The organism is Chromobacterium haemolyticum (genome assembly GCF_009936155.1).
Taxonomy (GTDB): Bacteria; Pseudomonadota; Gammaproteobacteria; order Burkholderiales; family Chromobacteriaceae; genus Chromobacterium; species Chromobacterium haemolyticum.
Window position 1 is genome coordinate 3,901,987 of sequence record NZ_AP019312.1, and the last position, 111,970, is coordinate 4,013,956.

105 protein-coding genes, 3 tRNA genes and 3 rRNA genes (2 of these 111 running past the window's edge) are annotated in these 111,970 nt (G+C 63.0%); 42 read left to right on the forward strand and 69 right to left on the reverse strand.

Features of this window, described 5'->3' with window-relative positions:
- The 10 genes from GYH29_RS17820 to GYH29_RS17865 form a co-directional block, all read left to right on the forward strand.
- Positions 1 to 182, forward strand: partial view of a CoA-disulfide reductase gene (locus GYH29_RS17820; protein WP_043590893.1) — the 3' portion only. It extends 1,156 nt beyond the left edge of the window; 182 of the gene's 1,338 nt are visible here — the last part of the coding sequence; its start codon lies off the left edge, out of view; the stop codon is at positions 180 to 182.
- A gap of 153 nt (positions 183 to 335) precedes the next feature.
- Positions 336 to 1,427: an iron-sulfur cluster carrier protein ApbC gene (apbC, locus tag GYH29_RS17825; RefSeq protein ID WP_043590891.1), complete on the forward strand. Its 1,092-nt coding sequence runs from the start codon at positions 336 to 338 to the stop codon at positions 1,425 to 1,427.
- A gap of 10 nt (positions 1,428 to 1,437) precedes the next feature.
- Complete coding sequence (murI, locus tag GYH29_RS17830; RefSeq protein ID WP_043590890.1) at positions 1,438 to 2,220, forward strand: glutamate racemase; 783 nt, start codon at positions 1,438 to 1,440, stop codon at positions 2,218 to 2,220.
- Positions 2,217 to 2,669 carry a ribonuclease domain-containing protein gene (locus tag GYH29_RS17835; RefSeq protein ID WP_019103579.1) on the forward strand — a complete coding sequence of 151 codons (453 nt, stop codon included), beginning with the start codon at positions 2,217 to 2,219 and terminating at the stop codon, positions 2,667 to 2,669. The genes murI and GYH29_RS17835 overlap by 4 nt, the downstream gene beginning before the upstream one ends.
- Entirely contained in the window at positions 2,660 to 2,938 is a 279-nt protein-coding gene (locus tag GYH29_RS17840) for a barstar family protein (RefSeq protein ID WP_019103578.1), read from the forward strand. Before GYH29_RS17835 ends, GYH29_RS17840 begins: the two co-directional genes overlap by 10 nt.
- A 353-nt stretch (positions 2,939 to 3,291) precedes the next feature.
- The gene (locus tag GYH29_RS17845; protein WP_019103577.1) at positions 3,292 to 4,524 is read left to right on the forward strand and encodes a dicarboxylate/amino acid:cation symporter; all 1,233 of its coding nucleotides are present in this window, start codon (positions 3,292 to 3,294) and stop codon (positions 4,522 to 4,524) included.
- A 113-nt stretch (positions 4,525 to 4,637) separates the two neighbouring features.
- Positions 4,638 to 4,727 (forward strand) — tRNA-Ser (locus GYH29_RS17850).
- Between the two features lie 117 nt (positions 4,728 to 4,844).
- A complete protein-coding gene (locus GYH29_RS17855) occupies positions 4,845 to 5,222 on the forward strand; it encodes a hypothetical protein (RefSeq protein ID WP_048412465.1) in 378 nt (125 codons plus the stop codon).
- 232 nt (positions 5,223 to 5,454) lie between these two features.
- Positions 5,455 to 5,775 (forward strand): hypothetical protein, encoded by a 321-nt coding sequence (locus GYH29_RS17860; protein WP_043590888.1) that lies wholly within the window; start codon positions 5,455 to 5,457, stop codon positions 5,773 to 5,775.
- Between the two features lie 198 nt (positions 5,776 to 5,973).
- Entirely contained in the window at positions 5,974 to 6,405 is a 432-nt protein-coding gene (locus tag GYH29_RS17865; RefSeq protein WP_081950307.1) for a hypothetical protein, read from the forward strand.
- 16 nt (positions 6,406 to 6,421) lie between these two features.
- Here GYH29_RS17865 and GYH29_RS17870 read toward each other — a convergent pair whose 3' ends face one another.
- The 28 genes from GYH29_RS17870 to hemE form a co-directional block, all read right to left on the reverse strand.
- Complete coding sequence (locus tag GYH29_RS17870; RefSeq protein ID WP_161524208.1) at positions 6,422 to 7,645, reverse strand: beta-ketoacyl synthase N-terminal-like domain-containing protein; 1,224 nt, start codon at positions 7,643 to 7,645, stop codon at positions 6,422 to 6,424.
- A 2-nt stretch (positions 7,646 to 7,647) separates the two neighbouring features.
- Positions 7,648 to 8,115, reverse strand: coding sequence for a hypothetical protein (locus GYH29_RS17875; RefSeq protein ID WP_043590885.1), 468 nt, complete (start codon positions 8,113 to 8,115; stop codon positions 7,648 to 7,650).
- A gap of 19 nt (positions 8,116 to 8,134) precedes the next feature.
- Positions 8,135 to 9,358 carry a beta-ketoacyl-ACP synthase gene (locus tag GYH29_RS17880; protein ID WP_161524209.1) on the reverse strand — a complete coding sequence of 408 codons (1,224 nt, stop codon included), beginning with the start codon at positions 9,356 to 9,358 and terminating at the stop codon, positions 8,135 to 8,137.
- Positions 9,358 to 10,083 carry a 3-ketoacyl-ACP reductase FabG2 gene (locus tag GYH29_RS17885; RefSeq protein ID WP_043590881.1) on the reverse strand — a complete coding sequence of 242 codons (726 nt, stop codon included), beginning with the start codon at positions 10,081 to 10,083 and terminating at the stop codon, positions 9,358 to 9,360. The genes GYH29_RS17880 and GYH29_RS17885 overlap by 1 nt, the downstream gene beginning before the upstream one ends.
- The gene (locus GYH29_RS17890; protein ID WP_043590879.1) at positions 10,080 to 10,538 is read right to left on the reverse strand and encodes an ApeP family dehydratase; all 459 of its coding nucleotides are present in this window, start codon (positions 10,536 to 10,538) and stop codon (positions 10,080 to 10,082) included. The genes GYH29_RS17885 and GYH29_RS17890 overlap by 4 nt, the downstream gene beginning before the upstream one ends.
- Positions 10,535 to 11,716, reverse strand: coding sequence for a beta-ketoacyl-[acyl-carrier-protein] synthase family protein (locus GYH29_RS17895; protein WP_161524210.1), 1,182 nt, complete (start codon positions 11,714 to 11,716; stop codon positions 10,535 to 10,537). The genes GYH29_RS17890 and GYH29_RS17895 overlap by 4 nt, the downstream gene beginning before the upstream one ends.
- Positions 11,713 to 12,264 carry a DUF3261 domain-containing protein gene (locus tag GYH29_RS17900; RefSeq protein WP_043590877.1) on the reverse strand — a complete coding sequence of 184 codons (552 nt, stop codon included), beginning with the start codon at positions 12,262 to 12,264 and terminating at the stop codon, positions 11,713 to 11,715. Before GYH29_RS17900 ends, GYH29_RS17895 begins: the two co-directional genes overlap by 4 nt.
- Positions 12,258 to 14,603, reverse strand: a complete 2,346-nt coding sequence (locus tag GYH29_RS17905; protein ID WP_161524211.1) for an MMPL family transporter — start codon at positions 14,601 to 14,603, stop codon at positions 12,258 to 12,260. Before GYH29_RS17905 ends, GYH29_RS17900 begins: the two co-directional genes overlap by 7 nt.
- Entirely contained in the window at positions 14,603 to 15,232 is a 630-nt protein-coding gene (locus GYH29_RS17910) for an outer membrane lipoprotein carrier protein LolA (RefSeq protein ID WP_161524212.1), read from the reverse strand. The genes GYH29_RS17905 and GYH29_RS17910 overlap by 1 nt, the downstream gene beginning before the upstream one ends.
- Before the next feature lie 2 nt (positions 15,233 to 15,234).
- Complete coding sequence (locus tag GYH29_RS17915; RefSeq protein WP_043590872.1) at positions 15,235 to 15,681, reverse strand: acyl-CoA thioesterase; 447 nt, start codon at positions 15,679 to 15,681, stop codon at positions 15,235 to 15,237.
- On the reverse strand, positions 15,681 to 17,219 hold the full coding sequence (locus GYH29_RS17920) for an HAL/PAL/TAL family ammonia-lyase (RefSeq protein WP_161524604.1): 1,539 nt from the start codon (positions 17,217 to 17,219) through the stop codon (positions 15,681 to 15,683). Before GYH29_RS17920 ends, GYH29_RS17915 begins: the two co-directional genes overlap by 1 nt.
- A 47-nt stretch (positions 17,220 to 17,266) precedes the next feature.
- Positions 17,267 to 18,175: an LpxL/LpxP family acyltransferase gene (locus tag GYH29_RS24895; protein ID WP_232060419.1), complete on the reverse strand. Its 909-nt coding sequence runs from the start codon at positions 18,173 to 18,175 to the stop codon at positions 17,267 to 17,269.
- Entirely contained in the window at positions 18,172 to 18,921 is a 750-nt protein-coding gene (locus GYH29_RS24900) for a glycosyltransferase family 2 protein (RefSeq protein WP_232060420.1), read from the reverse strand. Before GYH29_RS24900 ends, GYH29_RS24895 begins: the two co-directional genes overlap by 4 nt.
- The gene (locus GYH29_RS17930) at positions 18,918 to 19,256 is read right to left on the reverse strand and encodes a 3-hydroxyacyl-ACP dehydratase FabZ family protein (protein WP_161524213.1); all 339 of its coding nucleotides are present in this window, start codon (positions 19,254 to 19,256) and stop codon (positions 18,918 to 18,920) included. The genes GYH29_RS24900 and GYH29_RS17930 overlap by 4 nt, the downstream gene beginning before the upstream one ends.
- Before the next feature lie 40 nt (positions 19,257 to 19,296).
- Positions 19,297 to 20,628: an AMP-binding protein gene (locus GYH29_RS17935; RefSeq protein WP_161524214.1), complete on the reverse strand. Its 1,332-nt coding sequence runs from the start codon at positions 20,626 to 20,628 to the stop codon at positions 19,297 to 19,299.
- Positions 20,625 to 21,191: a COG4648 family protein gene (locus GYH29_RS17940; RefSeq protein ID WP_048412455.1), complete on the reverse strand. Its 567-nt coding sequence runs from the start codon at positions 21,189 to 21,191 to the stop codon at positions 20,625 to 20,627. Before GYH29_RS17940 ends, GYH29_RS17935 begins: the two co-directional genes overlap by 4 nt.
- Position 21,192: 1 nt before the next feature.
- A complete protein-coding gene (locus GYH29_RS17945) occupies positions 21,193 to 21,438 on the reverse strand; it encodes an acyl carrier protein (RefSeq protein WP_081575821.1) in 246 nt (81 codons plus the stop codon).
- Positions 21,439 to 21,440: 2 nt separating this feature from the next.
- Complete coding sequence (locus tag GYH29_RS17950) at positions 21,441 to 21,701, reverse strand: phosphopantetheine-binding protein (protein ID WP_081575820.1); 261 nt, start codon at positions 21,699 to 21,701, stop codon at positions 21,441 to 21,443.
- Complete coding sequence (locus GYH29_RS17955) at positions 21,698 to 22,480, reverse strand: lysophospholipid acyltransferase family protein (protein WP_043590867.1); 783 nt, start codon at positions 22,478 to 22,480, stop codon at positions 21,698 to 21,700. The genes GYH29_RS17950 and GYH29_RS17955 overlap by 4 nt, the downstream gene beginning before the upstream one ends.
- Positions 22,467 to 23,180 (reverse strand): beta-ketoacyl synthase chain length factor, encoded by a 714-nt coding sequence (locus GYH29_RS17960; RefSeq protein WP_161524215.1) that lies wholly within the window; start codon positions 23,178 to 23,180, stop codon positions 22,467 to 22,469. The genes GYH29_RS17955 and GYH29_RS17960 overlap by 14 nt, the downstream gene beginning before the upstream one ends.
- A 156-nt stretch (positions 23,181 to 23,336) precedes the next feature.
- Positions 23,337 to 24,035, reverse strand: coding sequence for a class I SAM-dependent methyltransferase (locus GYH29_RS17965; RefSeq protein WP_043590866.1), 699 nt, complete (start codon positions 24,033 to 24,035; stop codon positions 23,337 to 23,339).
- 146 nt (positions 24,036 to 24,181) lie between these two features.
- Positions 24,182 to 25,186 (reverse strand): NAD(P)H-dependent glycerol-3-phosphate dehydrogenase, encoded by a 1,005-nt coding sequence (locus GYH29_RS17970; RefSeq protein WP_019101500.1) that lies wholly within the window; start codon positions 25,184 to 25,186, stop codon positions 24,182 to 24,184.
- A 9-nt stretch (positions 25,187 to 25,195) separates the two neighbouring features.
- The gene (locus GYH29_RS17975; protein WP_161524216.1) at positions 25,196 to 25,639 is read right to left on the reverse strand and encodes an SH3 domain-containing protein; all 444 of its coding nucleotides are present in this window, start codon (positions 25,637 to 25,639) and stop codon (positions 25,196 to 25,198) included.
- Between the two features lie 13 nt (positions 25,640 to 25,652).
- Positions 25,653 to 26,105, reverse strand: coding sequence for a protein-export chaperone SecB (gene secB / locus GYH29_RS17980; RefSeq protein ID WP_019101498.1), 453 nt, complete (start codon positions 26,103 to 26,105; stop codon positions 25,653 to 25,655).
- A gap of 132 nt (positions 26,106 to 26,237) precedes the next feature.
- Positions 26,238 to 26,495 carry a glutaredoxin 3 gene (gene grxC / locus GYH29_RS17985; protein WP_039754909.1) on the reverse strand — a complete coding sequence of 86 codons (258 nt, stop codon included), beginning with the start codon at positions 26,493 to 26,495 and terminating at the stop codon, positions 26,238 to 26,240.
- A gap of 98 nt (positions 26,496 to 26,593) precedes the next feature.
- Positions 26,594 to 27,976, reverse strand: coding sequence for a D-alanyl-D-alanine carboxypeptidase/D-alanyl-D-alanine endopeptidase (gene dacB, locus GYH29_RS17990; protein WP_161524217.1), 1,383 nt, complete (start codon positions 27,974 to 27,976; stop codon positions 26,594 to 26,596).
- Between the two features lie 16 nt (positions 27,977 to 27,992).
- On the reverse strand, positions 27,993 to 30,167 hold the full coding sequence (locus GYH29_RS17995) for a primosomal protein N' (RefSeq protein ID WP_161524218.1): 2,175 nt from the start codon (positions 30,165 to 30,167) through the stop codon (positions 27,993 to 27,995).
- A gap of 567 nt (positions 30,168 to 30,734) precedes the next feature.
- Complete coding sequence (hemE, locus tag GYH29_RS18000) at positions 30,735 to 31,802, reverse strand: uroporphyrinogen decarboxylase (RefSeq protein WP_118268259.1); 1,068 nt, start codon at positions 31,800 to 31,802, stop codon at positions 30,735 to 30,737.
- Between the two features lie 109 nt (positions 31,803 to 31,911).
- Here hemE and GYH29_RS18005 point away from each other — a divergent pair, with 109 nt between their 5' ends.
- On the forward strand, positions 31,912 to 32,547 hold the full coding sequence (locus tag GYH29_RS18005) for a Dph6-related ATP pyrophosphatase (RefSeq protein ID WP_161524219.1): 636 nt from the start codon (positions 31,912 to 31,914) through the stop codon (positions 32,545 to 32,547).
- Here GYH29_RS18005 and GYH29_RS18010 read toward each other — a convergent pair.
- The 4 genes from GYH29_RS18010 to GYH29_RS18025 form a co-directional block, all read right to left on the reverse strand.
- Positions 32,535 to 33,377, reverse strand: a complete 843-nt coding sequence (locus GYH29_RS18010; RefSeq protein ID WP_198001599.1) for a substrate-binding periplasmic protein — start codon at positions 33,375 to 33,377, stop codon at positions 32,535 to 32,537. The two genes, GYH29_RS18005 and GYH29_RS18010, sit on opposite strands and share 13 nt — an antisense overlap.
- Positions 33,378 to 33,472: 95 nt before the next feature.
- On the reverse strand, positions 33,473 to 33,988 hold the full coding sequence (locus GYH29_RS18015; RefSeq protein ID WP_019103832.1) for a chromate transporter: 516 nt from the start codon (positions 33,986 to 33,988) through the stop codon (positions 33,473 to 33,475).
- Entirely contained in the window at positions 33,985 to 34,542 is a 558-nt protein-coding gene (locus GYH29_RS18020) for a chromate transporter (RefSeq protein ID WP_107731636.1), read from the reverse strand. The genes GYH29_RS18015 and GYH29_RS18020 overlap by 4 nt, the downstream gene beginning before the upstream one ends.
- A 95-nt stretch (positions 34,543 to 34,637) precedes the next feature.
- A complete protein-coding gene (locus GYH29_RS18025) occupies positions 34,638 to 35,516 on the reverse strand; it encodes a LysR family transcriptional regulator (RefSeq protein ID WP_161524220.1) in 879 nt (292 codons plus the stop codon).
- A gap of 107 nt (positions 35,517 to 35,623) precedes the next feature.
- Between GYH29_RS18025 and GYH29_RS18030 the strand changes: the two genes are divergently transcribed.
- Complete coding sequence (locus GYH29_RS18030) at positions 35,624 to 36,223, forward strand: short chain dehydrogenase (RefSeq protein WP_019103835.1); 600 nt, start codon at positions 35,624 to 35,626, stop codon at positions 36,221 to 36,223.
- Between the two features lie 9 nt (positions 36,224 to 36,232).
- On the opposite strand, the gene GYH29_RS18035 is transcribed toward GYH29_RS18030, so the two are convergent.
- The 3 genes from GYH29_RS18035 to GYH29_RS18045 form a co-directional block, all read right to left on the reverse strand.
- Positions 36,233 to 36,949: a substrate-binding periplasmic protein gene (locus GYH29_RS18035; RefSeq protein WP_107731635.1), complete on the reverse strand. Its 717-nt coding sequence runs from the start codon at positions 36,947 to 36,949 to the stop codon at positions 36,233 to 36,235.
- Positions 36,950 to 37,066: 117 nt separating this feature from the next.
- The gene (gene parE / locus GYH29_RS18040; RefSeq protein ID WP_043590854.1) at positions 37,067 to 39,031 is read right to left on the reverse strand and encodes a DNA topoisomerase IV subunit B; all 1,965 of its coding nucleotides are present in this window, start codon (positions 39,029 to 39,031) and stop codon (positions 37,067 to 37,069) included.
- Positions 39,032 to 39,148: 117 nt separating this feature from the next.
- Entirely contained in the window at positions 39,149 to 39,676 is a 528-nt protein-coding gene (locus GYH29_RS18045) for an RNA pyrophosphohydrolase (RefSeq protein ID WP_019103838.1), read from the reverse strand.
- A 198-nt stretch (positions 39,677 to 39,874) separates the two neighbouring features.
- On the opposite strand from GYH29_RS18045, the gene pssA reads away from it, so the two are divergent.
- Together pssA and GYH29_RS18055 are read left to right on the forward strand one after the other, a co-directional pair.
- Positions 39,875 to 41,215, forward strand: a complete 1,341-nt coding sequence (gene pssA / locus GYH29_RS18050; RefSeq protein WP_043590852.1) for a CDP-diacylglycerol--serine O-phosphatidyltransferase — start codon at positions 39,875 to 39,877, stop codon at positions 41,213 to 41,215.
- Positions 41,216 to 41,382: 167 nt separating this feature from the next.
- The gene (locus GYH29_RS18055; protein WP_039754529.1) at positions 41,383 to 43,170 is read left to right on the forward strand and encodes an ATP-binding protein; all 1,788 of its coding nucleotides are present in this window, start codon (positions 41,383 to 41,385) and stop codon (positions 43,168 to 43,170) included.
- Positions 43,171 to 43,290: 120 nt separating this feature from the next.
- Here GYH29_RS18055 and rrf read toward each other — a convergent pair.
- The 16 genes from rrf to GYH29_RS18135 all read right to left on the reverse strand — a co-directional run bounded on the left by rrf (position 43,291) and on the right by GYH29_RS18135 (position 60,543).
- A 5S ribosomal RNA gene (rrf, locus tag GYH29_RS18060) occupies positions 43,291 to 43,405 on the reverse strand.
- 126 nt (positions 43,406 to 43,531) lie between these two features.
- A 23S ribosomal RNA gene (locus tag GYH29_RS18065) occupies positions 43,532 to 46,420 on the reverse strand.
- Between the two features lie 257 nt (positions 46,421 to 46,677).
- Positions 46,678 to 46,753: transfer RNA gene (locus tag GYH29_RS18070), tRNA-Ala, on the reverse strand.
- Positions 46,754 to 46,858: 105 nt separating this feature from the next.
- Positions 46,859 to 46,935, reverse strand: a tRNA-Ile gene (locus GYH29_RS18075).
- 87 nt (positions 46,936 to 47,022) lie between these two features.
- Positions 47,023 to 48,558 (reverse strand): 16S ribosomal RNA (locus tag GYH29_RS18080).
- The 16S, 23S and 5S rRNA genes sit together here with 2 tRNA genes alongside, the layout of an rRNA operon.
- A gap of 377 nt (positions 48,559 to 48,935) precedes the next feature.
- On the reverse strand, positions 48,936 to 49,481 hold the full coding sequence (locus GYH29_RS18085) for a glutathione peroxidase (RefSeq protein ID WP_039756336.1): 546 nt from the start codon (positions 49,479 to 49,481) through the stop codon (positions 48,936 to 48,938).
- 107 nt (positions 49,482 to 49,588) lie between these two features.
- On the reverse strand, positions 49,589 to 49,951 hold the full coding sequence (gene trxA / locus GYH29_RS18090) for a thioredoxin (RefSeq protein WP_043590839.1): 363 nt from the start codon (positions 49,949 to 49,951) through the stop codon (positions 49,589 to 49,591).
- A 137-nt stretch (positions 49,952 to 50,088) separates the two neighbouring features.
- Entirely contained in the window at positions 50,089 to 51,291 is a 1,203-nt protein-coding gene (gene gltS, locus GYH29_RS18095; protein WP_019103841.1) for a sodium/glutamate symporter, read from the reverse strand.
- Between the two features lie 149 nt (positions 51,292 to 51,440).
- Positions 51,441 to 52,385, reverse strand: coding sequence for a class I SAM-dependent methyltransferase (locus tag GYH29_RS18100; protein ID WP_043590838.1), 945 nt, complete (start codon positions 52,383 to 52,385; stop codon positions 51,441 to 51,443).
- 96 nt (positions 52,386 to 52,481) lie between these two features.
- Complete coding sequence (gene coaD / locus GYH29_RS18105) at positions 52,482 to 53,009, reverse strand: pantetheine-phosphate adenylyltransferase (RefSeq protein WP_043590836.1); 528 nt, start codon at positions 53,007 to 53,009, stop codon at positions 52,482 to 52,484.
- A 180-nt stretch (positions 53,010 to 53,189) separates the two neighbouring features.
- On the reverse strand, positions 53,190 to 54,161 hold the full coding sequence (locus GYH29_RS18110) for a peptide ABC transporter ATP-binding protein (protein WP_043641146.1): 972 nt from the start codon (positions 54,159 to 54,161) through the stop codon (positions 53,190 to 53,192).
- Positions 54,158 to 55,132 carry an ABC transporter ATP-binding protein gene (locus tag GYH29_RS18115; protein ID WP_118268651.1) on the reverse strand — a complete coding sequence of 325 codons (975 nt, stop codon included), beginning with the start codon at positions 55,130 to 55,132 and terminating at the stop codon, positions 54,158 to 54,160. The genes GYH29_RS18110 and GYH29_RS18115 overlap by 4 nt, the downstream gene beginning before the upstream one ends.
- 10 nt (positions 55,133 to 55,142) lie before the next feature.
- Entirely contained in the window at positions 55,143 to 56,057 is a 915-nt protein-coding gene (locus GYH29_RS18120) for an ABC transporter permease subunit (RefSeq protein ID WP_019101432.1), read from the reverse strand.
- Between the two features lie 19 nt (positions 56,058 to 56,076).
- Positions 56,077 to 57,105 (reverse strand): ABC transporter permease subunit, encoded by a 1,029-nt coding sequence (locus GYH29_RS18125; RefSeq protein ID WP_043590832.1) that lies wholly within the window; start codon positions 57,103 to 57,105, stop codon positions 56,077 to 56,079.
- 555 nt (positions 57,106 to 57,660) lie between these two features.
- Positions 57,661 to 59,259 (reverse strand): ABC transporter substrate-binding protein, encoded by a 1,599-nt coding sequence (locus tag GYH29_RS18130; protein WP_043590830.1) that lies wholly within the window; start codon positions 59,257 to 59,259, stop codon positions 57,661 to 57,663.
- A gap of 162 nt (positions 59,260 to 59,421) precedes the next feature.
- Positions 59,422 to 60,543: a beta-ketoacyl-ACP synthase III gene (locus GYH29_RS18135; RefSeq protein WP_161524221.1), complete on the reverse strand. Its 1,122-nt coding sequence runs from the start codon at positions 60,541 to 60,543 to the stop codon at positions 59,422 to 59,424.
- Positions 60,544 to 60,973: 430 nt separating this feature from the next.
- Here GYH29_RS18135 and iscR point away from each other — a divergent pair, with 430 nt between their 5' ends.
- The 10 genes from iscR (at position 60,974) to udk (ending at position 68,264) form a co-directional block, all read left to right on the forward strand.
- The gene (gene iscR / locus GYH29_RS18140) at positions 60,974 to 61,453 is read left to right on the forward strand and encodes a Fe-S cluster assembly transcriptional regulator IscR (RefSeq protein WP_019102781.1); all 480 of its coding nucleotides are present in this window, start codon (positions 60,974 to 60,976) and stop codon (positions 61,451 to 61,453) included.
- Positions 61,454 to 61,484: 31 nt separating this feature from the next.
- Entirely contained in the window at positions 61,485 to 62,702 is a 1,218-nt protein-coding gene (locus GYH29_RS18145) for an IscS subfamily cysteine desulfurase (protein WP_019102782.1), read from the forward strand.
- 61 nt (positions 62,703 to 62,763) lie between these two features.
- Positions 62,764 to 63,147, forward strand: coding sequence for a Fe-S cluster assembly scaffold IscU (gene iscU, locus GYH29_RS18150; RefSeq protein ID WP_019102783.1), 384 nt, complete (start codon positions 62,764 to 62,766; stop codon positions 63,145 to 63,147).
- Positions 63,148 to 63,164: 17 nt separating this feature from the next.
- Complete coding sequence (gene iscA, locus GYH29_RS18155) at positions 63,165 to 63,488, forward strand: iron-sulfur cluster assembly protein IscA (protein WP_019102784.1); 324 nt, start codon at positions 63,165 to 63,167, stop codon at positions 63,486 to 63,488.
- A gap of 75 nt (positions 63,489 to 63,563) precedes the next feature.
- The gene (gene hscB, locus GYH29_RS18160; protein ID WP_019102785.1) at positions 63,564 to 64,097 is read left to right on the forward strand and encodes a Fe-S protein assembly co-chaperone HscB; all 534 of its coding nucleotides are present in this window, start codon (positions 63,564 to 63,566) and stop codon (positions 64,095 to 64,097) included.
- A gap of 108 nt (positions 64,098 to 64,205) precedes the next feature.
- Positions 64,206 to 66,068 (forward strand): Fe-S protein assembly chaperone HscA, encoded by a 1,863-nt coding sequence (hscA, locus tag GYH29_RS18165; protein ID WP_043590827.1) that lies wholly within the window; start codon positions 64,206 to 64,208, stop codon positions 66,066 to 66,068.
- A 9-nt stretch (positions 66,069 to 66,077) separates the two neighbouring features.
- Positions 66,078 to 66,419 carry an ISC system 2Fe-2S type ferredoxin gene (gene fdx, locus GYH29_RS18170; RefSeq protein ID WP_043590826.1) on the forward strand — a complete coding sequence of 114 codons (342 nt, stop codon included), beginning with the start codon at positions 66,078 to 66,080 and terminating at the stop codon, positions 66,417 to 66,419.
- 132 nt (positions 66,420 to 66,551) lie between these two features.
- On the forward strand, positions 66,552 to 66,746 hold the full coding sequence (gene iscX / locus GYH29_RS18175) for a Fe-S cluster assembly protein IscX (protein WP_019102788.1): 195 nt from the start codon (positions 66,552 to 66,554) through the stop codon (positions 66,744 to 66,746).
- Positions 66,747 to 66,918: 172 nt separating this feature from the next.
- Positions 66,919 to 67,554, forward strand: coding sequence for a glutathione S-transferase family protein (locus GYH29_RS18180; RefSeq protein WP_019102789.1), 636 nt, complete (start codon positions 66,919 to 66,921; stop codon positions 67,552 to 67,554).
- Between the two features lie 92 nt (positions 67,555 to 67,646).
- On the forward strand, positions 67,647 to 68,264 hold the full coding sequence (gene udk / locus GYH29_RS18185; protein WP_043590824.1) for a uridine kinase: 618 nt from the start codon (positions 67,647 to 67,649) through the stop codon (positions 68,262 to 68,264).
- A 459-nt stretch (positions 68,265 to 68,723) separates the two neighbouring features.
- Here the strand turns inward: udk and GYH29_RS18190 are convergent, their stop codons facing one another.
- Together GYH29_RS18190 and GYH29_RS18195 are read right to left on the reverse strand one after the other, a co-directional pair.
- A complete protein-coding gene (locus GYH29_RS18190; RefSeq protein WP_081574276.1) occupies positions 68,724 to 69,122 on the reverse strand; it encodes a VOC family protein in 399 nt (132 codons plus the stop codon).
- An 86-nt stretch (positions 69,123 to 69,208) separates the two neighbouring features.
- Positions 69,209 to 70,000 (reverse strand): inositol monophosphatase family protein, encoded by a 792-nt coding sequence (locus tag GYH29_RS18195; RefSeq protein ID WP_019102792.1) that lies wholly within the window; start codon positions 69,998 to 70,000, stop codon positions 69,209 to 69,211.
- Between the two features lie 203 nt (positions 70,001 to 70,203).
- On the opposite strand from GYH29_RS18195, the gene GYH29_RS18200 reads away from it, so the two are divergent.
- Together GYH29_RS18200 and GYH29_RS18205 are read left to right on the forward strand one after the other, a co-directional pair.
- Positions 70,204 to 70,983 carry an RNA methyltransferase gene (locus tag GYH29_RS18200; protein ID WP_019102793.1) on the forward strand — a complete coding sequence of 260 codons (780 nt, stop codon included), beginning with the start codon at positions 70,204 to 70,206 and terminating at the stop codon, positions 70,981 to 70,983.
- The gene (locus GYH29_RS18205) at positions 70,973 to 71,896 is read left to right on the forward strand and encodes a DUF1853 family protein (protein WP_081574275.1); all 924 of its coding nucleotides are present in this window, start codon (positions 70,973 to 70,975) and stop codon (positions 71,894 to 71,896) included. The genes GYH29_RS18200 and GYH29_RS18205 overlap by 11 nt, the downstream gene beginning before the upstream one ends.
- A gap of 283 nt (positions 71,897 to 72,179) precedes the next feature.
- Here the strand turns inward: GYH29_RS18205 and fnr are convergent, their stop codons facing one another.
- Positions 72,180 to 72,926 carry a fumarate/nitrate reduction transcriptional regulator Fnr gene (gene fnr, locus GYH29_RS18210; protein ID WP_043590811.1) on the reverse strand — a complete coding sequence of 249 codons (747 nt, stop codon included), beginning with the start codon at positions 72,924 to 72,926 and terminating at the stop codon, positions 72,180 to 72,182.
- A gap of 109 nt (positions 72,927 to 73,035) precedes the next feature.
- Here fnr and hemN point away from each other — a divergent pair, with 109 nt between their 5' ends.
- Positions 73,036 to 74,442 (forward strand): oxygen-independent coproporphyrinogen III oxidase, encoded by a 1,407-nt coding sequence (hemN, locus tag GYH29_RS18215; protein WP_161524222.1) that lies wholly within the window; start codon positions 73,036 to 73,038, stop codon positions 74,440 to 74,442.
- A 67-nt stretch (positions 74,443 to 74,509) separates the two neighbouring features.
- Here the strand turns inward: hemN and GYH29_RS18220 are convergent, their stop codons facing one another.
- On the reverse strand, positions 74,510 to 75,925 hold the full coding sequence (locus GYH29_RS18220; protein ID WP_019101096.1) for an alanine/glycine:cation symporter family protein: 1,416 nt from the start codon (positions 75,923 to 75,925) through the stop codon (positions 74,510 to 74,512).
- A gap of 565 nt (positions 75,926 to 76,490) precedes the next feature.
- Between GYH29_RS18220 and GYH29_RS18225 the strand changes: the two genes are divergently transcribed.
- Positions 76,491 to 78,503: a methyl-accepting chemotaxis protein gene (locus tag GYH29_RS18225; protein WP_161524223.1), complete on the forward strand. Its 2,013-nt coding sequence runs from the start codon at positions 76,491 to 76,493 to the stop codon at positions 78,501 to 78,503.
- A 6-nt stretch (positions 78,504 to 78,509) separates the two neighbouring features.
- On the forward strand, positions 78,510 to 79,214 hold the full coding sequence (locus GYH29_RS18230; RefSeq protein ID WP_107731547.1) for a substrate-binding periplasmic protein: 705 nt from the start codon (positions 78,510 to 78,512) through the stop codon (positions 79,212 to 79,214).
- Here the strand turns inward: GYH29_RS18230 and ugpQ are convergent.
- The 4 genes from ugpQ to GYH29_RS18250 all read right to left on the reverse strand — a co-directional run bounded on the left by ugpQ (position 79,201) and on the right by GYH29_RS18250 (position 83,019).
- Positions 79,201 to 79,959: a glycerophosphodiester phosphodiesterase gene (ugpQ, locus tag GYH29_RS18235; RefSeq protein ID WP_043590802.1), complete on the reverse strand. Its 759-nt coding sequence runs from the start codon at positions 79,957 to 79,959 to the stop codon at positions 79,201 to 79,203. The genes GYH29_RS18230 and ugpQ overlap by 14 nt on opposite strands.
- A 140-nt stretch (positions 79,960 to 80,099) precedes the next feature.
- On the reverse strand, positions 80,100 to 81,113 hold the full coding sequence (locus GYH29_RS18240) for a cytochrome d ubiquinol oxidase subunit II (RefSeq protein WP_161524224.1): 1,014 nt from the start codon (positions 81,111 to 81,113) through the stop codon (positions 80,100 to 80,102).
- Positions 81,110 to 82,450, reverse strand: coding sequence for a cytochrome ubiquinol oxidase subunit I (locus tag GYH29_RS18245; protein WP_019100877.1), 1,341 nt, complete (start codon positions 82,448 to 82,450; stop codon positions 81,110 to 81,112). Before GYH29_RS18245 ends, GYH29_RS18240 begins: the two co-directional genes overlap by 4 nt.
- 2 nt (positions 82,451 to 82,452) lie before the next feature.
- Entirely contained in the window at positions 82,453 to 83,019 is a 567-nt protein-coding gene (locus GYH29_RS18250) for a GbsR/MarR family transcriptional regulator (protein WP_043590797.1), read from the reverse strand.
- Between the two features lie 317 nt (positions 83,020 to 83,336).
- Here GYH29_RS18250 and mutS point away from each other — a divergent pair, with 317 nt between their 5' ends.
- Together mutS and GYH29_RS18260 are read left to right on the forward strand one after the other, a co-directional pair.
- Positions 83,337 to 85,883, forward strand: a complete 2,547-nt coding sequence (gene mutS / locus GYH29_RS18255; protein ID WP_161524225.1) for a DNA mismatch repair protein MutS — start codon at positions 83,337 to 83,339, stop codon at positions 85,881 to 85,883.
- 66 nt (positions 85,884 to 85,949) lie between these two features.
- Positions 85,950 to 86,375, forward strand: a complete 426-nt coding sequence (locus tag GYH29_RS18260) for a hypothetical protein (RefSeq protein ID WP_019100880.1) — start codon at positions 85,950 to 85,952, stop codon at positions 86,373 to 86,375.
- Between the two features lie 72 nt (positions 86,376 to 86,447).
- Here the strand turns inward: GYH29_RS18260 and aceK are convergent, their stop codons facing one another.
- Both aceK and GYH29_RS18270 read right to left on the reverse strand, forming a co-directional pair.
- Entirely contained in the window at positions 86,448 to 88,238 is a 1,791-nt protein-coding gene (gene aceK / locus GYH29_RS18265; RefSeq protein WP_019100881.1) for a bifunctional isocitrate dehydrogenase kinase/phosphatase, read from the reverse strand.
- Positions 88,239 to 88,277: 39 nt separating this feature from the next.
- Positions 88,278 to 88,922, reverse strand: a complete 645-nt coding sequence (locus GYH29_RS18270; RefSeq protein ID WP_019100882.1) for a pseudouridine synthase — start codon at positions 88,920 to 88,922, stop codon at positions 88,278 to 88,280.
- 330 nt (positions 88,923 to 89,252) lie between these two features.
- Here GYH29_RS18270 and GYH29_RS18275 point away from each other — a divergent pair, with 330 nt between their 5' ends.
- Positions 89,253 to 91,490 carry an NADP-dependent isocitrate dehydrogenase gene (locus tag GYH29_RS18275; protein WP_081554835.1) on the forward strand — a complete coding sequence of 746 codons (2,238 nt, stop codon included), beginning with the start codon at positions 89,253 to 89,255 and terminating at the stop codon, positions 91,488 to 91,490.
- A gap of 183 nt (positions 91,491 to 91,673) precedes the next feature.
- Complete coding sequence (gene icd, locus GYH29_RS18280) at positions 91,674 to 92,918, forward strand: NADP-dependent isocitrate dehydrogenase (protein ID WP_161524226.1); 1,245 nt, start codon at positions 91,674 to 91,676, stop codon at positions 92,916 to 92,918.
- A 65-nt stretch (positions 92,919 to 92,983) separates the two neighbouring features.
- Here the strand turns inward: icd and GYH29_RS18285 are convergent, their stop codons facing one another.
- Both GYH29_RS18285 and GYH29_RS18290 read right to left on the reverse strand, forming a co-directional pair.
- A complete protein-coding gene (locus GYH29_RS18285) occupies positions 92,984 to 93,481 on the reverse strand; it encodes a dihydrofolate reductase (RefSeq protein WP_174243648.1) in 498 nt (165 codons plus the stop codon).
- Positions 93,478 to 94,272: a thymidylate synthase gene (locus GYH29_RS18290; RefSeq protein ID WP_043590788.1), complete on the reverse strand. Its 795-nt coding sequence runs from the start codon at positions 94,270 to 94,272 to the stop codon at positions 93,478 to 93,480. Before GYH29_RS18290 ends, GYH29_RS18285 begins: the two co-directional genes overlap by 4 nt.
- Before the next feature lie 127 nt (positions 94,273 to 94,399).
- Between GYH29_RS18290 and flhB the strand changes: the two genes are divergently transcribed.
- The 6 genes from flhB to GYH29_RS18320 are packed head-to-tail and all read left to right on the forward strand — an operon-like array spanning position 94,400 to position 101,598.
- On the forward strand, positions 94,400 to 95,557 hold the full coding sequence (gene flhB / locus GYH29_RS18295; protein WP_043590786.1) for a flagellar biosynthesis protein FlhB: 1,158 nt from the start codon (positions 94,400 to 94,402) through the stop codon (positions 95,555 to 95,557).
- Positions 95,558 to 95,605: 48 nt separating this feature from the next.
- Complete coding sequence (flhA, locus tag GYH29_RS18300) at positions 95,606 to 97,687, forward strand: flagellar biosynthesis protein FlhA (RefSeq protein ID WP_039756267.1); 2,082 nt, start codon at positions 95,606 to 95,608, stop codon at positions 97,685 to 97,687.
- A gap of 6 nt (positions 97,688 to 97,693) precedes the next feature.
- Positions 97,694 to 99,184 (forward strand): flagellar biosynthesis protein FlhF, encoded by a 1,491-nt coding sequence (gene flhF, locus GYH29_RS18305; protein ID WP_019103716.1) that lies wholly within the window; start codon positions 97,694 to 97,696, stop codon positions 99,182 to 99,184.
- 5 nt (positions 99,185 to 99,189) lie between these two features.
- The gene (locus tag GYH29_RS18310; protein ID WP_043642233.1) at positions 99,190 to 100,059 is read left to right on the forward strand and encodes a MinD/ParA family ATP-binding protein; all 870 of its coding nucleotides are present in this window, start codon (positions 99,190 to 99,192) and stop codon (positions 100,057 to 100,059) included.
- On the forward strand, positions 100,056 to 100,802 hold the full coding sequence (locus GYH29_RS18315) for an RNA polymerase sigma factor FliA (RefSeq protein ID WP_043590783.1): 747 nt from the start codon (positions 100,056 to 100,058) through the stop codon (positions 100,800 to 100,802). Before GYH29_RS18310 ends, GYH29_RS18315 begins: the two co-directional genes overlap by 4 nt.
- A gap of 46 nt (positions 100,803 to 100,848) precedes the next feature.
- Entirely contained in the window at positions 100,849 to 101,598 is a 750-nt protein-coding gene (locus GYH29_RS18320) for a flagellar motor protein (RefSeq protein ID WP_039756256.1), read from the forward strand.
- Between the two features lie 64 nt (positions 101,599 to 101,662).
- Here GYH29_RS18320 and GYH29_RS18325 read toward each other — a convergent pair whose 3' ends face one another.
- Positions 101,663 to 102,547, reverse strand: coding sequence for a LysR family transcriptional regulator (locus GYH29_RS18325; protein ID WP_019103720.1), 885 nt, complete (start codon positions 102,545 to 102,547; stop codon positions 101,663 to 101,665).
- A gap of 103 nt (positions 102,548 to 102,650) precedes the next feature.
- On the opposite strand from GYH29_RS18325, the gene GYH29_RS18330 reads away from it, so the two are divergent.
- From GYH29_RS18330 to ptsG, 3 genes are all read left to right on the forward strand, one after another.
- Entirely contained in the window at positions 102,651 to 103,037 is a 387-nt protein-coding gene (locus tag GYH29_RS18330) for a DoxX family protein (RefSeq protein ID WP_019103721.1), read from the forward strand.
- A 468-nt stretch (positions 103,038 to 103,505) separates the two neighbouring features.
- Complete coding sequence (gene ptsP, locus GYH29_RS18335; protein WP_161524227.1) at positions 103,506 to 106,022, forward strand: phosphoenolpyruvate--protein phosphotransferase; 2,517 nt, start codon at positions 103,506 to 103,508, stop codon at positions 106,020 to 106,022.
- An 86-nt stretch (positions 106,023 to 106,108) separates the two neighbouring features.
- Entirely contained in the window at positions 106,109 to 107,872 is a 1,764-nt protein-coding gene (gene ptsG / locus GYH29_RS18340; RefSeq protein ID WP_019103722.1) for a PTS glucose transporter subunit IIBC, read from the forward strand.
- 69 nt (positions 107,873 to 107,941) lie between these two features.
- Here ptsG and GYH29_RS18345 read toward each other — a convergent pair whose 3' ends face one another.
- From GYH29_RS18345 to GYH29_RS18365, 5 genes are all read right to left on the reverse strand, one after another.
- Positions 107,942 to 108,739: a Cof-type HAD-IIB family hydrolase gene (locus GYH29_RS18345; protein ID WP_198001600.1), complete on the reverse strand. Its 798-nt coding sequence runs from the start codon at positions 108,737 to 108,739 to the stop codon at positions 107,942 to 107,944.
- A gap of 92 nt (positions 108,740 to 108,831) precedes the next feature.
- Complete coding sequence (locus tag GYH29_RS18350) at positions 108,832 to 109,188, reverse strand: carboxymuconolactone decarboxylase family protein (RefSeq protein ID WP_048413425.1); 357 nt, start codon at positions 109,186 to 109,188, stop codon at positions 108,832 to 108,834.
- A 190-nt stretch (positions 109,189 to 109,378) separates the two neighbouring features.
- On the reverse strand, positions 109,379 to 109,648 hold the full coding sequence (locus tag GYH29_RS18355) for a CBU_0592 family membrane protein (protein WP_081574205.1): 270 nt from the start codon (positions 109,646 to 109,648) through the stop codon (positions 109,379 to 109,381).
- A 27-nt stretch (positions 109,649 to 109,675) separates the two neighbouring features.
- Positions 109,676 to 111,688: a CocE/NonD family hydrolase gene (locus GYH29_RS18360; RefSeq protein ID WP_161524228.1), complete on the reverse strand. Its 2,013-nt coding sequence runs from the start codon at positions 111,686 to 111,688 to the stop codon at positions 109,676 to 109,678.
- A protein-coding gene (locus GYH29_RS18365; RefSeq protein ID WP_161524229.1) for a BCCT family transporter crosses the window boundary here: on the reverse strand, positions 111,685 to 111,970 show its final stretch. It continues 1,283 nt past the right edge of the window; only the last 286 of its 1,569 coding nucleotides appear in the window; its start codon lies off the right edge, out of view — the gene reads right to left on this strand; it ends in the stop codon at positions 111,685 to 111,687. The genes GYH29_RS18360 and GYH29_RS18365 overlap by 4 nt, the downstream gene beginning before the upstream one ends.

Consider the following 111,970-nt stretch of genomic DNA (forward strand, 5'->3'; position numbering starts at 1 on the left):
GGCTGCTGGGCGCGCAGATGATAGGCCACAACGGCGATGTGGTGCACCGGCTGGACGCGCTGGCCGTAGCCATCGCCAAAGGCGTCAGCGCGCGCGAACTGGGCATGATGGACTTCTGCTACGCGCCGCCGTTCGCCCGCACCTGGGACGTGCTCAACGTCGCCGGCAACGTGGTCAAATAAACCAGGCTGGCAGCAAGCCCAACTTGCCCGCGCCGATGCCAGCGCGGGCAAGTTGGGGTACACTGCCGGACAGCCACAGATTCAACGGATGTCCTCCCCATGCTTTCCAAGCTCACCCGCCTTTTCCAGTCCTCACCGGGAACCGAAAACAGCATGTCACTCAGCGATGCTCAAGTGCTGGAAGCCGTGTCCAGCCTGATCGACGACAATACCGGCAAACCCTTCGTCGCCGCCAAGGCGGTGAAAAACATCAAGATCAGCGACGCCGAGCTGTCGCTGGACGTGGTGCTGGCCTACCCGGCCAACAGCCAGCACGAATCCGTGCGCCAGCGCTTTGAAGCCGCGCTGGCGCCGCTGGCCGAGCAACGCAAACTAAGCGTGCGCGTGGGCAGCCAGATCACCAGCCACTCCGCCCAGCGCGGCGTGCCGCTGCTCTCCGGCGTCAAGAACGTGATCGCCGTCGCCTCCGGCAAGGGCGGCGTGGGCAAATCCACCACCGCGGCCAACCTGGCGCTGGCGCTGTCCGCGGAAGGCGCGCGCGTCGGCATCCTGGACGCCGACATCTACGGCCCGTCCCAGCCGCTGATGATGGGCTTGCAGGGCCAGCGTCCGGAAACCCCGGACGGCAAGAGCCTGAAGCCGCTGGAAAACCATGGCGTGCAAACCATGTCCATCGGCTACTTGGTGGACGCGGATCAGGCCATGGTCTGGCGCGGCCCCATGGTCAGCCAGGCACTGCAACAGTTGCTCAACGACACCCGCTGGGACAATCTGGACTATCTGGTCATCGACATGCCGCCGGGCACCGGCGACATCCAGCTGACGCTGTCGCAAAAAGTGCCTGTCACCGGCGCCGTCATCGTCACCACCCCGCAGGACATCGCGCTGCTGGACGCGCGCAAGGGCGTCACCATGTTCCAGAAAGTGGGCATTCCCATCCTGGGCATGGTGGAGAACATGGCCATCCACGTCTGCTCCAACTGCGGTCACGCCGAACACATCTTCGGCGAAGGCGGCGCGGCGCGGATGGCGGCGGACTTCGGCGTGGACGTGCTGGGCTCCTTGCCGCTGGACATGGGCATCCGCCTGGCGGCGGACGGCGGCACCCCCACGGTGGCGGCCGATCCGGACGGCAAAGTGGCGGAACTGTACAAGGCCATCGCCCGCAAAGTAGCGGTGAAGGTGGGCGAGAAAGCTCAGGACTTCTCCGGCAAATTCCCCAAGATCGTCATCCAAAACAACTGACACACGCATCATGATCGCGATGTTCGACTCCGGCCTCGGCGGCCTTTCGGTATGGAAGGCCGTGCGCGCTGCGCTGCCCGGCTGGGGCATCACCTATCTGGCCGACCAGGCCTACTGCCCCTACGGCCAACGCAGCCACAGCGACATCGCCGAGCGCAGTGTCAGGATGGGCCGCTACCTGCAAGAACAAGGCGCCACCCTGCTGGTGGTGGCCTGCAACACCGCCACCACCGCCGGCATCACCGCCATGCGCCGCGAACTCTCCATCCCGCTGGTGGGCATAGAACCGGCGATCAAGCCGGCGGCGGCCATGAGCCGCACCGGCCGCATCGCAGTGCTGGCCACTCAGGCCACGCTGCAAAGCGAGCGGGTGCGCAAACTGCTGGACACCCACGCAGGCCACGTTGAAGTGCTGCGCCGCGTGGGCGCGGGCTGGGTGGAACAGGTGGAGGCCGGCGAACTGGACAGCCCGCGCACGCGCGAACTGGTGGCGGACGTAGTGCGGCCGCTACTTGGCGAAAACATCGACCACATCGCGCTGGGCTGCACCCATTACCCGTTTTTGGAGCCGCTGATCCGCGAACTCACCGGCGACGGCATCGCTTTGTACGATCCGGCCGAAGCCATTGCCCGGCGCGTGGCCTCGCTGCTGCCGGACACCGCGCCCGCCGCCGCTCCGGCCTACCGCTTCATCACCACCGACGCCGACAACGCCGGCATGCGTCGCATCCTACCGCTGCTGATCGGCGCCGACTATCCGGTTGAATCCCTGCCCCTGGAGCAAGCTCAATGATTCCACGTCTATCGCGCCTGCTGGCGCTGGCCTGTCTGATAGCCACCCCCGCTGCCTGGGCCTTGCCCCAATGCTCGCTAGTAGCGGCCCAAGTCAATCAGCAAGCCGGCAACCGGCTGAACCAGAACGAACTGAGCGCGGTGCTAAGTCAACTGGGCAAGAACGGCCAGCTGCCTCCGCAATTCATCAATAAACGCCAAGCGAAAAACGCCGGCTGGCAACCCGGCCGCAGCCTGTGGAGCGTGCCCGGCCTCAATGGCAAATCGATAGGCGGCGACCGCTTCGGCAATTACGAAAAACGCCTGCCCAAAGGGCAATGGCAGGAAGCCGACTTGAACTATAAAGGGGGCAAGCGCGGTGCTTACCGCATCGTGTTCTCCGGTTCCGGCCAGCGTTTCGTCACCGTGGACCACTACAACCGCTTCATCGAGGTGCCACCATGCCAGTAAAAGTTTGCGAACTGCACCACATCAAAAGTCTGGACCAGTTGTTTGACGAACTAAGCCGGCAACTGCTTTTGCCGGCGCATTTCGGCCGTAATCTGGACGCGCTGTACGACAGCCTGGCCAAAGACGTGGCGGGTCCGTTCGAGATCGTATGGCGCGAAACGGAGGAGGCGCGCAAGGCGCTGGGCGTAGACCTTTACACCACCATTCTGGAAATTCTGGAAACCGTGGCCGAAGAGCGCGGCGATGTCACGCTGGACATCCACCACTGACGCATCAGGCCGCCGCCGCAAGGCGCCGGGGGCGGCCCCATCCCGATGGCAAGCTCATTATCATTCGTTTCCGCAACACATACTCAGCCACGAAATTCAAGACTCGAAATACAACAAAGACAAGCGTTCGCTAATTCACTATAATCCCACCCCTAAATAGGTCAACAACTGTCCTACAACTGGCAGCAACGCCAATAAAATCAAACAACAATAACGTAGGCAGGCCACTACATCGGCAACCTTGACACACACGAAGCGGCTGCTCCCTCCACCGGACCGGCGCCGGCATTGTTTCATTGCGAACTTGCCGTGTTGTTATCAAAACGCTCTCAAATACAGGTAGGAACTTCTCAATGCAGTCGAAAAAACTCACAGGGCTGATCCTGATCGGCCTAGTGCTGGGCATCATTACCGGCTATCTCTATCGCGAGAATGCCGCTAGCGAAGCCGACATCAAAGCCTTCGCAAGCAATATCTCCATCCTGACCGACATCTTCCTGCGCCTGATCAAGATGATCATCGCGCCCTTGGTGGTGTCCACCCTGATCGTGGGCATCGCCAAAATGGGCGACGCCAAGACCGTGGGCCGCATCGGCGGCAAGACCATGCTCTGGTTCATCAGCGCGTCTTTGATGTCCCTGACACTGGGCCTGATCATGGTCAACCTGCTCAAGCCGGGCGTGGCGCTCAACCTGCCTCTGCCGGATACCCACGCCACCAGCGGCATCCAGGCCGGCGCGCTGTCGGTGAAGGACTTCGTCACCCACGCCATCCCCAAGAGCGTGTTTGAAGCGATGGCCACCAACGAGATTCTGCAGATCGTGGTGTTCTCGGTGTTCTTCGGCTGCGCGATGGCGGCTTTGGGCGACCGCGCCAAGCTGCTGATCGACACCATTGACGTGGTGGCTCACGTGATGCTGAAAGTGACCAGCTACGTGATGCTGTTCGCGCCGTTGGCCGTGTTCGGCGCCATCGCCGCCACCGTGGCCAAGGAAGGCCTGAGCATCCTCGCCACCTACGGCAAGTTCATGGCGGAGTTCTACCTGTCCATCGGCATCCTGTGGGGCCTGCTGATCCTGGCCGGCGCGATGTTCATCGGCCCGCGCGTGCTGAAGCTGATGGGCATGATGCGCGAGCCGCTGCTGCTCTCCTTCACCACCGCCAGTTCCGAAGCCGCCTACCCCAAGACCCTGGAACAGCTGGAGCGCTTCGGCTGCTCCAACAAGATCGCCAGCTTCGTGCTGCCGATGGGCTACTCCTTCAACCTGGACGGCTCGATGATGTACTGCACCTTCGCCGTCATCTTCATTGCCCAGGCTTACGGCATCGATCTGACGCTGGCGCAGGAAATCTCCATGCTGCTGATTCTGATGCTCACCTCCAAGGGCATGGCCGGCGTGCCGCGCGCCTCGCTGGTGGTGATCGCCGCCACCCTGGCTCAATTCAACATTCCGGAAGCCGGCCTGCTGCTGTTGCTGGGCATCGACCACTTCCTGGACATGGGCCGCTCCGCCACCAATGTGGTGGGCAATTCCATCGCCACCGCGGTGGTGGCCAAGTGGGAAGGCGAGCTGAAAAAGCACTAAGCAAAACCAGCTCCACGCCATGCGCCGCCCTCTGGGCGGCGTTTTTTATGGCTAGCCGCGACAAGGCTATTGACAGGCAATCCCTTGCCCAATAGAATGCCCCACTCTGAGTCGGAGAGGTGGCAGAGTGGTCGAATGTACCTGACTCGAAATCAGGCGTACGTGCGAGCGTACCGAGGGTTCGAATCCCTCCCTCTCCGCCAGAACCAGACATTGAAGCCCTGAGCAATCAGGGCTTTTTTGTTTTGTCCTTCCGCTTCACCCCCGCCCCGTTTGCGCCTACCATTACAGCCTTCCGCCCCTATCCAAGCAGTGCGCGCATGAATCATCTGGTCAACTACGTCAACGCCATCCTGGACGCCCCTTCCCCGCGCCGCGCGCGCCTGGACGGCTCAAGCCGGGACAGCTGGACGGATCAGGGCTATACCGTCGTTGCGGAGCAGTCCACCTATGTTTTCGACGACGGCGCGGTAATCCAGCGGACGACGGAACAGGACGACTATCCGGCCGAGGCCGCCTGCGCCGAATGCTGGATTCGCTATGAAGTGATCCATCAGCCGTCCGGCGACGCCATCCAGCCCGGCCACATCAGCTTCAACAACGCCTGCCGCGAGGCTTTCTGGCGGCGCTACTTCTCTCCGGAAGCGCCGGCCGCGCCCGGCTGCGGCCCTTCCGCCTCGCCAAAGCAACCGGCTTGACCCCCTACCCCCAATCAGTAACAATCGCCGCGTGCCGCCTCATTCCGCGGCATTTGGGTGTAGCAGCTCATAACGCCATAGCCTCGCCATAGTCCCCGCCTTATCAAAGGCAGGCGCTGGCGGGGAGGCGCATTCGTGCGCCTGCCGGAGCTATGGCCGGTCTGCTACCCTCGTCATCCGCCTGCCAAATCCGCGTAGCAGCGAAGGCAGGCCCAGCCATAGGAGCCTTCCGATGACGCACCAAACCCGGCGCTATCGCGCCCTGCTGTCTCCCTCTCTTCCGCTGAATACCTTGCTCTCCGAATTGCGCCCGTTCAACAGCGTGGCGCCGGCCACCTTGAAACGGCTGGAAGGCCAGCTCTACGCCCGCGAGCAAGGCTTGCGCAGCGCCCTGCTGGATCTGCGCAAGGGCCACGACAGCCTGCGCGCGGTGCTGGCGCTGTTGGCGCAGGCCAAGGAACAGCCCTGCCCCTGCAATGTGCTGCATCTGACGCTGGAGCCGGCACAGCAATGGCTGCAACAGGGCCTGGACGCGCTGCAGGCGCGGCGTTGAAAGCGTCCGCGCGCTGGACGGCCTTTCCGGCGAAGGTCAACCGGAGGCGCGGCGCGCGGCGCCGTTTCAATGTTAATAATGTCTTTGGAATGGGTTGCGCGCACGGGTAAACTCCTGCTCCTCGATTCGACGCGGCGGCGCGGCTTCCGCGCGGCCGGCGTCATCCATCAGCCTCTTAACAGCCGAATCGCCAAACCCATGACTCTGCACAAACTGTTCGCTCCCCTGCTGCTGGCCAGCGCGCTGGCGCTGCCCGCCGCCGCTCACGCCGCGGATGAAAAACTGATGCTGTCCATCGAAGACGCCTTGAACACCGATCTGGCCAAGGAGAAGCTGGACCCAAGCATCACCTTCCGCTTTGCCCGCGGCGGCAAAGGCAAGGTGCTGGGCGAATGGGTAAGCAATAAGAAAACCAATAGCTTCGGCAAGGACAACGCCGCCGCCTGCCAGCGCGCCTTCATTTCCGCGCTGCAGGAGTTCCAGGAGCGCGCGCGCAAGGAAGGCGGCTCCGCCGTGGTCAATATCCGCAGTTATTACAAGTCTGAAGAGGTCAGCAACGCCAAGGAATATATGTGCGGCAGCGGCTTCTTGATGGCGGGCGTGGCGCTGAAGGCGCAGGTGCTCAAGTAAGCCAGAAGCGGCGGCGTCAAAGCGCCGCGCGGGAGAACACCAGACAGGCGTTGGCGCCGCCAAAGCCGAAGCTGTTGCACAGCACGCTGTCCAGCCGGGCCGGCCGGACGCGCCGCACCAGCGGCAGGCCGGCCAGGCAATCGTCCAGCGCGCCGTACTGCGGCGAGCCGGCGACGAAGCCGTGGCTCATCATCTGCAGGCTGAAGATGGCTTCCATCGCGCCGGCCGCCGCGATCGCGTGGCCGGTCAAACCCTTGGTGGAGGAGAAGGCGGGCACGGCGTCGGCGCCGAACACGGCCTGCACGGCCTCGACTTCGACGCGGTCCCCTTGCTGAGTGCCGGTGGCGTGGGTGTTGATGTAATCCACCCGCTCCAGGCCGGCGTCCGCCAAGGCCAGCCGCATGCAGCGCTCGGCCCCCGCGCCGCTGGGCGCCACCATGCTGTGTCCGTCGCTGCCGGCGGCGTAGCCGGCCAGCTCGGCGATGATGGGGGCTTTGCGCGTCAGCGCGTGCTCCAGCGCCTCCAACACCAGCACGCCCGCGCCGCCGGCGATGACGAAGCCGTCGCGGTCCGCGTGATAAGGACGGGAGGAGGCTTCCGGCGCCGCCGCGTCGCCGGCGGCCAGCACGCCCATCACGTCAAACAGCACCGCGGATTGCCAGCTGACTTCTTCCGCGCCGCCGGCCAGCATCACGTCCTGTTTGCCGAACTGAATCTGTTCGAAAGCGTAGCCGATGGCGTGCGCGGAGGTGGCGCAGGCGGAGGTCACGCCCAGGCTGAGCCCCTGGATGCCCAGGTGGGTGGCCAGATTGGCCGACACGGTGTTGCCCATGATCTGCGGCACGTAGTAAGGCGTCAGCCGCTGGATGCCGCGGCTGGCCAGGATGGCCATCGCCTCGCTCAGCCTGGCCGCCGAGCCCACCCCGGAACCGACGACCAGGCCGGTGCGCGGATGCCGCAGGACGGAGGCCGGCAGCCGCGCCTGCGCAATCGCCTGCTGGGCCGCGTGCCAGCCGTACAGGGCGGCGTCCGCCATGAAGCGTTGCAGCTTGCGCGGCGGCAAGGCGATGTCGTCGCGGCGCGGCGCGCCGGCCACGCGGCTGCTCATGCCTTGCTCGGCGAAATCCGGTCGCGCGGCAATGCCGCTGCGCCCGTCGCGCAAGGCCACCAGCGCCGTCGCCTCATCGTTGCCGATGGGGCTGGCCAGGCCATAGCCGCTGACGACGACGCGACGCTTCATGCTCAAGGCGCGATCTGGTTGGCCGAAGACTGGATCTCTTGCACCATGATGGCGACCCAGCGGTTGTAGTTGGGATGGATCAGTGTGGTGCCCACCGGCGCTTTTTCGGCGGCGCCGCTGTAGTTTTTGTTCTCGCTCTTGGTTTCCACGTTCAGGTTGTTGGCGGACAGGTATTTGACGCTGTAGCGGTCCGCGCCGTAGCTGATGGCCACCTTGGCCTGATGCTTGCCGCGCACGTCCAGGCTGGCCAGCAGCTTGCCTTCGCCGTCGTCCACCACCACCCAGCCTTTGCTGCCGGCGCCGGCGATGATGGCGCGACGCAGCATGTCCGCGCTCATCGGCTTGCCGTCCATGCGCGCCACCAGTTGGTCGGTCACGTCGCGCACCGGCACGCTGGCCGGCGCGGCCTGCGCGGAAACGGCGATCATCGCCAAAAACAAGGCTGCAATATAAGCGCGTAATTGACGCATGTTTTCTCTCCTGGCCGCTTTAGCCGGCCTGTTTCAAAATCAGGGATGTGTTGATGCCGCCGAAGGCGAAGTTGTTGCTCATCGCGTATTCGACATCGGCCCGGCGGATCTCGCCGGTCAGGTAATCCAGTTCGCCGCAGGCGGGATCCACCTGGTCCAGGTTCAGCGTGGGCGCCAGCCAGCCTGCGCGCAGCATTTCCACCATCAGCCACACTTCCAGCGCGCCGCAGGCGCCCAGGGTGTGGCCGAAATAGCTTTTCAGCGAGCTGATCGGCGCCCGTCCCAGCACGGCGGCGGTGGCCTGGGTTTCCGCGATGTCGCCGCGATCGGTGGCGGTGCCGTGGGCGTTGACGTAGCCTATCGCGCCGGCGGACAGGCCGGCGTCGTCCAGCGCCAGCTGCATCGCGCGCGCCATGGTCGGCGCTTCCGGCTGGGTGATGTGGCTGCCGTCTGAATTGGTGCCGAAACCGCAGATTTCGGCATAGATGACGGCGCCGCGCGCCAGCGCGTGCTCGCGCTCTTCCAGCACCAGGGTGCAGGCGCCCTCGCCCACCACCAGGCCGTCGCGGTCGCGGTCGAAGGGCCGCGGCGTATGCGCCGGCTCGTCGTTGCGCTGGCTGGTGGCGTACAAGGTGTCGAACACCGCCGCGCCGCCGGCCGACATTTCCTCCGCGCCGCCGGCTATCATCAGATCGCAGCGGCCGAAGCGTATGGTTTCGTAGGCGTAGCCCAGGGCCTGGCTGCCGGAGGTGCAGGCGCTGGCGGTGGGAATCACTCGTCCGGTCAGGCCGAAATACAAGCCGATATTGACCGCGGCGGTGTGGCTCATCATCTGGATGTAGCTGGTGGAGGTGACGCCGGCCATGGAGCCGGTGGCCAGCATCTGGCCGAAGGCCTGTATCGGCGCCACGCTGCCGGACGAGGAGCCGTAGGCCACCCCCATGCGGCCGTCCTTGATGCAGGGGTCTTGCAACAGGCCGGCGTCCAGCAAGGCGCGTTCGGTGGCGCACACCGCCATTTGCGCCACCCGCCCCATCGCGCGCGACATCTTGCGCGGGTAATGTGCCGGCAACCCGAAGTCGTCCACCGGCGCGCCCAGGCGGGTGTTCAGGTCCGGGAAGTTCTCCCACTCCGGCATCGCGCGCACGCCGTTGCGCCCGGCCTGGATCTTGGCCGCGATGGCGGGCCAGTCATGGCCCAGGCTGGTGATGCCCGCCATGCCGGTGATCACGACGCGGCGCATCAGACGATGCCCCCGTTCACGCCTATCACCTGACGGGTGATGTAGGCGGCGCCTTCGGACATCAGGAAGGCCACCAGGGCCGCCACTTCCTCCGGCCGCCCCACTCGGTTCATCGGCACCATTTTCAAGGCCTCCTCCACCGGAACGCCTTCCAGAATGTCGGTGTCGATCAGGCCCGGCGCCACGCAGTTCACCGTGATCTTGCGGCTGGCCAACTCCACCGCCAGCGCCTTGGTGGCGCCGATCAGGCCCGCCTTGGCCGCGCTGTAATTCACTTGCCCGCGGTTGCCCATCACGCCGGAGACGGAGGACAGGGTGACGACGCGGCCGCCGTTGCGGGCGCGGACCATGGGCATGATCAAGGGATGGGTCACATTGTAGAAACCGGCCAGCGAGGTGTTGACCACCAGGTCCCAGTCTTCGCCCTCCAGCGCCGGGAAGGCGTTGTCGCGGGTCACGCCGGCGTTCAGCACCACGCCCCAGAACGCGCCGTTGGCGGCGATGTCCGCCTCGATGGCCGCGCGCGCGGCCTCGCGGTCGTTGACGTCGAACTGCATCAGCGTGGCCGCCGCGCCCTCCGCGCGGGCGGCCGCTGCCACGGCCTCCGCTTCTTCGAGACGGCTGCGACAGTGGATGGCCACGTCGAAGCCGTCTCTCGCCAGTTGCAAGGCCACTGCCCGGCCTATGCCCCGACTGGATCCGGTGATCAGGATTCTTTTTTTCATTGTGCGCTGCTTTCCTGCAGAAATAAGGCGAAATCTTCCGGTTCGAACACATTGACGGTGGCCTCGGCCAGCCGGTCTTCGCCGCAATCGATCCGGCACAGGAAGGACCCCATGCCGGACTCGTCGCGGTAGACCGGACTGGCGCTGACCCGCAGCGGCCGCCCGGCGGCGAACGCCGCGCAGGCCGGCTGGTAGCGGCGTGTGCCCAGCAGCACGCCCTGCTTGACCGGCAGCCCCGCCTGGCGCGCGGTCAGGCCCACCCAGGCGGCCACCGCCTGCGCCATCAGTTCGATGCCGATGTAGGCCGGCATATTGCCGTCGGCGTCGGCGTACCATGCCGCCGCGTCCGGCGTGGCGCTGGCCGTCAGGCCTTCGCTGTCGTAACGCAGCAGCGCCTCCAGCAGCAACATGCCGCCGCGGTGCGGCAAAACTTCGGTGATAGCCGGTAACATCATGCGTGTTCGTTCTCGTCCGCCGCTGTTGCCGCCAGCAACAGCGACACATTATTGCCGCCAAAGGCGTAAGAGTTGCTCATCACCAGCGGCCGCCCCGCGGGCAGCGTCGCGCCGGCGGGCGTCAGATTCAGCGCCGGCAAGGCCGGGTCCGCCGCGCCGTCCCAGACATGCGGTGGCAGGCGACGCCGACGGTCGCTCAGCACCAGCCAGCAGAAGCCCAGCTCGGTGGCGCCGGCGGCCCCCAGCAGATGGCCGACCAAGGGCTTGGTGGAGCTGGCCGGCACGCCGTCGGGAAACACCCTCGTCATCGCCAGACTCTCCATTTCATCATTCTTGACGGTGGCCGTGCCGTGCAAATTCACATAGCCCACCTGGGCCGCCTCGGCGCCGGCCATGCTCAAGGCCTGCCGCATCGCCGCTTCCGCGCCGCGGCCTTCCGGATGCGGCGACGACATATGCCAGGCGTCGCTGCTTTCGCCGTAGCCCAGCAAGGCCACCGGGCCCGGCTCGCGGCTGGCGATGAACAAGGCGGCGCCCTCGCCGATATTGATGCCGCGGCGCCGAACGCTCATAGGCTGGCACAAGTCCGGGCTGACGGACTCCAGGGCGGCGAAGCCTCGCTGGGTCAGCTGGCACAGGCTGTCCGCCCCGCCGCAAATCACCGCGTCGCACAGCCCCTGCGACAGCAGCCGGGCGGCGGCGGCCACCGCCTTGGCGCTGGAGGAGCAGGCGGTGGAGACGACGTAGGCGACGCCGTCCAACCCCAGCAGCTCGGCCAGGAACAAGGCCGGGCTGCCCATTTCCTGCTGCACGTAGTCGTAACCCTCCGGCAACGCCTGCCCGGCCGTCGCGGCGGCGACCGCCAGCTCCGTCTCCAGAATGCCGGAGGTGCTGGTGCCCAGCACGACGCCAATCCGATGACGCCCGTAACGCGCGGCCAGCGCCTCCACGCGGACGCGCAAGGGTTCCAGCGCGGCCAGCAGCAGCCTGTTGTTGCGGCTGTCGTAGCGGGCCAGCTCCGCCGGGATCTCCGGCAGCGCGCCCGCCACCCGGCCCACCATCGCGCCGGCCTCCTCGCACATGCCGCCGCAGTCGCCGGCCAGCAAGCGCCGGTGAATCTCCGGCAGCTCGCGGCCCAGCGCGTTGATCATCGCCAATTCGTTCAGATAAACCGTCATTGAGCCTCCGCCTCCGGCGCCATCGCCGCCAAGGATTCGATCTCCAGCGTCATGCCCAGCTGCGGCAGCCGGACGCGCCGTCCCTTGGGCGTCGGCGCGTCGATCAGCAAGGTTTGGTCGCCGTTCATCAGCCGACGCTGGCCGTCCGCCGCGTGCAGCCACCAGGCGGGCGCGCGGCCGAAGCCGTCCAGCACGGCGGCCTCAGGCAGATGCAGCCATTGCGCCAGGGCCAGCATCGCCGGCCCCTGCTCGCTGACCCGGCGGCCGAACGGCGAGCTCACGCTCCAGCGGCGGCCGTCCCAGCCGGCGCTCAGCAAGGGCTGGCCCAGCGGCGACAAGGCCGCCAGCGACAGCCGCTGCCCATCGGCCTCCAGCTGCAGCAAGGACAGTTCGCGAAAACCGCGGCCGCTCGCCGTCACCAGTTGGCTGGCGCCATAGGTCTCGGCCGGTGGCCGCAGGCAATAGGCCGGGGTTTGCGGCAGGCGGACGCAATGGCCGCCGCCGGCGCAGGCGGAGAGCAAGAGCAGCAGGGGCAGCAGTTTCAACATGGCTCGGCCCGTCCCGCGTCCCCGGTCTTGAACAAGGTCACCATGGGCGCCAGCAGCACCGCCAGGCCCACGCCTATCAATTGGGTCAAACCGAAGCTGCTGACCGCGGGCGTGGCGCTGGCGGCCAGCAAGCCGAAGGACAACAGCGTGGTCAGGGCCGACAGCCCCACCGCCAGCAAGGCAGCCTGCTGGTGGTGGCGGCGGCCTTCCTCCACGAAGATCGCGTAGTCCACGCCCACGCCCAGCACCATCAGGAAGCCGAGCACGACGAAAAGATTGGCGCTCACGCCCAGCCAGCCCAGCGCGCCCAGGGTGAACAGCACCGCCAGGCTGACCGGCGCGGCCAGCAACAGCGCGCGCCGCCAGCCGTAGCGGCGTTGCATCAGCGCCACGATGGCCAACAGCGACAGCGCGAACATCAGCGTGGAGGCTTCGCGGAACTGGCGGAACAGATCGGACACGCTGGCGGCCTTGTCCACCAGGGTCACGCCGCTCAGCCCTTGCGCCGCCTGCCGCAAGGCGTCCAGTTTCTGGAAATCGCCCGGCATCACCGCCATGCGCCAGACGCCGTCGCGCGGCCCCAGCCACAGATGGCGCAGCGGCGCGGCCAGCGGCTGGGCCAGCAGCGTTTCCGTCGTCAACGGCGGCGCCGGTCGCGCCAGGCCGGCCAGATAGCCGTCGGCGATCTCGTCGCGCACGCCGGCGTCCAGCAGCACTTGCCGACCCGCGCGCCGCATCGCGTCCCGCAGCAGCGCGTGGTCGGCCTGTTGCCGCTCCGGCGGCGGCAGCAGGCTGGACAAGGATTGGTAGCCTTGCAGCTGACCGGCGCTCACCAGTTGGTCGAGGCGGCCGTCCAGCTGCCGCCCCAGACGCAGCAAAGCGGCTTCGCTGGGCGCTTCCAGCAGGAAGAACTGGCGGCTGTTGCCCTGCCCCGCCAGCTCTCGAATCAAGTGCTCTTGCGCCAACAGGTCCGCCGACGGCCGAATCAGCTGATGCACGTCGTCGTCCGCCTGCAAGCGGGCCAGCCCCGGCAAGGACAAAGCGCTCAGCGCCAGCAGCAGCGCGGCCAGGCGGCGGCCGCGCATGAATTGGCAGTAGCGGTCGAAGACGCGGCCTATCGGCGGCAGAATGCCCCGCGCCGACGCCGGCGCGGCCTGGCGCACAAAGCAGGGCACGCACCACAACACGGTCAGGTAGGCGCCGACCAGGCCGGCAGTGGAGAAGAAGGCGATCTGGCGCAGCCCCGGGAAGGGCAGCAAGGCCAGCGCGCCGTAACCCAGCAGCGTGGTCAGCAGCCCCATGCGGATGGCCGGATGAATGGCGGCCAGCGCCCGCTCCACGTCCCAATCCGGCCCGTCCTGCAACTGGCTGGCGAACAGATGGGTCGAGTAGTCTATCGCCACGCCTATCAGGCTGGCGCCCATCACCAGGGTCAGCAGGTGCAGTTGGCCGTACACCGCCAGGGTGGCGGCCACCGCCGTCAGCGTGCCGGCGGCGATCACCGCGCCGGACAGGGCCAGGTGTCGCAGCCGGCGGAACACCAGCAGCATCAGGCCGATGACGGCCGCCATCGACACGCTGCCTATCATATTCATTTCCGCTTCGGCGCCGCCGCGCGCCTCGCTGGCGAACAGCACCGCGCCGGTGGCGGCCAGCTTGCCGCCGTCGGCCTCCGCCAGCGCGCGCAGCTCGGCCACTTCGCGGCTCAGGGCTTGCTGCAGCGCCGGATCGTAGGCGTCGCCGTTCAAGGGCGCGGTCAACAGCCGCCAGGACACGCCGTCGCGCTCCGCCGCCAGCCAGCCGTCCTTGATCTGCAGCGGCGATTTGGCCATGGGCAGCGCGGCCAGCACATTGCCGAACAGGCCGAAGGGGTCTTCCGCCAGCGGCAGGCCGAAAGAGCCCTGGCCCGGCAGGCTCAAGCGACGCAGCAGCAGGGTTTCCAGATAAGCTTGCGGGTTTTGCCGCAGCCCTGCGCTGTCGGCCTCGGTCAGCAGGCCGTGCCGGTAAGGGGCGTAAGGCCGCAGCAGACGCGCCGGGTCCACCTCGCCGATTCTCCCTTGCACCGAGCGCAAGGCAGGCTGGACGCGCAGCCGGGCGGCCATCCGCTCCGCCAGCAGGCTGGCCTGGGCCGGATCGCTATGGCCCACCATCAGCACCAGGCGTTCGCCCGCCTTGGCCGCCAGCTGCGCCAGCGCGCGCTCCACCTCGGGCTGGCGCGCGTCGTCCGGCAGCATCGCCAGCATATTGGTCTGCACCGGCAGCGGCCGCCCCAGATAGGGCAGCAGCGAGGCCAGGCACAGCAGCATCAGCGCCAGCCAGCCGTAGAAACGCTTGCGCATCAACGCCCTCCCAGCAAGCGGCTTTCCTCGGCGCTCAACGGGCTTTGCGCGTCGATGCGGCTGAAGCGGATCTGCGTGCTGTCGCCGCCGGGTTCGGTCAGCAATACGCGCTCCAGTTGCGCGGAGCCGGAGAGCTCGACCGCGCCCAGGCCTTTTTGCAAGGGCCCCGGCTTGGGCGTCAGCGACAAGGTCCAGGCGGCGGCGCTGCCCTTGGCCTCCACCGCGAAGTGCTGCTGCAGCAAGTTCCTGTCCCCGGCCAGCAAGCCGCGGAACAAGCCTTCCACCGAGCCGATGCCGGGTATGTCGCGGCGGGCCCGCTCGCGGCGGCTGCCGTCGGGCAGGAGTTCGCTAACGCCCTTGGGCGTCATCACATAGCCCAACTGATATGGTTTGACGATGGACCAGATCACGCCGCTGTCACGCGACAACACCATGCGCCCGGACAGCTGCAACGGTTTTTTCAAGGCGGCCATGCGCCGGCTCTGCGCGAAATCCGCGTGCAAGATCGAGTTCGCCGCCAGCTTTCTGGAAATCTGGCTCAGCAAATCCTCGGCCTGCGCCAACGGCGCGGCCCCGGCCAGGCATAGCAGCAACAAGCCGCATGCGCGGCGCGTCCACGGTTTCAACATCGTCATTCCTCGCATGGGATGCCCAGCTTGTTCCACAACACCGCCGGCGTGACGAATTGCAGCGCCATGTCGTCGGCCAGGTCCAAGGCCACTTGCACGGTGTGGCCCTGGGTCAGTTTTTCGCCGCTGAGCGCGTCGCGCAGCTGGTAAACCACCTTGAGGCGGTTTTCGTATTCCGTCAGCTGCGCGCGCGCGATCACCCGCTGGCCGTAACGCGCCGGGCGCACGTATTTCAGGTAGCACTCGGTCACCGGCCAGGCGTAGCCGGAATCGCGCATCTGCGGGTAGTCGTAGTCGAAGCTGCGCAGCAGCGCGGTGCGCGCCAGCTCGAAGTACTTCACGTAATGGCCGTGCCAGGCCACGTGCAGCACGTCCACGTCGTGGAAGGGAATCTCGATTTCGATCTCCGCCGCCGGCAAGCTCGCGGCCGCTTTAAGGTCCGCCGTCATCAATACAGGCTCCAGGCGCGTTGCTGAATCCGCTCTATCGCCAGGCGCAGCTCGCCGTCCTGGCGGCGGTCTTCGTCCAGGAAGGGGGACAGCATCTCCAGTTCGGCGACGAAGTCGCTCAGCGCCGGCGGCAGCCGGGCCAGGTCAAGTTCGCCGGACTGTTGCCGCAAGCGCACGCCCTGCGCCGCCGCCAGGGTCAGGCAAGCCGCCACTTGTTCGGTCAGCTGCAACACGCGCAGCGCGTCGCGTGCGGCGATGGTGCCCATGCTGACCTTGTCCTGGTTGTGGCATTCGGTGGAGCGGGAGAACACCGAGGCCGGCATGGTCAGCTTCAGCGCTTCCGCCGTGCAGGCGGAGGCGGTGATCTGCACCGCCTTGAAGCCGTGGTTGATCGCGGCGCGTTCGCCGCGCGAGCCGGACAGGTTCTGCGGCAGGCCGTGGTTGTAGCGGGTGTCCACCAGCAGCGCCAGTTGCCGGTCCATCAGGTCGGCCAGATTGGCCACCGCGTTCTTCATGCCGTCCATGGCGAAGGCGATATGGCCGCCGTAGAAATGGCCGCCGTGCAGCACCCGCTCCAGGTCCGGATCGATGATGGGATTGTCGTTGGCGCTGTTCAGCTCGTTCTCGATGTCGCGGCGCAGCCAGGGCAAGGCGTCGCGCAGCACGCCGATGACATGCGGCGCGCAGCGGATGGAGTAGCGGTCTTGCAGGCGGATCTGCTCGCGCGCTTCGCCGCCGTCGTCCAGGTCGGCGTAGATCCAGGCGGCCACCTGGTTCTGCCCTTCATGCGGCTTGACCGCGAACAGCTCCGGCGCGAAATGGCCGCGATTGCCCTTCAAGGCCAGGCAGGACAGCGCGGTCAGCCGCGCGCTCAGCCGGGTCAGGTATTCGGCGCGGGCGAAGGCCAGGCAGGCCAGGCCGGTCATCACCGCCGTGCCGTTCATCAAGGCCAGTCCTTCCTTCGGCGCCAGCGTCAGCGGCGGCAGGTCCAGTTCGGCCAGCACTTCCGCCGCCGGCCGCACTTGGCCCCGGTAGCGCACTTCGCGCTCGCCGCACAACACCCCGGCCACATAGGACAGCGGCGTCAGGTCGCCGCTGGCGCCCACCGAGCCCTCGGCCGGAATCAGCGGCAGCGCGTCGTGACGCAGCAAGGCGGCCAGCCGCTGCAGCAATAGCCAGCGCACGCCGGACACGCCCTGGGACAGGGAGTTGAGCCGGGCCAGCAGCACCGCGCGCGTGGACGCCTCGTCCAGGTAGTCGCCCAGGCCGCAGCCGTGGTAACGCGTCAGGTGCAGCGGCAGCTCGGCCACCAACGCGGCGGGAATCGTCACCGTGCAGTTGTCGCCGTAACCGGTGTTGACGCCGTAGACTTCGCCGCCCTCGGCCAGCAGGCCAGCCAGGAAGGCGGCGCCGCATTCGATGCGCTCCGGAAACGCGCCGCCGGCCAGCTCCGTCCGCACTTGTCCCTGCGCCACCGCGCACACGTCTTCAATCGTCAAACGTCCGGCGCCCACGCTGAGCGCCTCCTTGCTCTTCATCACTACGGACTCTTTCTCGCCGCGCCACGCGGCAGCTTTGATTCCGGCTAAGCGCGCCAGAAATCGTAAAAATTGAACCATTGCAGCGGCGAGCGCCGCGCATGCCAGGCCAGGCGATCGGCGTAACGCTGAATCGTCCGCCGCAAAGCCTCGCCGCGCTCGCGGCGCGGCAGGCGCAGTCTTTCCTCGAATGGCTCCAAGGCAATGCGGTAGCGCCGCTTCTCCTTGAGGCAGAACAGCAGGTAGACCGGACATTCGAGCAGGCTGGCCAGAATCCACGGCCCCTCGGCGAAGGCGGCGGAGCCGCCCAGGAATTCGGCGCGCTGCACCCGGCCGTTGTCGCTGGCCGGGGTGCGGTCGCCGACGATCACCACCCACTCGCCGTTGTCTATCTTGTCCTTGAGCAGGATGGCGGTGTCCACGCCCATGTCCTGCACCTGGATCAGGTTGACGGCGTAGTCGCCACTGGCCGCGGCCAGCAACCGGGAAAACCGCGCGGCGTTCCGGGTGTAGACCACGGCGTTGACCCGGCGCGCGCCGGCCGCGTGCCCCAGCGCCCGGCACATTTCCAGGTTGCCCAGATGGGAGCCCACCAGCAGCGCCCCGCGCCCGCTCGCCAGCAGCGCCCGCATATCGTCGCTGCCCGGCGCGGCCACCGCTTCCGGCGGCAGGCCGCCGGCCCAAGCCGCCATTTTGTCGGCGGCGGCCTCGGCGAAGCTGTAGAGGTGGCGGTAGACGTCCAGCGCGCGGACCGGCGACGAATCGCCGTCGGCGGTGCGCGCGCGCCGCAGAAAGTCGCGGGAGGCGGCGCGGGCGGCGCGGCCGGTGAGGAAGAAGTAGGCGACGATGGGATAGAGCAGCAGCCGTACCGAGCGCGCGCCCAGCAGGCGGTAGAACCACAGCAGGATTTTCATGCCCAACAGCGAACCGCGCTCCGCGGTGGCGGCCCAGCTCACGCGCGCGCCTCGCGCCAACGCCGGCGCAGCAGCCGCGGCGCACGCGGCAGCATGCCCAAGGCCAGCCGGGTGTGCATCAGGCTGATGCGCGCATTGTCGCGCAGGGCGTCGAAATGGGAGAGTCCGCCGGGCGGATACGTCACCCTGGTCGGCAGGTTGAGCACCGGCGCGCCGGCCCAATGCAGACGTACGATGATTTCGATGTCGAAATCCATCCGCCGCGGAATGCGGGTTCGCCGCAGCAAGGCTTCCGTCGCCGCCAGCGGGTAGCAGCGGAAACCGCACATGGAGTCGGCGATGTCGAAGGACAAGGTTTCAACCCACACCCAGAAATGGGTCAGGTAGCGGCCGTACAAGCGGGCCTTGGGCACGCTGGCGTCGTACAGGGGGCGGCCGGCGATCACCGCGTCGGGCCGCTGCGCGGCCCGCTCCAAAAAGCGCGGCACGTCGCTCAGCGCGTGCTGGCCGTCAGCGTCCACCTGCAAGGCGTGGCTGTAACCCTCTTGGTAGGCCAGCCGCATCGCGTGCGTCACCGCCGCGCCCTTGCCGCCGTTGCGCGGCAAACGCAGCAGCCGCACCCAGGGCTCCGCGCGCGCCAGCGCCTCCAGCGTCAGCCGGGTGGCTTCGTCGCTGCCGTCGTCCACCACCCAGGCGGGCACGCCGTAAGGCCGCAGCCGCTCCAAGACTCCGCCCATGGTGGAACCATGGTTGTAACAGGGAATGATCAGACAGGGGCGAAAACTCATTGCGCTTGCATCCGCAGCCGGCCGGAAGACATCTTGCGGCCCTCCACTTCGTAGACGAAGCTGACGCGGCCGGCGGCCGCGTCGAGCTGCAAGGCCAGCTCCAGGGCGTCGCCCGGCTGGACGATGCCGGTGAACTTGATCTGATCCATGCCGGCGAAAACGCCGGCGGCGCCCAGCGTCCGGGCGGCGATGCTCACCGCCCAATGCAGCTGCACCACGCCGGGCAGCACCGGGAAGCCCGGAAAATGTCCGTCAAAGCAGGCCGCGTCCGCCGCCAGCGGGATGGCCACGCGGCAGGCGTCCTCCGTCTGTTCCAACACGGAATAAGGAGGCATGAAAGCCTGCGAGGGAGTCATTGCGCCAATACCTTCCAATTCAAAACAGCTCCAGCATCGCCGTCCGGTCCGGCTTGCCGCGCTCGGTCTGCGGCAGGAGGTCGACAAAGCGCCAGCGGCGCGGCAGCAGCACCGGCTCGTACCAGGCCGCCAGATAGCGTCGCAGCGCCTGCTGCACGGCCAGCTTGCCCAGGGAATGGAGTTGCTCCTTCCCCTGCGCCGACAGCGCGACGACGGCGCACAGCGTGTCGCGCCGCCCCGGCAGCACCAGCAGAGCGGCGGCGGCCAGCCACGGATGATCGGCCAGTCTTTGCTCCTGCTCGCCCAGCGACAGCCGCTTTTCCGCCAGTTTCACCACCCGGTCCCGCCGCCCTTGCAACAGGAAGCGGCCGTCCGGCAGAAACTCGACGGCGTCCGAGGCCAGCCAGGGCGCGTCGTCCGGCAGGAAGGGAGACGCGACCCGCAAAGCGCCCTCCTCGCCGACGGAACAGCGCACCGAGGGCAGCGGCGTCCAGGCGCGGTCGCCGTCGAGCTGACGGCGCCAGGCCACGCCGCCGGTCTCGGTGCTGCCGAAGATCTCCAGCGGCGGCTCGCCGCCGGCGGCGGCGAAAGCCGCTGCGGCGTCAGCCGGCAGCGGGCCGCCCGAGGACACGCACAAGCGCGTCCGCGACAGCAAGGCCGGCAGGTCGATCAGCTCGGGCAGCCGCGACAGCTGCGCCGGACTGCCGATCAAGACCGCCCGGCCCACGCCGGCGGCGGCCTCCAGCAAGTCCTCCGGCAGGAAATGCGGCGTCGCTTCGAACACCCTGCCGGCGCTCAAGGGCCACAGCAGACGAAACAGCAGCCCGTAAATATGATGATGCGGCACCGTCGCCAGCACGCAGGCGTCGCCGGCCTGCGCGCCGAAACTGCGCTCCAGCACCGCGACTTCGGCCGAGAGCTGCCGCAGGCATTTGACGATGGACTTGGGCTCGCCGGTGGAGCCGGAGGTGAACAAGGTCAGCCGGCAGCCCTCCCCGTCCAAGGCCTGCGTCGCCGCTGACGCGGCCGGCGCGCTCATCCGCGCCCGCAGCGCGGCGTCGTCCAATACCTCGTCGAAAGCCGGCGCCAGCGCGCTCAAGGTGGCGGGCAAGGCGTTGTTGGGCACCATCGCCTCCGCGCCGGCGCGCCAAACCGCAAACAGGCCGACGGCGAACAGCCAGGCGTCCGCCGCGATCAAGGCATAGCGCCGGCCGGGTTCAAGCGTGGCGGCCGCGCCGGCCACCGCGCCGGTGAAGTCTCGCCACAACAAGGGCCGGCCGTCGCGCAAGGCCGCCACCCGCTCCGGATCGCGCTCGCCGCTCAACAAATGCTCCAGGGCCAGCAAGCTCATGTCCGCGCCTCGGGAAAACGCCAGCGCCGGTACAGCCATTCGCCGCCGAACAAGGCGCCCATCAACAGATAGGACGCCAGGCCGTTGTACCAAAGCCAGAACGCCTGTCCCGCCGGCAAGGCGGTATACAGCGCCGCCGCCGCGTTGAAGACGAAAAATCCGCACCAGACGCGGGTCACGCGCCGGGTGTAGACCACGCCTTCCGGCGGCAAGTCCGGCGTGATCTGACGGGCGAAGCGTTCAATCATCGTGGGCGGATGGCGCAGCGAATGGGCGAACACCCACAGCATGGACAGGCTGATGAAGGCCGGCGTCAAGCGCAGCAGCAAGGCGCTGCCGGTCAGCGCCACCAGCGCGGACAGGACGATCATGCCCAGCAAGGCACCGCGCTGGGCCGCGGCCAGATCGCGCCACAGCGCGCGGCTTTGCCGTCGGTAGCGCAGCAAGAGCAGCAGCAGCAAGGCGGCGCCGACCGCGCGGGGCGGGAAATATTGCAGGCCCAGAAAGACGGCGAGCGGATAGCAACAAGCGCCCAGCGCCGCCAACAGGCGCGTCGCCGACATCTCAGGCGGCCAGCAATTGCTCAACCGCGGTGATCACGTCATCCACGGTGCGCACCGTTTTGAATCCGTCCGGCTTGATGCGCTTGCCGGTCAACTGCTGCAGCTTGATCGCCAGGTCCACCGCGTCGATGGAGTCCAGCTCCAGGTCGACGAACAGATTGGCCTCCGCCGTCACGCGTTGCGGTTCGATCTCGAAAGTGTCCTGTAGAATGATCCTCAGTTCATTCAAAATTTGCTCACGGGTCATTCTCATGCTTCCTGTTGCGTTGCGATAAAGCGAGCCAGGCTGGCCACCGAGGCGAAATGCGCCTTGGTGGCGGGATCGTTGGCTTCCAGCTTCACCTTGTATGTCTTTTTCAATGCCACGCCCAATTCCAGCGCGTCGATGGAATCCAAGCCCAATCCTTCGCCAAACAACGGCGCTGCGGCGTCGATATCCTCGACGCTCACGTCTTCCAGTTCCAAGGCCGAAATGATCAACAACTTGATTTCATGTTCCAGCGCATTCATGTCCAGCTTTCCTTCCTTGCCAATGTTTGGCTGAAATAATGTTGCAAGGCCTCGCTCAAACGGCGGGAGGCCAGCGACGGCTGCGTATCAGCCGGCAACAGCTCCGCCAAGGCCAGCGGCCGGCCGGCGTCCAGGCCGAAATCGAAACGCCGCGGCGGAATCTGGTGCCAGCGCTTGTCCTTGGTCAGCGTGGACGGGCTGCAGCTCAGCATCACCGGCAAGATGGGGACCTGAGCCGCCAGCGCGATATGGGCGGCGCCGCGTTGAAACTTGAGCTCGCGCCCAGGCACGGTGCGCGTGCCCTCCGGAAAGATCAGCAGGTTGTCGCCTCGTCGCAGCGAGGCGGCGCAGTCCGCGATCAAGCTGCCGGAATCGTCGTTGCGGATATAGCCGGCGGCGCGCACCACGCCCCCCAGGAAGGAGCTGTCCCACAGCGCGGCCTTTACTACGCAGTTGGCGTTGGGCATGCGGGCGATGATGGCCACCACGTCGATCAGGGTCGGGTGATTGGCCAGCACCAGCGTGCCCCGCGCCTGTTCCAGTTGCTGTTCGCCGTTCATGCGCAGCGTCATGATGCCGCTGCGGCGCATGAAGGCGATGAACAGGGCGAAAGCGCGCTGGATGATGGCGCGCGCCAGCCGCTGGCGGCGGCCGTTGCGCTTGGGCACCAGCCGCAAAGCCGGAAACACCACCAAGGTCAGCAACAAGGCGCCCTCGCTGAACAAGGAGAACGCCAAGGCCGTCATCAACAAGCGCCAGCAGTAATTAAGTCCCCTCACGGCACAGCCTCCAGCCGTTCAGCTCCAGCCGCGGCCGCTCGCCGGCCAGCCCGTGCGCCAGCCAGGCCGGCTGCGGCCAGCCCTCCGGCGCGCGCGCATGCGCGTCCTGCCGCAAGCTCCAGCGCGGCGCGCCGGCTTGCAACAGCAACGCCAGTCCCTGAGGCTGATCCAGACCGTCGTCGGCGCCTTGATAGAAGGGAAGCAGGGGCAGGTCCGCGAACAGCAGCAGCACCGGTTGCGAGGGATCCGCCGCCGCTTCCAGCGCCGCCTCCAGCAGGCCGTAGCCCAAAGTCTGTTCGCCGGCGGCCACCGCGCTCGCCGCCGACGCGTCGCGGCGCAGCAAGGACAGCATGCCGGCAATCGCGTTATGGACCGACAGCCCGAACACCGTCGGGGACACCGGCGAGTCGGCGGCGATGTCTTCCAGCATCAAGTGCGTGCGGTTGACCTCGCCATGACGGGAGGCGAACACCAGCTTCGCCGCCGGAACGTCCGCCGCGCACGCTTGGGCCAAATGCAGACAGATGCGCGCCAGCGGGCTCAAGCGACGCCGCTGCGACGCGTCGACAAAACGGCAGTCCGGATACGCGACGGGCGCCTCGGCCTTCTGCAACGGCCGTTGCGCCCAGTCGGCGGCCGACTCGCGGCCCGGCATCCAAGCCGCCCAACGCCGAATCGCCAGCGTGGGTTCGCCGCTCATTGTCACTTCCGCCATCCGCAAGCCTGTCAATCAAAAAAAGGAGCGTATTCTAAATTGTTCACACTCAGCCAACAAGTAAACAAGCATACGGCATTAAACGATGGTTACGAATCCGTCCCATTTTGTCGCAAGCGCAACAAAAACCTCGCCACGGGATTAAACGGCCGGTTTGATCGCCACCGCGTTGACCAGGGTTTCCTCGCGCTTCTGCGGCACCTTGAAGCCAAACCACTCCAGCGCGCCCAAGTCCGGCCGGCTCCACCACAGATAGGGCATGGACACGCGCGCGTCCGGCAGGTCGAAACCGGCCCCGCGCAGCAGGCCCAGGTATTCGTCGGCGGTTTTCTGAATCTCCATCGGGTGGCGGAACAATAGACGGATAGGCAGGGAGTGGATGTAGCGCCTGGTCGACTCGGCGAACAGCAGCACCCCGCCCGGCTTCAGCACCCGGAAGAACTCCCGCATCGCCGCCTCCTGCTCCACCAGATGGTGGAAGCTTTGGTGGCAATACACCATGTCGAAACTCTCGTCGGCGTACTCCATGCGCGACGCATTGCCGAAGGCCAGCGTCACTTTGCGCGCGCAGCGGTCGGCGGCCGGGCGCGCACGCTGTTCGATCGCCGGATCCGCGTCCAGCGCCACGATCTCGTCCGGCGCGAATCTGCGGGCCAGCTCGTCGAAGGAATGCCCAAACCCGCAGCCCACGTCCAACACCCGGGCGAACGCGCGCCGCGGCGGCATCATCCGCTCCAGATCGTTCAAGGCACGCCGCAAGACGTGCACTTTCCAGGTGGCCGTATTCAGGAACCAATTGCCAAAACGCGTTTCTTCTACAAAGGGAAAAGTATTCTGCATTCTCAGATTCAAGCAAGATATCCAACAAAAGCAGCCAGCCCCTCGCCCTCGTTTCCGCCAAAGGCAGAGACTAAGGGGCGCGCTCGCTGCAAGGACAAAAAACAGCCGCCAAGGCGGCTGTTGTCGCATCCGATCCAAGCGGGGGCTTACTGCAATAGATCGCCATCCTCGGATTTGGGCGAACGGCTGAGCAGGCCCAGCACCACCCGCTGCGGATCGTGCCCCTGGTAGAGCAGGCCGCAGACCGCGGCGGTGATGGGCATGTCCACTTCCAGCCTCTCCGCCATGGTCAGCACTTCGCGGGCGGTGGCCACGCCTTCGGCCACATGGCCCAGCTCTTGCAGCGCCTGCTGCAGCGGCTTGCCTTCGGCCAGCTTCAAGCCCACCTGGCGATTGCGCGACAGCGCGCCGGTGCAGGTGAGGATCAAGTCCCCCATGCCGGCCAGGCCCATCATAGTGTGCTGGCTGGCACCCAGCGCGGTGGCCAGGCGGGTGATTTCGGCCAGGCCGCGAGTGATCAGCGCGGCGCGGGCGTTCATACCGTACTCCAGGCCGTCGGCCACGCCGGTGGCGATGGCCATCACGTTCTTGACCGCGCCGCCCACCTCCACCCCCACCAGGTCGGCGTTGGCGTAGAGCCGCAGCAGCGGGCTGTGCAGATCGCGCGCCACTTGCCGGGCGAAGGCTTCGTCGTCGGAGGCGATGGCCGCCGCCGCCGGCAGGCCCTGCGCCACTTCGCGGGCGAAGCTGGGGCCGGACAGCACGCCGCAGCGGTGATTGGCCGGCAATTCCTCTGCCACCACTTGGTGCGGCAGCAAGCTGGAGCCCGCCTCAAAGCCCTTGCAGGCCCACAGCAGCGGCGGCAGGTGCGAAGACAGCGCGGTCAACGCCCGCAGCGTGGGCCGCAAACCGGCCATCGGCGTGACGATGAGAATGAGTTCGGCGTCCTGGATAGCGCGCGGCAGTTCCGCGGACAGTTTGAGCGCATCCGGAAACGGGCAATCGGGAAGATAGCGCTGGTTGACGCGCTTGGCGGCCAATTCTGCCACCTGATTGGGGTCGCGCGCCCAGAGCGTGACTTGATGGTGACGGGCAAAGGCGATGGCCAGGGCGGTGCCCCACGCGCCAGCGCCCAGGATGGCCAGTTTCATGCGTAGCCTTTACAAGCCCCAGAGGTCGGTAATACGAGCATAGCCGATGCTGCCGTCGCGGTGGCGGACTTTGACCCAACCGCCCTTGGGCGGCTCTTGCAGCTCCACCACGCCGTCCTTGGGCACGGTGTAGGCCAGCGGGGCATCGTTGGCCGGCGCGGCGCGCACTTCCGCCTTGTCGGCGGTGGTCAACAGCCAGCGCTGTTTGGACAACGCGGCGGCCGGGATCCAGGCGATGCCGCCGGTAGCGTCGCGCACGCGCGACCATTCTTTCTGACTGCTCAGCACTTCCACCGGGTAGTAGCGGCTCACCACGAACAGTTTCTTCGAGGTGAGCGCCGGCGCCTCGTACAGCGCCACGCCGGTTTCCTTCACTGAGCGAAACTCAAGTGCGGCGGCGCTGTGAGCCAACAGGCCCAGGCTCAGCGCCAGCGGATATACGAGGCGTTTCATTGATTGCGTCGCCTCAGGCGTTGCCGGCTTCGGCCTGTTGCGCGCGTTGCTGCATGTACAAGGCTTCGAAGTTGATCGGGGACAACAGCACCGGCGGGAAGCCCGCGCGGTTCACCACGCTGGACACGGCTTCGCGCGCGTACGGGAACAGGATGTTGGGGCAAGCCACACCCAGAATCGGGTCGATGTCTTCGGCCGGCACGTTGCGGATCTGGAAGATGCCGGACTGGCCCACTTCGCACAGGAACATGGTTTTTTCCGGCAGTTTGGCGGTTACGGTCACGGTCAGGGTCACTTCGTAGAAACCGTCGTCCAGCTGCTTGCCTTCGCTGGCCAGCTGCATGTCAATTTCCGGCTGTTCTTGCTCCAGGAACACCTGCGGCGCGTTAGGCACTTCCAGGGACATGTCCTTCACATAGATTTTCTCGATGGAAAACGCCGGCTGCAGCTCTTGTTGTTCGCTCATCTCTTTGTCTCACACGGAGGCCGCTCGCAAGCGGCCGGTTTGGGAATGGTTAAAACAGGCCTGCATCATCGCACGAAAGCGGTTCAGGGCCAACCGCCCGCAAACGAGGGGTTTGATCGCGGGCAAAACGGCTCAATCGCCCAGCAGCAGCTCCAGCTTGCCCGCCTGGTTCAGCGCCACTAGGTCATCGCAGCCGCCGACATGGGTATCGCCGATGAAGATCTGCGGCACGGTGCGGCGGCCGGTCAGATCCATCATCTTGTCACGCTCGACCGGGTCCAGGTCGATACGGATTTCCTTGATGTCGGACACGCCTTTGGCTGCGAGGATTTGCTTGGCGCGGATGCAGTAGGGGCACACCGCGGTGGTATACATGGTTACGGGTTTCATCGATGGCTTTCGCGAAATCGGGCGCTCCGGCGAGGAGCGCGCAAAGCCCGATATTATACCGCCGCCGCGCGCGCCGAAACCGTCAATCCGCCATGTTCTTACTTGGAGGCCTCGAAGCGGTCGATCAGATCGGCGACGATCTGGTCCATCGCCTTGCCCATCTCCGGCGCGCGCGGGCTGTTGACGATCACCGCCAGCGCCAGCCGGCGGCCGTCCGCGCCCAGCCAGTAGCCGGCCAGAGCCTTCACGTCCTTCAAGGTGCCGGTCTTCATCCGCAGCCGCGGGCCTTGCTCGGCGAAGCGCTTGCGCAAGGTGCCGTCCTCGCCGGCGATGGGCAGGCTGGCCAGGAATTCGCTGGCGTAGGGCCCGCGCGCGGCGTTGAGCAGCACCCGCCCCATCAGCCGCGCGCTCACCCGCTCGCGGCGCGACAGACCGGAACCGTTTTCCAACACCAGCGTTTCATCGGAAATGCCGTTGGCCGCAAGCATGCGCCGCACTGCGTGCTCGGCGTTGGCGCGGGTATCCTCACCGCCGCCGCCCTCCTTGCCCAAGGTCAGGAACAGGGTGCGCGCCATGGTGTTGTTGCTGTATTTGTTGATGTCGCTGATCGCCACGGTCAACGGCTGCGAGTCGTGGCCGGCCAGTTCGCGCGCGCCGGCCGGCACCCGCCCCAACCCCGCGCCCTTGGGTCCGGCTCCGCCCAGCGCCTGCCATAGGGCAACGAAGTCCTGGCTGGCGAAAGCGTCGTGGTCCAGCACGTTGACGAAGGTTTTGACGCCGTCGCAGCTGGGCGGCAAAGTGCCGCTGACCGTGACGGAACGCATGTCGTTGGCGATGCTGACGTAGCGGCGCACATCGGAACAGTCATTCGGGCCACCCTGACCGCCGGCCTGAAGTTTGGCGTTGACGCTAACGCCTGCCAACGGCGGGTCCAGCGCCACGCGCGCGCCGCCGGCGTCGACGTAAAAGTTGAGCCAGGCCACTTTCAGATTGGTCAGATGGCTATCCGGCTCCACTGTGAAGGCGCGGCCGGCGTCTTCGTCGAAGTCGTGGGCGCTGGACACGCCCTTGAACGCGCTCTTGTCCAACACCAGCTTGCCGTCTATCCGTTGCACGCCGCGCAGCCGCAGACCGTACAGCAGATTAAGCAGACTATCGTTGTTGAAACGCGGATCGCCGGCGCCCAGCCAGTAAAGATCGCCTTGCAGCGCGCCGTCGCGCACCGGCGCGGCGGACCACAGTCCGGTGTGCCAGCGGTAGCCGGGCTTGAGCAGGTTCAGCGCGCTCCAACTAGTGATCAGCTTCATGGTGGAGGCCGGATTGACCCCGCTGTCCGCGCGATGGCCGGCCAGCTCCTTGCCGCTTTCCACCGGCGCGGCCCAGACGGCCACTTCCTCCGGCTTGAGGCCGTGCAAGTCCAGCGCGCGAGCTGGCAACGCCGGCAACAGCAGATAAGCCACCATCAGGATTTGTTTCTTCATTGCTTTCATTGGGCGATCACATGTCTTGTGGATCCACGTCCAGCGACCAGCGCAGGCCGCGTCCATGGCGTTTGGCCGCCGCTTCCACCTGCGGCAGCAATTGATTCAAAAATCCGTGCAGCGCCTGCCGTTGCGGAGACTCCAGCACCAGCTGTGCGCGTTCGCGATTGGCCAATCGCGCCATCAGCGCCGGCGCCGGGCCGGCGATCAACACCTGCTCGGCCAGCGGCTCGGCCAGCCGCCGCACCTCGGCCAGAAAGGCGGTGGCCAATTCCAGGCTGGGGCTGTCGGCGCGCAGCAGCGCCTGGTAGGCGCAGGGCGGAAAGCCGGCGATGCGTCGCTCGTCCAATAGGGCCTTGGCGTAGCCGTCGAAATCGTGACGCGTCAGCGCCTGGTATAGCTCATGATCCGGCCACTGGGTCTGGATCAGCACCTCGCCGGCGGCCTCGGCGCGGCCAGCCCGGCCCGCCACTTGCATCAGTTGCGCGAACAGCCGTTCGGAAGCACGGAAGTCCGCGGAATACAGGCCGCCGTCCGCGCCCAGCGCCACCACCAGCGACAAAGTGCCAAAGTCGTGGCCCTTGGCCAGCATCTGGGTCCCCACCAGCATGTCCACCTCGCCGGCATGGACCTTGCGATAGATCTCGTCCCACGCCTCCTTGCGGCTGGTGGTGTCGCGGTCTATGCGCAGGATGCGCGCCTCGGGAAACAAACGCGTCAGCGCGGACTCCAGCCGCTGTGTGCCCTCCCCCAGCGGTTTGATGTCGGGATTTCCGCAATCCGGGCAGGCACGCGGCACCTGCTCTTCCCAACCGCAATGGTGGCAGCGCAGCTTGCGCTCCAACAGGTGCACCACCAGCTTGGCGGAACAGCGCGGGCAGCCGCTGGTCCAGCCGCAATCGGTGCAGGCCACCACCGGCGCGAAGCCGCGACGGTTGATGAACACCAAGCTCATCTCGCCGCGCGCCAAGCGCTGGCGCAGCGCCTGGATCACGGGATCGGACAGGCCTTCGGCCAGTTTTTGCCGCCTCACGTCGACCAGCCTCACATCCGGCAACCGCGCCGCACCGTGCGCGCGCCGGCTCAGCGACAAACGGCGATAGCGGCCAGCCTCGACATTGGCCACGGTCTCCAGGCTGGGCGTGGCCGAGCCCAGCACAATGGGCACGCCGGCCTGGCGCGCGCGCCAGATCGCCAGATCTCGCGCATGGTAGCGCAAGCCGTCTTGCTGCTTGAAGGAGCCGTCGTGCTCTTCGTCCACCACGATCAGGCCCAGGCGCGGCAGCGGCGTGAACACCGACAGCCGGGTGCCTATCATCACGTCGGCGCGCCCCTGCCAGCCGTCCAGCCAGCCCCTCAGGCGCTCGCCGTCTGCCAGATGGCTGTGCTGCACCGCGATGCGGCTGTCCGGAAAGCGCTGGGTGAAGCGCGTGATCAGCTGCGGGGTCAGATTGATTTCCGGCACCAGCACCAACACTTGACGGCCGGCGGCCAGATGATCGGCGATCAGCCGCAGATAAACTTCGGTCTTGCCGCTGCCGGTAATGCCGTGCAGCAGCCAGGGCTGATATCCGGCTTGGCTGCGCAAAGCGTCCAGCGCGGCTTGCTGCTCGTCGTTCAGTTCAGGGCTGTCCGCCACTCGCAAAGGAAGGGGCTCCGGCTCCACGCGGCGGACCTTGTTGCCCGCCAGCCAATCCGCCAACACCTTGCCGGCCTGCGGCGTCACCGTCTTGGCCGCGGCCAGCGTCAATGCGCCGTCCTGCAAGGCCTGCCACAGCGCCAGCCGCGCGCGCTGGCGAGCCGGCGGCGCCTCCGCCTCGCCTTGCGGCGTCAGCGCGTATGGACGCTCATCCGGCAAAACGATGTCGCGGGGCTCCCGCAGCCCGGTGGGCAGAGCGGTGAACAGCGCCTGTCCCAAGGGATGGTGGTAATAATCCGCGGCGAAGCGCACCAGGGACATAAAGTCTTCCGGCAGCGGGGGCAGCCCGGACAGAACCGACTCCACCGGCTTGAGCTTGGCGGGATCGATACCCTGTTGAGGTATGTCCGTGACAACCACGCCACACAGCCGGCGGGGCCCAAAGGAAACCGCTACTCTTTGCCCGGCCATGACAGACAACTGGGTCAGGTAACTGAACGTACTTGGCAGCGGCACATCCACGGCCACTTGCACAATGCTTTGTTGCCCCATCCGGCGCGCCCCCGAAGACAAATGCTGTTGCGACAAGGCTTTGCGGCCACTGTGCACAGATGCTGTGGATAACTTTGTGAACAAGCTGTCGCCTAGCGGTCGAAACGGCCCCAGATCAACATTTCCGTTAGATTGCGCAAAAATTAATCAATTATTTTCCTCTTTGTTTTCAAAGGCTTAAATTGATCAAAAAAACATGAGCAATCGGCTTGACAAGGACCTGAACTCTGACTAGCAAATGTGCATAACTCAGAGAACGACTATGGTTCGCCTTGTCAATATCCTTATTCATCACAATGCAAAAATACAATCCGGCCGCAGGAGAGCCATCGGCCGGACGGGTAAGGATACCCCGACGGCGCGCGAACGGCGTCAGGGGAAAAGTTAAATTTTCTGTTGAAAAAACAAATCCTTTTCCGCTGGCCCGGCTAACAACAACTTGATACTGGATTTACACACTGATAAAGCCGGCTTTAATGCCCGCCGAGCCGCGCCAACTTGGTGCGTCCGCCGCGGACAATTCCGCCGGAGCGGCAAAAACATGCCAACGGTGTTTAATCCGGCTTTTCAGCCCTGGGCGTGATAAGGACGAGACAAGCGATGCACCGCTTCCACCAAGGCTCCGGCGTGCTCCGGCTTGACGTGCTGCGAGATGCCGTGGCCCAGATTGAAGACATGGCCACTGCCCGCGCCGTAGCTGGCCAGGATGCGGGCCACTTCGCGCTCGATGGCGGCCGGCTCGGCAAACAGCGCGTTGGGATCGAAGTTGCCCTGCAAGGCCACCTTGCCGCCCACCCGCGCGCGCGCGGCGCCCAGGTCCGTGGTCCAGTCCAACCCCACGCAGTCGGCGCCGATGGCGGCGATCTCCTCCAGCCACTGGCCGCCGCCCTTGGTGAACACGATCACCGGCACGCGGCGGCCGTCGGCCTCGCGCTTCAGGCCGGCGACGATCTGGCGCATATAGGCCAGCGAGAACTCGCGGTAGGCCGCCTGGGTCAGCGCGCCGCCCCAGGTGTCGAAGATCTGCACCGCCTGCGCGCCGGCGTCGATCTGGGCGTTCAGGTAGTCGATCACGGTGCGGGCGTTCACATCCAGGATGTGATGCAGCAACTCAGGGCGGCTGTAAAGCATGGCTTTAACGTGACGGAAATCGTCGGAGCCTCCGCCCTCTATCATGTAGCAGGCCAAGGTGAACGGGCTGCCGGAGAAGCCGATCAGCGGCACGCGGCCATCCAGCGCCTTGCGGATGCTGGACACCGCGTCGAAGACGTAGCCCAGCTTGTCCAGCGCCGGCACCGTCAGCGCGCGGATGGCGGCTTCGTCGCGCAGCGGGCGCTCGAACTTGGGGCCCTCGCCTTCGGCGAAGTACAGGCCCAGGCCCATGGCGTCCGGCACGGTCAGGATGTCGGAAAACAGGATGGCGGCGTCCAGCGGGAAACGCTCCAGCGGCTGCAGCGTCACCTCGGTGGCATAGTCGGGACTGGTGCACAAACCCATGAAGCTGCCGGCTCGGCTGCGAGTGGCGCGGTACTCCGGCAAATAGCGGCCGGCCTGGCGCATCATCCAGATCGGGGTGTATTCGACGGGCTGGCCAAGCAGCGCGCGCAGGAAGGTATCGTTCTTGAGCTGGGTCATGCGGCAATCAGTCCTGAGAGGCGAAAAAATAGAGCGTCATTATACCCGAGTCCCCCGGCTCAGTCCCCCCCGCTTGGCGGCGCGCCTCCGCGCGGCGAAGCTGTGCGCCATGAAGAAAACCGTTCTCTTGTCCTGGAGCAGCGGCAAGGACAGCGCCTGGGCGCTGCATGTGCTGCGCCGGGATCCAGACGTTGAAGTCGTCGGACTGTTCACCACCGTCAACCAGGCTTTCCAGCGCGTGGCCATGCACGCGGTGCGGGAGGAGCTGCTCCAGGCGCAGGCCGCGGCGCTGGGCTTGCCGCTGCGCCAGGTAAGCATCCCCTACCCTTGCAGCAGCGAGGACTACGCCAGCCGGATGGCCTTTGGCGATCTATTCCTGGAGGATGTGCGCGCCTACCGCGAGCGGAACCTGGCCGGCAGCGGCATAGAGCCGCTGTTCCCGCTGTGGGGCCTGCCCACCGCCGAGTTGGCGCAGACCATGCTGCGCAGCGGGCTCAAGGCCAGACTGACCTGCCTGGACCCGCGCAAGCTGCCGCGCGGCCTGGCCGGCAGCGAGTTTGGCCAGGACTTGCTGGACGCCTTGCCGCCGGACGCCGACCCCTGCGGCGAATACGGCGAGTTCCATTCCTTCCCCTGGGACGACCCGATGTTCCTGCATCCGGTGCCACACGCGGTGGGCGAAACGGTGGAGCGGGACGGTTTCGTGTTCACCGAGCTGCTGCCGCCTGACCCTCAGCGCGGGTAGAACCACAACTCCTTGCGCTGCAGCGGCGTATCCTTGGGCAGCAAGGGATTGGGCAGTTCGATGATACGCCGCCGCGCCAGGTTCAAGGCGCGCAAGCGCGGGCCGTTGAAGCGCAGGAACAGCTTGTCGAAGCTGCCATCCTTGATCGCTGCCTCCAGACCCTGGGTCAGCGCCCGGGCCAGCTCCGGCCGGCGCGGCGACACGAAGAAATAAAAAGCCGCCGGATAATGCAGCACGATGTAAGGGTCCAGCGTCAGGCCTTTGGCGGCCTCGGACTCCAGTTCCTGACCCACCTCGATCACGCTGCGCGGGAAATAGTCGAAGCGCCCCTGCCGCAGCATGGCGAACAGCGGCAAATACAAGGGGCTGGCCACCACCGGCAAGCCGGCGCCGCGCAGAATCTGCGTATCCGGCCAATCCTGCCCCTGGCCGGCGCTCAGCGCCTTCAGATCCGCCAGCGTGAATACCTTCTCGAACAAGCGGCCGCGTTTTTGCGACACCAGCGGCACGCGCCAGCCGATCAAGCCCTTGTACAAGGGAATGCGCACCGGCAGGGCCTTCTGTTCGCGCTCGCGGCTGCTCATGCCCCAGAACAGGTCCACGCCGGCGTCGCCGTGCGCCATCTGCTCCAGCGCCCGCCCCTGGTTCATGTCCAGCGCGCTGCTCAATTCGCAACTGAGCCCGGCCTCGCTGCAGGCCAGTTGCAACAACGCCTGCATATAAGGCAGATGCGGGTCTTGCTCTCCGGACACCAGCGCGTAGCGGATCGACAAAGTTTGCCCCAGCGCCGGCAGCGCCAGAACGCACAGCAGCAGCATCAAGATTCGCATCTTGCGCGTCCTCCCGAGAAACCTCTGTTCATGATGGCCGCCGCGTGGAGCCTGTTCTCGATCTCATGAGTTAAAGCGAGACTTTGAACGCAATCCTATAGCAACCCCACACCGCCCAGCAAAGCGCCGGCCAACAATAGCCACAAGGGATTGAGCGCAGTGCGCCACGCCGCTAACGCCACCGCGCCGCACAATACCCAGGCGCCTACGCCGGCATTGGCCGCCTGGCTTAACAAACAGGCGCTGGCGGCCACCAGGCCTATGGTCAGCGGCGCCAGCCCGCGCTGGATCGCCCGGGTCAGCGGCGCCCGCTGGTAACGCTGCCACCAGCGCGCCACGTAAAAGCTCAGCACCGAAGACGGGCCGCAAATCCCCAGCATGCTGACCAGCGCGCCCGGCACCCCGGCCACCTGCCAGCCTATCAGGCTGACCACCAGCACATTGGGGCCGGGCGCGGCCTGGGCGATGGCGAACAGCGCGGCGAACTCGCGCCCGCTCATCCAGCCCTGTTCCAACACCAGCCGCTGCAACTCGGGAATCAGCACATTGGCGCCGCCCACCGCCACCAGCGACAACAGCGAGAAGCGCCACAGCAGCGTCAGCAGAATCATGCGCCCTCCTTAGGCCGGTCGCGCCAGGCCAGCCCGACGGCGACGGGCGCCAGCAGCGCCAGCGACCACAGCAAGGGCAATTGCAGGACGCCCAGAGCACAGAAGGTCAACGCAGCCACCAGCACGCACCACAGCTTGCGCTCAATGCGCTCCAGCAAGCGCAGCCCCATCGCCGCGATCAGGCCGGCGGCGGCGGAAGCCAGGCCATGCAACACATTCTGCACCAGCGCCAGCTGCCGGTAATGGCCGTAGAAGGAGGCCAGCAGCAGCACGATGACCATGGGCGCCAGCAACAAACCGGCGATGGCGGCCAAGGCCCCGCTCGCGCCGTGAAAGCGGCTGCCCACCGCCACCGCGACATTGACGATATTGGGCCCCGGCAACACTTGGCCCAGGCCCAGCACCACGGCGAAGTCGGCCTCGCTCAGCCAGCGGCGGCGCAACACCATCATCCGATGCGCCTGCGGCAATACGCCGCCGAAACCGGTCAGCCCGATAGAGAAAAAGCCGGCGAACAAATCGCGCCGGCTGGGCGCCCGCAAATCCGGTTCCATGCCCTTTCCTCTCTCCAAATCATCCATGCGTTCACGCTACGCCGATGCGCGCCGCAGCTCAAACGAAAATCGCTGACAGCCCCTGTCAATAAAACTCACAGCGCGCCCAGGCGCTCCAGAATGAAATCTATGAACACCCGAAGCTTGGGCAGGGGCTGGCGATCCGGCAGATAAATCAAATGCATCGGCTTGGGCGGCGGCAAACAGCCCGGCAGCAGTTCCACCAGCCGGCCGGCGGCCACGTCGTCGCCCAGCAGCGCCTCGGCCTGCAGCACGATGCCGCCGCCGGCCAGCGCCACCATGCGCAGCGCCTGGCCGTGATTGGACTGGAAGCGGCTGGCGCGCGCCCACTCGCCGGCGCCCAGCAGTTCCCAACCATCGTCCTTGCGCCACAGCGAGAAGCCCAGGCAATCATGCGCGGCCAGATCTTCCGGCGCGCACGGCACGCCTTTGCGCGCCAAATAGGCCGGCGCCGCCGCCACCATCATCCGGTAGGGCTGCAGAGGCCGGGCCACCAAGCCCGAATCGGGCAGCCGGCCGATGCGGAAGGCGGCGTCGTAACCGTCGGCCACCAAGTCGACCAGTTCGTCCGACAAGGTCAGGTCCACCGTGATATCCGGATACGCTTGCATGAACTCGGCCAATAAGCCCGCCAGCCGCAGCGAACCAAAGGTCACCGAGGCATTGACGCGCAGCACGCCGCGCGGCGCGCCGCTCATCAGCTCGGCGCCGCTTTCCGCCGCGCGAATTTCCGCCAGAATGGACTGGCAACGTTGAAAGTAATGCAGGCCCAGCTCGGTCAATTGCTGGCGGCGGGTGGTGCGCGCCAGCAAGCGGCCGCCCAGCCGCTGTTCCAGGCTGGCGATATGCTTGCCCACCATGGGTTGGGACAAGCCATGCGCCTCGGCCGCCGCGGTGAAACTGCCTCGCTCCACCACCGCCACGAACAGCTCCATGCTCAAAAGGCGATCCATGCCATTCATAACCTACGGTTTTTAATCCTGTTCATCTTAGCGGATTAATCAATGCTCCGCGCGGGAGCAGAATGACCGGGTCTTAACACTTGTCCGGGAGATTTCCCATGAAAAAGATTCTCATCGTCGGCGCCCACGGCACTCTGGGCCAGGCCGTCAGCCAAGCGCTGTCCCACCATCAAGTCATCAAAGCGGGCAGCCGCCGCGGTGATGTGCTGGTGGACCTGACCAACGGCGACAGCATCCGCGCGCTGTTCGAACGCATCGGCGGGGTAGACGCCATCATCAGCGCCGCCGGCAAGCTGCACTTCGGCCCCTTGGCGGAGATGAACGCCGAACAATTTCGCATCGGCCTCAACGACAAGCTGATGGGCCAAGTGGAGTTGGCACTAATCGGCCAGCACTATCTGAACGCCGGCGGCTCCATCACCCTGACCAGCGGCATCGTCAGCGAACAACCCATCCGCTTCGGCAGCAACGCCAGCGCCGTGAACTCCGCATTGGAGGGCTTTGTGCGCGGCGCGGCGGCGGAGCTGGACGGCGGACGCCGCATCAATGTGGTCAGCCCCAACGTGTTACAGGAATCCTGGGAGCAGTACCGGGACTTTTTCCCCGGCTTCGAAGCGGTACCAGCGGCACGCGCGGCCCTAGCCTATGTCCGCAGCGTGGAAGGCGTGCAGACCGGTCAAACGCTGCGCGTCTGGTAAGCCCCCGCCTCAATCGTAAATCGTCATCAAGCCGGCCATCTCGCGCTTGCCCGCGGCGGACAGACAAGCCGTCTTCAATTTGCCCAGCATGACGACGTCGCGCGCCAGCTCGCTGCGTTTGGATACGTAGAGCGCCATTGGCTCGTCGCCGTGCACGTATTCGGCCAGATTGGGCAGGCTCTCGCCCATCTGCCTCAGCGCGTGGCCGCAGCCTGGACGCACGCACATCATTGCATCCAGCCTGCCGGCTTGCAGCATGCGAAACCCCTGCGGCATGTCCGATACCTCCACCGGCGTCGCCCCGCTTTCGGCGACAAAGCCGTCCAGGGTGTGGGTGCCGCGCAGAACGCCCAGGCTGCGCAGGCGGAACCACTGCGGACCTATGGGCGATACTTGGCCGCGACGATGGTAGAGCACGGAAATGCGGATCGACACCGGCCTGCACAGCTCCACGGCGAAGCGTGCTCGCTCCGGCGAAGCGGTCACCAGCGCCAGCGCGTTTCGCCCATTTCTCAGCTCCTCTATCGCGCGCGGCAACGGCCGGACATCCTGAGTCAGCGTCAGCCCCGCCTGCTTCGCCACAAACCGGATGAAACGCGGCGCCACGCCGTCCTGGCTAGCGCCGTCGCCCCAGGGCCCAATATCCTGACTGGAGGAGTGGTAGCCGGCCGCCAGCACAGGCAGCGCCAGCCACCCCGCCAACAGGCCCCTCCATCGTTTGGCCATGCCATTCCCCTTGATTGAGACACCACGCCTAGCCTCACTATAGCCCGCAATGGAAAAGCCCCCGCAAGCAAGGCTTGCAGGGGCTTTCCGTCCTTTGAGAACAACCAGCGCGGCCGCTCAGATATCGGCCTCTACCGCGTTGCCGTTGGCTTCCATCCAGCTGCGGCGGCTTGACGCTTCCCCTTTGCCCATCAGCATGACGAAAGTGGACAGCGTCTGCTCCAGCTCGCCGGTGCGCACCCGCACTTGGGATAAACGGCGGGTATCTGGATTCATCGTGGTGTCCTTCAACTGCTCCGGGTTCATCTCGCCCAGGCCCTTGAAGCGGGAAATGCTCCAGGCGTTCTCTCGCACGCCTTCGCTGCGCAGCCGGTCAAGGATGGCGGTCATCTCGCCTTCGTCCAAGGCGTACAGCTTGCGCGGCGGACGATGCTTGCCCTGGCCGGGCACGTCCACGCGGAACAGCGGCGGCTGAGCCACATAGATATTGCCGTTCTCGATCAAACGCGGGAAATGGCGGAAGAACAACGTCAGCAAGAGCACCTGGATATGAGAACCGTCCACGTCCGCGTCGGACAGGATGGCGATCTTGCCGTAGCGCTGGCCGGACAAGTCCGGGTGGTCGCTGGGCCCGTGCGGATCCACGCCGATGGCCACCGAAATGTCGTGAATCTCGGCATTGGAGAACAGCTGGTCCTTATCGGTTTCCCAGCTATTGAGCACCTTTCCGCGCAGGGGCAAGATGGCCTGGTATTCCTTGTCTCGCGCCAGCTTGGCCGAGCCGCCGGCAGAATCGCCCTCCACCAGGAACAGCTCGTTGCGATCGATATCCTCGCTCTCGCAATCGGTCAATTTGCCGGGCAGCACCGCCACGCCGGAGCCTTTTTTCTTTTCAACCTTCTTCACCGACTTCAGACGCGACTGCGCCTGGCGGATGGCCAGTTCGGCAATCTTCTTGCCGGACTCCACGTTCTGGTTCAGCCACAGCTCCACCGGATCGCGCGCCAGGCCGGAAATCAGCTTCAGCGCGTCGCGGCTGGTCAGCTTGTCCTTGGTCTGCCCCTGAAACTGCGGGTCCAGCACCCGGGCGGACAATACGAAGCGCACTCGGCTCCACACATCCTCCGCCATCAGCTTGACGCCGCGCGGCAATAGGTTGTGGTGATCGATGAAACTCTTTACCGCATCGAACACGCCGGCGCGCAAGCCGGCTTCATGGGTGCCGCCCACCGGCGTCGGAATCAAGTTGACGTAGCTCTCGCCGCTGGCGCCGTCCTCGAACCAGGCCATCGCCCACTGCACGCCCTCGCCCTTGGCGAACTGCTCATGATCGTCGCCGATATAGGCCTCTCCGGCGAACAAGGGCGCCACCGGCTCGTCGCCGTTGCACAGCTCGGCCAGATAGCTCTTCAAGCCCTCCGGGTATTGCCAGACCTTGACCTCGTCGCCGCTGGGGCGCTCCACCACCAGGGTGACCGCCACGCCGGGCAGTAGCACCGCCTTGGCGCGCAGCAGGCGCTCCAGCTCCGGCAAGGAGTAACGAGGGCTTTCAAAATACTTGCCGTCGGGCCAGACCCTGACCCGAGTGCCGCTGGTGCGCGGGCCGCAATCCCCCACCCGAGTCAACGGCTCAATGACATCGCCGCCGGAAAACACCAGACGGTGCACGCCGCCTTCGCGCTTGACCTCCACCTCCAGCCGGGTGGACAGCGCATTGGTTACCGACACGCCAACCCCGTGCAGGCCCCCGGAAAAAGCGTAAGCGCCGCCGTCTTTCTTGTTGAACTTGCCGCCAGCGTGCAAGCGGGTGAACACCAGTTCCACCACCGGCACGCCTTCTTGCGGATGCAGGCCCACCGGAATGCCGCGGCCATCGTCCTCCACCGACAGGGAGCCGTCCTGATGCACCGTCACCGCGATCTTGCGCGCGTAGCCGCCCAAGGCCTCGTCCGCGGCGTTGTCTATCACTTCCTGGCAGATATGGGTGGGATCGGTGGTGCGGGTATACATCCCCGGCCGTTCCTTGACCGGCTCCAAGCCTTTCAGCACCCGTACCGACGACTCATCGTATTGTTGCGTCATGTTTGAATCTTGTTGCTCAGCAAATTACGCCAAACGCCGCGGTCAACGGCCACGGCGCAAAAAAAGACAGCGGGCCATGCCCGCCGTGTCGCTTCGAGGCGCGCGGACGGCGCCGCGTCAATGCGGCTCCTGAGCGCGGCCAAGGCGAGCCAGATAGGCCTCCCGGCTTTCCACTCCGCGCAGGAAGCGCGACAGCTCGGCCAACGCGCGCTCGTACACCTCGCGCTTGAACTCGATCACCGCGTCCACCGGCGCCCAGTATTCGTTCCAGCGCCAGCCGTCAAACTCGGGGTGGCTGCTGGCGCGCAGGCAAACGTCGCACTCGCGCCCCACCAGTTTCAGCAGAAACCAAATCTGCTTTTGCCCCTTGTAACTGCCGCGCCACTCCCGGCGCACCCAGTTGGTCGGCACCTCATAACGCATCCAGTCGCGGGTGCGTCCCAGTATTTTCACATGTTGCGGCAGCAAACCCACCTCTTCCAGCAGCTCGCGATACATCGCGGCTTCCGGACTCTCGCCTGGCTTGATCCCGCCTTGCGGAAACTGCCAGGAATGCTCCCGCACTCGCTTGCCCCAGAACACCTCATTTTTGCCGTTGATGAGGATGATTCCGACATTGGGGCGGTATCCGTCCCGGTCCAGCATTGGAAAACCTGCAATTCATCTAGTTGAACGAATTTTTGCACATTTCGCCCCGCCTTGCCATGGACTCTATCGCCGGCCTCGCAAAGGCCTGACTTCGTCCGGAACTGCGCTGGCGCAAGGATTGCGCAGGCGCGGACTCCCCCAAGAGGCGAAAACGATGCTACGATTCCACGATTAAACGTCAAACCCAACGCTTACATGGCATTTCTGCTAAAAAGATCGTTGCTGGCTCAGCTTCCCAAGCTGCGCATGCAAGCCGACGCCATCACCACCCTGCACCAGACCGCCGACTTCCGCCTTTGCCTGCTGGAAGCGATCGCGCAGGCCCGGCACCGCATCTATATCGCCGCGCTCTATCTGGAGCATGACGAAGCCGGCCAGGAAGTGCTGGACGCGCTGTTCGCCGCCAAACAACGGCAACCGCAGCTGGACATCCGCGTCATGGTGGACTGGCACCGCGCCCAGCGCGGGCGCATCGGAGAAAGCCAGGACAGCTGCAACGCCGCCTGGTATCGGGCTCAGGCGCTGCGGCACAACGTTGACGTGCCCATCTACGGCATCCCGGTGCAAACCCGCGAGCTGTTTGGCGTGCTGCATCTTAAAGGGCTGATCATTGACGATCAGGTGCTGTACAGCGGCGCCAGCATCAACAATGTCTACTTGCACAAATTGGATAAGTACCGCTTCGACCGCTACCACCTGATTCGCAATCAGGCGCTGGCGGATGTAATGTCCAGCTATATGCACGAGCAGTTCTTCAACGACCCCGCGGTATTCCGGCTGGACAAACCGGCGCCGGCCACCCGCAGCATACGCAAGGAAATCCGCGCCTTCCGCGACAAGCTCAGCCATAGCCAATACCGGCTTGAAAACCAGGCATACTCGGAAGACGGACTGGCAGTCAGCCCGATTGTCGGCATCGGCAAGGGCAACATGCTCAACCGGGTAATTCTGGATCTGATTGCAAACACCCGCAGTTCGCTGTTCATCTGCACACCCTATTTCAACTTTCCGAGGCCGGTGGTGCTCGCCATCAGCAAGGCGCTGCGCCGCGGCGTGCAAATCGACATTGTCGTCGGCGACAAAACCGCCAATGACTTCTACATTCCGCCCAGCGAGCCCTTCCGCGTCATCGGCGCGCTGCCCTATCTCTACGAAATGAACCTGCGCCGCTTCGCCAAACGCCAACGCCACTACATCGGCATCGGCCAGCTGCGGGTACATCAGTGGAAAGACGGCGACAACACCTATCACCTCAAAGGCATGTTCAGCGACCAGCGCTACATGCTGCTGACCGGCAACAATCTCAATCCGCGCGCCTTCCGCCTGGACATGGAGAATGCGTTGCTGATCAGCGACCCCAACGCCGAACTCAAACACCAGAACCAGCAAGAGCAGGAAAACATCTTGCGTCACAGCCGGCAGTTGCTGCATTACCGCGAACTGGAAGACGTTCGCACCTATCCCGAACAAATCAAAAAACTATTGACTCGCCTGAGCCGCGTGCGCATCGACCGCATGCTCAACCTGATGCTGTAAACACTCTTAAACCCTGTGCGGTGGCGGAGAAAACGGGATGCGCGACAGCGCATCAGCGTTTCGAAGTCCCCGCGTTCTGAATAGGCTCCAAACGCCTCCGCCATTACCGCCCGCATCGGCCCATATGCTAGAAAGATGAATGCGCTTAGCAAAACATGGAGCTTCAGATGTCGGCCATCAAGATCAATACCCAAAACCTGAGCATCAGCCACGAGCTGTCGGAAAAGTGGCAGCAGGTGCTGGATCTCCTGGCCAAGATCGTGGACATCCCCGCCGCGCTGATCATGCAGAAGCAGGCGCCCCACATCAAAGTCTTCCTCTCCAGCCACAACCAAGGCAACCCGTACGAAGAAGACGAGTTGGCCGAGCTCAATACCGGCCTGTATTGCGAAACCGTGATGAGCAGCCGCAAAGAGCTGCTGGTGCCCAACGCCTTGAAAGACCCTGACTGGGATCACAATCCCGATATCAAGCTGGGCATGATCTCCTACCTAGGCATGCCGCTGATCTGGCCCAACCAGGACGTGTTTGGCACCATTTGCGTGCTCGACCGGGCCGAAAACCCCTATAGCCAGACCCACAGACAATTGCTCGGCCAATTCCGCGCCATGGTGGAGCGCGATCTGCATCAGGTATATCACAATCAGGCCAGGAAACAGGAAGACGCCATCCTGCGCGCGGACGAGGCCGAGCGTGTCAGGCGGGAGTTCGAATCTTTGCGAGCAGGGGAGCAAAAAGCGCTACAGGCTTTGCGCGAAAGCGAGGAACGCTGGCACTTCGCGCTGGAAGGCGCCGGCGACGGCGTCTGGGATTGGGACATCGTCGGCGACGCCGTCTTTCTCTCCCCCCGCTGCCGGCAACTGCTGGGACTGGACGATAAAGACACCGGCGCGTTCAAGCTCTGGCACACAGGCATCCATCCCGACGATCTGCCGACGGTGCAGGCCGATATCATCGCCTATCAGCGCCAAGCAGAAGGCTCATTCATCTCGGAGCACCGTTTTCGCGCGCAAGACGGCTGGATCTGGCTGCTAAGCCGCGGCATGGTGGTGGGCCGCGACGAGCAAGGGCGGCCGTCGCGCATGATAGGCACTTACTCCGACATCAGCCAGCGCAAGCAAGCAGAATACGAGCTGCAACAGCTCAATAGTCACTTGGAAGACCGCGTAGCCAAGCGAACCGCCGAACTCAAGCAGGCCATGCAGCAAATCAGCATTGCGGAAAAACAGACGGCGCTCGCCCGCATGGTCGCTGGCATGGCGCATGAATTGAACACGCCGATAGGAAATATTCTGCTCAGCGCCTCGGTATTGCACGCGGACCTCAAATCCATCATTCGCGCCGACGAAGCCAAGCAGCTCTCGCGCGGCAATCTGCAAGACTTCCTGCGCAAGGCGGTCGAAACCAGCGAACTGCTGCAAAGAAACAGCGAGTTGGCCGGCGATCTGATCGGCCGCTTCAAGCTGATCGCCTCCGACCAGCTCAACCAGCCCAAACGCGCGTTCAAGCCCGCTCAAACCATCGCCCAGCTAACCCAGGCGCTGCTGCCGCCGGAACACTATCCGGACATCCGGCTGACGCTGGAGGCGCCCCCTGAGCTGCAAATCGAGAATTATCCGGGCGCTTTGGAACAACTGCTGTCCCACCTCATCGCCAACAGCCTGGCCCACGGCTTCGACGGACACGATCGCGGCCGCATAGACATCCAGTTGCAAGCGCAGCAAGAAACGCTGCTGCTGCGCTATTCAGACAACGGCAAGGGCATTGCGCCGGAACTGCAGGACAAGGTGTTCGACCCCTTCTTCACCACGCAAATGGGGCGAAGCGGCGTGGGCCTGGGGCTCGCCATGGTGCACAACATCGTGCACACCATCTTGAAAGGCGAGATCCGGCTGGACAGCGCACCGGGACAAGGCGCTAGCTTCACCATCCGCTTCCCTCCCAACCAACACTGAGCCGCAAGGCGGACCGCCCCAGACGCAAAAAAGCCTCCCAATGGGAGGCTTGTTGTAGCGCCGTCTCAGCCGCTCCAACGCAAAAGCCCAGCTCGTCTGAGCTGGGCTTCGCAATCGGGCGTCTGGCGGTGTCCTACTTTCACATGGCGAATGCCACACTATCATCGGCGCTAAGGCGTTTCACGGTCCTGTTCGGGATGGGAAGGCGTGGGACCACCTCGCTATGGCCACCAGACATAAACTGGTACAAACTAGAAGAAGCCTGAGTTGATGTTTCATCAACCCACATATATTCGGTATTCAATTGTGTCGCACAACCACTATCTCATCGTCTCTCGGTTACCCAAGACACTCAAATGATAGGATCAAGCCTCACGAGCAATTAGTATCGGTTAGCTTAACGCCTCACAGCGCTTCCACACCCGACCTATCAACGTCCTGGTCTCGAACGACTCTTCAGGAGGGTCAAGCCCTCAGGGAAGTCTCATCTTCAGGCGAGTTTCCCGCTTAGATGCTTTCAGCGGTTATCTCTTCCGCACTTAGCTACCCGGCAATGCGACTGGCGTCACAACCGGTACACCAGAGGTGCGTCCACTCCGGTCCTCTCGTACTAGGAGCAGCCCCCGTCAAACTTCCAACGCCCACTGCAGATAGGGACCAAACTGTCTCACGACGTTTTGAACCCAGCTCACGTACCACTTTAAATGGCGAACAGCCATACCCTTGGGACCGGCTACAGCCCCAGGATGTGATGAGCCGACATCGAGGTGCCAAACACCGCCGTCGATGTGAACTCTTGGGCGGTATCAGCCTGTTATCCCCGGAGTACCTTTTATCCGTTGAGCGATGGCCCTTCCATTCAGAACCACCGGATCACTATGTCCTGCTTTCGCACCTGCTCGACTTGTCGGTCTCGCAGTTAAGCTACCTTTTGCCATTGCACTATCAGCACGATTTCCGACCGTACCTAGGTAACCTTCGAACTCCTCCGTTACACTTTGGGAGGAGACCGCCCCAGTCAAACTGCCTACCATGCACTGTCCCCAATCCGGATCACGGACCAAGGTTAGAACCTCAAACACACCAGGGTGGTATTTCAAGGACGGCTCCATGAGAACTAGCGTTCCCACTTCATAGCCTCCCACCTATCCTACACAAGTCTGTTCAAAGTCCAATGCAAAGCTACAGTAAAGGTTCACGGGGTCTTTCCGTCTAGCAGCGGGGAGATTGCATCTTCACAAACACTTCAACTTCGCTGAGTCTCAGGAGGAGACAGTGTGGCCATCGTTACGCCATTCGTGCGGGTCGGAACTTACCCGACAAGGAATTTCGCTACCTTAGGACCGTTATAGTTACGGCCGCCGTTTACTGGGGCTTCGATCAAGAGCTTGCACCCCATCACTTAACCTTCCAGCACCGGGCAGGCGTCACACCGTATACGTCCACTTTCGTGTTGGCACAGTGCTGTGTTTTTGTTAAACAGTCGCAGCCACCGATTCTCTGCGACCTCTCAAAGCTCCTCCCGCGGGGGATTCACTCTAAGAGGCATACCTTCTCCCGAAGTTACGGTATCAATTTGCCGAGTTCCTTCTCCTGAGTTCTCTCAAGCGCCTTAGAATTCTCATCCTGCCCACCTGTGTCGGTTTGCGGTACGGTTCTTATGCAGCTGAAGCTTAGTGGCTTTTCCTGGAAGCGTGGTATCAGTCACTTCAGGTCCGTAGACCCTCGTCATCACGTCTCGGCCTTAAGGGAAGGCGGATTTGCCTACCTCCCCAGCCTACCGGCTTAAACAGACTATTCCAACAGTCTGATGACCTAACCTTCTCCGTCCCCACATCGCACTGCATAAAAGTACGGGAATTTTAACCCGTTTCCCATCGACTACGCTTTTCAGCCTCGCCTTAGGGGCCGACTCACCCTACGCCGATGAACGTTGCGTAGGAAACCTTGGGCTTTCGGCGAGCGGGCTTTTCACCCGCTTTATCGCTACTCATGTCAGCATTCGCACTTCTGATATCTCCAGCATCCCTTACGAGACACCTTCTCAGACCTACAGAACGCTCCCCTACCATCTGCACTTACGTGCAAATCCGCAGCTTCGGTTATCAGTTTGAGCCCCGTTACATCTTCCGCGCAGGACGACTCGACCAGTGAGCTATTACGCTTTCTTTAAATGATGGCTGCTTCTAAGCCAACATCCTGGCTGTCTAGGCCTTCCCACTTCGTTTACCACTTAACTGATCATTTGGGACCTTAGCTGGCGGTCTGGGTTGTTTCCCTCTTGACGATGGACGTTAGCACCCACCGTCTGTCTCCCATGCTCGCACTTTCCGGTATTCAGAGTTTGCCATGGTTTGGTAAATCGCAATGACCCCCTAGCCATAACAGTGCTTTACCCCCGGAAGTGATACATGAGGCACTACCTAAATAGTTTTCGGGGAGAACCAGCTATCTCCGAGTTTGTTTAGCCTTTCACCCCTATCCACAGCTCATCCCCTAGTTTTGCAACACTAGTGGGTTCGGACCTCCAGTGCGTGTTACCGCACCTTCATCCTGGCCATGGATAGATCACTCGGTTTCGGGTCTACGCCCAGCAACTAAAACGCCCTATTCGGACTCGGTTTCCCTACGCCTCCCCTATTCGGTTAAGCTCGCTACTGAACGTAAGTCGCTGACCCATTATACAAAAGGTACGCAGTCACGGAACAAGTCCGCTCCCACTGTTTGTATGCATCCGGTTTCAGGTTCTATTTCACTCCCCTCCCGGGGTTCTTTTCGCCTTTCCCTCACGGTACTGGTTCACTATCGGTCGATCATGAGTATTTAGCCTTGGAGGATGGTCCCCCCATCTTCAGACAGGATTTCTCGTGTCCCGCCCTACTTATCGTACGCCTAGTCCTTGGAATGTGTTTTCGTGTACGGGGCTATCACCCACTATGGCGGTCCTTTCCATGAACCTTCCACTAACACAATCCATAACACGTACAGGCTCTTCCGCGTTCGCTCGCCACTACTAACGGAATCTCGGTTGATTTCTTTTCCTGCAGCTACTTAGATGTTTCAGTTCGCTGCGTTCGCCTCCTCGTGCCTATGTATTCAGCACGGGATCTCCTTGCGGAGGGGTTTCCCCATTCGGACATCGCGGGATCAAAGCTCTATTGCCAGCTCCCCCGCGCTTTTCGCAGGCTTACACGTCCTTCTTCGCCTATGATCGCCAAGGCATCCACCAGATGCACTTAGTCGCTTGACCCTATCATTTCAGTAACCTGGATCACTAAAACAACAAGTTGTGTTTGTGCGACGACTACACCGCCCCTTTTGATATGGCGACGTAGCCTAGATACAATCAAATACCCAAGATGACGATCCAGCCAATGAAGAGTTAACTCCATCGTCCTTCTCGCCGTCTTTATATATTCGGCTTCTTCAGTTTGTTAAAGATCGGGCGTTAAAAATACAACGCAAACACAACCAAGCTGTTTTGCAAACTCGCTTGTGTTTGAGTTGTGGTGGAGGATGACGGGATCGAACCGACGACCCCCTGCTTGCAAAGCAGGTGCTCTCCCAACTGAGCTAATCCCCCTCTTTTTGCCTTATGCAGCGTTGCTCAACAGCTCATGTACAATTGTACATTTCGCTATTTCGCGCCTTGCCTAAGCCAAAAATTACGTATCGCTACGCAAATTCTTGGTGGGTCTGGTTGGACTCGAACCAACGACCCCCGCCTTATCAAGACGGTGCTCTAACCAGCTGAGCTACAAACCCATTTCTCGGTCAGCCATCGCTGGCTGACACGCCCTTAACTACAAATAACCGATAGGCTGTAAGTACTCGATCAACAACCTTCTCTAGAAAGGAGGTGATCCAGCCGCAGGTTCCCCTACGGCTACCTTGTTACGACTTCACCCCAGTCATGAATCCCACCGTGGTAAGCGGCCTCCTTACGGTTAGCCTACCCACTTCTGGTGAAACTCACTCCCATGGTGTGACGGGCGGTGTGTACAAGACCCGGGAACGTATTCACCGCAGCATGCTGATCTGCGATTACTAGCGATTCCGACTTCACGCACTCGAGTTGCAGAGTGCGATCCGGACTACGATCGGTTTTATGAGATTGGCTCCACCTCGCGGCTTCGCGACCCTCTGTACCGACCATTGTATGACGTGTGAAGCCCTGGTCATAAGGGCCATGAGGACTTGACGTCATCCCCACCTTCCTCCGGTTTGTCACCGGCAGTCCCATTAGAGTGCCCAACTTAATGATGGCAACTAATGGCAAGGGTTGCGCTCGTTGCGGGACTTAACCCAACATCTCACGACACGAGCTGACGACAGCCATGCAGCACCTGTGTTAACGCTCCCTTTCGGGCACCACCACATCTCTGCGGCGTTCGTTACATGTCAAGACCAGGTAAGGTTTTTCGCGTTGCATCGAATTAATCCACATCATCCACCGCTTGTGCGGGTCCCCGTCAATTCCTTTGAGTTTTAACCTTGCGGCCGTACTCCCCAGGCGGTCAACTTCTCGCGTTAGCTTCGCTACCAAGGATTCAAACCCCCAACAGCTAGTTGACATCGTTTAGGGCGTGGACTACCAGGGTATCTAATCCTGTTTGCTCCCCACGCTTTCGTGCATGAGCGTCAGTGTCATCCCAGGGGGCTGCCTTCGCCATCGGTATTCCTCCGCATCTCTACGCATTTCACTGCTACACGCGGAATTCTACCCCCCTCTGACGCACTCTAGTCGTGCAGTCTCCAATGCCGTTCCCAGGTTAAGCCCGGGGCTTTCACATCAGACTTGCACAACCGCCTGCGCACGCTTTACGCCCAGTAATTCCGATTAACGCTTGCACCCTACGTATTACCGCGGCTGCTGGCACGTAGTTAGCCGGTGCTTATTCTTCCGGTACTCTCAGCCCCAGTAGGTATTAACCACTGGGATTTGCTCCCGGACAAAAGTCCTTTACAACCCGAAGGCCTTCTTCAGACACGCGGCATGGCTGGATCAGGCTTGCGCCCATTGTCCAAAATTCCCCACTGCTGCCTCCCGTAGGAGTCTGGGCCGTGTCTCAGTCCCAGTGTGGCGGATCATCCTCTCAGACCCGCTACTGATCGAAGCCTTGGTGAGCCTTTACCCCACCAACTAGCTAATCAGACATCGGCTGCTCGTATAACGTGAGGCCTTACGGTCCCCCACTTTCCCCCTCAGGGCGTATGCGGTATTAATCCGGCTTTCGCCGAGCTATCCCCCATTACACGGTACATTCCGATGCATTACTCACCCGTTCGCCACTCGTCAGCGGTGCAAGCACCCTGTTACCGTTCGACTTGCATGTGTAAAGCATGCCGCCAGCGTTCAATCTGAGCCAGGATCAAACTCTTCAGTTCAATTCCAAGCAAATTTTCTGGCACGCAAGATCAAAGAAACATCGAGACATTTCTCGTCTTGCAGTGCAAGTGTTTGGTCATCGACCGAGCACTTACACCTATCGGTTATTCGTTCTGTTAAAGATCAGTGCAGATCGCTGCGTTTCGTTTCCGTCGCTGCGTTGTCTGCTGAGGAGGTGAAATATACGTTACTGGCCTTACTCCGTCAACACCTTTTGCGACAAAAACCTCAACAACTGCGGGCCGCGCAGGGCAAACCCTTGATGCGGCAACGAATATCCATAAAGGGTATTTGCCAACCCCCGCCCCATGTCCCGACTATCCATGAAAAACGGGCCGGCGAAACGCCGGCCCGTTGTTGGATATACGTGCTTCCTCTAGTTTTTCACGCTCTCCGCCGGCTTTAGGTAAGGCAAGAAAGCATTGACCACTTCAGGATCATCCGGCTTGGTCCGCGTGCCTATGCTGACAACCTTGCTTGCGCCGGGCAGGATCAAATACTTGTGGAAGTTCCATACCGGAGCGTCGTCGGTGGCCTTGATCAAGGCTTTGAAGAACGGCTGCGCATCGGCGCCGCGCACATGCCCTTTTACAGCCATAGGAAAGGTCACGCCATAATTGGCTTCGCAGAACGCGCCGATCTCCTTATCGCTGTCCAGTTCCTGAAAGAAGTCGTTGCTGGGAAAGCCGACCACCATCAGACCGCGCTGCCCATAGGTCTGATACAACGATTGTAGTTGCTTGAACTGCGGCGTGAAGCCGCAGTGGCTGGCGGTATTGACCACCAGCAGCGGCCGATCCGCGTATTGGCATAGATTAATCTGGCCGCCCATCAGGCCCGGCACTGTGTAGTTCAACAAAGCCGGGCAAGCCGCCAGCACCGCCTGACTGCAAAAAATCAGCATTGCGCCCCATCGTTTCATTCGCGTCTCCTCGCTGCGCCATGTATTGATGGCAGACAAAATGATAAGGCAATGCTTGAAGCATTGCCTTATCTATTGTCCCGAGCACCGCATGCGGGCGTCTGCTGTCATTCCTGCTGGCTGGCGATGTCGGCCCGCACCTTGTCCATATCCAGTTCCCGCAGACCTTGAATCAACTGCTCAAACTGAGCGGCCATCATCGCCCCAGCCTGGTTGAATACCATGATGCCATCCTTGATGGCGATCAGCGTGGGTATGGAGCGGATATTGAAGTGGGCGGCCAGATCTCGCTCGTCTTCAGTATTGATCTTGCCGAACACGATATCGGCGTGCTTTTCCGATGCGGCTTCGAAAGTGGGACCGAACATTTTGCACGGACCGCACCACGGCGCCCAAAAGTCGAGAATGACCAAGCCTTCCTCTTTCATATGGGCGTTGAAGTTGTCGGCGCTGAGGTTGATGTAAGCCATGAGGGTGTCTTTCGCTGTCTGAAGCGCCCGCCAACGGCGGGCTGTTGCAGCAAAGATAGGTACGCGCCCGCGGCATTGCAAGACTATCGCCCAGTTGAATTTATCAATCCAAACGATAGCCGCTGTCGCCGCGATGCTTAGCCTATGAAGGGCAGCGCGAGGTAGAGTTTGATCACGATGGCGTTGACGATGTCAATGAAGAAGGCGCCAACCATGGGCACGACCAGGAAGGCCAGGTGCGAGGGGCCGAAGCGTTCGGTCACCGCCTGCATATTGGCGATGGCGGTGGGCGTGGCGCCCAGACCGAATCCGCAGTGGCCGGCGGCCAGCACCGCCGCGTCGTAATTGCGCCCCATCACCCGGAAGGTGACGAAAATCGCATACATCGCCATCGCCGCGGTTTGCGCCAGCAGTAGCACGAAGATGGGCAGCGCCAAGGCCGCCAAATCCCACAAACGCAGGGACATCAAGGCTAGCGCCAGGAACAGCGACAGGCTGACGTTGCCCAGCACCGACACTTCGCGCTCGAAGATTTGATACCAGCCCAAAGCCGCCAGCCCATTGCTGATCAACACACCGACAAACAGCACGCAGACGAAGGTGGGCAATTCTAGCGGCGTGCCTTTAAGCAGGCCGCCAAGAAAGGTGCCGCCCAACAGACAGACGGCGATCAGCGCCAGCGTCTCGATGAAGGAATGCGGAGTGATCAGACGTTGGGCGTCCGGCTGTTCGAAAGCCAGCGGCGGATCGTCGGCATTGTGCTCGGCCCCCGGGGCTTTGACTTTTTTGACCAGAAAACGCGCCACCGGGCCGCCGATTAGGCCGCCCAGCACCAACCCGAAAGTGGCGCAAGCCAGCGCCAGTTCCGACGCGGAGGCCAAACCGTACTTGGAAGCAAAGGTGCCTCCCCAGGCCGCGCCGGTGCCATGGCCGCCGGACAAGGTAATGGAGCCGGCCAGCAGACCCATCAATGGATCCAGGCCCAGCAGGCTGGCCAGAGCGATGCCCAGTGTGTTCTGCACCAGCAGCAGGCCAACCACCACCGCCAGGAAAACGCCAACTGTCTTGCCGCCCTGCCTAAGGCTTTTCAAATTGGCGTTGAGGCCGATGGAAGCGAAGAAGGCCAGCATGAGCGGGGTTTGCAGCGAAGCGTCGAAACGAACCTCGTTGCCGGTCAGTTGACGGAACAGCAACAGCAGGGCGGCAATCAGCAAGCCGCCAACTACCGGCTCGGGGATATTGTAGGTGCGCAGCGCGCCGACATGCGCCACTAGTTTGCGCCCGAGCAGCAAAACCAGCGACGCGGCCACCAAGGTGCCGTAGAAATCCAGTTGAATCATCGAGTCTCCCTATTGTTTGATGAGCGAAGGCGCGCTTGATTCAGACTAGCAGCTGTCGGAATGTTGTCGCGCCCTGCAATACGATAGGCAACCCGGGGGTAAAGTTCGGCCTCTAATTAATAGAGGCCTTATAGAGTGAATATCAACCGCTAGTCGCGACGAATCCGCCAGCATTGATGAATGGCGCGGTTGCGGAAGTCTTCCGGCACCGATTGCGCGCTGATGTCGCTGATGAGGTAATCGTCGGACAGTCTCTCGTCCAGCTTGAAGCTGCGGAGATTATTGGAGAAGTACAAGGCGCCGCCCGGAGCCAGCAGCGCCATTGCGTAGTCAATCAGCCAGACATGGTCGCGCTGCACGTCCAGAATGTCGCGCATCTTCTTGGAGTTGGAGAAGGTAGGCGGGTCCATAACGATCAGATCAAACTGCTTGCCGGCATCCACGGCGTCTTCCAGGTACTGAAACACATCCGCCCGCACCAGTTCGTGCCGGGCAAGGTCCAGGCCATTGAGTTCGAAGTTACGGCGCGACCAATCCTGATAGGTATTGGACATGTCCACGGTTTCGGAGCGGATCGCGCCGCCGCAGGCTGCGTAGACAGTGAAGCTTCCGGTGTAGGCGAACAGATTGAGGAAACGCTTGCCGGCGGCGTCTTCCCTCACCCGCTTGCGGGTGTTGCGATGGTCCAGGAACAGGCCGGTATCCAAGTAGGCTTCGAGATTAACAATAAAGCGCTGACCGAACTCGTTGACGATAAAGTCGCAGCCCTGTTGCCCCGCTTTCTCATACTGGCTCACGCCTTTCTGGCGACGACGGTTCTTTAGCGTCACCGCCTCATGCGCAAGGCCCGTCACCGCGCACAGGCTGTCCACCACCGCGTTGATCCATTCGCGGTAGGCGTCGTCCTCCATCTCCCACCCCGTGTCGTACTCCTGCAGGTGGATGCGCTCGCCGTACATGTCCACCGCGAACGGGAACTGCGGCACGTCCTTGTCGTAGACTCGCCAGGCGTCCAGCCCCTGGCGACGCGCCCATTTGGCGTAGTGCTTGAAATTCTTGGCCAGGCGATTGGCGAATGGGCTGACGTCCAGCATGAGTCCTCGATATTGGCGATGGGCAAAACACAAAACAAACGCGCCGCTGACTGCAGGCGGCGCGTGAACGGATATCCAATTCTATTACAGCCGCGGCTATTCGGACGAATACATCTCGATCAGCTTGCTGTAAACCGGTTCCGGCAAGTATTGGCGAATCACGCTTTCCCAGCCCCTCGGCCCCACCAGGCCCTTGACCATCGTGGACGACACTTCGGCGTACTCACGCGGCGGCAGCAGGAAAATAGTGGTGATGTCCGGGTGCAGATCGGAATTGATATAGCGCATGGTGCGCTCGTATTCATAATCGCTGGCGGTGCGGATGCCGCGGATGATGTAGTTTGCGCCTATGCTTTGCGCGTAATTAACCAGAAACTGATTCTCGAACACATCCACCCGCAGCTTGCTGAAGCCGCCAGTGACGGCGCGCAACAAAGCCACTCGTTCCTCGACACTGAAGGTACAGTGTTTTTCCGGGTTCACTCCGACCGCTACGATCAATTCGTCAAACAGCTCCACCGCTTCACGAATCATCCAGAGGTGACCATTGGTCACCGGGTCGAAGCTGCCCGCGTACACGGCTCGCTTCAATTCTCGTTTTCCTTTGACTGTATGATGTGCCATGGCGAATGTATCGTGGTCGTTGGGGGTGGGTAAAGCAATTTTTGTGCATTGCGCAAAATGTTCCGCTCCCACCTGGACTATCCGGGGCAGAATCTGTCCATTTCACTCATTATCGGCAAAGCGCCGCCAAAAAAAAGCGGGCCGCGCATGGCGGCCCGCTTACGGTCAAATCCTACCCATTCAGGCGTTGATCTCCTCGGCACGATGACAAGCGATCATGCGCTGATCCAGTTCGCGTAATTCCGGCACCTCCTCGGCGCAACGCTGATTCGCGTGGGGGCAGCGCTTGTGGAAGGCGCAGCCCGACGGCGGCTTCAAGGGGCTGGGCAGCTCGCCCTCGATCTTGATCTTGATACGACGCTGTTCCGGGTGGATGGACGGCGTAGCCGACAACAAGGCTTGGGTATAAGGATGCAGCGGCCGCTCATAGACACGGTTCTTTTCCCCCACCTCCACCGCGCGCCCCAAATACATCACCATCAAGTCGTCGGCCACATGCTCAACCACCGACAGGTTGTGGGAGATGAACACATAGGCGGTTTTGAACTCGTCCTGCAGATCCATGAACAGATTGAGCACCTGGGCCTGGATAGACACATCCAACGCCGAGGTAGGTTCGTCCGCCACAACGATCTTGGGGTTCAGCATCATTGCGCGGGCAATGGCGATGCGCTGACGCTGACCGCCGGAGAACATATGCGGATAGCGGAAAAAGTGCTCCGGCCGCAAACCAACCCGCTGCATCATGCCGCGCACCTTTTCTTCGCGCTCCTTGGCGCTCAGCGAGGTGTTGATCAGCAAGGGCTCGGCCAGCTGACTACCGATTTTCTGGCGCGGATTCAAGGACGCGTACGGGTTTTGGAACACCATCTGTACCTTGGTGCGCATGGCTTTCAATTCGGCCTTGCCGGCCTGGGCCGCATCCTGACCGTCCAGCAGCAGAGAACCCGAGGTCGGCGCTTCGATCAGCGTCAGCTGCCGCGCCAGGGTGCTCTTGCCGCAGCCGGACTCGCCCACCACCGCCAAGGTCTTGCCGGCCCGCAGTTCGAAGGAGACGCCGTTGAGCGCCTTGACTTGCGCCGAGGGCTTGAGAAAGCCTTGGGACACGTCGTAGTAGCGGGTCAGATCCCGCGCTTGCAATACGGTGCTCATTTCGCCTCCTTGTCCAGCAACGGGTAGTGGCAGCGCACGGCGCCGCCCTCCACCGGGGTCAGGCCTGGACGCTGGGTCCGGCAGTTGTCCTTGACATAGGGGCAACGCGGCGACAACAGGCAGCCGCCGGGGCGGTCATACTGCCCCGGCACAATGCCGGGCAAGGTGTTCAGGCGATGCGCGCCTTTGCTGTGCTCCGGAATCGACGACAGCAGCGCTTCGGTGTACGGATGGGCGGGATGATTGAACACGCCCGGCACCGCGCCCATTTCAGCCACCTGGCCGGCGTACATCACCGCCAGCCGGTGCGCCACTTCGGCCACCACCGCCAGATCGTGGGTAATCATGATCAAGGCCATGTTCTGGCTCTTTTGCAAGCTGACCAGCAGCTCCATGATCTGCGCCTGGATGGTCACGTCCAAAGCCGTGGTCGGCTCGTCGGCGATCAAGAGCTTGGGGCTACAGGCGATGGCCATCGCAATCACCACCCGCTGGCTCATGCCGCCGGACAACTGATGCGGATAGGCGTTGAGCCGCGAGGCCGGCGCCGGAATCTCCACCAGTTCCATCAGTTCCAGCGCGCGCCGCTTCAGGGCCCCGCCGCGCAGGCCTTGATGCAGCTTCAGCACTTCCATGATCTGGTAGCCGACGGTGTAGCTGGGGTTCAGCGAGGTCATCGGGTCCTGGAAGATCATGGCGATATCCTTGCCGACGATCTTGCGGCGTTCGCGCGCGGAGATGGTCAGCAGGTTCTTGCCGTCGAAGCTCAGTTCGTCGGCCACGATGCGGCCCTGACCTTCCAGCAACCCCATCATCGCCATCATGGTCACCGACTTGCCGGAACCGGATTCGCCGACGATGCCGACGATCTCGCCCTGATCCACGGTCAGGTCCAGCCCTTCCACCGCGCGGAAGGGATTTTTCTCCGAACCGAACTCCACCGAGAGGTTCTTGATTTGCAGCAAACTCATTTCCATCCCCTCAAGCCGCGCGCTTCAGTTTCGGGTCCAGCGCGTCGCGCAGGCCGTCGCCCATCAAATTGATGGCGAGCACCGACAGCAAAATGGTCAGGCCGGGCAAGGTGACCACCCACCAGGCGCTTTCAATGTAATCGCGGGCCGATGCCAGCATGGTGCCCCACTCTGGAGTCGGCGGCTGCACGCCCAGGCCGAGAAAACCCAGCGCGGCGATTTCCAGGATGGCCGAGGAAAAGCTCATCGTCGCGTGCACGATCAAAGGCGCCATGCAGTTGGGCAACACGGTGACGAACATCAGCCGCGGCAGGCCCGCGCCGGCCACGCGCGAGGCCGTAACGTAGTCGCGGTTCAGTTCGGTCATCGCCGACGCGCGAGTCAGCCGCACATAGGCCGGCAAGGCCACGGTGGCGATGGCTATCATCGCGTTCATCAGGCCGGGGCCGAGAATGGCCATGATGGCCACCGCCAGCAGCAGCGAGGGCAAGGCCATCATGATGTCCATCAGCCGCATGATCGCGCCGCCGAGGACCTTGGGAAAGAAGGCGGCCAAGAGGCCGAGCACCACGCCCGGCAGCAAGGCCATCAGCACCGAGCACAGGCCGATGAACAAGGACAAGCGCGCGCCGTGGATCAACCTCGACAGGATGTCTCGCCCCAGTTCATCGGTGCCGAACAGGAATTGCGTCGAGCCGCCGTCCACCCATGCAGGAGGCGTCAGCAAATGGTCGCGATATTGCTCGATTGGGCTATAGGGCGCCACCAGCGGCGCCAGCAGCGCACAGGAGGTGACGATCAACATGAAGATCAGGCCGGCCACCGCGCCCTTGTTGTGGGAAAAGCCCTGCCAGAACTCCTTGAACGGCGAGGGATAGGCCAGCGCCAGGTCCGGGCCGGCGTTGACTTGCGTAGTCTGAGTCATAAATCCACCTAACTGGCTGTTACTTGGCGTGACGGATGCGCGGATTGGCGATGCCGTACAGGATGTCGACGATGAAGTTGGTGAGGATCACCAGCGTCGCCACCATCAGGATGCCGTTCTGCACCACCGGATAGTCTCGGCGACTGATCGCGTCGATCAGCCATTTGCCTATGCCCGGCCAGGAAAAGATGGTTTCAGTCAACACCGCCCCGCCCATCAGCGTGCCCACTTGCAGGCCGATCACGGTCAGCACTGGAATCAGCGCATTGCGCAGGGTGTGGATGAAGATCACACGCGCCGGCGACAAGCCCTTGGCGCGCGCGGTGCGCACATAGTCCTCGCGCAGCACTTCCAGCATCGACGAGCGCGTCATCCGCGCGATGACCGCCAACGGAATCGTGCCCAGCACGATGGCCGGCAGAATCAGGTGCATCAAAGCGTTCTTGAAGGCGCCGGCGTTCACGTCCGGATCCGCGGCCTCCGCCATCCAGGAATCGATCAGCATAAAACCGGTATGCGGCGCGATGTCGAAGGTCAGGTCGACGCGGCCGGACACCGGGGTCCAACCCAGCTTGACCGAGAAGAACATGATCAGGATCAGGCCCCACCAGAAGATGGGCATGGAGAAGCCGGTCAACGAGATGCCCATCACGCCATGGTCGAACAGCGAGCCGCGCTTGATGGCGGCGATGACGCCGGCCAGCAGACCCAGCACGGTAGCGAAGATCAAGGCGGAAATCGCCAATTCCAGCGTGGCGGGGAACAGGGTTTTGAACTCGGTCCAGACTCCGGTCTTGGTGACTAGGGACTCGCCCAGATCGCCGTGCAGCAAATTGACCACATAGTCGAAGTACTGAGCGTACAGCGGCTTGTCCAGACCCAGGCGATGCAAGGCTTCGGCGTGCATTTGCGGATCGAGCGCGCGCTCGCCCACCATCACCTCCACCGGATCACCCGGAATCATGCGGATCAAGCCGAAGGTCAGCAGCGTGATGCCGAAGAAGGTTGGCACCAATAAGCCCAACCTTCGCAGAATAAAGGAAAACATGAGGACTTCTCCCTTGCGCCGGCCCCGCTGGGCGACTGGGCGCAATACTCAACTTGAGACCCAGAGCGACGACGCTTTGCATGGCAAACAGCGCGCGACGGCTCTATTGCGTTTGGGGAGACGTTACCGGAATAGAACGGAGAAGAAGCAAGGAAAACAACAATGAAGAGCGCCGGAGCGATGGCATACAACTGAACCACCCACCCACATCAGCTGCGCCACCGCTACGGCAAGTGCAAGATAGCACTCCTCCCCGCAAACGAGCTTGACCCAGGTCAAGCCTGACGCACAGCCTCTCCACGCTGTGACTGACTACCCTCTAACACCACCCAGTAGACGTTCCGCCGCCATCGGGCCCGCCACCTCTTTGTGCGACTGGAAACCCAAGGCTTAGAGTAGCCGACAAAACCCCGCGCCGCGTCCTGGCGCGCCGGCGGCAGCTGCCGCCCGGCAACACATGCCAGTTCGCATCACGGATTTCGCCAGCCGTTCTTTATCAGGCAAAACATCGGGGGAACCAGCCCCCGATGTCGCTGTTTTTTATTGTATTCCGGCTTACTTGACACTAACGCCGTAGAAGGAGTTCAGGCCGAAGGGGCTGACCTTGAAGCCCTGTACCGATTTCAGCATCGGCTGATTCACGGTGGAGTGGGCAATCGTTGTCATCGGCACTTGCTGTTTGACGATCTCCTGAGCCTTCATGTACAGCTTGGTGCGCTCTGCCACGTTGGCGGTGCGCTTGCCTTTCTGGATCAGGTCTTCAAACGGCTTGTAGCACCACTTGGAGAAGTTGTTACCGTTCATCGCGTCGCAACCGAACAGCACACCCAGCCAGTTGTCCGGATCGCCGTTGTCGCCGGTCCAGCCAATCAGCATGGAATCATGCTCGCCGGCCTTCGCACGCTTGATGTACTCGCCCCACTCGTAGGAAGTGATCTTGGCCTTGACGCCGATCTTGGCCCAGTCGGACTGCACCATTTCCGCCATCAGCTTGGCGTTGGGGTTGTACGGACGTTGCACCGGCATCGCCCACAGGCTCAATTCGAAGCCGTTGGGATAGCCGGCCTTGGCCAACAGCGCCTTGGCCTTGGCCACATCGTAAGGCGCGTCTTTCAGGCTCTTGTTGTACGACCACTGGGTCGGCGGCATCGGGTTGGTGGCCGGCTGGCCGGCGCCCTGGTACACCGCGTCGATGATGGCCTTCTTGTTGATCGCCATGTCCAGCGCCTGACGCACCTCCAACTTCTCCAGCGGCTTGTGCTTGACGTTGTAGGCCAGGTAGCCCAGGTTGAAGCCTGGCTGCGCGGTCACCGACAGCTTGGGGTCGGCCTTCATCGCGGCCAGGTCGGTTGGGCGCGGGTTGACGGTGATCTGGCACTCGCCGGCCTTCAGCTTCTGATAACGAACCGAAGCGTCGGTAGTGATGGCGAACACCAAGTTGTCCACTTTCGGGCCGTCAGCCTTGTTCCAGTATTCTTTGTTGGCGGCGAAGCGGATCTGCGCGTCTTTTTGATAGCGCTTGAAGATGAACGGGCCCGTGCCTACCGGCTGCTGATTGATCAGCTGCGGCTTGCCGGCCTTGAGCAGTTTGTCGGCGTACTCGGCGGATTGCACCGAGGCGAAGCTCATCGCCAGGTTCTGCAGGAAAGCGGCATCCAGGCTCTTCAGCGTGAACTTGACGGTGTTGGCGTCGACTTTCTCGACCTTGACGATATTGGTGTCCAGCCCCATATCCGTGAAATACGGGAATTCGGTCGGATAGGCTTTGCGGAACGGATGGTTCTTGTCGACCATGCGGCTGAAAGTGAATACCACATCGTCGGCGTTGAATTCGCGGGTCGGCTTGAAGTAGTCGGTGGTCTGGAACTTCACGCCCTTGCGCAGGTGGAAGGTGTAGCTCAGGCCATCTGCCGCCACGTCCCACTTTTCGGCCAGCGCCGGCACAACCTTGGTACCGCCGCGCTGGAATTGCACCAGGCGGTTAAACACGGTTTCGGCGGACGCGTCGAAATCGGTGCCGGTGGTGTACTGACCCGGGTCGAAACCGGCCGGGCTGCCTTCCGAGCAATACACCAGAGTACCGGCGGCCTGAGCCGACATCGCGGCCCCCGCGATCAGGCCCGCGGCCAGCAGCGCTTTCTTGACAGTTTGCATAATTATTTCCTTTCCCTTGTACAGACTCGTAGGTCTTGCTTTATCGGTGGGTTCCATGCCCGCCATGGGGGGATACATTATGCAGAGAGGACGCTTTTGACAAGCGTCCTCTGCTTTTTTCTGCCAATCTTTCTTCTCGCTAGAACTATATCTGGCGATTTATCAGATTTTCCTCAGCACAACGCTGCCCACCGAATAGCCCGCGCCGAAAGAAGAGATGACACCGACATCACCACTGTGCAGATCGTCCGAATGCAGATGAAATGCGATGACCGAGCCGGCGGAACTGGTGTTGGCGTAACGGTCCAGAATCACCGGCGCCTCATGGTCGCCGGCGTCGCGGCCCAACACACGCCGGGAAATCAGCTGGTTCATCGCCAGGTTGGCCTGATGCAGCCAGAAGCGCGCCACCTCGGCAGGCGGGATGCCCAGGCACTCCAAATGCGCGGCGATATGATCGCCCACCATAGGGCAGACTTCCTTGAACACCTTGCGGCCCTGCTGTACGAAAAGCTTGTCCGGCTGGCCAATTCCCGCCTCGTCGCAACGATTGAGGAAGCCGAAGTTGTTGCGGATATTATTGGAGAACACCGTGGCTAGCTTGCTGCCCAACACCTCGTAGCGCTGCGCCGAGCTTGCCGCCTCGGCTCGCTCCAACACCACCGCGGTGCAGGCGTCGCCAAAAATGAAGTGGCTGTCTCGGTCGCGGAAATTCAGGTGTGCGGAACAGATTTCCGGGTTCACCATCAACACCGCGCGCGCCTGGCCGCTGGCAATGGCGTTGACTGCGGTTTGAATACCGAAGGTGGCGGATGAGCAAGCCACGTTCATGTCGAAAGCGTAGCCCTGAATACCCAGCGCCTGCTGCACCTCGATCGATACCGCCGGATACGGGCGTTGCATATTGGAGCAAGCGACGATGACCATATCGATGTCCGCCGCGCTTCGGCCTGCGCGTTCCAGCGCCTGCCGCGCGGCGGCCACCGCCATTTCCGCCTGGACCGACAGCTCGTCGTTGCCGCGCTCCAGCAAGCGCGGCGCCATTCTCGCCGGGTCCAACACCCCGCTCTTGTCCATGAGGAAGCGCTGCTTGATGCCGGAGGCCTTTTCGATGAACTCGGAGCTGGACTCGGCCAGCGGCTCCATCTCTCCAGCGGCGATCCGGTCCGCGTGTTGCTGATTGTGAGCGTGTACAAAGGCATTGAAAGCCGCGACCAGTTCCTGATTGCTGACCGTGTGCGGCGGCGTGAACAAACCGGTTCCGCTAATGACGACCTTGTGCATGAATTGTCCTTTTAGCCCCCCGTAACCCGGGTAAGTGTAGATTTTTGTTGCGGCGACGACAGTCCTTGCTGCCCCGCTCAAGCGGAAATAGCCCGCCCTGTCTCGGCCCGTCCTCGGACGATCCTTTCCGTCGCCGGATTCTACACCAAGCCCTTCATCTGAAAGTAATAAAACCGCAAACGCCGCCCTGGCGCGGCCCGCGGCCCTCTCCGCCCCCGACGCCGCGCGCACGGACGCTCTTGCCGCGGGGCCGGAGCCGTCGGCAAAACTACCCCTACGCTTAAAAACCGAGTAAAATGATCGGCTTTGCGCAGCCGCCTTCTCTTGGCCCCCGCCGATAATAGTTGACTAAAACAGTCGGATATTAGGTATAATCGTCTGCATCAGGAATTCATCCTCCTCCAAAACCCCACTCTTGGAGACCAGAGACATGCGTTTAACCACTAAAGGCCGTTTTGCCGTCACCGCGATGCTGGACTTGGCATTGCGCGAGAGCGGCGGCCCGGTCACGCTAGCCGGCATCAGCGAGCGCCAAGGCATCTCGCTCTCCTACCTGGAACAACTCTTCGGCAAGCTGCGGCGCGCCGAACTTGTAGACAGCGTGCGAGGCCCCGGCGGCGGCTACACCTTGGCCAAGGCCCCGATTGATATTTCCGTGGCGGACATCATCACCGCCGTGGACGAACCTGTGGACGCCACCCAGTGCGGCGGCCGAGAGAACTGTCGCGGCAATCAGCGCTGCATGACCCACGATTTGTGGACCAATCTGAACGTCACCATTTTCGACTACCTGTCCAAGGTCAGCCTCGCCAGTCTGGTTGAGCAGCAAAAGACCAAGGAAAACACTGTATTGCAGGATAAGCGCGAATGCAGCGTGGTTCACGCTTCTGCCGCCTCCGGCGCCCTGTGAGGCGCGGACCCATCTTCTGTGGAGAATATAAATGAGCCAGCTCAAGCTTCCGATCTACCTCGACTACTCGGCCACCACGCCGGTAGACCCGCGCGTTGCCGACAAGATGATTCCCTATCTTTACGAAAAGTTCGGCAACCCGGCTTCGCGCAGCCACAGCTTCGGCTGGGACGCGGAGGAAGCGGTGGAGAACGCGCGCGCTGAAGTGGCCAAGCTGATCAACGCCGACTCCAAGGAAATCGTCTGGACCTCCGGCGCCACCGAGTCCGACAACCTGGCGATCAAGGGCGCCGCCCACTTCTACAAGAGCAAGGGCAAGCACCTGATCACGGTCAAGACCGAACACAAGGCGGTGCTGGACACCATGCGCGAGCTGGAGCGCCAGGGCTTCGAAGTGACCTATCTGGGCGTAAAGGACGATGGCCTGCTGGACATCGAAGAATTCAAGGCCGCCATTCGTCCGGACACCATCGTCGCCTCGGTGATGTTCGTCAACAACGAAATCGGCGTGATTCAGGACATCGAGCAGCTGGGCGAGATCTGCCGCGCCAACGGCGTGATCTTCCACGTCGACGCCACTCAGGCCCCGGGCAAAGTGGTCATCGACATGGAAAAGCAGAAAGTGGACCTGCTCAGCCTGTCCGCTCACAAGGTGTACGGCCCCAAGGGCATCGGCGCGCTGTACGTGCGCCGCAAGCCGCGCGTGCGCCTGGAAGCGCAGATGCACGGCGGCGGCCATGAGCGCGGCTTCCGCTCCGGCACCCTGGCCACCCACCAGATCGTCGGCATGGGCGAAGCCTTCCGCATCGCCCGCGAAGAGATGGACAGCGAGCGCGAACGCATCCGCATGCTGCGCGACCGGCTGTGGAACGGCATCAAGAACATGGAAGAGGTCTACATCAACGGCGACATCGACCAACGCGTGCCGCACAACCTCAATGTCAGCTTCAACTTCGTCGAAGGCGAAAGCCTGATCATGGCGATCAAGGAGCTGGCCGTGTCCAGCGGCTCGGCTTGTACCTCGGCCTCGCTGGAACCGTCCTACGTGCTGCGCGCACTGGGCCGCAACGACGAAATGGCCCACAGCTCGATCCGCTTCACGCTGGGCCGCTTCACCACCGAGGAAGAAATCGACTTCGCGGTGAATCTGCTAAACCAAAAGATCGGCAAGCTGCGCGAACTGTCCCCCTTGTGGGAAATGTTCAAGGACGGCGTGGATCTGAATTCGGTTCAATGGGCCGCCCACTAAGGGCGACAGCAATATCCAGCGCCGAGCCGGCAAGACCGGAACGGCGCTGAAGGAGACAATCATGGCATACAGCGACAAGGTAATGGATCACTACGAAAACCCGCGCAACGTGGGCTCTTTCGAAAAAGGCGACGACAGCGTGGGCACCGGCATGGTGGGCGCGCCGGCCTGTGGCGATGTGATGAAGCTGCAAATCAAGGTGAGCGAGGACGGCGTGATTCAGGACGCCAAGTTCAAGACTTACGGCTGCGGCTCCGCCATCGCCTCCTCCTCACTGGTGACTGAGTGGGTCAAGGGCAAATCGCTGGACGAAGCGCTGGAGATCAAGAACACCGCCATCGCCGAAGAACTGGCCTTGCCGCCGGTGAAGATTCACTGCTCCATCCTGGCCGAAGACGCGATCAAGGCCGCGGTCAACGACTACAAGCAAAAGCACGGCAAATAATCAGCGGGGACATCATCATGGCTATCACCCTTTCCGAACGCGCCGCCGCCCACGTCAGCGCCTTCATCGCCAAGCGCGGCAAGGGCTTGGGCATTCGTCTGGGCGTTAAGACCTCCGGCTGCTCCGGCATGGCCTACAAGCTGGAGTTCGTCGACGTTGCCAGCGACGACGACGTGACCTTTGAAAGCCATGGCGTCACCGTGTTCACCGATGCCAAGAGCTTGGCTTACATCGACGGCACCGAACTGGATTACGCCAAGGAAGGCTTGAACGAGGGGTTTCAGTTCAACAACCCCAACGTCAAAAACGAGTGCGGCTGCGGCGAAAGCTTCAACGTCTGACCCCGGCAGGCGGGCGCGCTTCGGCGCGGCCCGCCCGTCGTCCAACTGTAAGCTAGGTTTTCCGGCCCCGTCCCTATGAGCACCGATTTCAGCCAAGACTTCTTCTCCCTGTTCAATCTGCCGCGCCGCTTCGCCATAGACGGCTCGGCACTAGAGCACGCCTGGCGCACCGCCGCGGCCCAGGTTCATCCCGACCGCTACGCCAGCAGTTCCGACGCTGAAAAGCGCAGCGCGCTGATGCAGGCCACCCGAGTCAACGAAGCCTACCAAACGCTGAAGTCGCCGTTGAACCGCGCCCGCTACCTGCTGACGCTCTCCGGAGTCGACACTCAGGAAGACACCAACACCCAGATGCCGGCCGCCTTCCTGATGGCGCAGATGGAGTGGCGCGAGAACATAGAAGACGCCCGCGCCGGGCGCGAACTCGAACGCCTGGAAACACTGTCGCGCCAGCTGCGGGACGAGAGCCGCGCGCATCAGACCGAATTGGAGCAAGCGCTGGATCAGCGTACCGACTTGGACGCCGCCGCGCTTCTAGTGCGAAAATTGCGGTTTTTGGAAAAACTGGACCAGGAAATCGGCGATGCCATCGAGGCTTTGCTCGACTGAGCTCCCGGCCGCCGGCCCTTCCCCGTCGTGGGGATCGCGCACCGGCCTGTCCTCCATATCCGCCTCCGCCGCAGCAGGCGGCTTACCTCGAACTGATTTGAACTGAATATGGCCTTACTGCAAATCGCCGAACCCGGCCTCTCCGCCGCCCCTCACCAACACCGATTGGCGATCGGCATCGATCTGGGCACCACCAACTCGCTGGTGGCCTCGGTGCGCAGTGGATCCGCCGCCGTACTCAAGGACGAGCACGGCCGCAGTCTGCTGCCCTCGGTGGTGCGCTACGCCGACGAAGGCGCCGTCAGCGTCGGCTACGAAGCCCAGAAAGAACAGAACAAGGATCCGCACAACACCATCGTCTCGGTGAAACGCTTCATGGGCCGCGGCCTGGCCGACCTGCCGGACGTCCGCAACCTGCCCTACCGCTTCGTCGACGCGCCCGGCATGCTGCAGCTGGTGACCCGCGGCGGCATCAAGAGTCCGGTTGAAATTTCCGCCGACATCCTGCGCACCCTGAAGCAACGGGCCGAAGCCAGCTTGGGCGGCGAACTCACCGGCGCGGTGATCACGGTGCCGGCCTATTTCGACGATGCCCAGCGCCAGGCCACCAAGGACGCCGCGCGCCTGGCCGGCTTGAACGTGCTGCGCCTGCTGAACGAACCCACCGCCGCCGCCATCGCCTACGGGCTGGACAACGGCAGCGAAGGCATATACGTCGTATATGACCTAGGGGGAGGCACTTTCGATGTTTCCATCCTGAAACTGAGCCGCGGCGTGTTCGAAGTGCTGGCCACCAGCGGCGACTCCGCATTGGGCGGCGACGACTTCGACCACCGCGTCTACTGCTGGATGCTTGAGCAGGCCGGCCTGTCCGGGCTGGGCGCTCAGGACACCCGGCTGCTGTTAACCCGCGCCCGCGAAGCCAAGGAAGCGCTGACCGAGCACGCGGAGACCCAAATCACCGCTCTGCTGTCCGACGGACAGACCCTGAACCTGACCTTGGATCAGGACACCTTCCGCGGCATCACCAAGAACCTGGTGGACAAGACCCTGCTGCCGGTGCGCAAGGCGCTGCGCGACGCGGGCGTCGCGACGGACGAGGTCAAGGGCGTGGTGATGGTGGGCGGCGCAACCCGCATGCCGCAGGTGCAAAAAGCCGTTGGCGACTTCTTCCGCCAAGAACCGCTGACTAATCTGGACCCGGACAAGGTCGTCGCCTTGGGCGCGGCGATTCAGGCCAACGTGCTGGCCGGCAACAAGGGCGAGGACGAGTGGCTGCTGCTGGACGTGATCCCGCTGTCGCTGGGCATCGAAACCATGGGCGGCCTGACCGAGAAGATCATCCCGCGCAACAGCACTATCCCGGTGGCGCGCGCGCAGGACTTCACCACCTTCAAGGACGGCCAGACCGCGATGTCCATTCACGTGCTGCAGGGCGAGCGCGAACTGGTGGCCGATTGCCGCTCGCTGGCCAAGTTCACCTTGAGCGGCATCCCGCCGATGGTGGCCGGCGCGGCGCGCATCCGCATCACCTTTCAGGTGGACGCCGACGGCCTGCTGGAAGTCTCCGCCCGCGAACAGACCAGCGGCGTGGAAGCGCGCATCGAGGTCAAGCCCTCCTACGGCCTCAGCGACGAGGAAATCAGCCGCATGCTGACCGAGTCCATGACCCATGTGCATGAAGACATCGAGGCGCGCAAGCTGCGCGAAGCCGTCGTCGACGCCACCAGCCTCAGCGAAGCCTGTCGCGTCGCGCTAGCCAGCGACGGCGACCTGCTGGACGCCGACGAGCGCGCCGCGGTGGACGAGGCGCTGGCCGCCGTGGACGCGGCCATCGCCGCGGCACAGGCCGCCCGCGAGGTCAACGAGGCCTCCGGCCGTCTCAACCGCGCTACCGAAGAATTCGCCTCGCGCCGCATGGACCGCAATATCCGGCGCGCGCTCAAAGGCCACAACATTTCCGATTTGTAAGGATCCGCCATGCCGCGAATCATCGTACTGCCCCACGCCGACCTCTGCCCGGAAGGCGTGGTCATCGACAACGCCGAACCCGGCCAGAACATCTGCCAGATATTGCTGGACCACGACATCGAGATCGAGCACGCCTGCGAGATGTCCTGTGCCTGCACAACCTGCCATTGCATCGTCCGCGAAGGCGGCGACTCCCTGAACGAAGCCGACGAGCTGGAAGAAGACCTGCTGGACAAGGCCTGGGGACTGGAAGCCCAGTCCCGCCTGTCCTGCCAGGCGATTGTGGCCGATGAGGACTTGGTGATAGACATCCCTCGGTACACGATCAACCACGCCCGCGAACACCACTAGGAACACGCCCTAAAATCCCTGTAGCCGCGTTGCGCCGCCTTGCCGTACCTCATGTACTGTCTGCGGCGGCGCGCCTTGCTACAGTCGCTGCGCTGGATTTTATGAACGGTTCCACGCTCTGGAGATAAAAAGATGAAATGGACCGACGTGCTGGACATCGCCATCGAACTGGCGGAAGCCCACCCGGAAATCGACCCCAAAACCGTGCGCTTCGTCGACTTGCACAACTGGGTCGTCGCGCTGCCGGGTTTTGACGACGACCATAGCCGCGGCGGCGAACGCGTGCTGGAAGCGATTCAACAAGCTTGGATCGACGAGGTGGAATAAGCGCTCGCCCCCCTGTTTCGGCAAGGCCGCGTCTCCTGACGCGGCCTTTTTGCCGTCTAGCGTCAAAAAACCCACGGCCGCCGCATAGGAAAAGCCGTGCCGATGGCGGTATCATCGGACAAAGGCTGCGACAGCCCGCCGGCAGCCTCCTCTTTCGAAACGGAGCTCCCTGATGTTTACCCTCATCATCGGCAATAAAAACTATTCCTCTTGGTCCCTGCGCCCCTGGCTGGTGCTGAAAATGCTGGACGAGCCGTTTGAAGAGCAGCAAATCGATCTTTACCTGTCCGACACCAAGGCCCGCATCCTCGCCGCCAACCCGGCCGGCAAAGTGCCGGTGCTGATAGATCGCAAGCTGCGGGTCTGGGATTCGCTGGCGATCTGCGAATACCTGGCCGAGTGCTTCCCCGCCGCCAAGCTGTGGCCGGACGACGCCGGACTGCGCGCGGTCGCCCGCTCCATCGTCGCCGAGATCCACTCCGGCTTCTCCGCCCTGCGCGAACACCTGGCGATGAATCTGACGCTGCGCCATATCAATTACCAAAGCACGCCGGCGGTGGAGTTCGATATCGCCCGCATCATCTCGCTATGGGAAGAGCATCTGCCGCGCCATCAGGCCAACGGCGAATTCATCTTCGGCGGCTTCAGCATCGCCGACGCCTTCTTCGCGCCCATCGCCACCCGCTTTCACACTTACAACGTCAAATTGCCTGAGCAGTCTCAGGCTTACGTCAACCGCCTCCTGGCTTTGCCGGCCATGCGGGAGTGGTATGATGCCGCCCAGGCGGAAGGTCAGCGCGGCCAATAGCGTCCGATGTCGCAATTAGAGTGGAAGGACGCGCCATAACTCATTAGAATGGCGCGTTTTTTTATCATTTTTACGCGTAGAAGGATAGTTTCATGACCACCCCGTTCATCATCGGCGTTGCAGGCGGCAGCGGCAGCGGTAAAACCACGGTGACCAATCAAGTGCTGGAAACCATTGGCTCCGAGATGGCGGCTGTGATCATTCAAGACTATTACTACCGCGATCAGAGCCATCTGACCTTCGAACAGCGGCTGGCCACCAACTACGACCACCCGCAAGCCTTCGATTGGCCGCTGCTGATCGAGCACATCGACGATCTGCGAAACGGCCGCGCCATCGAAATGCCGGTCTACGACTTCGCCAACCACACCCGCGCCGAGGAAACCATTACCATCCAGCCGGCGCCGGTCATCGTCATCGAGGGCCTGTTCCCGCTGTACGACGCCGCGCTGCGCGACATGATGTCCTTGAAAATCTTCGTCGACACCGATTCCGACGTGCGCTTCATCCGCCGCCTCAAGCGCGACATCACCGAGCGCGGCCGCACCACCGACAGCGTGATCGAGCAATACCTGACCACGGTACGGCCGATGCACAACCAGTTCATCGAGCCGACCAAGCGCTTCGCCGACGTGATCCTGCCGCACGGCGCCAATGATCCGGCGGTGGATATTATCACCACCAAGGTGGCCAGCCTGATGGTACGCTAAGAGCGGGCAACAAAACCCCTGATGCTGCGTTGCGCCGACTTGTCGTACTCAAGTACTGCCTGCGTCGGCGCGCCTTGCCTCAGGTGCTCTACGAGCTTTTGCGAACCGCTCAGACTTAATGCGGCGGCGTCCGCGCCGCCGTTTTCCGCCCGCTCTTGGCAGCGGGCTCCAAGCACAGGAGTACTTCCATGCACACAATCAAACCGCGCAATCCGCACGCTTGCGCGCCCATCATGAAAAAAGGCGGCGCCCACGGGCGGAGCCGCTCCGGACAGCGCCAGGCCGGACGCCAGGCCATATTGGCCGAACTGGATCTTGATCTGGACTGGAACGAAGCGGACGCCTACCCGCCGCAGGCGCAAGCCGCTGCCGACGATGAGCCGGCGGTTTTTGGCGACGTTAAAAACAAAGAGCCGCGCATTGCGCGGCTCTTTGTTTTTAACGGTGCCCTGCCAGCGGCTACGCCCCCGACTTCAACTGCAGCAAATCCCAGCGGTTGCCATACAAATCCTCGAACACCACCACGGTGCCGTATTCCTCCTCCCGCGGCTGCTCGCTGAAGCTCACCCCCGCCGCCGCCATGCGGCGGTAATCGCGCCAGAAGTCGTCGGTATGCAGGAAGAAACCGACGCGACCGCCGGTTTGCGCGCCCACGACGGCTTGCTGCCGTGCATTGCTCGCCTTGGCCAGCAACAGCGCACACTCGCTCGCCCCGGGCGGCGCCACGCGCACCCAGCGCTTGTCCTCGCCCTGACGCTCATCCTCCAGCAGCACAAAACCCAGCTTGTCCACATACCAGGCGATGGCCTCGTCGTAATCGGCCACCACCAAGGCGACCGAACCCAAAAACTGTTTCATCTCACGCTCCAAACAAAAACGGCGCCCCCAAGGACGCCGTGACGCGCTGAGCCCGCTCAAGCCCCAAGAGGCCAAGCCGACAGCGCTTACTTGCCGATATGCGGCGCCAGCATATGCAGCAGTTGCGCCAGCACTTTCGGATTGGCGGCGACGATATCGCCGGACTCCAGCCAGCCCTGCTCCCCGGACAAATCGGTAACGATGCCGCCCGCTTCCTGCACGATCAGGCTGCCCGCGGCGATGTCCCAGGGCTTGAGATTCAGCTCCCAGAAGCCTTCCACGCGGCCGCAGGCCACATTGCACAGGTCCAGCGAGGCCGCGCCTTCGCGACGCACGCCGGCGCTCTTGGCCAGCACGTCCTTGAGCATGCCCAGGTATTGGTCGATATAGCTTTGGTCGGACACCGGGAAGCCGGTGGCGATCACGCACTCATTCATCATGAAGCGCTTGGATACGCGGATGCGGCGATCATTGAGGAATGCGCCGACGCCGCGCGAGGCGGTGAACAGATCGTTGCGGTTGGGGTCGAAGACCACGGCTTGCTGCACCTGGCCCTTGTGCGCCAGGGCGATGGAAATCGCGTACTGCGGGTGGCCATGCAGGAAGTTGGTAGTGCCGTCGATGGGATCGATGATCCACTCGTATTCCGACGAACCGATGCCTTTCGCGCCGGACTCTTCTGCTAGAATCGCGTGCTTGGGATAAGCCTCCAGAATGGAAGCGATGATGGACTCTTCCGCGGCGCGGTCCACTTCGGTCACGAAGTCATTGTGTTTCTTGCGCTCTACGCGCACCGCGTCGAGATTCAGCGACGCGCGCTGGATGACACTGCCGGCGCGGCGAGCGGCTTTCACCGCGACATTGAGCATCGGATGCATTGACGGCCTCTACACTTTCAACCATGACAAACGTCCGCCACATGACGCGACGTCTGCTAGTAACAATCTGGGTTAAGGAACAAGAAAAACCCGGCGCAATCGGGCAAGGCGGCATGCCTGCCCATCCGGCAAGCGCTGGCCTTGCGCGCAAAACGGCGCGCGGGCTTTTTCGATAAGCCGGCTATTTTAATGTGAAACTGCTGATGAATAAACCCCAAGTACCTGATTTTCTGAAAAACATTCGCGTGGTGTTGGCTCGCCCCAACCACCCCGGCAATATCGGCTCCGCCGCCCGGGCAATGAAGACCATGGGCCTGAGCCGGCTCTATCTGGTTGAACCCAAAGTGTTTCCCAGCGATGAAGCCAATACCCTGGCCTCCGGGGCGGTGGATCTTCTCGAACACGCCACCGTGGTGCCCAGCCTGGCCGAGGCGCTGCAAGACGTCACCATCGCCTGCGCGCTGACCAGCCGCCGCCGCGAGCTGACCACCCCGCTGTCCACCCCGCGGCAAACCACGCCTGAACTAGTGGCCCGCGCCCGCGACGGCGAACAAGTGGCCCTGGTGTTCGGCAACGAAACCTTCGGCCTGTCGATCGAAGAAGTCGAGCAGTGCAACCGTCTGGTCACCATCCCCGGCAATCCGGACTACTTCTCGCTGAATCTGGCAATGGCGGTGCAGGTTATGACCTACGAGCTGTTCAGTCACACCGGCGTGGACGTCGATTATCTGCGCGCCGACAGCGACGCGGCGGCGCTGGGCGAGGTGGAGGGCTTCTGCGGCCATCTGGAACAGACCATGGACAAGATCGGCTACTTCCGCCGCCGCAACAGCGAGCGGATGATGCGCCGGATGCGCACCCTATTCAACCGCGCCGGCCTGCTGCGCGAGGAGATCGACATCCTGCGCGGCTTCCTCAAACAGGTGCAGCGTGCTGCCGACGGCGAAGTCCGTCGCGACGCGCCCGGACCGAATGGCGAATAAGCCGCCGTTCACCCTGCCCTACGCGCATCCGGCGGTGCGCGATCTGGCTTTTCTTCTCACCGCGCCCTCTCCCTGGAAAAGCGGCGCGGACATTCCGCCGCACCGGCTGCTGGGCCCCGACGGCCCGGCGCTGCTGCAAGCGCTGGACGCTCATCCCGCCGAGCTGCGGCACTGGCTGGCGCGCCAGCCCACCCGCCGCCTGGGTCATTACGCCGAGCGCTTGCTATCGTTCTGGTTCCGCTTGGCGCCGCACATCGAACTAGTCGCCAGCAATCTGCCTGTGCGCGGTCCAGACGGCCGCACCGTCGGAGAATTCGACTTCCTTTTGCGCCTGGACGGCCAACCGCTGCACCTGGAAGCCGCCAGCAAGTTCTACCTGCAGCTGGGCCGCAGCGCCGATACGCTGACCGGCCCCAGCCTGCGCGACGCCTGGGCGCTGAAAGCCCATAAGCTGCAGACCCAGCTGCGTCTATCCCGTCACCCCGCGGCGCAAGCGACGCTGCCGGAAGGCTTTGCCGGCTGCGCGGTCGGCGCCCGGCTCAGCGGTTGGCTGTTCCACGCTCAAGACACCTCGCCGGAACCGCCGCCCGGCGCCCTGCCGCTATACGGGCAATACTGGCCGCTGCGCGGCGACTGGCCTGCGTTGAACGCGGACTCCCGCTGGGCCTGGCTGCCCAGGCTCAGTTGGCTGGCGCCTGCGCGCCTCTCGCGGGAACACACCGCCGATGCGGCGGAACTGCGCGCGCGGCTGGAACAGGCAGAGGCACCGCAATTGCTTGCCGAACTGCAACCCGGCCCGGACGGCGACTGGCATGAAGTGGCGCGAGGCTTCGCCGTTCCGCCGGGATGGCCTCAAGAAGCGCCGTTGTCGCGCTTGTTGCGGCAAATCGCGGACTGCGCGCCGCCGCAATGAAAAAGGCAAGCCTCATGGCTTGCCTAAGAGGCTGTTCATAATCTGCTGCGCTTCGTGATACGCCCCACGGTGAGTACCGCTTCGAAATGCTCATGTACCACTATGTACATTCCGCTTTCTCAGCGGTTTTCGCCTTGTCTCGCTCTTGCTCGCTAGATTTTCAACTGGCTCTAAGAACCTGTTTACGATCCGCTTTCTCAGCCGTTTTCGTCTGACCTCCTCTTGTCTCGCGAGATCATAAACACGCTCTTACGTCTTTCGCGGCTCCGTAGAAGCGGCGGGATCAATGACCGTTGGCGTGAGCACAGCCGGAAATCAGCGCCTTCAACTCATCCACCATCACCAACTGGATGTGCTTGTGATCGACCGTGATCCAGCCTTGCTGCTGGAACTTGGACAGCGTGCGGCTGACGGTTTCCAGTTTCAACCCCAGGAAGCTGCCGATTTCCTCGCGGCTCATGCGCAGGATGAAATCATTGGCGGCGAAGCCGCGGGTGGACAGACGCTGGGACAAATTGAGCAGGAAGGCGGCCAGGCGTTCTTCCGCCTTCATGTTGCCCAATAGCAACATTACATTTTGATCGCGAACGATCTCGCGGCTCATCAGTCGGTAGAAGTGGTGCTGCAAGGTGGGAATTTCGCGGCCCAGGCTCTCCATGCGGCTGAACGGCAACTCGCACACCTCGCTATCCTCCAGCGCGATGGCGTCGCAACCGTGAACATTGGCGGAAATACCGTCCAAGCCCATTAGTTCGCCGGACATGTGAAAGCCGGTCACCTGCTCGCGGCCGTCCTGACTGGCCACGCTGGTCTTGAAGAAGCCGGTGCGCACCGCGAACAGCGAGCGGAAGCCCTCGCCGCTGCGGAACAGGTACTCGCCGCGCTTCAAACGGCGGCTTTGACGGATCACTGCGTCAAGCTGGGTCAGTTCCTCGCGGTTGAGCCCCACTGGCAGACAGAGTTCCTTCAGGCTGCAGTTGGAGCAGGAGACCTTCAGGTTATGCAAAGAGATATGGTTCTGATCGGACATGGCATGTTTAGTACAAGCTTGCGACGAAGCTTGACCCTTATCAAAGCGAAATTCGCAGGATTTCCGCAAATTTACCAGTCCACCAGAGGTTTTGCCATCCAAATACGACATGAAGACCACCCACCCATTTTCTCCTGCCCATTTTGAATTCGACCGCGCTCTGATTGAACGCCTCGACGGGACAGGTCCTAGATATACGTCATACCCGACAGCAGATCGCTTTACGCCGGGTTTTGCCGAAAGAGACTACATCCACTGGCTACGGCAGCGCAGCATCGGCGCCAACCGGAAACCTTTATCATTGTACGCTCATATACCTTTTTGCAACACTATCTGCTACTACTGCGGTTGCAACAAGATCATCACCAAGGATAGCGGCAAAGCCGACTTGTATCTGGACTACCTGGAAAAGGAAGTCCAGATGGTCGCCTCCTGTCTGGGGCGCCGAGAGCAGGTGATACAGCTGCATTTCGGCGGCGGTACCCCGACTTTCCTGTCCGACGCGCAACTGGAACGATTGATGACCTTGCTCAAGACTCATTTCGAGTTCTTGAAGGAGGGGGAGTATTCCATAGAAATAGACCCGCGCAAAGTCAGTGCAGCTACAATTTTCAAGCTGGCCGAATTAGGTTTCAACCGCATCAGCGTCGGCATTCAGGACTTCGAGCCCGCGGTGCAGCAGGCGGTGAACCGCGTGCAGTCCGAAGCGGAAACTCTAGAGGTGATCCAGGCGACGCGCGACGCCGGCTTCAAGTCCGTCAGCGTCGACCTGATTTACGGCCTGCCCTTGCAGACCCGTGAATCGGTGCGTCGCACGCTGGACAAAGTGATCGCCATAGGACCGGACCGGCTGGCGCTGTACAACTACGCCCATTTGCCCACCGTGTTCATGCCGCAACGCCGCATCAACGAGGCCGATCTGCCGTCGCCGGAAACCAAGCTGGACATCCTGCAGGACTCGGTGCAACGCCTGGCCGACGCCGGCTATGTGTTCATCGGCATGGATCACTTCGCCAAGCCGGACGACGAACTGGCCTCCGCCTTGCGCCAGGGCCGGCTGCAGCGCAATTTCCAGGGTTATTCCACGCATGCGGACTGCGACATGATTGGCCTTGGCGTGTCCTCCATCGGCAAGGTCGGCCCCTGCTACAGTCAGAGCGCCAAAGATCTGGACAGCTACTACGCGGCGCTGGACAGCGGCCATCTGCCGGTGCTGCGCGGGCTGACGCTGGACAATGACGACATCCTTCGTCGCAGCATCATCCAGGGTCTGATGTGCCGTTTCTCGCTGTCCGTGGAAGCGCTGGAGGAAATTCACGGCATCAACTTCGCCGAGTACTTTGCGGAAGAGTTGCCGCAGATCCGCGAATATCAGCAACTGGGGCTGCTTTCCTTCGACGGCGACTTCATCATGGTGGAACCCAAGGGCCGTCTCCTGATCCGCAATATCGCGATGATCTTCGATAAGCACCTGCGCGAGCGCCGCACCCAGGCTCGCTACTCCAAAACCATTTAAGCCAGTCCCATGACAAAACAGCCCGCGTCTAAACGCGGGCTATTTATCGTTGGAGCCTGGCAAAAGCTTACCAGATGTCTTTTTCCACCTTGGCCGCCAGTTCCGGGTAATCCGCCACCTTGAACACAGGGGTGGACTCGCCTTGCTTCAGCTGACGCTCATAGTCCTTCAACACGATGAAGAAGTAACGCGACAACAACACAATGGCCACCAGATTAATCAAGGCCATCAAGCCCATGGCGAAGTCGGCCATGTCCCATACCAGCGGCAAGCTGGCCACCGCGCCGAACATCACCATCGCCAGCACGATCAGCCGGAACACCAACAAGATCCACTTGTTGCTGCGAATGAATTCGACATTGCCCTCGGCGTAAGCGTAATTGCCGATGATGGTGGAAAAGGCGAACAGGAACATCGCCACCGCGAGGAAGGACGCCCCGATCGGGCCGAACTGGGCCTCGATGGCCTTCTGCGTCAGCGCCACCCCGCTCAAACCCTGATCATGCACGCCGGACAACAGAATGATGGCCGCCGTGGCGGTACAGATCACCATGGTGTCGATGAAGACGCCGAACATCTGGATCGCGCCCTGGCTTGCCGGATGGCGCGAGGTCGCCGTCGCGGCGGCGTTGGGAGCGGAACCCATGCCCGCCTCATTGGAAAACAGACCGCGCTTGATACCCAGCATCATCGCCTGGCTCACGGCGTATCCGGCAAAACCGCCCGCGGCCTGCTCCAGACCAAAAGCGCTCTTGACGATCAACACAATCAGACCGGGCAACTCGGCGGCATGCACCGCCAACACATAGAAGGTCATCAGCAAATAGACGGCCGCCATCACCGGCACCAGCCATTCGGCCACCCGCGCCACCGAGCGCACGCCGCCAAAGATGATGGGCGCGCTCATCACCACCAGGGCGATGCCCACCATATAGCGGTTCCAGCCCCAGGCGCCCTCGGTGGCCGCCACGATGGAGTTGGCCTGCACCGCGTTGAACACCAAGCCGAAAGCCAGAATCAGGCACAAGGCGAAGATCACGCCCAGCCAGCGTTGCCCCAGGCCTTTCTGGATGTAGTAGGCCGGACCGCCGCGGAAGGTGTCGTCATGGTGATTGGTCTTGAACAGCTGCGCCAAGGTCGATTCGGCGAAAGCGCTGGCCATGCCCAGCATGGCGGTCAGCCACATCCAGAACACCGCGCCGGGTCCGCCGGCGGCAATGGCGATGGCCACGCCGGCGATGTTGCCGGTGCCCACCCGGCTGGCGAGGCCGGTGGCGAAGGCCTGAAACGGCGAGATGTCGTCCTTGCTGCGGTGGCCGCCGCGGCCGCCCATCATCTCGCGCCAGCCGCGCGCAAAAAGCCGCAACTGCAACAGGCCGGAGCGCAACGAGAAATACAAGCCGACGGCCAATAACAGGCCAATCAGCACTTTGCCCCAAATCACATCATTGGCGGCATTGATAAACGAATGAAGCAAGTCCATGGATCCTCTATAAAGCTCTGAGCGTGGCAATCTGGAAAATAGGCGACGCGCGCCGGAAGGATTGCAGACAGGAAGGTTGTCCTCGCCGCGGTCTTGGCGCCGGGCTTGAAAATTGCAGCCTTGACGAAACCGTTCCCCGCGACCGTCGGGTCGCCTGGTTCAGGACACTGCTTCGTCAGACTGTTCGATGCAAAACCCGGCGAATTTAGCAAAATAGAGTGATTGCTGGCAATGCCGGGCAATCTTGGCCAAAGCCTCGCAAACGTCCATTCCCCCCGTTTCAACGCACGCCTTTGTCATTGAATCGTTCCGAATAGCCGGACGCTGACCCAATGCCAAAACAATCCAAAGGCATTTTCGATGCCCCAGGCATTATTGCCGGTTATTCGCCCTGGCCAGACAAGCCAAAGCTCAGGGCCCTTAGCTAAACGAACTGATAAGCGCCTCATCCGACAAGTCATCGCATTTCATGCGGCAATCGCAGCCCGTGAAAATTGCCTATTCTGGAACTGGCGAAGCAGACGTCCACATTGCGTGCGTCGCCGCCACAGTCAGGAGCGAAATCATGACAACACCCGTGGTAAGGCTGATGCAGCGCTTGAGCTACCCCAGCCGCTTTGCGCTGATCGGCACGGTCTTTGCCGTCGCCTTACTGTATATGGTGTACGGTCTGTATCGAACCAATCAGGACAATATCGATTTTTCGCAAAAAGAAAGAGTCGGGGTGTCCTATATCCAGCCGCTGCAGCATTTGCTGGGCGCGCTGGAGCAAGCGCAGGACCTGGCCGTGCGCGCGGCTCAGGGCGAGGCCGCCGCCAAGGCGGCGCTGCCCGCGGCCCAGGCGCAATTGGAACAAGGCTGGAATCAACTGCAAAGCGCTCATGAACAGTACGGCGCCATCCTGCAAACCGAGGAGGCCTGGAAAACCGCCAGCGCCGCGCGAGGCACGCTGTCGCGGATCGGCGGCGCCCCGCCGCCGCAAGTGATCGCCAGCTTCGACAGCACCGCGGACAAACTCAACACCTTGCTCGGCGCCGCCAGCGACAACTCCAATCTGACGTTGGACCCGGACATCGACAGTTACTATCTGATGGACGCCGCGACCGCCAAGCTACCCGCGCTCAGCAACTACGTCGGCGAAGCGCTGGCCTGGGCCGCCAAATCGGAAGCCGGCCAAACGCTGACACCCGCCGAACGCGACCGCCTAGTGGAGTTGCGCCCGCTGATCAACGGCGCGCTGGACGGCTTGAACAGCGATCTGGCCAAGGCGCTGGCCTACAACCCGGCCTTGAAAAACGAACTGAACGCCGAATCCCAGGCGCTGGCCGCCTTCCATCAAAGCCAGGCCGCGTCCATCGACAAGGCCATCGCCGGGCAAACCGGCGCCGCCGTGGCCCTGGGCGGGATGGCTGCGAAAAACGCCGAAATCGGCGCCCGCTTCAGCGATGTGACGCTGAAAAACCTGGAGGCGCTATTGCAGGCCCGCATCGAACGGATGCAGGCTCAGCGCAATTTCTACATCGGCATCGGCCTGGCCGCGATGCTGTTGGCCAGCTTCCTATTCCACCAGCTCTATCTGTCCATCACCCTGCAACTGGGCGGCGAGCCTTTCTACGTGCAAAGCGTGGTCGAACAATTAGCCGCAGGCCAGCTGGGCACCCGGATCCAACTGCGCGAGCAGGACAGCAATAGCTTGCTGGCCTCCATTGGCCAGATGCGCGACCAATTGCGCGACACCGTGACGCAGTTGCTGGACACCTCGCGCGAAGTCAACGCGGCTGCGGACCAGATGGCTCAAAGCGCCCAGAACGTCTCCCATAGCAGCACCCGGCAAACCCAGGCGGCGGCCAGCATGGCGGCGGCGATCGAAGAGCTGAGCACCAGCCTGATGGTCAGCGCCGAGCAATCTGAACAAGCCAATCAACTGTCGCGCGCCGCGGTCAGCCAGTCCAGCGAGGGCAACGCCATCATCCACGACGCCAGCGCCAGCATGGACAGCATCGTGCGCGACGTGTCTTCTGCCTCGGAAACCATAGGCGCGCTGGGCCAGCAATCGGAATCCATCGCCAGCATCGTCGATGTGATCCGCGATGTCGCAGACCAAACCAATCTGCTGGCGCTTAACGCCGCCATCGAAGCCGCGCGCGCCGGCGAACAAGGCCGCGGCTTCGCCGTAGTGGCCGACGAAGTGCGCAAGCTGGCGGAACGCACCGCGCAATCCACCACCGAGATCAGCACCATCGTTTCCGACATTCAGCGCACCTCGCAGCAGGCCATCACCAATATGCAAACCGGCATGAGCGCCATCATGAAAGGCCAGGAGAACACCCGCAACGCCGGCGCCAGCATCGCCTCCATCCGCCAATGCGTGGATCAGGTGCTAGACAGCATCCATCAAATCACTCAAGGTCTGAAGGAACAGAGCAGCGCCAGCCAGTCGCTGGCGCAAAACGTGGAAAGCGTGGCGCGGATGTCGGAAACCAACGCCAGCGCCGTCGAAGCCAGCGCGCAGACCGCCGGCGAACTGCAATCGGTGTCGCAACGGCTGGGGCAGCTCGCCGGCCGTTTCAGTGTCTAGACTACAATGCCGCGCCCGCTGATAAAGCTGATCGCGGCGTTGGCTTCGGCACCCGCCGCGGCGGCCGGGCTGACCATTCTGGTCAGCCCTCAGCCTCCCATCATCGAAGTCTCCGCCGATCAGCAACACGTCTCCGGCGCCGCCATCGACTTGATGCGCGCGCTGTCCCAGCGCGCCGGCCTGCCGTTCAAGTTTACGCCCTACCCCACCGCCCGCGCCGTGCTGCTGGTCCAGCAGACCCCGGACGCCTGCTTGACCGCCGCCCGCTTTCCGGAACGCGAAACACTGTTCCGCTGGAGCGAACCTGTCATCCGCCTGCGGCTGGTGCTGCTGGCGCGCCATGACGAAACCCGCGACTTCGGCGGCGTGGAGCAGGCCAGGCAATTCCATATCGGCGCCGTGCGCGGCACCGCCGTGGCCAGCCGGCTGAAACAACAGGGCTGGACGCTGGACGAAAGCGCGGACGCGGAGACCAATCTGCGCAAGCTGCAACTGGGCCGCATCGACCTGCTGGCCACGCTGGACGTGGGCATACAGAGCCTGGCCGACAAAATGAAAATGGCGACGCCGCGCGTCGCCCTGGTGGTGAACGAAACCGACATCTATTTCGCCTGCCACCCGCAATTAAGCGACGACGTCATGCAGCGGCTGAACCGCGCCATCCTGGCGATGAAGGCGGACGGCAGCTTCAAGGCCTTCAATCTGAAATAGGCCGCAGCAGATCCAAACGGTCGGTGCAGACGCTGTCTACGCCCCAAGCCAGCAAACGTTCGGCATCGGCCGGCTGATTCACCGTGTAGCACAGCAATTGAAAGCCCGCTTGCTTGACGCTGGCCGCCAAGGCCGCGTCCAAGCTCTGATAGTCGCAATGCAAGGCCACGCAGTCCAGGTCGCGCAAGCGCGACAGCCAGTCCGCCGGCACTCGCTCCACCAGCCAGGCGCGCGATAGAGCCGGCGCGGCTTCCCCCGCAGCGCTCAGCGCCTCGGCGGAAAAAGACGACAGCAAGGGCTGCAACGCGGCGCCGGCCCACAGCCGGGCGGCTTCTGCCGCCACCGCAGCGCCGGTTTCCGCCTCCCGTCCCGGGCAGGGCTTGATCTCGATGTTCAAGGCAATGCCGTGCGCAAGGCAGCAGGCGGCGACTGTGTCCAGCGTCGGCATGGGCTCGCCGGCAAAAGCCGCGCCCTTCCAGCCGCCGGCGTCCAGCCGCGCCAATTCCGCCATGCTCAGCGCCGCCGCCGCGCCGCGGCCATTGCTGGTGCGCTCCACCGTGTCGTCATGCAGCAGAAAACAGACATTGTCGGCCGACAGCTTCACATCGCATTCGGCGCCGCGGTAGCCGTAACGCAGGCCTTCGCGAAATCCCGCCAGGGTGTTCTCCGGCGCCAGAACGCCGCCGCCGCGATGAGCGATGAAGCGGGGATAAGGCCATTGCCGGCCAGGCGTGGAGTAAGACATGGGCGCTTCCTTGCAGACCTCGAACAAAAGGCATCATTGTCGCCGGCGAGGATTGCAGACGGATGACGCGCTCCCAGTATGGCAAAAGCCGCCTTCGCAGAGCAAAGACGGCTTGGTCAAACACGGCGCCGGATACTGGCTTATTGGTAAGTCAACGCATTGGCCTTGCCGTGGAACACCCGGTAGACAAAGGCGGTGTACAGCAGAATCACCGGCAGCACCACCACCGCGCCCCAGAAGATCACCCACAAGGCCGCGGTGTCGCTGGCCGCCTGCCAGATATTCAGCCGGCCAATCACCACCTCCGGGAACACGCTATAAGTCAGGCCCCAGAACGACAGCAGCACGATGCCGACGGTGCAGGCGAACGGCGCCCAGCACCAATTATCATTGCCGGCTGCCTGACGCGCCGCCAAGCGCGGCAGGATCACCCACAGCGTGGCGAATAACACAATGCAGCCCAAGGGCAAGGGCAGCAGCAGCAAGAACTCCGGCAGGGCGAACCACTTTGCGGCGATATGGCTGCTGGCCAGCGGCGTGGCCGCCGACACCAGCAGCACAGACAGACCGGCGCCGGCCAGGCTGCGCCGCGCCCAAGCCACCGCCTTGGCTTGCAAAGCGCCGCTGGTCTTCATGATCAGCCAACCGGCTCCCAGCAAGGTGTAAGCTGCAGCCAAGCCGATGCCGGCCAGCAAGGCAAAGCCCCAGGCCAGCCAACCCTCGGCGAAGCCGGTCAGGTAGCGGCCCAGCATCACGCCCTGAGTCAGCGCCGCCAACAGCGAGCCACAGGCGAAAGCGACATTCCACCACGGCTTATGCGGCTCGCGCGCCTTGACGCGAAAGTCGAAGGCCACGCCGCGCACTATCAAGCCAGCCAGCATCAGCGCCACCGGCAGATAGAGCTCGCCCAGAATGATGCCGTGCGCCAGCGGAAAGCCCACCAGCAACAGGCCCACGCCCAGCACCAGCCAGGTTTCGTTGGCGTCCCAGAACGGGCCGATCGACGCGATCATCATGTCCTTCTCGTCGTCCTCGGCGAAGGGCAACAACAAGCCCACGCCCAGATCGTAGCCATCCAGCACAACGTAAATCAGCATGGCCAGGGCCATCAGGCCGGCGAACACCACCGGCAACCAATACACAGCGCCACTCATGCCAGTTTCTCCTCAAGATGCGCGGCCTCGCCGCCGGACTGGCCGGCCGCCTTGCCCGCCATGTAGAACAAGACCGACACATAGGCGGTCAGCAACACCAGGTACAAACCCAGATACATCGCCAGCGTAGACGCCACCATACCGCCGGTCGCCGGACCCGCCGCCTGCGCGGTGGTCAGCACGCCCTCCACCAGCCACGGCTGACGGCCGATCTCGGTCACGTACCAGCCTGCCAGGGTCGCGACCCAACCGGCGAAGGTCATGCCCACCAGCGCCCGCAGCATCAGCGGCGCCAACTGGCCGCGGCGACGCAGTTGCCAACAGGCCAGCCAAGACACCAGCAGCATCAGCGCCCCCACGCCGGCCATCACGCGGAAGCTCCAGAACACCTTGCCCACAGGCGGATGCTGAGCGAACTCATTAAGACCGCGGATCTCGCCGTTAGGATCATGAGTGATGATCAGGCTGGCCAGCTTGGGAATGCCCACCGCCATATCGTTCTGACGGGTTTCCGCATTGGGCAGAGCGAACAGCAACAGCGGCGCGCCTTTCTCGGTATGCCAGATACCTTCAATCGCCGCCAGCTTGGCGGGTTGATGCTTGAAGGTGTTGAGGCCGTGCATGTCGCCCACGAAAATCTGCAGCGGAATCAGCAAGGCCGCGGTCACCACGCCGGTTTTCAGCGCCATCTTCGCGCCGTCGCTGCGGTCGCCCTTCAGCCGGCGATAAGCGGACAGACCCGCAACCAGAAAGGCTGTGGTCAAGCCGGAGGCGATCAGCATATGGGTCAGCCGGTAGGGCAAAGAGGGATTAAAAATCACCTCCAGCCAACTGGTCACCACCGCCTTGCCGTCCACCATCTTGAAACCGGTCGGGGTCTGCATCCAGGAATTCAAGGCCAGAATCCAGAACGCCGACACCGTATTGCCGAAGGCGACCAGGAAGGTGGCCCAGGTATGCACTCGCTCGGGCACCCGTGAACGGCCGAACAGCATCACGCCCAGGAAGGTGGCCTCCAGGAAGAAAGCGGTCAGGATTTCATACGCCAGCAGCGGGCCGGCGATATTGCCCACGGTCTGCATATAGCCAGGCCAGTTGGTGCCGAACTGGAAGCTCATGGTCACGCCGCTGACCACGCCCAGGGCGAAGGACAAGGCGAAGATCTTCACCCAGAAGCCATAGGCGTCCATCCAGCCTTGCTGACTGGTTTTCAGGTAACGCAGCTTGAAGAACAGCAGCACCCAGCCCATCGCGATATTGATGGTGGGAAACAAGATGTGAAAGGAAATATTGGCGCCGAACTGAATGCGCGCCAATACCAGCGGGTCAAAGTCCATAGCTACTCCCTGTCGCCGTCGCGACTGGTCAGTTTCGAAAGCGAGTGGGTGAACTGCAGGATCTTCTGCACCTGCGAACCCAGTTTCATCAGGCGCTGCAAGGTCTCCACGTCCATGTGCTGGATATCGGAGAACCAGGTGGTCACCAGTTCGATCAACTGGTGCATCTCCTTCATCCGCGCTTGGGCGTGGCGTTCAGCGTCGCTGGCCGGCGTCTCCATGATGGCGCCGCGCAACATGGTCAGCGTAGGCTCCACCTCGCGCTTTTTGCGCTCCTCGGCCAGGGTTTTGAAAATGGCCCAGACATCGTCGGGCGTGGAGAAATATTCGCGGCGATCGCCGGGGAAATGCTGCAGCCTGACCAGCCGCCAGGACTCCAGCTCCTTGAGACCCATGCTGACGTTGGAGCGTGAAAAGCTCAGACTCTCTGCGATTTCATCCGCGTTCAGCGGCTTCTCCGAGACATAGAGCAGCGCGTAGATCTGCCCGACGGTGCGATTGATGCCCCAGCGGCTGCCCATTTCACCGAAATGCAGCACGAACGACTGGACGAGTGGCGATAAATTCATGACGTTCTCAATTTTCAGGAATTTCTGAAACTTTGATATAAATCATAAATTCGCAACGAAACCAAGTCAATCACAACCATCATTGAGCCGTACGCTTGACAGAACTTCAAACCATGCATATCGCATCTTTGCAGTCAGTGCCTGCACGGCTGACGCCGCAGTCGGGCTGCGCTAAAATAGCGCCGACTCTCCAAAAGCCTCGCCGCGCGCGGCGGCGAAACATAAATCAGGGATGCCCTGGCGCCCGCGCGGCCTTGATGCGCGGGCAGTCGCCACGGCATCCTGTTGTCCATTGAAAACATAAGAGCCCATAGCCGATGAGCACGCCACAACACACCCCGATGATGCAGCAATACCTGGCCATCAAACGCGAACACGCAGACAAGCTGGTTTTCTATCGCATGGGGGACTTCTACGAACTGTTCTATGAGGACGCGGAGAAGGCGGCGCGCTTGCTCGACATCACCCTGACCACCCGCGGCGCCAGCGGCGGCAACCCGATCAAGATGGCCGGCGTGCCCTACCATGCCGCCGAAGGCTATCTGGCACGGCTGGTCAAGATGGGCGAGTCCGTCGCCATCGCCGAGCAGATTGGCGATCCGGCCTTGTCCAAGGGCCCGGTGGAACGCAAGGTGGTGCGCATCGTCACCCCCGGCACCCTGACCGACGCCGCGTTGCTGGACGACAAGCGCGACAATCTGGTGATGGCGGTCAATATGGTCAAGGGCGTGCTGGGCCTGGCCTGGCTATCGCTCGCCAGCGGCGAATTCAAGGTGCTGCAGACCCGGGTCGATGACCTGCACAGCGAATTGGAACGCTTGAAGCCGGCCGAACTGGTGATCCCGGACGATACCGGCCTCAATGTGTTCGAAACCGTGGCCACGCCCAAGAAAAAGCTGCCGCCGTGGCAGTTCGACATCGAGTCGGCGCAGATGACGCTGACCCGGCACTTCGGCACCCGCGACTTGGCCGGCTTCGGCGCCGACACCCTGCCAGTGGCGGTGGGCGCCGCCGGCGCGCTGCTGGAGTACGTCAAGACTACTCAGAGCGTCAACCCGGCTCATATCGCCAATCTGGCGGTGGAGGACGCCGGCGAGTTGATCCGCATGGACGGCGCCACCCGCCGTAACCTGGAACTGACCGAAACCATACGCGGCGAGCCGTCTCCGACGCTGGCCTCGCTGCTGGACGGCTGCGCCACCAGCATGGGCAGCCGTCTGCTGCGCCATTGGCTGCATCACCCCATCCGCAGTCACGGCAAGCTGTCGCGCCGGCTGGAAGCGGTGCGCGCCTTGCTGCCGGCCTACGACGACGCCCATGCCCAGCTGCGCGAAGTGGCTGACATCGAACGCATCACCGCCCGCATCGCCCTGCGCAGCGCCCGCCCGCGCGACCTGGCCGCGCTGCGCGATTCGCTGAAGGCGTTGACCGGCGTCAAACGGCTGGCCGCCAATCTCGACGCAGAACTGCTGGGCGAACTGGCGCGCCTGCTGCCGGACGATTCCCCAGTGGAAACCATGCTCAGCCAGGCCATCCTGCCCGAGCCCTCCACCTTCCTTCGCGACGGCGGCGTGATCAATCACGGCCTCAACGCCACGCTGGACGAATTGCGCGCGATCCAGACCGACTGCGGCGCCTTTCTGCTGGCGCTGGAAGCCCGCGAAAAAGAACGCACCGGCATCCCCACCCTGAAAGTGGAGTTCAACCGCGTGCACGGCTTCTACATCGAAGTTACCAAGGCTCAAGGCGACAAGGTGCCGGACGACTACCGCCGCCGCCAGACGCTGAAGAACGCCGAGCGCTACATCACGCCTGAACTGAAGGAGTTCGAAGACAAGGCGCTGTCCGCGCAAGACCGCGCGCTGGCGCTGGAAAAGCAACTGTACGAAGACCTGCTGGACCAGCTGGCGCCGCACATACCCGACCTGAAGCTGATAGCGCAAGCGGTGGCCGGACTAGACGTGCTGTCCGCCTTCGCCGAGCGCGCCAGCGTCAACAACTACGTGGAGCCGGAGTTCGTGGCCGAGCCGCGGCTGGAAATCATCGAAGGCCGCCACCCTGTGGTGGAGGCGGAAGTGGAACGCTTCATCGCCAACGACACCCGGCTGTCCGACACCCGCAAACTGCTGCTGATCACTGGCCCGAACATGGGCGGTAAATCCACCTATATGCGCCAGAACGCGCTGATTACGCTGATGGCGCACGTCGGCAGCTTCGTACCGGCCCAACGCGCGGTGATTGGACCGATAGACCGTATCTTCACCCGCATCGGCGCTTCCGACGACCTGGCCGGCGGCCGCTCCACCTTCATGGTGGAGATGACCGAAACCGCCAACATCCTCAACAACGCCTCCGAACACTCGTTGGTGCTGATGGATGAAGTGGGCCGCGGCACCTCCACTTTCGACGGCCTGGCGCTGGCCTGGGCCATCGCCAAGGCGCTGATAGAGAAAAGCCGCGCCTATACGCTGTTCGCCACCCATTATTTCGAGCTGACCAGCCTGGAAAGCGAGTACCCCAGCGTCGCCAACGTCCACCTGTCCGCCGTGGAGCACAAGGACCGCATCGTGTTTTTGCACCATGTGGAGGAAGGCCCGGCCAGCCAGAGCTATGGCTTGGCGGTGGCTCAGCTGGCCGGCGTGCCCGGCAAAGTGATCCGCGAGGCACGTCGCTATCTGACTGAATTGGAGAACCACTCCGCCAGCCGCGTGCAACCAGACCTATTTATCAGTTTACCCGCAACGACAACTGTGGAACCTGAAGCGAATCCGGCAGTCGAACGCCTTCTGGAGGTCGATCTAGACGATCTCTCGCCACGGGAAGCCCAGGCCCTGCTCTATGAATTAAAGAAACTGGCCAAATGACCAGGCCAGACCCGGGGACGTTTCCTATATTACTAGAAGGTAACATCCGAGACAGGAGCAACAACAATGTCGCTTGAAAACACTGCCACCGCCCCGGGCCTGGTCACACTGTTCAGTCAGGTCACGGACGATGGAAGCATTGCCCTTTCCTCCATCCGCGAGCGGGCCAACCTCGAATTGTCCAGCTTCGCCGAACTGGCGAGCCAACAATTGCAACAGCTGGACATCAGCATGCCGCCTGCGATCAGCCTGATCAGCACGCCGGCCTGCCAGCTGGACTTGGAAAACAACCATCCGCATGCCGAGGAAATCCGGACCTGGTTGCAGGGCAATGACAACATCACCCGAAAATTCAAGGAAGTGGAAGTACTGTACGAGATCGTGCGCGCCGCGGAAAGCATAGGCGAAACCTTCCCGGAAAGCTCAACCTTCCACATCGGCTTAACCAGCGCCGGGCCCATCGCCTACTTCGAGGACAGCCATCGCCCTTAACGTCGGCACAACCAAGTTGCTCGCGCTCAACACCCAAAACGGGGAAGCTTTCGCTTCCCCGTTTTTCTTGTCCTAATCCTCCCTTGGCCAGGCCGCCCGCTCCCGCCGGTAAAACCGCGGATAAGCATTGAGGAAACGCATCTCCTCCGGATAAGGGTAAAAATCTTCGATGTGGCCGGCGCGGATGCGGCGCTGGCGCAGCTGCCAAAACTCGGGACTCAGCAAATCCCGGTGATGGCGCAGAAAAACCTGCCTGACCTCGGGGTCGCCCAATAGAAAAACGCCGAACTCCTCGGGAAACACATCATTGCGCGCCACCGGGTACCAAACCTCGCCGGACATTTCCATTTCCGGGTTAGGCGCCTCCGGAATCCGCCGGAAATAGCAGTCGCTCAGGTATTCGATCTCGTCGTAGTCGTAGAAAATTACCCGCCCGTAACGCGTCACGCCAAAATTCTTGAACAACATGTCGCCGGGGAAAATATTCGCCGCCGCCAGCTCCTTGATCGCCAAGCCGTAATCGCGCACCGCCCGCGCCTTCTCCGCCGGTTCGCAACTCATCAGGTAGAGATTCAACGGCTTCAGCCGCCGCTCGATGTACAAGTGCTTGATCACCACCTGCTCAGCGCCCTCCTCCATCATCGACGGCGCTTGCTCGCGCAACTCCCGCAGCAATTCTTCGGTGAAGCGCGCCTTGGGAAACGCCACATTGGAAAACTCCAGCGTATCCGCCAGCCGTCCCACTCGGTCATGGCGCTTCACCAGCTGGTACTTTGCCTTCACCGTGGCCCGGTCCACCTCCTTGGGTCCGCCGAACACGTCCTTGATCAGCTTGAACACATAGGGATAGGACGGCAGAGTGAATACCAGCATCACCAGGCCGCGGATGCCGGGCGCGATGACGAAGCTGTCGTTGGAATGTTTCAGGTGCTGGATGAAATCGCGGTAGAAGGTGTTCTTGCCCTGTTTCTGCAGCCCCAGCATGGTGTAGAGCTCGGCCTTGGTCTTGCCCGGCAGCATCCCTCTCAGGAACTGCACATAAGCGGACGGCACCTCCATATCCACCAGGAAGTAAGCGCGGCTGAAGGAGAACAGCACGCCGATGCGCCAGGGCTCCAGCAGCAAGGTATCCAGGTACAGCCCGCCCAGTGCGTCGTGCAATACCGGGACTGCGAATGGGTAATGCGCGCCGCCGTTGATGACCTTGCCGAATACATAAGCGGTCTTATTGCGGTAGAACGGCGACGACAACACCTGTATCTGACAATTGGCCTCCGGCTGCGGCCAGCCCCCCTCCAGAAAGGACTCCGCCTGGCGCAACAGCAGAGCGATGTCCCGCCGCAGCCAGGTGAACGGCCGCCGCCAGCCAAAGTCCTCGACGATGCGCCGCAATGCTCGCCGCAGGCCCTCGCGCGCGGGGTAATAGCTGCGGTAGGACGGCGGGTCTGACTCGATGTACTCGGTGGAGATCGCCGGCCGGATGAAGATGAAATCGTTGTTGAAGTAATCGCGGTGCAAGATGCGGGTGAACACGGAATTGAAGAAGGTTTCCGCGCACTCCGGTTGCTTGTGATTGGCCAACAGGCCGATGAAGTAAAGCTTGGCCTGCTGCCAGATCTCGTCGTCCAGCAGATCGGCGTGGAATTCGCCATGCAGCCTCGCCACCGTTTCCGCCACCCGTTCGTCGTAGAACTGGATACGGTCGCGAACCGCCTTTTGCACCCCTTGCCAGTCCCCGGACTCGAACAAATCCTTGGCGCCGCGATTACACTCGCGGAACAGGCGGTAATGCTTGTCGAAACCGTCCACCAGCGCCTGTGCGATATCGCGCGCCACCGGGTTGTAGTACTCGGGAATCTGCATGCGCTCGCCCTCTGGAATCGCCAACGGCCGCGCCCTCGCTCAGGGCTTGCGCGGACCTCCGCGCCGGTCCCCGCCGACGCCGCGCGGCTGCGCGCCGGGCTTGGCGATGCGCTGAGCATGCGACACCCTCGGCAAATCCGCAAGATCCACCTCCAGCTCGCGCATCTCCCCCGGCTGCAGGCCGTCCAGCGTCCACGGTCCTATCGCCGCCCGCACCAGGCGCAACGTCGGCAGCCCCACTTTAGCGGTCATGCGCCGCACCTGGCGATTCTTGCCCTCGCTGATGACGATCTCCAGCCAGCCGTCCGGTACCGTCTTGCGAAAACGCACCGGCGGCGTGCGTTCCCACAGCGCGGGCGCGTCGATGCGCCGCGCCTGCGCCGGCTGGGTGGTGAAATCGCCCAGGTCGACGCCGCGGCGCAGTTGCTCCAGTTGTTCGTCGCGGATCTGTCCCTCCACCTGCACCCAATAGGTCTTGGGCAGCTTCCAGCGCGGATTGGCGATGCGGTGTTGCAATTCGCCGTCGCCCGTCAAAAGCAGCAGGCCTTCGCTGTCGGTGTCCAGCCTGCCCGCCGGGTACACGCCCGGCAACGGCACGCAGGACTTGAGCGTCGGATGCTTGGGATGCTCTGAAAACTGGCAGATGACGCCGTAGGGCTTGTTGAGCAGGATGAGTCGGGACATGGCATGAAGAGCGGCGAGAAAAGAATGAGGCGAATGATACAAGAGCCTGCCGCCGCGCGCCGCAAGTTTGCCGGCGAAGACGCTCCGGGCGCGGCCTATAATTCGCATTCGAACCGCCGCCGCGCAGTTATCAAGCATAAAAGTTCAAATGCGCAGCGAGCCAAGCGCGCGCGGAGAGGTATAATTCGCTTTTGAAAATTACCCGAGAGTCTCCGGACCGTGTTCAGGCCGCGTCGCCTGAACCGCCATCCGCCTTTCCAAGGTCTTTCCATGCGCCGGCAGCGCCCTGCGCAACCGTTCTGTCGTCACAAGATAAAAGGAGATAGAGTAATGCCTTCGGAACAGCCCAAAATCATCTACACCCTGACCGACGAAGCGCCGGCGCTGGCAACCAGCGCCTTCCTGCCTGTCGTGCAAGCCTTCGCCGGCTCCGCCGGCATTGAAGTCGCCACTGCCGATATTTCGCTGGCCGCGCGCGTCCTGGCCGAATTCCCCGACTATCTGGCCGACGAACAGAAAGTGCCGAACACGCTGGCCGAGCTGGGCAAACTGACCCAGCACCCCGACACCAACATCATCAAGCTGCCCAATATCAGCGCCTCCGTGGCCCAATTGATCGCCTGCGTCAAAGAATTGCAGGCCAAGGGCTACCCGCTGCCGGACTATCCGGAAAACCCGGCCTCCGACGCCGACAAAGCCATTAAGGACCGCTACGCCAAATGCCTAGGTTCCGCGGTGAACCCCGTGCTGCGCGAAGGCAATTCCGATCGTCGCGCGCCGCTGGCGGTGAAAAACTACGCCAAGAAGCATCCGCACTCGATGGGCGAATGGAAGCAGTGGTCGCAAACCCACGTCTCCCATATGCACCACGGCGACTTCTACCACGGCGAGAAGTCGATGACGCTGGACAAGGCGCGCGACGTGAAGATGGAACTGACCACCAAGAGCGGCCAGACCATCGTGCTCAAACCCAAAGTCGCGCTGCAGGCCGGAGAGATCATCGACTCCATGTTCATGAGCAAGAAGGCGCTGTGCGACTTCTACGAGCGTGAAATGGAAGACTGCCGCGAATCCGGCATCCTGTTCTCCCTGCACGTCAAAGCCACCATGATGAAGGTGTCCCACCCCATCGTGTTCGGCCACTGCGTCAAGATCTACTACAAGGAAGCCTTCGAAAAACACGGCAAGCTGTTCGAAGAGCTGGGCGTCAACGTCAACAACGGCATGGCCACTCTGTACGAGAAAATCGAAACCCTGCCGGCTTCCAAGCGTGAAGAAATCATCCGCGACCTGCACGCCTGCCAGGAGCACCGCCCGCGCCTGGCCATGGTGGATTCGGCCAAGGGCATCACCAACTTCCACTCGCCCAACGACGTGATCGTGGATGCCTCGATGCCGGCGATGATACGTGCTGGCGGCAAGATGTGGGGGGCCGACGGCAAACCTTACGACGCCAAGGCCGTCATGCCGGAGTCCACCTTCGCCCGCATTTATCAGGAGATGATTAACTTCTGCAAATGGCACGGCAATTTTGATCCCAAAACCATGGGCACCGTGCCCAACGTCGGCCTGATGGCGCAGAAGGCCGAAGAGTACGGCTCCCACGACAAAACTTTTGAAATCCAGGAAGATGGCGTCGCCAACATCGTCGACCTCGCCACCGGCGAAGTGCTGCTGTCGCAGAACGTCGAGCAAGGCGATATCTGGCGCATGTGCCAGGTGAAGGACGCGCCGATCCGCGATTGGGTCAAGCTGGCCGTCACCCGCGCCCGCAACTCCGGTATGCCGGCGGTGTTCTGGCTGGACCCGTACCGCCCGCACGAGAACGAACTGATCAAGAAGGTCCACGCCTACCTGAAGGATCACGACACCAGCGGCCTGGAAATCCACATCATGTCCCAGGTTCGCGCAATGCGTTACACCCTGGAGCGCGTGGCGCGCGGCCTGGACACCATCTCGGTGACCGGCAACATCCTGCGCGACTACCTGACCGACCTGTTCCCCATCATGGAACTGGGCACCTCGGCCAAAATGCTGTCCATCGTGCCCCTGATGGCCGGCGGCGGCATGTACGAGACCGGCGCAGGCGGTTCCGCGCCCAAGCACGTGCAACAGCTGCTGGAAGAAAACCATCTGCGTTGGGACAGCCTGGGCGAGTTCCTGGCGCTGGCGGTGTCCTTGGAAGAACTGGGCATCAAGACAGGCAACGGCAAAGCCAAGATCTTGGCCAAGACGCTGGACCTCGCCACCGGCAAACTGCTGGACGAGAACAAGTCCCCGTCGCGCCGCACCGGCGAGCTGGACAATCGCGGCAGCCAGTTCTACCTGACCCTGTACTGGGCCCAGGCACTGGCGGAACAGTCCGAGGACAAAGAGCTGCAGGCCCGCTTCGCCCCGCTCGCCCAAAACCTGGCTAGCAACGAGCAGAAAATCCTGGACGAGTTGAAAGCCGTGCAGGGCAAGGCGGCCGACATCGGCGGCTATTACCATCCCGACGCGGCCAAGTGCGGCGCCGTGATGCGCCCAAGCGCCAGCTTCAATGCCGCGCTGGCCGCCGTGCTCGGCTAAGCCCTTCCCAGTCCCCCCGGGAACTTCCCGTCCGACAAAACGCCAAGACCTATGTCTTGGCGTTTTTTTTTGCGCCGTGTCAGCGACGCAGGCGGCAAGCTTTTCATGATTTTTCATAGATAATCAAAATACGAGCCTGCCCAGCGGCGTGCCGTTGCGCACCCCACCCTCAGGAGAGAAAGTATGAGCGTCACCCATATCAAGGTTCCGGCTAACGGCGAGAAGATCATCCCCGGCCGGCCGGCGCCCGACCATCCGATCATTCCTTTCATCGAAGGCGACGGCATAGGCGTGGACATCACCCCGGTAATGATCAAGGTGATAGACGCCGCGGTGACCAAAGCCTATGGCGGCAAGAAAAAGATTCATTGGATGGAAGTGTACGCCGGCGAAAAATCCACCCGGCTCTATGGCCCGGATGAATGGCTGCCGAAAGAAACCTTCGACGCATTGAAAACGTATTCAGTGTCCATCAAAGGACCGATGACCACCCCGGTGGGCGGCGGCATCCGTTCGCTCAACGTGGCGCTGCGCCAGGAGCTGGACCTGTACCAGTGCGTGCGTCCGGTGCGTTACTTCAAGGGCGTGCCCTCGCCGCTGAAACAGCCGGAACTGACCGATATGGTGATCTTCCGAGAGAATACCGAAGACATCTATGCCGGCATCGAATGGCAAGCGGGCAGCGACGCCGCCAAGAAAGTAATCGCCTTCCTTCAGGACGAAATGGGCGTGAAGAAGATTCGCTTTCCAGAATCATCGGGCATCGGCATCAAGCCGGTGTCCAAAGACGGCACCGAACGCCTGGTGCGCGCAGCCATCCGCTACGCGATAGACAACGACCGCAAGAGCGTGACCATCGTGCACAAGGGCAACATCATGAAGTATACCGAGGGCGGCTTCCGCGACTGGGCCTACGCTCTGGCGAAGGACGAATTCGGCGCGACGCCTGTCGATGGCGGCCCGTGGTGCGCGTTCAAAAACCCGAAGACTGGCCGCGACATCATGGTCAAGGACGCCATCGCCGACGCCTTCCTGCAGCAAATCCTGCTGCGCCCGGCGGAATACGACGTGGTGGCCACGCTGAACCTGAACGGCGACTACATCTCCGACGCGCTAGCCGCGCAGGTGGGCGGCATCGGCATCGCGCCCGGCGCCAACATTTCGGATCAATACGCGGTGTTTGAAGCCACCCACGGCACAGCGCCCAAATACGCGGGCCAGGACAAAGTCAATCCCGGCTCGCTGATCCTGTCCGCAGAAATGATGCTGCGCCACCTCGGTTGGAAGGAGGCCGCCGATCTGGTGATCAAGGCGATGGAAGCCGCCATCGCCGACAAGCAGGTGACTTACGACTTCGCCCGCCTGATGGACGGGGCCGTCGAAGTCAGCTGCTCCGCTTTTGGCGACGCGATGATCGCGCAAATGTAAAAAATCGCGGCGACACAAAAAGCCCGCGTTGCCGCGGGCTTTTTGAATTGGAGACCCTGCCGGCCTCAACGCCGCAGGTAATCGACGAAGGCGTAAGCCAGGCCATCGGCGCTGACGTGCGCCTCGCGGCTGTCCTCGCGCCAGAGTTCGGCGGACACCTCGGGGAAATGGGCGTCGCCCGGATACTCTCCTGCGATCTCGGTCAGCCGCAGGCAGTCCGCGCTGGAGATCGCCTGGCGGTACAGCTCGGCGCCGCCGATCAAACACACCTCTTCCACCGCGCCGGCCAAAGCCAGCGCCTGCTCCAGCGAATGCGCGGCCTCCGCGCCGTCGGCGCTCCAATCCGCTTGGCGCGTCACCACGATGTTGCGGCGGCCCGGCAAGGGCCGGCCGATCGAATCCCAGGTCTTGCGGCCCATGATCACCGGCTTGCCCAGCGTCACCGCCTTGAAATGCTTGAGATCCTCCGGCAAATGCCAAGGCAAGCGGTTGTCTATGCCTATCACCCGCTTGGCCGCCATCGCCGCCACCAGGGTCAAGCGCGGCCTTTCCACCGCCGTCATACCGCCACCGCCGCTTTGATGTGCGGATGCGGATCGTAGCCTTCCAGTTCGAAATCCTCGAACTTGAAGCCGAAGATATCCTTGACCTGCGGATTGAGTTTGAGCGTCGGCAAGGCGCGCGGCTCGCGCGACAGTTGCAGCTCGGCCTGCTCCAGATGGTTGCTGTACAGGTGCGCATCGCCCAGGGTATGCACAAACTCGCCCGCTTGCAGCCCGCACACTTGTGCCATCATCATGGTCAGCAAGGCGTAACTGGCGATATTGAAGGGCACCCCCAGGAAGATATCGGCGGAGCGCTGATAGAGCTGGCAGGACAGCTTGCCGTCGGCCACGTAGAACTGGAACAGGCTGTGGCAGGGCGGCAGCGCCATCTCATCCACCAGCGCCGGGTTCCAGGCCGACACGATCAAGCGGCGCGAATCCGGATTGTTCTTGATCATCGCCACCACATTGGCGATCTGGTCGATGTGGCGGCCGTCCGGCGCAGGCCAACTGCGCCACTGGTAGCCGTAGACCGGCCCCAAATCGCCGTTTTCGTCTGCCCACTCATCCCAGATCGACACGCCGTTTTCCTTCAGATAGTGGATATTGGTGTCGCCGGACAGGAACCACAGCAGTTCGTGGATGATGGAACGCAGATGGCATTTCTTGGTGGTGATCAGCGGAAAACCCTGTTGCAGGTCGAAGCGCATCTGGTGGCCGAATACCGAACGGGTGCCGGTGCCGGTGCGGTCGGACTTGTCGTGGCCATGTTCCAGCACATGGCGCATCAGGTCGAGATACTGTCGCATTGTGTTCATTCCATCGTTGACGCCGCCATTGTACCCGACTTGAAGCCGCCTCGGAAAAGCTGGCCCGGCCTCGCCGCTTCGGCTACCATTCTCTTTAAAATCAAGACAGAAGCATGAAACACCGGACATGGCTGAAGATTCCGACCTCGAACGCACCGAACCCGCCACCGCGAAACGGCTGGGCCTCGCCCGCGAAGACGGCAACATCCCCCGCTCGCGGGAACTGACCACCTTCGCCATCACCATGGCCGGCGTGGCGCTGCTGATGGCCCAGGGCGGCCATATCGCCGCCAATCTGGCGCAGACCATGCGCGCCCTGCTCACCTTTGACCAAACCACGGTGCGCAATGTGGAGCCGGCGCTGCTCCGCTTCAAGGAAACCATATTCAGCGCGCTGTGGAGCCTGGCTCCGCTGCTGACCGGCCTGGCGCTGGTGGCGCTGTTCGTGCCCATGCTGGTGGGCGGCTGGAACCTCACTTTCAAAGCGATCGAGCCCAAATTCAGCAAACTCAACCCGCTGCCCGGCATCAAGCGCATGTTCTCCGTCAACGCCGCCACCGAGGCCGTCAAGGCTATTCTCAAAAGCGTGCTGATCGGAGGCATCGCCACCTGGTTCATCTGGCGCGAACGCACTGAGATCATAGGCTTGATTTCCATGCCCCTGCCTACCGGCATCGCCAAGATGACAGATATGATCATCACCACCTTCTTCGTGGTGACTTCGGCGATGATTCTGCTGGTGGCTATCGACGTGCCGTTTCAGCTGTGGAGCTATCACAAGAAACTGCGCATGACCAAGGAAGAGGTCAAGCAGGAATACAAGGAAGCCGAAGGCTCGCCCGAGGTCAAAGGCCGCATCCGCCAAATGCAGCGCGAAGCCGCCCGCAAACGCATGATGCAGGAGATCCCCAGCGCCAACGTCATCGTCACCAACCCTACCCACTACGCGGTGGCGATCAAGTACGACGACGGCATGCGCGCGCCGCAAGTGGTGGCCAAGGGTTCGCTTAAGCTGGCGGAAAAAATCATAGACACCGGCAAAGAGCACCGCGTCATCGTCATGCGCTCGCCCAGCTTCGCCCGCGCGCTGTACTTCCACGCCGAGCTAGGCGACGACATCCCCGCCAAGCTCTACGCCGCCGCCGCCCAAGTGCTGGCCTATGTGTTCCAGCTCAAGAGCTACCAGGACAACGGCGGCCTGGCCCCGGTGTTCCCGGACCAGTTGGACGTGCCCGCCGAACTTGACCCGCAAAGCAAACGCCAGCAAGATGCGACGCCACCATAATGATAAGGTCGACGAACCGATTCGACCGGCTTGAGCCATAAATCCAGCATGGACTCCATACTAGACATACTGAAGCGCTTCAAAGTCACCCAGTTGGCCGGCCCCGTGCTCATCATCCTGATTCTGGCGATGATGGTGCTGCCGCTGCCTCCGGTGCTGCTGGACATTTTCTTCACTTTCAACATCGCCGTCTCGGTGATTGTGTTGCTGGTGGGGATCAACGTGCGCAAACCGCTGGACTTTTCCGCCTTCCCCACCGTGCTGCTGGTCACCACCCTGCTGCGGCTGTCGCTGAACGTAGCCTCCAGCCGGGTGATTCTGCTGGAGGGGCACTCCGGGCCGGACGCAGCCGGCAAGGTGATCGAATCCTTCGCCCACTTCCTGATCGGCGACAACGTCGCCATCGGCATCGTGGTGTTCGTCATCATCACCATCATCAACTTCGTGGTGATCACCAAGGGCGCCGGCCGCATCGCCGAAGTGAGCGCCCGCTTCACGCTGGACGCGATGCCCGGCAAACAGATGGCGATCGACGCCGACCTCAACGCCGGCCTGATCGGCGAGGACGAAGCGCGCACGCGCCGCTCCACCATCGCGGAGGAAGCCAACTTCTTCGGCGCGATGGACGGTGCCTCCAAGTTCGTGCGCGGCGACGCCATGGCCGGCATCCTGATCATCGTCATCAATATCTTAGGCGGTCTGATCGTCGGCATGGTCCAGCATGATCTGGACGCCGGCGTCGCCGCCAAGACCTACACTCTGCTGACCATCGGCGACGGTCTGGTGGCGCAAATCCCCGCACTCATCATCTCCACCGCCGCCGGCATCGTGGTGTCGCGCGTGGGCACCGACAAGGACATGTCCGAGCAATTCCTCGGCCAGATGTTCACCAAACCTCAAGTGCTGTACATCACCGCCGCGGTGATAGGCATGGTCGGCCTGATTCCCAATATGCCGCACTTCTCCTTCCTGCTGATCGCCGGCAGCCTGGGCCTGCTGGGCTGGGTGATGGAGAAACGCCAGAAAGCCGAGGCACTGCAGGCCGAACAGCAGCAACAGGCCGCGCCGCCGCCGGAACACACCACGACGGAAGTAAGCTGGAACGATGTGCAGCACGTGGACCAACTGGGCATGGAGGTGGGTTACCGGCTGATTCCGCTGGTGGACCGCAGCCAAGACGGGGAGCTGCTACGCCGCATCCGCGGCATCCGCAAAAAAATTGCGCAGGAGCTGGGCTTTCTGGTGCCGCCGGTCCATATCCGCGACAACCTGGAAATCAAGCCCAACGCCTACCGCATCCTGCTCAAGGGCGTGGAGCTGGGCACCGGCGAAGCCTTCATCGGTCAATACCTGGCCATCAATCCAGGCCGGGTCAACGGCGAGCTCACCGGCACTCCCACCACCGATCCGGCCTTCGGCCTGCCGGCGATCTGGATAGACGCCGGCAAGCGCGAAGAGGCGCAGAGCCTGGGCTACACAGTGGTGGACGCCAGCACCGTGGTGGCCACCCACATCTCCAACTTGCTGCAGACCCACGCGGCGGAGCTGCTGGGCCGTGAGGAAGTGCAGGCCTTGATTGATCACCAGGCCAAGGAGTCGCCGAAGCTGATCGAAGACCTGGTGCCCAAGGTGGTGCCGGTGGGCACGCTGCAAAAAGTGCTGCAGCAGTTGTTGACCGAAGGCATCCACATCCGCGATTTCCGCACCATACTGGAAACGCTGGCCGATCACGTGACCACCACCCAGGACATCGACGAGCTGACCAACATCGTCCGCACCGCCTTGTCCCGCGTCATCGTCCAGCAATTATTTCCCGGCGAGCAAGAATTACCCTTGATGACCCTGGAACCGACATTGGAAAATGTGCTGATGCAGGCGGTCCAGTCCAAGACCGGAGGCGGCCTGGAACCCGGCCTGGCGGAAAATCTGCTGGCCAGCGCCGCCCAGGAAACCGAACAAGTGGAAATTCAAGGGTACAATCCGGTACTCTTGACCGCGCCGGGCCTGCGGCCCTTGCTCGCGCGCTTCTTGCGCCGCGCGCTGCCGCAGCTGCGTGTTATTTCTCATAATGAGATACCGGACAATAAATCAATTCGTATAATTGCTGTAATTGGGGGAAGCAAGGGCTAATCGAACATGGTGGTGAAAAAGTTTTTCGGCAAAACCACGCGTGACGCGCTCAGACAAGTTCGAGAAGAACTGGGCGCGGACGCCCTGATTTTGTCCAACCGCCCCACCATGGGCGGAGGGGTGGAAATCATGGCGGTGGCGGACGCCGACGTCGCCAACCTCGCCACCAACCTGGCCACCTCCTCCAGCAAGCACCCGCCGCGCAACGCGCCGCCGGTGGTCAACCGCGCGCCCTCGCCGCTGCCCACCCCGGCCGGAGCGGCAGTCAACCGCGCCATCGCCCGCACTTACGCGATGCCGGTTGAGCCGCTGGACAGCCCGCCGCCGCCGCGCATCGAGGCGCAGCAACCGCGCCAGCGCATTGAACCGGCCTTTGCGCCGGAACCCCAAGCCGCGCCCCGGCCGGCCCAGCCATCCTATCCGCCGCAGCAATACGCGCAAACCGCGCCGCAAGCCGCCGCCGCGCCGCGCGCGCAAGCGCCGGCTCCAAGCGCCCCGCCGCCCCGCCCCGCCGCGCCTCCCGTCGCGAACAACGGCGAGGAGCCGGAGGTGATGGCTCAGGAGCTCAAGCAGATCGGCGACGAGATCAAGCTGCTGCGCAGCCTGCTGCAAAGCCAGCTGGCCAGCTTCGCCTGGTCCGATATGGAAGGCAAGGCGCCCAATCGCCTCGAATTGTTCAAGCACCTGCTGGCCATGGGTTTTTCCGCCCACCTGATCCGCCAACTGATCGAAAAGATGCCGGCTCAATATGAGGCCGAGGTCGCGGTCAAATGGGCGCGCTCGGCGCTGATGCACAACCTGAAGTGCGCGGACTCCGACAAGGAGATCATGGACCGCGGCGGCATCTACGCGCTGGTCGGCCCCACCGGCGTGGGTAAAACCACCACCGTGGCCAAGCTGGCGGCGCGCGCCACCATGCGCTTCGGCGCCCAGCATGTGGCTTTGATCACCACCGACAGCTACCGGATCGGCGCTCAGGACCAATTGCGCATTTACGGCAAGATTCTCGGCATCCCGGTGTTCTCCATCCAGAACGAGGGCGATCTGCAGCTAACGCTGGCGGATCTTTCCAACCGCCACATCGTCTTCATCGACACCGTGGGCATGGGCCAGCGCGACGCCCGAGTACTGGCGCAGATTGAAATGTTCCGCACCGCCGGCCGGCCGATAGAGCGGCTGCTGCTGCTGGCCTCCAACGCCGACGGCCAGACGCTGGAAGACGTGGTGCGCCGCTATCGCGGCGACGGCCTCACCGGCTGCGTCTTGTCCAAAATAGACGAATCCGTGGCGATGGGCCCCAGCTTGGACGTAATCATCCGCAACCGGCTGCGTCTGTTCTACATCACCAACGGACAGCGCGTGCCGGAAGACCTGCACGCCGCCCACGCCGGCTTCCTAGTGGACCGCGCGATGCGCTCGCAGCAGCAGCATTCCCCCTTCACCCTTCAGGCCGACGAACTGCCCATCATGAACGCGGCCCAGGCCGGATGGCTATAAGCGCGATGCAGGATCAAGCCGCCAGCCTCCGCCTGCTCAGCGCCCGGTCCGCGCGCGCGCCTAGCTTCGCCTTCATCGGTTCCGCCAGCGCCGGCGCCAGCACTCTGGCCACCGAACTGGCGCTGGGCCTGGCCTACGCCGGCCAGCGGCCGCTGCTGGTGGACTGCACGCTGGGCCAAGTGCAGGCGCGCCGGCTGGGCGTGCCCACCACCGCCACGCTGGAAAGCCAGGTGCTGACCCTGGGCGGGCTGGATGAGATGATGGTGAGCTCGCGCCAAGGCATTCAGTTGATCAATCTCTACGCGCGCCCGGAAGAGCGCGCGCTGTTCTCCGCCCAGTTGTGGCTGCGCTTGGGCAGCGAGTTCGCCGCGCTGGAGCGCGACGCCTCGGTGTTATTGGTTGACGCCCCCAGCCCCGCTCACGACCCGGTGCCCGCCAGCGTGGCGGACAATTTGGTATTAGTGCTCACGCCGGCGGCGGAGTCGCTGACAACGGCCTACGCTAATATCAAGAGGTTGTCCGGCAGCTACGGCCGCCAGCGCTTCAATGTGCTGATCAACCGCGCGCGCCATCTGGAGGAAGCGCGCGAACTGTTCACCCGGCTGTCCGCCGCCACCGGCGAATTCTTGTCGGTATCGCTGCGCTGGGTGGGCTTTGTGCCGATGGACAACGCGGTGCGCCGCAGCCAGACGCTGCGCCGGCCGCTGATGGAGGCGTTTCCTGACAGCGAGGCCGCGATGGCCTTCTCTCAGCTGGCCGCAGTGCTGCCGCAGTGGGACACCCAGGAAACGCCGCGCAGCGGCACCGGATTCATGGATTTGTTGATTGCCGCCTCGCGCGATTGGGCCGAGGCGGATGGAGTCAAACCGCTATGACCTTGCCGTCCTTACGCCGAACCGGCTACGCCGCCGCCTCGCCTCCCGTCGAAATCGACGTGGAGGCCTACGCGCCGCTGGTCAAGAAGCTGGCCGGCATGATGATCGCCCGCCTGCCGGCCTCGGTCGACATCGACGATCTGATCCAGGTCGGCGTCATCGGCCTGATCGAGGCCGCGCGCCAGTTCGATCCGGCCCAGGGCGTCATGTTCGAAACCTTCGCCAGCCAACGAGTGCGCGGCGCGATGCTGGACGAACTGCGCCGCGAAGACTGGATGCCGCGCCAAGCGCGCCGTCACTCGCGCCAGATCGAGGACGCCGTCCGCCAGCTGGAACATCAGTTGGGCCGCTCGCCTCTGGAGTCAGAAATCGCCGCTCAAATGGGGCTGGAACTGGAGCAATACCAAGACATGCTCGGCGATTGCCGCGGCATGACCTTGCTGCATTTCGAGGACTTTTCCAACGACGACGGCGACGCGCTGCCCGACGCGGTGGCCAACGTCGCCGACGAGGACTCTCCAGACCCGTTCGCCGCGCTGGCCGACGGCGGCTTCCGCCAAGCGCTGATAGACGGCATCAAGCTGCTGCCGGAACGCGACCAGTTGGTGATGTCCCTGTATTACGAGCAGGAATTGAACCTGAAGGAAATCGGCGCGGTGCTGGGCGTCTCCGAATCGCGGGTCAGCCAACTGCACAGCCAGGCCATCGCCCGGCTGCGCGCGCGCATCAAGGACTGGCTCTGAACCTCCGCGCCCTGACGCGGCATAACATTAAAAACCGGAACTTCGCGTGGATAAAATAAGCATTGTAGCCATTCTGATGGGCCTGACCGCCATTATCGCGGGACAGGCGCTGGAAGGCGGCAACATCGGCTCCCTGATGCAGCTGACCGCCTTCATGATCGTCATCGGCGGCACGGTCAGCGCGGTGATGCTGCAAAGCACGCCCAAGCAATTCGCCGCCGGCGTGCGTATGCTGAAATGGATTTTCCAGCCGCCTGTGCTGGACCACGACAAGATGATCCGCGAGATCATCAACTGGAGCCAGACCGCGCGCAAGGGCGGCCTGCTGGCGCTGGAAGGCTACATCAATCTGCAGAAGGATCCCTTCATCAAGAAGGCGCTGCAAATGCTGGTGGACGGCGCGGAGCCTGACACCCTGCGATCGGTGATGGATGTGGAGATCTCCATGTTCGAGCACGCGCGCAAACAGGCGGCGCGGATCTGGGAATCCGCCGGCGGCTACGCGCCGACCATGGGCATTCTGGGCGCGGTGCTGGGCCTGATCCACGTGATGGAAAACCTGTCGGACCCGTCCAAGCTTGGCGCCGGCATCGCCGTCGCCTTCGTCGCCACCGTTTACGGCGTCGGTTCCGCCAACCTGCTGTTCCTGCCAATCGCCAACAAACTCAAGCACCTGATCGCCTCGGAAGTCGCCTTGAAAGAGCTGGTGGTGGAAGGCCTGGTCTCTATCGCCAACGGCGAAAACCCGCGCATTATTGAAAGCCGGCTCAAGGGCTTCCTGGCGATGCACGAATAAGCCGTCTCTTAGCTTGGCAACGGCCGACGGCGTCCAGCGCATGCTGAATGTCGTCGGCCGTTCGCTATTGAAAGAACTGCTGCAGATAATCGACAAAAGCCCGGACCTTGCCCGGCACATGCCGCCGCGCCGGGTACACCGCCGACAGGTCCAGGCAATGCCAGTCGTAATCGCTGAGCAGCGGCACCAGCGTGCCGTCCGCCAGACCCTGCTCCACCAGAAAGCGCGGCTGCAGAATCACCCCCATGCCGTGGACGGCGGCGTCCGTCAGGATGTCGCCGTTGTTGGCTCGCAGCATGCCCTTGACCCTGACCCGGCCGCTGCTGCCGTCCGGCGCGGTGAAATCCCATAGATTGGGCTGCGCGGTCAGCGCGTACAACAGGCACTGATGCTCGGCCAGATCCGCCGGCTTCGCCGGCGTGCCGCAACGTTGCAGATAACTGGGCGCAGCGACGACCAGATCCCGTATTCGCGCCAGCCGGCGCGCCACCAGGGAAGAGTCGGACAGGTTCGACACCCGCAGACCCAGATCGAAGCCCTCCTCTACCAAGTCCACCCGCCTGTCGTTCAGGTTCAGCTCCACTTCGATCTGCGGATACTGCAGATGAAAACCCGCCACTGCGCGCCCTAGGTAGCGCATGCCGAAGGAAACCGGCGCGGACACCCGCAAACGCCCCACCGGACTGCTGGCGCCCTGCGATAAACGGGCGTCCAGATCGTCAAGCTCGGCCAGCAGTCCGCCGGCCTGTCCCAGATAAGTCTCGCCCGCCTCGGTCAGCGACAAACGCCGCGTGGTGCGGTGCATCAGCCTCACACCCAAACGCCCTTCCAGACTGGACACCAGCTTGGTCACCATCGCTCGCGACAGCTCCAGCCGCTCCGCGGCGGCGGCAAAACTGCCCAACTCCGCCACGCAAACGAAGGCGCGGATTTCCGAAAAGCGGTCCATGATAATTTCCTATTGGTAAACAATATTTTTATTAATAGCGGATTTATTGATTTTTCTCTACATGGTCAAATGCACCCCATCGCAAACTTGATTGGAACCCACCATGAACCGCTTCCAGAACCCCGCCCTCGGCACCCTGATCCTGCGTCTGTCGCTGGGTCTGATGTACTTGTCCCACGGCCTGCTCAAACTGCTGGTGTTCACCCCGGCCGGCACCGCCGGCTACTTCGCCAGCCTGGGCCTGCCCGGCTTTGTCGGCTACCTGGCCATCCTGGCCGAAGTCGGCGGTGGCCTTCTGCTGCTGTCCGGTTTCTTCGCCCGCTGGGTGGCATTGGCGCTGACCCCTCTGCTGCTCGGCACCATCGTGCTGGTGCACGGCGCCCACGGCTGGATGTTCGCCAACGAAGGCGGCGGCTGGGAATACCCGGCCTTCCTGATCGCCGGCTCACTGGCCTTGTTCTTCCTCGGCGACAACAAGCGCCAGGCTTGAAACGTCGGCGCCTCCGGTGCGCGGCAAGGCGGCGGCCCCCGACGGGCCGCCGTTTTTCATTTCAGGCATAACAAAAATGCAACAGCCGCCCCGTTGCCGCGCCCGCGGCCAAGGCGGCTTCTTTTCCACGCAAAATCAATCCCCGCCGCAGCCGTCCCGCTCCCTTCCCCGCCGCCGACGCGCGTACTAGTGCAAATACGTGAATTCCTACTTGCGCAATTTCTTGATTGCCATCAAGCTGCACCGTTATTTCGATGTAGTTTAACTACAATATTGGCATCATATCGCCAGTTGGACAGTAAGCGTCTGTACTGTTGCGGCGCCATGAATGTCACAGTGCCATCGAATCAAGACAGGCCTATCCGTACGGTGTACCCTATCCGGCACGCCACGCGGAACCGCTCATGAAGAAGCAGGCCGACGCTCGTAATAAAACAACTGATAAATTCCCGATCTGAGGAGTTACATATGAGCACACCCTTGCCAAGACTGAAGATCCTCGCCCCCCTCTCCGGGTGGCTGGTCGCCCTGGACACCGTCCCGGATCCGGTGTTCGCCGGCAAGATGGTGGGAGACGGCATCTCGCTGGACCCCACCTCCTGCAGTCTGCTCGCGCCGGTCTCCGGCGTCGTCAGCAATCTCCATTCCGCGCACCACGCGCTCACCATCACCTCGCCCGAAGGCGTGGAAGTCATGGTGCACATCGGCATCGACACCGTCATGCTCAAAGGCCAGGGTTTCCAGCCGCTGGTGGAACAAGGACAGAGCGTCAACGCAGGTCAGGCGCTGATCGACTTCAATCTGGATTTGGTGGCGCGCAACGCGCAAAGCCTGCTGACCCAGATCATCATCACCAACGGCGACGAAACCGTCAGCGCCATGCACCGTGCCAGCGGCCTGGTCGAAGCCGGCAAGACCGCGGTGCTGGAGCTGGAACTGACCGGCGCGGCCGCCGCCGCGGCGCCGACCGGCGGAGCCAAACTGCTGTCGCCGGAAATCGAAATCACCAATCCAGCCGGCCTGCACGCTCGCCCGGCCGCCGTGTTCGCCAGCAAGGCGAAAAGCTTCCAGTCAGACATCCACTTGCTGCTGGACGAACAGTCCGCCAACGCCAAGTCCGTGGTCGGCGTGATGGGCCTGTCCACCCGCAAGGGCGACAAAGTGCGCATCGAAGCCGCCGGCGAGGACGCTGAACAGGCGCTGGCCGAACTGACCCAACTGCTGCTGGACCGCTGCGGCGAGGCCGAAGACGAAGCGCCGGCAGCGCCCGCGCCCATCGCCGCCGCGGCCCAACAACTGGAAAGCGCGGAGTTGCTGGTCGGCGTCGGCGCCTCTCCCGGCCTGGCCATCGGCCGCGTTTACCATCACCGGCTGCAGGAATTCGACGTGCCGGAATTCGGCCAGGGCGCCAGCCTGGAGCAGCAGCACTTCGCCCGCGCCACTGAAGAAGCCGCCCAGCAGATAGACGCGGTCAAGAGTCAACTGACCGACAAAGCCAAACAAGCCATCCTGTCCATGCACCAGGAACTGCTGCAAGACCCGGACCTGCTGGCGCAAACCTACGCCGGCCTGGCGGACGGCAAATCCGCCGCCTGGTCCTGGCGCGCCGCCTTCAGTTCCTACTCCGCGCGCCTGGAAGCGCAAGACAACGCACTGCTGCGAGAGCGCGCCAACGACATCCGCGACGTGGGCCGCCGGGTGCTGGCCTTGCTGGCAGGCATCAAACAGGCCAGCCTGGACGTGCCGGCCGGCTCCATTCTAATCGCGGAAGACCTGACTCCATCCGACACCGCCGCGCTGGATCCCAAAAAAGTGCGGGGTTTCTGTACCCGCACCGGCGGCGCCACCAGCCACGTGGCCATCCTGGCCCGTTCGCTGGGCATCCCGGCGATCTGTGGCATCTCCCAAGCCGCGCTGGCCCTGCCCGACAGCGAACAAGTCATCATCGACGGCGGCCGCGGCACGCTGCGCATCGCGCCGAACGCCGAGCAACTGGCCACCGCAGAGGCGGAGATCGCGCAAATCGCGGAACGCCGCGCGGCCGAGGCGGCGATGTCGCAGCGGGAAGCCCGCACCAGCGACGGCGTCCGCATCGAAGTGGTGGCCAATATCCGCAACGCCGCCGACGCGCGCGAAGCGGTGGCTATGGGTGCCGAGGGCGTCGGCCTGCTGCGTTCGGAGTTCCTGTTCGACAACCGCGACACCCCGCCCAGCGAGCAGGAACAGGCGGAGGAATACTGTGCGGTGGCCCGTGCGCTGGGCACGGAACGCCCATTGGTGGTGCGCACGCTGGACGTGGGCGGCGACAAGCCCTTGTCTTACCTGCCCCTGCCCAAGGAAGACAACCCCTTCCTGGGCTTGCGCGGCATCCGCGTCAGCCTGGAACGTCCGGACCTGCTACGCACCCAATTGCGCGCCATCTTGCAGGCCGCGCCGCTGACCCGCTTGCACATCATGTTCCCGATGGTGGCCTCGCTGGACGAACTGCGCGCCGCCAAGGCCGTGCTGGCCGAAGAGCAGGCCGCAAGCGGCAGACAAGACGTCAAAGTGGGCATCATGGTGGAAGTGCCTTCCGCCGCCGTCATGGCCGCGCGCTTCGCGCCTGAAGTGGACTTCTTCTCCATAGGCACCAACGACCTGACTCAGTACGTGCTGGCGATGGACCGCGGCCACCCGCAGCTGGCCAAGCAAGCCGACGCGCTGCACCCGGCGGTGCTGGCGATGATCGCGATGACCTGCGACGGCGCCCGCGCCCACGGCAAATGGGTGGGCATCTGCGGCGGCCTCGCCTCGGACGAACGCGCCGCGCCGCTGCTGGTGGGCATGGGCGTCACCGAGCTGTCGGTCAGCACCCCGGCGCTGGCCGCGGTCAAGGCCACGCTGTCGCGCTGGAGCGCGGCGGAGTGCCGGACCCTGGCGCAGCAGGCGCTGGCCCTGTCCACGGCGAGCGAAGTCCGCGAGCATCTGAACGCGCAAGCTCGATAAACGAAACTCTCCGGTCATCCGGAGCGATGTGGGGCGGCGAACGCCGCCCGCTATTTCCTACGCTGTTGAGCAAGGAATGAACCACCATGTTTAGTCAATCATTCGCATTTCTGCAAAAGATCGGCAAAGCGCTGATGCTGCCGGTGGCCGTGCTGCCGGTAGCCGGCCTGCTGCTGGGCATAGGCGCCACCGATTTCCACACCCAGAGCACCGTGGCGCTGGCCATCCTGTCGCTGATGAAAAACGCCGGCGACGTGATCTTCGGCAATCTGCCGCTGATCTTCGCCGTCGGCGTGGCGCTGGGCTTTACCGAGAACGATGGCGTGGCCGCGATCGCCGCGGTGATCGGCCATCTGGTCACCACCGTCACACTAGGGGTGATGGCCGGCCTGATGGGCGTCAAACCCGATACCATCATGGGCTTGCCGTCGATACAGACCGGCGTGTTCGGCGGCATTCTCGCCGGCGGACTGGCGGCGTATATGTTCAACCGCTATTACCGGATCAAATTGCCCGAATATCTGGGCTTCTTCGCCGGCAAGCGCTTTGTGCCCATCGTCACCGCCATCAGCGCCATCGCGCTGGGCGTGGCTCTGTCCTTCATCTGGCCGCCGATAGGCAACGCCATCAAGAGCTTCTCGCAGTGGGCCGCGGTCAGCGATCCGCGCACCGCCGCCACCGTCTACGGCTTTGTCGAGCGTCTGCTGTTGCCCTTTGGCCTGCACCACATCTGGAACGTGCCCTTCTTCTTTGAAATCGGCGCCTTCCCCGACGCGGTAAGCGGCAAAATGATACACGGCGACATCAACCGCTTCTTCGCCGGCGACCCCACCGCGGGCATCCTGTCCGGGGCCTTCCTGTTCAAGATGTTCGGCCTGCCGGCCGCGGCCATCGCCATCTGGCATTCGGCCAAACCGGAGAACCGCGTCAAAGTGGGCGGCATCATGATTTCCGCCGCTCTAACGTCCTTCCTCACCGGCATCACCGAGCCCATCGAATTCTCCTTCCTGTTCGTGGCGCCGGTGCTGTATTTCCTCCATGCCTGCCTGGCGGCGTCGGCGCAATTCATCGCCAACACCCTGGACATGCACATGGGCTTCACCTTCTCCCAGGGCGGCATCGATTTCCTGATGTTCAACCTGATCGGAGACAAGGCCAAGCACGCCTGGTACGTGTTCATCCTCGGTCCGATCTACGCGGCCATCTACTACGGGGTGTTCCGCTTCGTCATCGCCAAGTTCAACCTGAAAACCCCGGGCCGCGAGGACGAGAGCGCCGATGCAGGCGAAACAGTCAGCGAAGACGCGCGCGCGCGCGAATTGGTGCTGGCCTTTGGCGGCCGCAGCAACATCAGCAGCCTGGACGCCTGCATCACCCGCCTGCGCATCGCGGTGCGGGAACCCGCCAAGGTGAATCAGGCCAAGCTCAAGAGCATGGGCGCATCCGGCGTGGTGGTAGTGGGCACCGGCATCCAGGCCATCTTCGGCCCGCAGTCGGAAAACCTGAAAACCGATATGGAAATCTATCTGCGCGGCGCCGGCGCGGACGCCGAAGTCGACGCGCCCGCCAGCGCGCCGGCTCCAGTGCTTCATGCCGCAACACCGACGCCCGCCGCCGATCAGAACCAGGCCGCGGCGCTGCTCCAGGCGCTGGGCGGCGCGGCCAATCTGGCCAAGGTGGAAGCCATCGCCCATACCCGCTTGCGCGTGGAGCTGAAACAGGGCGCGCTGTTCAATCAGGACGCCGCTCGCGCGGCCGGCGTGGCGGCGATGCAGGAAGTGGCTCCCGGCGTCTGGCACCTGATCGTCGGCGACCGGGCCGCCGGCCTGGCGCAAGCGCTGCAAGACTGAACGGGCGCGCCCCGACATGCAAAACGCCAGCGCTTGCGCTGGCGTTTTTTATTGGAACTCCGTTTACGACTACAAGGCGAACAACTCGCGCAAATGGCGGGCCACCCCTGCCTCGCGGTTGCTGCCTATGCGCGGCACATCCGGCAGTTGCTCTGCCAGACGAGCCTGGGCGTTGCCCATCATCCGCGGGTGGCCGGCAGTGCGCAGCAGTTCGATATCGTTTTGGCCGTCGCCGAAAGCCAGGCAATGCGCCTTATCCAGGCCCAAATCCGCCAACACCAGCTCCAGCGCGTGGCCTTTGGATACGCCGGGCGCCATCACTTCCAGGCAGTCGTCGGCCGAGAAAGTAATGTACAGCTCATCGCCAAAGGCCTGGTGCAGCTTGCGCTCCACCTCCAGCAAATGCGCGTGCTCGCCGATGTAGAGCACTTTGCCCACGCCCGAGCCGCTGTGCCCGGCCAGATCCGCCAATTGATAGCGCAAACCGGAATCGGCGTGGAAATTGAGCAGATACTGGCAAGGCTGATCAATCAGCCAAGCGTCGTCCAGATAGAAGTTCAGTACCGTGCCGGCAGCGAATTCCGGCTGCGCCAGCCTGCGCACCAAGGCGGGATCGATATCCTGGCGATGCACCAGCTTGTCGTCGGGATCATGGACCCGAGCGCCGTTGGAAGTAATCAGGTGAGCCCGGATGCCCAGCGCCTGACGAATGCCCTGCACATCCAGATAATGGCGGCCGGTGGCGATGGCGAATCGCACGCCGCGCGCCTGCAAGGTCTGCAACGTGGCGGCGGTGAACGGGTCCACCGCGTGGTTGGGGTCCAGCAAGGTGCCATCCAGATCGGATGCGATGAAGTGATACACCATCAAACTCCCGCGACAACAGAAGCGCATAGTATACGCCCGCTCGGCGGCGCTGCCCATCAATGCGAGCGGGCGCTTTCTGATCCAAACCGGTATCAGTTGGGCGCGGCCTCGCCGCCAAACTGCTCATAGGCCTGCAGCGCCTCCGCCGCGGTCATCAAGGACGGACCGCCGCCCATATAAATAGCCACCTGCAACATCTCCATGAATTCGGCGCGGCTGCAACCCAGCTCCACCAAGGCCTTGGCGTGAAAGGCCAGACAGCCATGACAGCGGTTGGCGATGCCGATGGCCAGCGCAATCAACTCCTTGGTCCGGTTCGACAAGGCGCCGTCCGCGTGCGCGGCACGGCTCATCTGGCCAAAGCCTTTCATGGTTTCCGGGATTTCCTTGCGCAGCTTGCTCAATTCCGCGCCCAGTTCCGCGCTTAGATCGGGGTAATGCTGGCTCATGCTCGTCTCCTCAACATAACAATATATATTATATATAATTATATATTAAATGGCAAGCCAACACCTCATGCAACAAGCCGCTGGCCAGTCGCGGAATCGAACCACCAACTAACCCGAAGCCCTGAGGACGGACGGCATGGCGGCTTGCCATGCTGTCCTGAAGAGCGCCGTTTCGATCCGGCCAATAGGCCTAAACGCCCTCCCTTCCCGGCAAGGCCAGCAAACGCTCCTTACGCGTTTTACGCATGCCCACCAGGCTGATGGCTATCCACAGCACCTGCGCCAGCAAGGACGCCAGATTGAAGGCATAGCACAGCGAGATCAACAACAACACCGCGCCAATCAGGTTGAAGCCGCTGTAGCTGTAGTCGCTCAAGTCCACCAGCCTCCATTGCAGCAGGCTGTAGGCCAATAGATAGAAAAACACGCCGATTAGCCCTATCCAGTCAAACCACATCATGACGCCCCCTCCTTGAGGAGCCCCACCCTATTGGGCGTGGCGCGGCACATATTCGTCCCATTCCCGCTGCTGCAGCAATTGCTCCCCCTCCCAGGCGCTTTGCCGCGCCAGGATGTGGAAATGGCCGGCATCCGCCGTCAGCGCCAACTCGCTCTCCACCCTGACTTGCCAATCGCCACGCCCCGCGCGATAACTCCACTTCACCGCGCCGCTGGCCGACAAGGGCTGATCAGGCTGGATGCGGTAGATTTCCTCGCAGGTTTGCGCCACTTCCAAACCGTGGTCGCCAAAACGATAGTGGCCGAAATCGTCGCGGATCACGGTGCGGACCTCACCGCTCATCGCGTCCTCGATGATTTCGCGGCTGCTGGCGGGTGGGCGTAAATAGCTCAAGGCCAGCGGCGGCGCGGCTTCTGGCGTGGCAAAGGGCTTCGCCACCACGGTGCTCAGATCATGCACCGGCAGGCTGAGCTCGGCGCCGGCCAAGTCCAAGCTCAGCCGGGCATGGTCGGCCGCCGGCCAGATCAGCGGGAAGTAGGCGCTGGAAACGCTCAGCCGCAGCCGATGACCCGCCGGCAGACGGTAGCCGCAATCGTCCAGTTGCAGCCGAATCTCCATCCACTCGCCCGGCTGCACCGCCTGCAGCTGTTGATAGCTGTCCCGCAAGGCCAGGTTCAGCACCCCGTAACTGACGCGGGTCGCCGCCCCGTTCGGCGCCACATCGTTGAGCCGCACCGCCAGTTGACCGCTGGGGCTATCGCACCTCAGGCGCAGCCGCAGCACCGGCGCGCCCAGCAGCGGCAGCTCCCGCTCCAGCGCCTGGCTGTCGAACACCAGCGAGCCGGCGTCGTCGCGGCGCTGATCCAGTGGAAACTCCGGCCCCAACCAGATCACGCAGTATTCGCCGCAGGCGGCGCCGGTGGTCAGCGGCGAGCGGATGCCAAGCTCACCGACATCGGAAGCCCCCGGCCGCAATTCCCCGGCGGCGCCCAGCCCCCATTGCTGCAGGCGAACATGCGGGCTAGGCCAGGCCGGATCGCGCAGCCAAACACCCGGACGCTCGGCATAGCTGGCCCGCGGCGGCGCCGCGTCTTGCAGATACAAGGTCACCGGGTCTTCGGCCATGATGCCGGTGTCGACATCCTTCAACCAGTAGTCCCACCAGCGCAGCGCTTCCTGCAAAAAACCGATCGCCGGATCCGGCACCGCGAAGTGCGGATACTTATGGGCCCACGGACCGATCAGCGCTTTTTTCGGGCAGCTCAGGTGCTGCATCATCCGGCCGACGGCGTTATGGTAGGCGTCGCCCCAGCCGCCCACCGCGTAGACCGCGGCCTTGATGGCGCGGTAATCGGTGCAGATGGAGCCATGCCGCCAATAGTCATCGTCGGTCTGGTGGCTCAACCAGGTCTTGAGCAGCAGCGGCATCCGCTCCAGCCTTTGCAGCCAGCGTTCGCGCCAGGCCTCGCCCACCAGCAGCGGATCGGGCGCGGCGGCGCAGTAGCTGAGCATGGTGCCGGCCCAGCCCAGGTTCTCCAGCAATAGCGCGCCGCCCTTGTAATGGATATCGTCGGCGTAGCGATGATCGGTGGAGCATATGGTGATGACGGCTTTCAAGGCCTCCGGCTGACGGGCGGCCACTTGCAGGCTGTTGAAACCGCCCCAGGAAATGCCCATCATGCCCACCTTGCCGCTGCACCATGGCTGCGCGGCGATCCAGGCAATCACTTCCAAGGCATCGTCCTGTTCCTGTTGCAGGTATTCATCGACGAAGTCACCGTCGGATTCGCCACAACCACGCATATCCACCCGCAGACAAGCATAGCCGTGACCGGCGAGATAAGGATGGGTCAGCTGATCGCGCACCGCGGTGCCATCGCGCTTGCGATAAGGCAGGTATTCCAGAATCGCCGGCACCGGTCTGGTTTCGGCATCCCGCGGCAGCCACATCCGTGCCGCCAATTGGCAACCATCGGCCAAGGTGATGGTGAAGTGTTCCACTTCCCGAATGGCGTGCGGCAACTGTGTAATGGTTTTCATGCTTGCGACTCCTTGGCGGCGGCGGCCGCCTCGCTGGCGGACAGGCGCTCCAGCCTGCCGGAATTCACCAGCACAATGAGCGACAGCATGCACCCCATGACGATGAGCAAGGCCGGCAGGCCGCCGAGATTGGACATCATTTTGACGCCGTCGACGCCGCCGGCGTAGCTGGTCATCACCCAGGACACCAGGCCGATCACGCCACCCCACACCAACTTCATGCTCTTGCCGGCTTTCTCGGCGCTGTCGGCGTAAAAGCCGGAGGTGCACAAATTGCTGATG

What these genes read in the sequence shown, in the direction of transcription:
- apbC (WP_043590891.1), top strand. Translation starts at nt 336, where the DNA reads ATGTCACTCAGCGATGCTCAAGTGCTGGAAGCCGTGTCCAGCCTGATC.
- murI (WP_043590890.1), top strand. Translation starts at nt 1,438, where the DNA reads ATGATCGCGATGTTCGACTCCGGCCTCGGCGGCCTTTCGGTATGGAAG.
- GYH29_RS17835 (WP_019103579.1), top strand. Translation starts at nt 2,217, where the DNA reads ATGATTCCACGTCTATCGCGCCTGCTGGCGCTGGCCTGTCTGATAGCC.
- GYH29_RS17840 (WP_019103578.1), top strand. Translation starts at nt 2,660, where the DNA reads ATGCCAGTAAAAGTTTGCGAACTGCACCACATCAAAAGTCTGGACCAG.
- GYH29_RS17845 (WP_019103577.1), top strand. Translation starts at nt 3,292, where the DNA reads ATGCAGTCGAAAAAACTCACAGGGCTGATCCTGATCGGCCTAGTGCTG.
- GYH29_RS17855 (WP_048412465.1), top strand. Translation starts at nt 4,845, where the DNA reads ATGAATCATCTGGTCAACTACGTCAACGCCATCCTGGACGCCCCTTCC.
- GYH29_RS17860 (WP_043590888.1), top strand. Translation starts at nt 5,455, where the DNA reads ATGACGCACCAAACCCGGCGCTATCGCGCCCTGCTGTCTCCCTCTCTT.
- GYH29_RS17865 (WP_081950307.1), top strand. Translation starts at nt 5,974, where the DNA reads ATGACTCTGCACAAACTGTTCGCTCCCCTGCTGCTGGCCAGCGCGCTG.
- GYH29_RS17870 (WP_161524208.1), bottom strand. Translation starts at nt 7,645, where the DNA reads ATGAAGCGTCGCGTCGTCGTCAGCGGCTATGGCCTGGCCAGCCCCATC.
- GYH29_RS17875 (WP_043590885.1), bottom strand. Translation starts at nt 8,115, where the DNA reads ATGCGTCAATTACGCGCTTATATTGCAGCCTTGTTTTTGGCGATGATC.
- GYH29_RS17880 (WP_161524209.1), bottom strand. Translation starts at nt 9,358, where the DNA reads ATGCGCCGCGTCGTGATCACCGGCATGGCGGGCATCACCAGCCTGGGC.
- GYH29_RS17885 (WP_043590881.1), bottom strand. Translation starts at nt 10,083, where the DNA reads ATGAAAAAAAGAATCCTGATCACCGGATCCAGTCGGGGCATAGGCCGG.
- GYH29_RS17890 (WP_043590879.1), bottom strand. Translation starts at nt 10,538, where the DNA reads ATGATGTTACCGGCTATCACCGAAGTTTTGCCGCACCGCGGCGGCATG.
- GYH29_RS17895 (WP_161524210.1), bottom strand. Translation starts at nt 11,716, where the DNA reads ATGACGGTTTATCTGAACGAATTGGCGATGATCAACGCGCTGGGCCGC.
- GYH29_RS17900 (WP_043590877.1), bottom strand. Translation starts at nt 12,264, where the DNA reads ATGTTGAAACTGCTGCCCCTGCTGCTCTTGCTCTCCGCCTGCGCCGGC.
- GYH29_RS17905 (WP_161524211.1), bottom strand. Translation starts at nt 14,603, where the DNA reads ATGCGCAAGCGTTTCTACGGCTGGCTGGCGCTGATGCTGCTGTGCCTG.
- GYH29_RS17910 (WP_161524212.1), bottom strand. Translation starts at nt 15,232, where the DNA reads ATGTTGAAACCGTGGACGCGCCGCGCATGCGGCTTGTTGCTGCTATGC.
- GYH29_RS17915 (WP_043590872.1), bottom strand. Translation starts at nt 15,681, where the DNA reads ATGACGGCGGACCTTAAAGCGGCCGCGAGCTTGCCGGCGGCGGAGATC.
- GYH29_RS17920 (WP_161524604.1), bottom strand. Translation starts at nt 17,219, where the DNA reads ATGAAGAGCAAGGAGGCGCTCAGCGTGGGCGCCGGACGTTTGACGATT.
- GYH29_RS24900 (WP_232060420.1), bottom strand. Translation starts at nt 18,921, where the DNA reads ATGAGTTTTCGCCCCTGTCTGATCATTCCCTGTTACAACCATGGTTCC.
- GYH29_RS17930 (WP_161524213.1), bottom strand. Translation starts at nt 19,256, where the DNA reads ATGCCTCCTTATTCCGTGTTGGAACAGACGGAGGACGCCTGCCGCGTG.
- GYH29_RS17935 (WP_161524214.1), bottom strand. Translation starts at nt 20,628, where the DNA reads ATGAGCTTGCTGGCCCTGGAGCATTTGTTGAGCGGCGAGCGCGATCCG.
- GYH29_RS17940 (WP_048412455.1), bottom strand. Translation starts at nt 21,191, where the DNA reads ATGTCGGCGACGCGCCTGTTGGCGGCGCTGGGCGCTTGTTGCTATCCG.
- GYH29_RS17945 (WP_081575821.1), bottom strand. Translation starts at nt 21,438, where the DNA reads ATGACCCGTGAGCAAATTTTGAATGAACTGAGGATCATTCTACAGGAC.
- GYH29_RS17950 (WP_081575820.1), bottom strand. Translation starts at nt 21,701, where the DNA reads ATGAATGCGCTGGAACATGAAATCAAGTTGTTGATCATTTCGGCCTTG.
- GYH29_RS17960 (WP_161524215.1), bottom strand. Translation starts at nt 23,180, where the DNA reads ATGAGCGGCGAACCCACGCTGGCGATTCGGCGTTGGGCGGCTTGGATG.
- GYH29_RS17965 (WP_043590866.1), bottom strand. Translation starts at nt 24,035, where the DNA reads ATGCAGAATACTTTTCCCTTTGTAGAAGAAACGCGTTTTGGCAATTGG.
- GYH29_RS17970 (WP_019101500.1), bottom strand. Translation starts at nt 25,186, where the DNA reads ATGAAACTGGCCATCCTGGGCGCTGGCGCGTGGGGCACCGCCCTGGCC.
- GYH29_RS17975 (WP_161524216.1), bottom strand. Translation starts at nt 25,639, where the DNA reads ATGAAACGCCTCGTATATCCGCTGGCGCTGAGCCTGGGCCTGTTGGCT.
- secB (WP_019101498.1), bottom strand. Translation starts at nt 26,105, where the DNA reads ATGAGCGAACAACAAGAGCTGCAGCCGGCGTTTTCCATCGAGAAAATC.
- grxC (WP_039754909.1), bottom strand. Translation starts at nt 26,495, where the DNA reads ATGAAACCCGTAACCATGTATACCACCGCGGTGTGCCCCTACTGCATC.
- dacB (WP_161524217.1), bottom strand. Translation starts at nt 27,976, where the DNA reads ATGAAGAAACAAATCCTGATGGTGGCTTATCTGCTGTTGCCGGCGTTG.
- GYH29_RS17995 (WP_161524218.1), bottom strand. Translation starts at nt 30,167, where the DNA reads ATGGGGCAACAAAGCATTGTGCAAGTGGCCGTGGATGTGCCGCTGCCA.
- hemE (WP_118268259.1), bottom strand. Translation starts at nt 31,802, where the DNA reads ATGACCCAGCTCAAGAACGATACCTTCCTGCGCGCGCTGCTTGGCCAG.
- GYH29_RS18005 (WP_161524219.1), top strand. Translation starts at nt 31,912, where the DNA reads ATGAAGAAAACCGTTCTCTTGTCCTGGAGCAGCGGCAAGGACAGCGCC.
- GYH29_RS18010 (WP_198001599.1), bottom strand. Translation starts at nt 33,377, where the DNA reads ATGCGAATCTTGATGCTGCTGCTGTGCGTTCTGGCGCTGCCGGCGCTG.
- GYH29_RS18015 (WP_019103832.1), bottom strand. Translation starts at nt 33,988, where the DNA reads ATGATTCTGCTGACGCTGCTGTGGCGCTTCTCGCTGTTGTCGCTGGTG.
- GYH29_RS18020 (WP_107731636.1), bottom strand. Translation starts at nt 34,542, where the DNA reads ATGGAACCGGATTTGCGGGCGCCCAGCCGGCGCGATTTGTTCGCCGGC.
- GYH29_RS18025 (WP_161524220.1), bottom strand. Translation starts at nt 35,516, where the DNA reads ATGGATCGCCTTTTGAGCATGGAGCTGTTCGTGGCGGTGGTGGAGCGA.
- GYH29_RS18030 (WP_019103835.1), top strand. Translation starts at nt 35,624, where the DNA reads ATGAAAAAGATTCTCATCGTCGGCGCCCACGGCACTCTGGGCCAGGCC.
- GYH29_RS18035 (WP_107731635.1), bottom strand. Translation starts at nt 36,949, where the DNA reads ATGGCCAAACGATGGAGGGGCCTGTTGGCGGGGTGGCTGGCGCTGCCT.
- parE (WP_043590854.1), bottom strand. Translation starts at nt 39,031, where the DNA reads ATGACGCAACAATACGATGAGTCGTCGGTACGGGTGCTGAAAGGCTTG.
- GYH29_RS18045 (WP_019103838.1), bottom strand. Translation starts at nt 39,676, where the DNA reads ATGCTGGACCGGGACGGATACCGCCCCAATGTCGGAATCATCCTCATC.
- pssA (WP_043590852.1), top strand. Translation starts at nt 39,875, where the DNA reads ATGGCATTTCTGCTAAAAAGATCGTTGCTGGCTCAGCTTCCCAAGCTG.
- GYH29_RS18055 (WP_039754529.1), top strand. Translation starts at nt 41,383, where the DNA reads ATGTCGGCCATCAAGATCAATACCCAAAACCTGAGCATCAGCCACGAG.
- GYH29_RS18085 (WP_039756336.1), bottom strand. Translation starts at nt 49,481, where the DNA reads ATGAAACGATGGGGCGCAATGCTGATTTTTTGCAGTCAGGCGGTGCTG.
- trxA (WP_043590839.1), bottom strand. Translation starts at nt 49,951, where the DNA reads ATGGCTTACATCAACCTCAGCGCCGACAACTTCAACGCCCATATGAAA.
- gltS (WP_019103841.1), bottom strand. Translation starts at nt 51,291, where the DNA reads ATGATTCAACTGGATTTCTACGGCACCTTGGTGGCCGCGTCGCTGGTT.
- GYH29_RS18100 (WP_043590838.1), bottom strand. Translation starts at nt 52,385, where the DNA reads ATGCTGGACGTCAGCCCATTCGCCAATCGCCTGGCCAAGAATTTCAAG.
- coaD (WP_043590836.1), bottom strand. Translation starts at nt 53,009, where the DNA reads ATGGCACATCATACAGTCAAAGGAAAACGAGAATTGAAGCGAGCCGTG.
- GYH29_RS18110 (WP_043641146.1), bottom strand. Translation starts at nt 54,161, where the DNA reads ATGAGCACCGTATTGCAAGCGCGGGATCTGACCCGCTACTACGACGTG.
- GYH29_RS18115 (WP_118268651.1), bottom strand. Translation starts at nt 55,132, where the DNA reads ATGAGTTTGCTGCAAATCAAGAACCTCTCGGTGGAGTTCGGTTCGGAG.
- GYH29_RS18120 (WP_019101432.1), bottom strand. Translation starts at nt 56,057, where the DNA reads ATGACTCAGACTACGCAAGTCAACGCCGGCCCGGACCTGGCGCTGGCC.
- GYH29_RS18125 (WP_043590832.1), bottom strand. Translation starts at nt 57,105, where the DNA reads ATGTTTTCCTTTATTCTGCGAAGGTTGGGCTTATTGGTGCCAACCTTC.
- GYH29_RS18130 (WP_043590830.1), bottom strand. Translation starts at nt 59,259, where the DNA reads ATGCAAACTGTCAAGAAAGCGCTGCTGGCCGCGGGCCTGATCGCGGGG.
- GYH29_RS18135 (WP_161524221.1), bottom strand. Translation starts at nt 60,543, where the DNA reads ATGCACAAGGTCGTCATTAGCGGAACCGGTTTGTTCACGCCGCCGCAC.
- iscR (WP_019102781.1), top strand. Translation starts at nt 60,974, where the DNA reads ATGCGTTTAACCACTAAAGGCCGTTTTGCCGTCACCGCGATGCTGGAC.
- GYH29_RS18145 (WP_019102782.1), top strand. Translation starts at nt 61,485, where the DNA reads ATGAGCCAGCTCAAGCTTCCGATCTACCTCGACTACTCGGCCACCACG.
- iscU (WP_019102783.1), top strand. Translation starts at nt 62,764, where the DNA reads ATGGCATACAGCGACAAGGTAATGGATCACTACGAAAACCCGCGCAAC.
- iscA (WP_019102784.1), top strand. Translation starts at nt 63,165, where the DNA reads ATGGCTATCACCCTTTCCGAACGCGCCGCCGCCCACGTCAGCGCCTTC.
- hscB (WP_019102785.1), top strand. Translation starts at nt 63,564, where the DNA reads ATGAGCACCGATTTCAGCCAAGACTTCTTCTCCCTGTTCAATCTGCCG.
- hscA (WP_043590827.1), top strand. Translation starts at nt 64,206, where the DNA reads ATGGCCTTACTGCAAATCGCCGAACCCGGCCTCTCCGCCGCCCCTCAC.
- fdx (WP_043590826.1), top strand. Translation starts at nt 66,078, where the DNA reads ATGCCGCGAATCATCGTACTGCCCCACGCCGACCTCTGCCCGGAAGGC.
- iscX (WP_019102788.1), top strand. Translation starts at nt 66,552, where the DNA reads ATGAAATGGACCGACGTGCTGGACATCGCCATCGAACTGGCGGAAGCC.
- GYH29_RS18180 (WP_019102789.1), top strand. Translation starts at nt 66,919, where the DNA reads ATGTTTACCCTCATCATCGGCAATAAAAACTATTCCTCTTGGTCCCTG.
- udk (WP_043590824.1), top strand. Translation starts at nt 67,647, where the DNA reads ATGACCACCCCGTTCATCATCGGCGTTGCAGGCGGCAGCGGCAGCGGT.
- GYH29_RS18190 (WP_081574276.1), bottom strand. Translation starts at nt 69,122, where the DNA reads ATGAAACAGTTTTTGGGTTCGGTCGCCTTGGTGGTGGCCGATTACGAC.
- GYH29_RS18195 (WP_019102792.1), bottom strand. Translation starts at nt 70,000, where the DNA reads ATGCATCCGATGCTCAATGTCGCGGTGAAAGCCGCTCGCCGCGCCGGC.
- GYH29_RS18200 (WP_019102793.1), top strand. Translation starts at nt 70,204, where the DNA reads ATGAATAAACCCCAAGTACCTGATTTTCTGAAAAACATTCGCGTGGTG.
- GYH29_RS18205 (WP_081574275.1), top strand. Translation starts at nt 70,973, where the DNA reads ATGGCGAATAAGCCGCCGTTCACCCTGCCCTACGCGCATCCGGCGGTG.
- fnr (WP_043590811.1), bottom strand. Translation starts at nt 72,926, where the DNA reads ATGTCCGATCAGAACCATATCTCTTTGCATAACCTGAAGGTCTCCTGC.
- hemN (WP_161524222.1), top strand. Translation starts at nt 73,036, where the DNA reads ATGAAGACCACCCACCCATTTTCTCCTGCCCATTTTGAATTCGACCGC.
- GYH29_RS18220 (WP_019101096.1), bottom strand. Translation starts at nt 75,925, where the DNA reads ATGGACTTGCTTCATTCGTTTATCAATGCCGCCAATGATGTGATTTGG.
- GYH29_RS18225 (WP_161524223.1), top strand. Translation starts at nt 76,491, where the DNA reads ATGACAACACCCGTGGTAAGGCTGATGCAGCGCTTGAGCTACCCCAGC.
- GYH29_RS18230 (WP_107731547.1), top strand. Translation starts at nt 78,510, where the DNA reads ATGCCGCGCCCGCTGATAAAGCTGATCGCGGCGTTGGCTTCGGCACCC.
- ugpQ (WP_043590802.1), bottom strand. Translation starts at nt 79,959, where the DNA reads ATGTCTTACTCCACGCCTGGCCGGCAATGGCCTTATCCCCGCTTCATC.
- GYH29_RS18240 (WP_161524224.1), bottom strand. Translation starts at nt 81,113, where the DNA reads ATGAGTGGCGCTGTGTATTGGTTGCCGGTGGTGTTCGCCGGCCTGATG.
- GYH29_RS18245 (WP_019100877.1), bottom strand. Translation starts at nt 82,450, where the DNA reads ATGGACTTTGACCCGCTGGTATTGGCGCGCATTCAGTTCGGCGCCAAT.
- GYH29_RS18250 (WP_043590797.1), bottom strand. Translation starts at nt 83,019, where the DNA reads ATGAATTTATCGCCACTCGTCCAGTCGTTCGTGCTGCATTTCGGTGAA.
- mutS (WP_161524225.1), top strand. Translation starts at nt 83,337, where the DNA reads ATGAGCACGCCACAACACACCCCGATGATGCAGCAATACCTGGCCATC.
- GYH29_RS18260 (WP_019100880.1), top strand. Translation starts at nt 85,950, where the DNA reads ATGTCGCTTGAAAACACTGCCACCGCCCCGGGCCTGGTCACACTGTTC.
- aceK (WP_019100881.1), bottom strand. Translation starts at nt 88,238, where the DNA reads ATGCAGATTCCCGAGTACTACAACCCGGTGGCGCGCGATATCGCACAG.
- GYH29_RS18270 (WP_019100882.1), bottom strand. Translation starts at nt 88,922, where the DNA reads ATGTCCCGACTCATCCTGCTCAACAAGCCCTACGGCGTCATCTGCCAG.
- GYH29_RS18275 (WP_081554835.1), top strand. Translation starts at nt 89,253, where the DNA reads ATGCCTTCGGAACAGCCCAAAATCATCTACACCCTGACCGACGAAGCG.
- icd (WP_161524226.1), top strand. Translation starts at nt 91,674, where the DNA reads ATGAGCGTCACCCATATCAAGGTTCCGGCTAACGGCGAGAAGATCATC.
- GYH29_RS18285 (WP_174243648.1), bottom strand. Translation starts at nt 93,481, where the DNA reads ATGACGGCGGTGGAAAGGCCGCGCTTGACCCTGGTGGCGGCGATGGCG.
- GYH29_RS18290 (WP_043590788.1), bottom strand. Translation starts at nt 94,272, where the DNA reads ATGCGACAGTATCTCGACCTGATGCGCCATGTGCTGGAACATGGCCAC.
- flhB (WP_043590786.1), top strand. Translation starts at nt 94,400, where the DNA reads ATGGCTGAAGATTCCGACCTCGAACGCACCGAACCCGCCACCGCGAAA.
- flhA (WP_039756267.1), top strand. Translation starts at nt 95,606, where the DNA reads ATGGACTCCATACTAGACATACTGAAGCGCTTCAAAGTCACCCAGTTG.
- flhF (WP_019103716.1), top strand. Translation starts at nt 97,694, where the DNA reads ATGGTGGTGAAAAAGTTTTTCGGCAAAACCACGCGTGACGCGCTCAGA.
- GYH29_RS18310 (WP_043642233.1), top strand. Translation starts at nt 99,190, where the DNA reads ATGCAGGATCAAGCCGCCAGCCTCCGCCTGCTCAGCGCCCGGTCCGCG.
- GYH29_RS18315 (WP_043590783.1), top strand. Translation starts at nt 100,056, where the DNA reads ATGACCTTGCCGTCCTTACGCCGAACCGGCTACGCCGCCGCCTCGCCT.
- GYH29_RS18325 (WP_019103720.1), bottom strand. Translation starts at nt 102,547, where the DNA reads ATGGACCGCTTTTCGGAAATCCGCGCCTTCGTTTGCGTGGCGGAGTTG.
- GYH29_RS18330 (WP_019103721.1), top strand. Translation starts at nt 102,651, where the DNA reads ATGAACCGCTTCCAGAACCCCGCCCTCGGCACCCTGATCCTGCGTCTG.
- ptsP (WP_161524227.1), top strand. Translation starts at nt 103,506, where the DNA reads ATGAGCACACCCTTGCCAAGACTGAAGATCCTCGCCCCCCTCTCCGGG.
- ptsG (WP_019103722.1), top strand. Translation starts at nt 106,109, where the DNA reads ATGTTTAGTCAATCATTCGCATTTCTGCAAAAGATCGGCAAAGCGCTG.
- GYH29_RS18345 (WP_198001600.1), bottom strand. Translation starts at nt 108,739, where the DNA reads ATGGTGTATCACTTCATCGCATCCGATCTGGATGGCACCTTGCTGGAC.
- GYH29_RS18350 (WP_048413425.1), bottom strand. Translation starts at nt 109,188, where the DNA reads ATGAGCCAGCATTACCCCGATCTAAGCGCGGAACTGGGCGCGGAATTG.
- GYH29_RS18355 (WP_081574205.1), bottom strand. Translation starts at nt 109,648, where the DNA reads ATGATGTGGTTTGACTGGATAGGGCTAATCGGCGTGTTTTTCTATCTA.
- GYH29_RS18360 (WP_161524228.1), bottom strand. Translation starts at nt 111,688, where the DNA reads ATGAAAACCATTACACAGTTGCCGCACGCCATTCGGGAAGTGGAACAC.